The 106,581-nt window shown below is 72.6% G+C and carries 104 protein-coding genes, 1 tRNA gene, 1 other RNA gene, 1 pseudogene and 1 riboswitch; of the genes and pseudogenes, 57 read left to right on the top strand and 50 right to left on the bottom strand.

Features of this window, described 5'->3' with window-relative positions:
* Positions 1-148: 148 nt before the first annotated feature.
* Complete coding sequence (locus ACIP84_RS34850; protein WP_209494521.1) at positions 149-610, bottom strand: VOC family protein; 462 nt, start codon at positions 608-610, stop codon at positions 149-151.
* Positions 611-699: 89 nt separating this feature from the next.
* On the opposite strand from ACIP84_RS34850, the gene ACIP84_RS34845 reads away from it, so the two are divergent.
* The 3 genes from ACIP84_RS34845 (at position 700) to ACIP84_RS34835 (ending at position 2,921) form a co-directional block, all read left to right on the top strand.
* The gene (locus tag ACIP84_RS34845) at positions 700-1,689 is read left to right on the top strand and encodes a helix-turn-helix transcriptional regulator (RefSeq protein WP_401803531.1); all 990 of its coding nucleotides are present in this window, start codon (positions 700-702) and stop codon (positions 1,687-1,689) included.
* Between the two features lie 138 nt (positions 1,690-1,827).
* Positions 1,828-2,211 (top strand): VOC family protein, encoded by a 384-nt coding sequence (locus ACIP84_RS34840; RefSeq protein ID WP_355970003.1) that lies wholly within the window; start codon positions 1,828-1,830, stop codon positions 2,209-2,211.
* A gap of 191 nt (positions 2,212-2,402) precedes the next feature.
* A complete protein-coding gene (locus tag ACIP84_RS34835; protein WP_401803528.1) occupies positions 2,403-2,921 on the top strand; it encodes a DUF1203 domain-containing protein in 519 nt (172 codons plus the stop codon).
* Between the two features lie 23 nt (positions 2,922-2,944).
* Here the strand turns inward: ACIP84_RS34835 and ACIP84_RS34830 are convergent.
* Together ACIP84_RS34830 and rnpB are read right to left on the bottom strand one after the other, a co-directional pair.
* Positions 2,945-3,214 (bottom strand): annotated as a pseudogene (locus tag ACIP84_RS34830) (SMP-30/gluconolactonase/LRE family protein); the annotation flags it as partial.
* An 84-nt stretch (positions 3,215-3,298) separates the two neighbouring features.
* Positions 3,299-3,697, bottom strand: an RNA gene (gene rnpB / locus ACIP84_RS34825) — RNase P RNA component class A.
* Between the two features lie 217 nt (positions 3,698-3,914).
* On the opposite strand from rnpB, the gene ACIP84_RS34820 reads away from it, so the two are divergent.
* Together ACIP84_RS34820 and ACIP84_RS34815 are read left to right on the top strand one after the other, a co-directional pair.
* The gene (locus ACIP84_RS34820) at positions 3,915-4,685 is read left to right on the top strand and encodes a MerR family transcriptional regulator (protein WP_401803525.1); all 771 of its coding nucleotides are present in this window, start codon (positions 3,915-3,917) and stop codon (positions 4,683-4,685) included.
* Positions 4,682-5,626: a hypothetical protein gene (locus ACIP84_RS34815; RefSeq protein ID WP_401803522.1), complete on the top strand. Its 945-nt coding sequence runs from the start codon at positions 4,682-4,684 to the stop codon at positions 5,624-5,626. Before ACIP84_RS34820 ends, ACIP84_RS34815 begins: the two co-directional genes overlap by 4 nt.
* Here the strand turns inward: ACIP84_RS34815 and ACIP84_RS34810 are convergent.
* The gene (locus tag ACIP84_RS34810) at positions 5,571-7,013 is read right to left on the bottom strand and encodes an RNB domain-containing ribonuclease (RefSeq protein WP_401803519.1); all 1,443 of its coding nucleotides are present in this window, start codon (positions 7,011-7,013) and stop codon (positions 5,571-5,573) included. The two genes, ACIP84_RS34815 and ACIP84_RS34810, sit on opposite strands and share 56 nt — an antisense overlap.
* Positions 7,014-7,108: 95 nt before the next feature.
* On the opposite strand from ACIP84_RS34810, the gene yaaA reads away from it, so the two are divergent.
* Entirely contained in the window at positions 7,109-7,876 is a 768-nt protein-coding gene (yaaA, locus tag ACIP84_RS34805) for a peroxide stress protein YaaA (protein ID WP_355970016.1), read from the top strand.
* 75 nt (positions 7,877-7,951) lie between these two features.
* A complete protein-coding gene (gene eda, locus ACIP84_RS34800) occupies positions 7,952-8,608 on the top strand; it encodes a bifunctional 4-hydroxy-2-oxoglutarate aldolase/2-dehydro-3-deoxy-phosphogluconate aldolase (protein WP_401803516.1) in 657 nt (218 codons plus the stop codon).
* Here eda and ACIP84_RS34795 read toward each other — a convergent pair.
* The 5 genes from ACIP84_RS34795 to ACIP84_RS34775 all read right to left on the bottom strand — a co-directional run bounded on the left by ACIP84_RS34795 (position 8,589) and on the right by ACIP84_RS34775 (position 13,879).
* The gene (locus tag ACIP84_RS34795; protein WP_401803514.1) at positions 8,589-9,395 is read right to left on the bottom strand and encodes a GNAT family N-acetyltransferase; all 807 of its coding nucleotides are present in this window, start codon (positions 9,393-9,395) and stop codon (positions 8,589-8,591) included. The genes eda and ACIP84_RS34795 overlap by 20 nt on opposite strands.
* 71 nt (positions 9,396-9,466) lie before the next feature.
* A complete protein-coding gene (locus ACIP84_RS34790) occupies positions 9,467-11,074 on the bottom strand; it encodes a bifunctional RNase H/acid phosphatase (protein ID WP_401803512.1) in 1,608 nt (535 codons plus the stop codon).
* Complete coding sequence (locus ACIP84_RS34785) at positions 11,074-11,817, bottom strand: C4-type zinc ribbon domain-containing protein (RefSeq protein WP_355970036.1); 744 nt, start codon at positions 11,815-11,817, stop codon at positions 11,074-11,076. Before ACIP84_RS34785 ends, ACIP84_RS34790 begins: the two co-directional genes overlap by 1 nt.
* Complete coding sequence (locus tag ACIP84_RS34780; RefSeq protein WP_401803510.1) at positions 11,814-12,632, bottom strand: Nif3-like dinuclear metal center hexameric protein; 819 nt, start codon at positions 12,630-12,632, stop codon at positions 11,814-11,816. Before ACIP84_RS34780 ends, ACIP84_RS34785 begins: the two co-directional genes overlap by 4 nt.
* A gap of 212 nt (positions 12,633-12,844) precedes the next feature.
* Positions 12,845-13,879: an ABC transporter substrate-binding protein gene (locus ACIP84_RS34775; protein WP_401803507.1), complete on the bottom strand. Its 1,035-nt coding sequence runs from the start codon at positions 13,877-13,879 to the stop codon at positions 12,845-12,847.
* 295 nt (positions 13,880-14,174) lie between these two features.
* On the opposite strand from ACIP84_RS34775, the gene ACIP84_RS34770 reads away from it, so the two are divergent.
* Together ACIP84_RS34770 and ACIP84_RS34765 are read left to right on the top strand one after the other, a co-directional pair.
* Positions 14,175-15,368 (top strand): hypothetical protein, encoded by a 1,194-nt coding sequence (locus ACIP84_RS34770; RefSeq protein WP_401803505.1) that lies wholly within the window; start codon positions 14,175-14,177, stop codon positions 15,366-15,368.
* Between the two features lie 48 nt (positions 15,369-15,416).
* Positions 15,417-15,545 carry a hypothetical protein gene (locus ACIP84_RS34765; RefSeq protein WP_355970033.1) on the top strand — a complete coding sequence of 43 codons (129 nt, stop codon included), beginning with the start codon at positions 15,417-15,419 and terminating at the stop codon, positions 15,543-15,545.
* A 106-nt stretch (positions 15,546-15,651) separates the two neighbouring features.
* On the opposite strand, the gene ACIP84_RS34760 is transcribed toward ACIP84_RS34765, so the two are convergent.
* The 3 genes from ACIP84_RS34760 to ACIP84_RS34750 are packed head-to-tail and all read right to left on the bottom strand — an operon-like array spanning position 15,652 to position 18,564.
* On the bottom strand, positions 15,652-16,596 hold the full coding sequence (locus ACIP84_RS34760) for a 3-oxoacyl-ACP reductase (protein ID WP_401803503.1): 945 nt from the start codon (positions 16,594-16,596) through the stop codon (positions 15,652-15,654).
* Between the two features lie 15 nt (positions 16,597-16,611).
* Entirely contained in the window at positions 16,612-17,688 is a 1,077-nt protein-coding gene (locus ACIP84_RS34755) for a Zn-dependent alcohol dehydrogenase (RefSeq protein WP_401803500.1), read from the bottom strand.
* Positions 17,689-17,709: 21 nt separating this feature from the next.
* Positions 17,710-18,564, bottom strand: coding sequence for a MaoC/PaaZ C-terminal domain-containing protein (locus ACIP84_RS34750; RefSeq protein WP_355964814.1), 855 nt, complete (start codon positions 18,562-18,564; stop codon positions 17,710-17,712).
* A gap of 276 nt (positions 18,565-18,840) precedes the next feature.
* On the opposite strand from ACIP84_RS34750, the gene ACIP84_RS34745 reads away from it, so the two are divergent.
* The 4 genes from ACIP84_RS34745 to ACIP84_RS34730 are packed head-to-tail and all read left to right on the top strand — an operon-like array spanning position 18,841 to position 22,277.
* Positions 18,841-19,764: an ATP-binding cassette domain-containing protein gene (locus tag ACIP84_RS34745; RefSeq protein WP_401803496.1), complete on the top strand. Its 924-nt coding sequence runs from the start codon at positions 18,841-18,843 to the stop codon at positions 19,762-19,764.
* The gene (locus tag ACIP84_RS34740; RefSeq protein ID WP_401803493.1) at positions 19,761-20,483 is read left to right on the top strand and encodes an ABC transporter permease; all 723 of its coding nucleotides are present in this window, start codon (positions 19,761-19,763) and stop codon (positions 20,481-20,483) included. The genes ACIP84_RS34745 and ACIP84_RS34740 overlap by 4 nt, the downstream gene beginning before the upstream one ends.
* A gap of 10 nt (positions 20,484-20,493) precedes the next feature.
* Positions 20,494-21,675, top strand: coding sequence for a sensor histidine kinase (locus tag ACIP84_RS34735; protein ID WP_401803490.1), 1,182 nt, complete (start codon positions 20,494-20,496; stop codon positions 21,673-21,675).
* The gene (locus tag ACIP84_RS34730) at positions 21,672-22,277 is read left to right on the top strand and encodes a response regulator transcription factor (RefSeq protein WP_355964817.1); all 606 of its coding nucleotides are present in this window, start codon (positions 21,672-21,674) and stop codon (positions 22,275-22,277) included. Before ACIP84_RS34735 ends, ACIP84_RS34730 begins: the two co-directional genes overlap by 4 nt.
* A 9-nt stretch (positions 22,278-22,286) precedes the next feature.
* Here the strand turns inward: ACIP84_RS34730 and ACIP84_RS34725 are convergent, their stop codons facing one another.
* From ACIP84_RS34725 to ACIP84_RS34710, 4 genes are read right to left on the bottom strand one after another with little or no spacing between them, the layout of a single operon-like run.
* Positions 22,287-23,573, bottom strand: a complete 1,287-nt coding sequence (locus tag ACIP84_RS34725; protein WP_401803487.1) for a phosphatidylserine/phosphatidylglycerophosphate/cardiolipin synthase family protein — start codon at positions 23,571-23,573, stop codon at positions 22,287-22,289.
* A 10-nt stretch (positions 23,574-23,583) separates the two neighbouring features.
* Positions 23,584-25,044: an MFS transporter gene (locus ACIP84_RS34720; protein ID WP_401803485.1), complete on the bottom strand. Its 1,461-nt coding sequence runs from the start codon at positions 25,042-25,044 to the stop codon at positions 23,584-23,586.
* A 40-nt stretch (positions 25,045-25,084) separates the two neighbouring features.
* Positions 25,085-26,284 carry a lipid-transfer protein gene (locus ACIP84_RS34715; RefSeq protein ID WP_401803483.1) on the bottom strand — a complete coding sequence of 400 codons (1,200 nt, stop codon included), beginning with the start codon at positions 26,282-26,284 and terminating at the stop codon, positions 25,085-25,087.
* Between the two features lie 13 nt (positions 26,285-26,297).
* Positions 26,298-28,553 (bottom strand): acyl-CoA dehydrogenase, encoded by a 2,256-nt coding sequence (locus ACIP84_RS34710; protein WP_401803481.1) that lies wholly within the window; start codon positions 28,551-28,553, stop codon positions 26,298-26,300.
* 407 nt (positions 28,554-28,960) lie between these two features.
* Here ACIP84_RS34710 and ACIP84_RS34705 point away from each other — a divergent pair, with 407 nt between their 5' ends.
* The gene (locus ACIP84_RS34705; protein ID WP_401803478.1) at positions 28,961-29,386 is read left to right on the top strand and encodes a DUF4259 domain-containing protein; all 426 of its coding nucleotides are present in this window, start codon (positions 28,961-28,963) and stop codon (positions 29,384-29,386) included.
* Here ACIP84_RS34705 and ACIP84_RS34700 read toward each other — a convergent pair.
* A complete protein-coding gene (locus tag ACIP84_RS34700; protein ID WP_401803475.1) occupies positions 29,379-31,643 on the bottom strand; it encodes a DUF4157 domain-containing protein in 2,265 nt (754 codons plus the stop codon). The genes ACIP84_RS34705 and ACIP84_RS34700 overlap by 8 nt on opposite strands.
* Before the next feature lie 182 nt (positions 31,644-31,825).
* Here ACIP84_RS34700 and ACIP84_RS34695 point away from each other — a divergent pair, with 182 nt between their 5' ends.
* Positions 31,826-31,999, top strand: coding sequence for a hypothetical protein (locus tag ACIP84_RS34695; protein WP_401803472.1), 174 nt, complete (start codon positions 31,826-31,828; stop codon positions 31,997-31,999).
* Here ACIP84_RS34695 and ACIP84_RS34690 read toward each other — a convergent pair whose 3' ends face one another.
* Genes ACIP84_RS34690 through ACIP84_RS34680 form a run of 3 tightly spaced genes read right to left on the bottom strand, consistent with a single transcriptional unit; the run spans position 32,000 to position 33,550 of the window.
* Complete coding sequence (locus ACIP84_RS34690) at positions 32,000-32,455, bottom strand: hypothetical protein (RefSeq protein ID WP_401803469.1); 456 nt, start codon at positions 32,453-32,455, stop codon at positions 32,000-32,002.
* Between the two features lie 2 nt (positions 32,456-32,457).
* Positions 32,458-32,742, bottom strand: coding sequence for a DUF397 domain-containing protein (locus ACIP84_RS34685; protein ID WP_401803467.1), 285 nt, complete (start codon positions 32,740-32,742; stop codon positions 32,458-32,460).
* A complete protein-coding gene (locus ACIP84_RS34680) occupies positions 32,702-33,550 on the bottom strand; it encodes a Scr1 family TA system antitoxin-like transcriptional regulator (RefSeq protein ID WP_401803464.1) in 849 nt (282 codons plus the stop codon). Before ACIP84_RS34680 ends, ACIP84_RS34685 begins: the two co-directional genes overlap by 41 nt.
* Positions 33,551-33,634: 84 nt before the next feature.
* Here ACIP84_RS34680 and ACIP84_RS34675 point away from each other — a divergent pair, with 84 nt between their 5' ends.
* Complete coding sequence (locus tag ACIP84_RS34675; protein WP_401803462.1) at positions 33,635-34,042, top strand: ATP-binding protein; 408 nt, start codon at positions 33,635-33,637, stop codon at positions 34,040-34,042.
* 46 nt (positions 34,043-34,088) lie between these two features.
* Positions 34,089-34,721: a class I SAM-dependent methyltransferase gene (locus tag ACIP84_RS34670; RefSeq protein ID WP_401803460.1), complete on the top strand. Its 633-nt coding sequence runs from the start codon at positions 34,089-34,091 to the stop codon at positions 34,719-34,721.
* Positions 34,722-34,814: 93 nt separating this feature from the next.
* Here the strand turns inward: ACIP84_RS34670 and ACIP84_RS34665 are convergent, their stop codons facing one another.
* Positions 34,815-36,602, bottom strand: coding sequence for a hypothetical protein (locus tag ACIP84_RS34665; RefSeq protein ID WP_355964829.1), 1,788 nt, complete (start codon positions 36,600-36,602; stop codon positions 34,815-34,817).
* A 383-nt stretch (positions 36,603-36,985) separates the two neighbouring features.
* On the opposite strand from ACIP84_RS34665, the gene ACIP84_RS34660 reads away from it, so the two are divergent.
* From ACIP84_RS34660 to ACIP84_RS34650, 3 genes are all read left to right on the top strand, one after another.
* Positions 36,986-37,876 carry an N-acetylmuramoyl-L-alanine amidase gene (locus ACIP84_RS34660; protein ID WP_401803458.1) on the top strand — a complete coding sequence of 297 codons (891 nt, stop codon included), beginning with the start codon at positions 36,986-36,988 and terminating at the stop codon, positions 37,874-37,876.
* A gap of 109 nt (positions 37,877-37,985) precedes the next feature.
* The gene (locus ACIP84_RS34655; protein WP_355964831.1) at positions 37,986-38,843 is read left to right on the top strand and encodes a hypothetical protein; all 858 of its coding nucleotides are present in this window, start codon (positions 37,986-37,988) and stop codon (positions 38,841-38,843) included.
* Between the two features lie 124 nt (positions 38,844-38,967).
* Positions 38,968-39,978, top strand: coding sequence for an LLM class F420-dependent oxidoreductase (locus ACIP84_RS34650; RefSeq protein WP_401803455.1), 1,011 nt, complete (start codon positions 38,968-38,970; stop codon positions 39,976-39,978).
* Positions 39,979-39,992: 14 nt separating this feature from the next.
* On the opposite strand, the gene ACIP84_RS34645 is transcribed toward ACIP84_RS34650, so the two are convergent.
* The 4 genes from ACIP84_RS34645 to ACIP84_RS34630 all read right to left on the bottom strand — a co-directional run bounded on the left by ACIP84_RS34645 (position 39,993) and on the right by ACIP84_RS34630 (position 44,019).
* On the bottom strand, positions 39,993-40,553 hold the full coding sequence (locus ACIP84_RS34645; RefSeq protein ID WP_401803454.1) for a hypothetical protein: 561 nt from the start codon (positions 40,551-40,553) through the stop codon (positions 39,993-39,995).
* A 166-nt stretch (positions 40,554-40,719) separates the two neighbouring features.
* A complete protein-coding gene (locus tag ACIP84_RS34640) occupies positions 40,720-41,805 on the bottom strand; it encodes a prenyltransferase (RefSeq protein WP_401803451.1) in 1,086 nt (361 codons plus the stop codon).
* A complete protein-coding gene (locus ACIP84_RS34635; RefSeq protein WP_401803449.1) occupies positions 41,802-42,536 on the bottom strand; it encodes a class I SAM-dependent methyltransferase in 735 nt (244 codons plus the stop codon). Before ACIP84_RS34635 ends, ACIP84_RS34640 begins: the two co-directional genes overlap by 4 nt.
* Positions 42,537-42,684: 148 nt before the next feature.
* Complete coding sequence (locus ACIP84_RS34630) at positions 42,685-44,019, bottom strand: glycosyltransferase family 4 protein (RefSeq protein WP_355964836.1); 1,335 nt, start codon at positions 44,017-44,019, stop codon at positions 42,685-42,687.
* Between the two features lie 227 nt (positions 44,020-44,246).
* On the opposite strand from ACIP84_RS34630, the gene ACIP84_RS34625 reads away from it, so the two are divergent.
* Positions 44,247-44,876 (top strand): TetR family transcriptional regulator, encoded by a 630-nt coding sequence (locus ACIP84_RS34625; RefSeq protein WP_355964837.1) that lies wholly within the window; start codon positions 44,247-44,249, stop codon positions 44,874-44,876.
* A 141-nt stretch (positions 44,877-45,017) separates the two neighbouring features.
* Here the strand turns inward: ACIP84_RS34625 and ACIP84_RS34620 are convergent, their stop codons facing one another.
* The 4 genes from ACIP84_RS34620 to ACIP84_RS34605 form a co-directional block, all read right to left on the bottom strand.
* Positions 45,018-45,560: a hypothetical protein gene (locus ACIP84_RS34620; RefSeq protein WP_355964838.1), complete on the bottom strand. Its 543-nt coding sequence runs from the start codon at positions 45,558-45,560 to the stop codon at positions 45,018-45,020.
* Between the two features lie 100 nt (positions 45,561-45,660).
* Positions 45,661-46,260 carry a hypothetical protein gene (locus tag ACIP84_RS34615; protein ID WP_401803446.1) on the bottom strand — a complete coding sequence of 200 codons (600 nt, stop codon included), beginning with the start codon at positions 46,258-46,260 and terminating at the stop codon, positions 45,661-45,663.
* A 185-nt stretch (positions 46,261-46,445) separates the two neighbouring features.
* On the bottom strand, positions 46,446-46,679 hold the full coding sequence (locus ACIP84_RS34610; protein WP_030321717.1) for a ferredoxin: 234 nt from the start codon (positions 46,677-46,679) through the stop codon (positions 46,446-46,448).
* Positions 46,679-48,142 carry an aldehyde dehydrogenase gene (locus ACIP84_RS34605; protein ID WP_401803444.1) on the bottom strand — a complete coding sequence of 488 codons (1,464 nt, stop codon included), beginning with the start codon at positions 48,140-48,142 and terminating at the stop codon, positions 46,679-46,681. The genes ACIP84_RS34610 and ACIP84_RS34605 overlap by 1 nt, the downstream gene beginning before the upstream one ends.
* Before the next feature lie 150 nt (positions 48,143-48,292).
* Between ACIP84_RS34605 and ACIP84_RS34600 the strand changes: the two genes are divergently transcribed.
* The 7 genes from ACIP84_RS34600 (at position 48,293) to ACIP84_RS34570 (ending at position 56,124) form a co-directional block, all read left to right on the top strand.
* Positions 48,293-49,330 (top strand): MBL fold metallo-hydrolase, encoded by a 1,038-nt coding sequence (locus tag ACIP84_RS34600; RefSeq protein ID WP_355964897.1) that lies wholly within the window; start codon positions 48,293-48,295, stop codon positions 49,328-49,330.
* A gap of 165 nt (positions 49,331-49,495) precedes the next feature.
* Positions 49,496-49,602: riboswitch (cobalamin riboswitch) on the top strand.
* Between the two features lie 89 nt (positions 49,603-49,691).
* Entirely contained in the window at positions 49,692-50,945 is a 1,254-nt protein-coding gene (locus ACIP84_RS34595) for a prenyltransferase/squalene oxidase repeat-containing protein (protein WP_401803441.1), read from the top strand.
* Between the two features lie 116 nt (positions 50,946-51,061).
* A complete protein-coding gene (locus ACIP84_RS34590; protein WP_401803439.1) occupies positions 51,062-51,700 on the top strand; it encodes an SCO2322 family protein in 639 nt (212 codons plus the stop codon).
* Between the two features lie 49 nt (positions 51,701-51,749).
* On the top strand, positions 51,750-52,874 hold the full coding sequence (locus ACIP84_RS34585) for an energy-coupling factor transporter transmembrane component T (protein WP_355964843.1): 1,125 nt from the start codon (positions 51,750-51,752) through the stop codon (positions 52,872-52,874).
* The gene (locus ACIP84_RS34580; RefSeq protein WP_401803436.1) at positions 52,871-54,568 is read left to right on the top strand and encodes an ABC transporter ATP-binding protein; all 1,698 of its coding nucleotides are present in this window, start codon (positions 52,871-52,873) and stop codon (positions 54,566-54,568) included. The genes ACIP84_RS34585 and ACIP84_RS34580 overlap by 4 nt, the downstream gene beginning before the upstream one ends.
* Entirely contained in the window at positions 54,565-55,437 is an 873-nt protein-coding gene (locus tag ACIP84_RS34575; RefSeq protein ID WP_355964845.1) for an ECF transporter S component, read from the top strand. The genes ACIP84_RS34580 and ACIP84_RS34575 overlap by 4 nt, the downstream gene beginning before the upstream one ends.
* A gap of 285 nt (positions 55,438-55,722) precedes the next feature.
* Positions 55,723-56,124: a transglycosylase SLT domain-containing protein gene (locus ACIP84_RS34570; RefSeq protein ID WP_328944896.1), complete on the top strand. Its 402-nt coding sequence runs from the start codon at positions 55,723-55,725 to the stop codon at positions 56,122-56,124.
* A 263-nt stretch (positions 56,125-56,387) separates the two neighbouring features.
* Here ACIP84_RS34570 and ACIP84_RS34565 read toward each other — a convergent pair whose 3' ends face one another.
* Positions 56,388-57,557 (bottom strand): steroid 3-ketoacyl-CoA thiolase, encoded by a 1,170-nt coding sequence (locus ACIP84_RS34565; RefSeq protein WP_355964847.1) that lies wholly within the window; start codon positions 57,555-57,557, stop codon positions 56,388-56,390.
* Between the two features lie 277 nt (positions 57,558-57,834).
* Between ACIP84_RS34565 and ACIP84_RS34560 the strand changes: the two genes are divergently transcribed.
* From ACIP84_RS34560 to ACIP84_RS34550, 3 genes are all read left to right on the top strand, one after another.
* Positions 57,835-59,082: a cytochrome P450 gene (locus ACIP84_RS34560; protein WP_401803431.1), complete on the top strand. Its 1,248-nt coding sequence runs from the start codon at positions 57,835-57,837 to the stop codon at positions 59,080-59,082.
* Between the two features lie 138 nt (positions 59,083-59,220).
* Positions 59,221-60,315 (top strand): DUF2330 domain-containing protein, encoded by a 1,095-nt coding sequence (locus ACIP84_RS34555; protein WP_401803428.1) that lies wholly within the window; start codon positions 59,221-59,223, stop codon positions 60,313-60,315.
* Positions 60,312-60,980: an O-methyltransferase gene (locus tag ACIP84_RS34550; protein WP_355964850.1), complete on the top strand. Its 669-nt coding sequence runs from the start codon at positions 60,312-60,314 to the stop codon at positions 60,978-60,980. Before ACIP84_RS34555 ends, ACIP84_RS34550 begins: the two co-directional genes overlap by 4 nt.
* 113 nt (positions 60,981-61,093) lie before the next feature.
* Here the strand turns inward: ACIP84_RS34550 and ACIP84_RS34545 are convergent, their stop codons facing one another.
* A complete protein-coding gene (locus ACIP84_RS34545) occupies positions 61,094-61,966 on the bottom strand; it encodes an alpha/beta hydrolase (RefSeq protein WP_401803424.1) in 873 nt (290 codons plus the stop codon).
* Between the two features lie 298 nt (positions 61,967-62,264).
* Here ACIP84_RS34545 and ACIP84_RS34540 point away from each other — a divergent pair, with 298 nt between their 5' ends.
* The 4 genes from ACIP84_RS34540 (at position 62,265) to ACIP84_RS34525 (ending at position 64,316) form a co-directional block, all read left to right on the top strand.
* Complete coding sequence (locus tag ACIP84_RS34540) at positions 62,265-62,522, top strand: hypothetical protein (protein WP_401803421.1); 258 nt, start codon at positions 62,265-62,267, stop codon at positions 62,520-62,522.
* Positions 62,523-62,798: 276 nt separating this feature from the next.
* Entirely contained in the window at positions 62,799-62,975 is a 177-nt protein-coding gene (locus tag ACIP84_RS34535) for a DUF1918 domain-containing protein (RefSeq protein ID WP_401803419.1), read from the top strand.
* Positions 62,976-63,397: 422 nt separating this feature from the next.
* Positions 63,398-63,760: an antibiotic biosynthesis monooxygenase family protein gene (locus ACIP84_RS34530; protein ID WP_401803417.1), complete on the top strand. Its 363-nt coding sequence runs from the start codon at positions 63,398-63,400 to the stop codon at positions 63,758-63,760.
* Between the two features lie 70 nt (positions 63,761-63,830).
* Positions 63,831-64,316: a GNAT family N-acetyltransferase gene (locus ACIP84_RS34525; RefSeq protein ID WP_401803416.1), complete on the top strand. Its 486-nt coding sequence runs from the start codon at positions 63,831-63,833 to the stop codon at positions 64,314-64,316.
* Between the two features lie 58 nt (positions 64,317-64,374).
* Here ACIP84_RS34525 and ACIP84_RS34520 read toward each other — a convergent pair whose 3' ends face one another.
* Both ACIP84_RS34520 and ACIP84_RS34515 read right to left on the bottom strand, forming a co-directional pair.
* Positions 64,375-65,226, bottom strand: coding sequence for a hypothetical protein (locus ACIP84_RS34520; RefSeq protein WP_401803414.1), 852 nt, complete (start codon positions 65,224-65,226; stop codon positions 64,375-64,377).
* A 90-nt stretch (positions 65,227-65,316) separates the two neighbouring features.
* Positions 65,317-67,458 (bottom strand): DHA2 family efflux MFS transporter permease subunit, encoded by a 2,142-nt coding sequence (locus tag ACIP84_RS34515; RefSeq protein ID WP_401803411.1) that lies wholly within the window; start codon positions 67,456-67,458, stop codon positions 65,317-65,319.
* A 173-nt stretch (positions 67,459-67,631) separates the two neighbouring features.
* Between ACIP84_RS34515 and ACIP84_RS34510 the strand changes: the two genes are divergently transcribed.
* The 5 genes from ACIP84_RS34510 (at position 67,632) to ACIP84_RS34490 (ending at position 72,608) form a co-directional block, all read left to right on the top strand.
* Positions 67,632-68,900, top strand: a complete 1,269-nt coding sequence (locus ACIP84_RS34510; protein WP_401803408.1) for a peptidoglycan-binding protein — start codon at positions 67,632-67,634, stop codon at positions 68,898-68,900.
* Positions 68,901-69,184: 284 nt separating this feature from the next.
* Entirely contained in the window at positions 69,185-69,853 is a 669-nt protein-coding gene (locus tag ACIP84_RS34505) for an HAD-IA family hydrolase (protein WP_401803405.1), read from the top strand.
* Positions 69,854-70,209: 356 nt separating this feature from the next.
* Positions 70,210-70,860 (top strand): HNH endonuclease family protein, encoded by a 651-nt coding sequence (locus ACIP84_RS34500; protein ID WP_401803403.1) that lies wholly within the window; start codon positions 70,210-70,212, stop codon positions 70,858-70,860.
* A 184-nt stretch (positions 70,861-71,044) separates the two neighbouring features.
* Positions 71,045-71,626, top strand: a complete 582-nt coding sequence (locus ACIP84_RS34495; RefSeq protein ID WP_401803400.1) for a DoxX family protein — start codon at positions 71,045-71,047, stop codon at positions 71,624-71,626.
* 358 nt (positions 71,627-71,984) lie between these two features.
* Positions 71,985-72,608 carry a VTT domain-containing protein gene (locus tag ACIP84_RS34490; RefSeq protein ID WP_355964899.1) on the top strand — a complete coding sequence of 208 codons (624 nt, stop codon included), beginning with the start codon at positions 71,985-71,987 and terminating at the stop codon, positions 72,606-72,608.
* Here ACIP84_RS34490 and ACIP84_RS34485 read toward each other — a convergent pair.
* Together ACIP84_RS34485 and ACIP84_RS34480 are read right to left on the bottom strand one after the other, a co-directional pair.
* Positions 72,568-72,882 carry a DUF2277 domain-containing protein gene (locus ACIP84_RS34485; RefSeq protein WP_401803397.1) on the bottom strand — a complete coding sequence of 105 codons (315 nt, stop codon included), beginning with the start codon at positions 72,880-72,882 and terminating at the stop codon, positions 72,568-72,570. The genes ACIP84_RS34490 and ACIP84_RS34485 overlap by 41 nt on opposite strands.
* A gap of 187 nt (positions 72,883-73,069) precedes the next feature.
* Positions 73,070-73,351: a hypothetical protein gene (locus ACIP84_RS34480; RefSeq protein ID WP_401803394.1), complete on the bottom strand. Its 282-nt coding sequence runs from the start codon at positions 73,349-73,351 to the stop codon at positions 73,070-73,072.
* Positions 73,352-73,538: 187 nt separating this feature from the next.
* Between ACIP84_RS34480 and ACIP84_RS34475 the strand changes: the two genes are divergently transcribed.
* Entirely contained in the window at positions 73,539-74,297 is a 759-nt protein-coding gene (locus ACIP84_RS34475) for a GntR family transcriptional regulator (protein WP_355964863.1), read from the top strand.
* Here the strand turns inward: ACIP84_RS34475 and ACIP84_RS34470 are convergent.
* A complete protein-coding gene (locus ACIP84_RS34470; RefSeq protein WP_401803391.1) occupies positions 74,239-75,045 on the bottom strand; it encodes an MBL fold metallo-hydrolase in 807 nt (268 codons plus the stop codon). The two genes, ACIP84_RS34475 and ACIP84_RS34470, sit on opposite strands and share 59 nt — an antisense overlap.
* Before the next feature lie 126 nt (positions 75,046-75,171).
* Between ACIP84_RS34470 and ACIP84_RS34465 the strand changes: the two genes are divergently transcribed.
* Positions 75,172-75,621: a lamin tail domain-containing protein gene (locus tag ACIP84_RS34465; protein ID WP_229314907.1), complete on the top strand. Its 450-nt coding sequence runs from the start codon at positions 75,172-75,174 to the stop codon at positions 75,619-75,621.
* A 75-nt stretch (positions 75,622-75,696) separates the two neighbouring features.
* Here ACIP84_RS34465 and ACIP84_RS34460 read toward each other — a convergent pair whose 3' ends face one another.
* A complete protein-coding gene (locus ACIP84_RS34460; protein ID WP_401803389.1) occupies positions 75,697-76,239 on the bottom strand; it encodes a DUF4231 domain-containing protein in 543 nt (180 codons plus the stop codon).
* A gap of 53 nt (positions 76,240-76,292) precedes the next feature.
* On the opposite strand from ACIP84_RS34460, the gene ACIP84_RS34455 reads away from it, so the two are divergent.
* Positions 76,293-76,547, top strand: coding sequence for a hypothetical protein (locus ACIP84_RS34455; RefSeq protein WP_401803386.1), 255 nt, complete (start codon positions 76,293-76,295; stop codon positions 76,545-76,547).
* 291 nt (positions 76,548-76,838) lie between these two features.
* Here ACIP84_RS34455 and ACIP84_RS34450 read toward each other — a convergent pair whose 3' ends face one another.
* Entirely contained in the window at positions 76,839-77,900 is a 1,062-nt protein-coding gene (locus ACIP84_RS34450; RefSeq protein WP_401803384.1) for an HNH endonuclease, read from the bottom strand.
* A 280-nt stretch (positions 77,901-78,180) separates the two neighbouring features.
* Between ACIP84_RS34450 and ACIP84_RS34445 the strand changes: the two genes are divergently transcribed.
* Complete coding sequence (locus ACIP84_RS34445) at positions 78,181-78,417, top strand: hypothetical protein (protein WP_401803382.1); 237 nt, start codon at positions 78,181-78,183, stop codon at positions 78,415-78,417.
* 72 nt (positions 78,418-78,489) lie between these two features.
* Here ACIP84_RS34445 and ACIP84_RS34440 read toward each other — a convergent pair.
* Positions 78,490-78,564 (bottom strand) — tRNA-Val (locus ACIP84_RS34440).
* 185 nt (positions 78,565-78,749) lie between these two features.
* On the opposite strand from ACIP84_RS34440, the gene ACIP84_RS34435 reads away from it, so the two are divergent.
* From ACIP84_RS34435 to ACIP84_RS34425, 3 genes are all read left to right on the top strand, one after another.
* Complete coding sequence (locus ACIP84_RS34435; protein WP_355964888.1) at positions 78,750-79,520, top strand: DUF4097 family beta strand repeat-containing protein; 771 nt, start codon at positions 78,750-78,752, stop codon at positions 79,518-79,520.
* Positions 79,521-79,693: 173 nt separating this feature from the next.
* Positions 79,694-81,016, top strand: a complete 1,323-nt coding sequence (locus tag ACIP84_RS34430; protein ID WP_401803379.1) for a hypothetical protein — start codon at positions 79,694-79,696, stop codon at positions 81,014-81,016.
* 168 nt (positions 81,017-81,184) lie between these two features.
* Positions 81,185-81,403 carry a zinc ribbon domain-containing protein gene (locus ACIP84_RS34425; protein ID WP_229314900.1) on the top strand — a complete coding sequence of 73 codons (219 nt, stop codon included), beginning with the start codon at positions 81,185-81,187 and terminating at the stop codon, positions 81,401-81,403.
* A 26-nt stretch (positions 81,404-81,429) separates the two neighbouring features.
* Here ACIP84_RS34425 and ACIP84_RS34420 read toward each other — a convergent pair whose 3' ends face one another.
* The 3 genes from ACIP84_RS34420 to ACIP84_RS34410 all read right to left on the bottom strand — a co-directional run bounded on the left by ACIP84_RS34420 (position 81,430) and on the right by ACIP84_RS34410 (position 86,501).
* Positions 81,430-82,260 (bottom strand): HAD family hydrolase, encoded by an 831-nt coding sequence (locus tag ACIP84_RS34420; protein ID WP_401803538.1) that lies wholly within the window; start codon positions 82,258-82,260, stop codon positions 81,430-81,432.
* Between the two features lie 143 nt (positions 82,261-82,403).
* Positions 82,404-85,277, bottom strand: coding sequence for a phosphoribosyltransferase (locus ACIP84_RS34415; RefSeq protein WP_401803376.1), 2,874 nt, complete (start codon positions 85,275-85,277; stop codon positions 82,404-82,406).
* A gap of 18 nt (positions 85,278-85,295) precedes the next feature.
* The gene (locus tag ACIP84_RS34410) at positions 85,296-86,501 is read right to left on the bottom strand and encodes an HpcH/HpaI aldolase/citrate lyase family protein (protein ID WP_401803373.1); all 1,206 of its coding nucleotides are present in this window, start codon (positions 86,499-86,501) and stop codon (positions 85,296-85,298) included.
* A 177-nt stretch (positions 86,502-86,678) separates the two neighbouring features.
* Between ACIP84_RS34410 and ACIP84_RS34405 the strand changes: the two genes are divergently transcribed.
* Positions 86,679-87,641, top strand: coding sequence for a TerD family protein (locus tag ACIP84_RS34405; RefSeq protein WP_401803371.1), 963 nt, complete (start codon positions 86,679-86,681; stop codon positions 87,639-87,641).
* Positions 87,642-87,821: 180 nt separating this feature from the next.
* Here ACIP84_RS34405 and ACIP84_RS34400 read toward each other — a convergent pair whose 3' ends face one another.
* The 6 genes from ACIP84_RS34400 to ACIP84_RS34375 form a co-directional block, all read right to left on the bottom strand.
* Positions 87,822-88,562, bottom strand: coding sequence for a Tellurium resistance (locus tag ACIP84_RS34400; protein ID WP_355964893.1), 741 nt, complete (start codon positions 88,560-88,562; stop codon positions 87,822-87,824).
* A gap of 133 nt (positions 88,563-88,695) precedes the next feature.
* Positions 88,696-89,844, bottom strand: a complete 1,149-nt coding sequence (locus ACIP84_RS34395) for a DUF475 domain-containing protein (RefSeq protein ID WP_401803368.1) — start codon at positions 89,842-89,844, stop codon at positions 88,696-88,698.
* Between the two features lie 28 nt (positions 89,845-89,872).
* Complete coding sequence (locus ACIP84_RS34390) at positions 89,873-90,448, bottom strand: TerD family protein (RefSeq protein ID WP_355966580.1); 576 nt, start codon at positions 90,446-90,448, stop codon at positions 89,873-89,875.
* Positions 90,449-90,530: 82 nt separating this feature from the next.
* Positions 90,531-91,106 (bottom strand): TerD family protein, encoded by a 576-nt coding sequence (locus tag ACIP84_RS34385; protein WP_015033386.1) that lies wholly within the window; start codon positions 91,104-91,106, stop codon positions 90,531-90,533.
* A gap of 208 nt (positions 91,107-91,314) precedes the next feature.
* The gene (locus tag ACIP84_RS34380; protein WP_401803366.1) at positions 91,315-91,773 is read right to left on the bottom strand and encodes a peroxiredoxin; all 459 of its coding nucleotides are present in this window, start codon (positions 91,771-91,773) and stop codon (positions 91,315-91,317) included.
* 163 nt (positions 91,774-91,936) lie between these two features.
* Positions 91,937-92,359, bottom strand: coding sequence for a DUF3052 domain-containing protein (locus ACIP84_RS34375; RefSeq protein WP_030321821.1), 423 nt, complete (start codon positions 92,357-92,359; stop codon positions 91,937-91,939).
* A 418-nt stretch (positions 92,360-92,777) separates the two neighbouring features.
* Here ACIP84_RS34375 and aceE point away from each other — a divergent pair, with 418 nt between their 5' ends.
* Positions 92,778-95,510 carry a pyruvate dehydrogenase (acetyl-transferring), homodimeric type gene (gene aceE / locus ACIP84_RS34370; protein WP_401803363.1) on the top strand — a complete coding sequence of 911 codons (2,733 nt, stop codon included), beginning with the start codon at positions 92,778-92,780 and terminating at the stop codon, positions 95,508-95,510.
* A gap of 123 nt (positions 95,511-95,633) precedes the next feature.
* The gene (locus ACIP84_RS34365; RefSeq protein WP_401803361.1) at positions 95,634-96,542 is read left to right on the top strand and encodes a potassium channel family protein; all 909 of its coding nucleotides are present in this window, start codon (positions 95,634-95,636) and stop codon (positions 96,540-96,542) included.
* On the opposite strand, the gene ACIP84_RS34360 is transcribed toward ACIP84_RS34365, so the two are convergent.
* Both ACIP84_RS34360 and ACIP84_RS34355 read right to left on the bottom strand, forming a co-directional pair.
* Complete coding sequence (locus ACIP84_RS34360) at positions 96,523-96,897, bottom strand: peptidase inhibitor family I36 protein (RefSeq protein ID WP_319309140.1); 375 nt, start codon at positions 96,895-96,897, stop codon at positions 96,523-96,525. The genes ACIP84_RS34365 and ACIP84_RS34360 overlap by 20 nt on opposite strands.
* 165 nt (positions 96,898-97,062) lie before the next feature.
* A complete protein-coding gene (locus ACIP84_RS34355; RefSeq protein WP_401803358.1) occupies positions 97,063-98,685 on the bottom strand; it encodes an MFS transporter in 1,623 nt (540 codons plus the stop codon).
* A 117-nt stretch (positions 98,686-98,802) separates the two neighbouring features.
* Between ACIP84_RS34355 and ACIP84_RS34350 the strand changes: the two genes are divergently transcribed.
* The 7 genes from ACIP84_RS34350 to ACIP84_RS34320 all read left to right on the top strand — a co-directional run bounded on the left by ACIP84_RS34350 (position 98,803) and on the right by ACIP84_RS34320 (position 106,544).
* Positions 98,803-99,438, top strand: coding sequence for a TetR/AcrR family transcriptional regulator (locus ACIP84_RS34350; RefSeq protein ID WP_401803356.1), 636 nt, complete (start codon positions 98,803-98,805; stop codon positions 99,436-99,438).
* Between the two features lie 133 nt (positions 99,439-99,571).
* Complete coding sequence (locus ACIP84_RS34345) at positions 99,572-100,711, top strand: alpha/beta hydrolase (RefSeq protein WP_401803535.1); 1,140 nt, start codon at positions 99,572-99,574, stop codon at positions 100,709-100,711.
* A gap of 74 nt (positions 100,712-100,785) precedes the next feature.
* Positions 100,786-101,673, top strand: coding sequence for a DUF4429 domain-containing protein (locus tag ACIP84_RS34340; protein WP_355966602.1), 888 nt, complete (start codon positions 100,786-100,788; stop codon positions 101,671-101,673).
* A 236-nt stretch (positions 101,674-101,909) separates the two neighbouring features.
* Complete coding sequence (locus ACIP84_RS34335; RefSeq protein ID WP_401803353.1) at positions 101,910-103,307, top strand: sensor histidine kinase; 1,398 nt, start codon at positions 101,910-101,912, stop codon at positions 103,305-103,307.
* Entirely contained in the window at positions 103,304-103,984 is a 681-nt protein-coding gene (locus ACIP84_RS34330) for a response regulator (protein WP_401803350.1), read from the top strand. Before ACIP84_RS34335 ends, ACIP84_RS34330 begins: the two co-directional genes overlap by 4 nt.
* A gap of 290 nt (positions 103,985-104,274) precedes the next feature.
* On the top strand, positions 104,275-105,330 hold the full coding sequence (locus tag ACIP84_RS34325) for an alpha/beta hydrolase (protein ID WP_401803347.1): 1,056 nt from the start codon (positions 104,275-104,277) through the stop codon (positions 105,328-105,330).
* Entirely contained in the window at positions 105,327-106,544 is a 1,218-nt protein-coding gene (locus tag ACIP84_RS34320) for an acyltransferase (RefSeq protein ID WP_401803345.1), read from the top strand. Before ACIP84_RS34325 ends, ACIP84_RS34320 begins: the two co-directional genes overlap by 4 nt.
* Positions 106,545-106,581 lie beyond the last annotated feature (37 nt).

Below are 106,581 nucleotides of genomic sequence, written 5' to 3'. Positions count from 1 at the left end.
CGAAGGAGCGCCCTTGACGCACCACCGGAAGGAGCGACTCTCGGAAAGAGGGCGGTCCCACCAGAAGCCCACTTGTCGGCCCACCCCAAGAACCCCACCCACCCGCACCACCCGCCGGGCGCCCGCCCTCACCCTCACCCCCACCCCCTCAGTCCAAACAGAACTCGTTCCCCTCCGGGTCCGCCATCACGATCCACCCCGCGCTCATCGGCGGCTCCGGCTCGAAGCGGCGCAGCCGCTTTCCTCCCCGTGCGACCAGCCGTTCGCACACGGCCTCCAGCGCCGCCATCCTCTCCTCCCCCTCCAGCCCCGGCGCCGCCCGCACGTCGAGGTGCACCCGGTTCTTCGCCGTCTTCCCCTCCGGCACCTGCTGGAAGAACACCCGCGGCCCCTGTCCCTCCGGGTCCTCCAAGGCCGATCGCGTGTTGCGCTCCTCCTCCGGCACCCCCAGCTTCGCCAGGAACTCGTCCCACGCGGCCAACGGGTCCGCCCCCTCCGGCAGTTCCACTCCCGGCGGGCCCGGATGGACGTACCCCAGCGCCTCGCGCCAGAAGGTCGACAGCGCCCTCGGGTCGTGTGCGTCGAACGTGACCTGGAATCGGCGGCTCATCGTGCTGCTCCCTTCCTCTCGGCTGATGGATCCACCCTGACACCCGAGGCGGACAGGATCGGTCCGCCACCTCTGGCAGGCTGGGCCACATGGACGAGCGAGGGACCACCGAGCGGGTACTCACCCTCCTCGGGCTGCTGCAGCAACGCCGGTCCTGGTCCGGCCCCGAGCTTGCCGACCGGCTCGACGTCACCCCGCGCACGGTGCGGCGCGACGTCGAGCGGCTGCGCACGCTCGGCTATCCGGTCCACGCCGGCCTGGGAGTGGGCGGCGGCTACCGGCTGGGCCGGGGCCAGGATCTTCCGCCCCTCCTCCTCGACGACGAGGAGGCGATCGCGACGGCGGTCTCCCTGCTCGCCGGCGCGGCCGCCGGTTCCGGCGACGCCACGCTCCGGGCGCTGACCAAGCTCGACCAGGTGCTCCCGACCCGGCTGCGGCACGAGGTGCGCACCCTGTCGGGCTCGGTGGAGTTCTTCGGCGCGGGCCGCACACCGGTCGACCCCGAGGTCCTCATGACGCTGGCCGGGGCCTGCCGCGAGGAGGTCGAGGCGGGCTTCGACTACCCCTCCGGGGGTTCGGTCCGGCCGCGCCGGGTCGAGCCCCACCGCCTGGTCGCCTCCGACCGCCGCTGGTACCTCCTCGCGTACGACCTCGACCGCGACGACTGGCGTACCTTCCGCCTGGACAGGATGACGGCGGTGGCGGCCCGGACATGGCGCTTCCGCCCGCGCCCCGCGCCCGACGCGGCGGAGTACGTGCAGGAGGGTGTCACGAGCCGGGTCTACGCCCACCGGGCGCGCTTCCTCGTCCACGCACCGGCGGCCACGGTCCGCGCGCAGGTCCCGTCCTCGGCGGCAGTCGTCAGCGAGCGGGGCGAGGACCGTTGCGAGGTGCTGAGCGGTGCGGCGAGCCTCGACCGCGTACTCCTGCACGTACTCCTCCTGGGGCACGAGTTCGAGCTGCTCGATCCCCCGGAGCTCGGGGCCCGTTGCCGGGCTCTGGCGGAGAAGCTCCTGTCGGCCGCCGCCTCCGCGGCGGACCCTCCGCGACCGGGCGACGGGCAGGCGGAGAAGACATAGGGCCGCGCCACGACGAGCCGGCACGGACCCCGACGCGCGAGCCCCGGGTGCGGCCCCCATAGGGGAAACGCACCCCACCGCCGCAGGCCCGGAGCGGGCGCGTCAGGTGGTCGCGCCGTCCTGCCTACACTGGCGGTCATGGCATGCCGCATCAGTGAACTGGTCGTCGACTGCGCCGATCCCGACCGACTCGCCGCGTTCTGGAGCGAGGTCCTCGGTTATGTGGAGCTCGGCCGCGAGGGCGACGGAAGCATCGAGATCGGGCCGCCCGGCGTCGGCTTCGGCGGCCCGCAGCCGACCCTCGTGCTCAGCCCCAGCAGCGACCCGCGCTCCGGGAAGCTCCCGCTCCACATCGATGTCAACCCCACCGACCGCGACCAGGACGCCGAGTTGGAGCGGCTGCTCGCGCTCGGCGCGCGGCGGGCCGACGTGGGTCAGACCGGGGCCGAGAACTGGCACGTCCTGGTCGACCCGGAGGGCAACGAGTTCTGCCTCCTGCGCCGCAGGCTCCAGCCGCTCTGAGCCCCGCGGACCCGGGCGGTGCTGACCGGCCACTCGCTGCCGGTGAGGGGACGACCGGCCTCGTGTGCGTCCCGGCCGAAGGGGACGGGGCCCGCCGGGGGCACGGACCCACGGCCCGCCCGAGTCCCCGTCCGCACCACCGCGTCCGAATTCCGCCAGCGGCCGCGTCACCGCCACGCGACGCTGGCGGTATGAGCACTCAGACCACCACCACGACCGTCTACGACGCCCGCCCCATCGCGCCCTCCGCCCTCGCCGAGCTGCGGGTCACCGACGACGCGGGCCGCGCCTGCGTTCCGTACTCCGCCGACGAGGGCGGCGACCCGCTCCGCTGCTGTCTGCGTCTGTCCGTCCCCGGCGAGCGGATCGCGCTCGTCTCGTACGCGCCGCTGCGGCGCTGGGCGGCCGGGACGGGGGCCGAGCCGGGCGCGTACGACGAGCAGGGCCCCGTCTTCGTCCACGCCGAGGAGTGCGGCGGGCCCACGCCCTCGGAGACGTACCCCTTCGCCCGGGCGGAGGCGCTCCGCACCGTGCGTCGCTACGACGCGGCGGGCCGCATCGTCGGGGGCCGGCTCCTGGAGATCCCGGCGGCGACGTCCGAGGGCTTCGACCGGGCGTTCGCGGAGGCCTTCGCCGACCCGGCCGTGGCGCTGGTCCACGTCCGGGCGGTCGAGTACGGCTGCTTCCACTTCGAGGTCCGTCGCCCCTGAACGCCGCACCCCGCCGGCCCGGTTCAGCGGGGCTTCGGCTCCCCCCGGGGCCTGCGCCCGGGTCCGGTCGGGTGTGTGCCCGTGACGCCCATGACGACCGAGGAGAGGCTGGTCTCGGCGGCGATGAAGAGACGGTTGCGCTTGGCTCCGCCCCAGGTGATGTTGGCGACCGCCTCGGGCACGTTCAGCCGGCCGATCAGGGTGCCGTCCGGGTCGTAGCAGTGCACGCCGTCGCCCATCGCGGCGGCCCAGAGCCGACCGCCGTCGTCGAAGCGGAGGTTGTCGAAGCGGCCGGTCTCCCCGGAGCTCGGCGCCGGATGAACGAGAAGGGCCCCGCCCGGCGTATTGCCGGGCGGGGCCCTCTCCACGTGGACCGACAGACGAGTCGGGCTGTACGCCGGGTTCTGTCCCCCGGGACCTCGCGGTCGTCGGGGCGACGGCCATCCATCTAGGACCGGCGTTGCCGCCGGCCTCCTGCGGTCTACCCGCGGACTCGGGCGAGCAGCCCTCGAACATCCGCGCAGGGACACCGAGGTGTCCCCTCTTGACCTTGCTCCGAGTGGGGTTTACCTAGCCGCCTGAGTCACCTCAGGCGCTGGTGGTCTCTTACACCACCGTTTCACCCTTACCGAGGACCGAAGTCCCCGGCGGTCTGTTTTCTGTGGCACTGTCCCGCGGGTCACCCCGGGTGGCCGTTAGCCACCACCCTGCTCTGTGGAGCCCGGACGTTCCTCGGGAAGATCCGAGGATCTCCACGCGGCCGCCCGCCCGGCTCGTCTGCCGTGCCGACCATGCTACCCGCCGATCAGGGGGCGGACGGCCTCAGCGGAGGTCGGCCGCCGCGTTCGGCATGGCAGTCCTGTCGTGATCGTCGGACATCGAGGCACCCGCCGTCCCTGTGATCGAGGCGTTCCCCGGTCGTGGCACATGATCGGGGGCGGTCCCCGGAGTGACGCTTGACCTTGCCGCAGCGTCAGGGTTTCTACTGGGGCCATGCGTATCGGCGAGATCGCCGCGCTGGTCGGGGTCACCCCCCGCGCCGTGCGGCACTACCACCAGTCGGGCCTGCTGCCCGAGCCCGCCCGGCGGGCCAACGGATACCGGGAGTACGGCGTCCGGGACGCCGTCCTGCTCGCCCGTATCCGGCGGCTCACCGAGCTGGGTCTCGGACTCGACGAGGTACGGGGTGTGCTCGCCGACGACGAGGGGCGCGGACTCGTCGAGGTCCTGGAGGAGCTCGCGGAGGACCTGGCGCGCCAGGAGGCGGAGATCCGGGCGCGCCGGGAGCGGCTGTCCGGCCTCCTCGACGAGGCCAGGGCCGGGCGGCTGCCCGCCGACGGGCCGCTGTCGCCGGAGCTCACCTCGCTGCTCGCCGGCCTGGGCGAGCTGCCCGAGTCCCCGATGGCGGCGAAGGACCGGCAGATCCTGGCCCTGATGGACGTCGTCGTGCCCGAGGAGGAGCGGGCCCGGCTGATGGGTCTGATGGAGGGAGCGGCGGAGCACGCGCGTGAGGTGTACCCGCTGCTCGACGCGCTCTCCGGGGCGGAGGCGGACGACCCCCGGGTCGCCGAGGCCGCGCGGGTGCTGGCCGGCTGCCTGCCGGACGAGCTGGGGGTGGACATGCCGTCCGGGGCGCCGGACGAGGCCGGTTCGTTCGACATGTCCCTCGCGGACGCCCTCTTCGCGGACCTCGCCCCGGCGCAGTCCGCGGCCATCCACCTGGCGATGCGCCTGGTCCGGGAGCAACGGGAGCAGAGCCGATGACGGAAGCGGAGCCGATGACCGGAGCCGGAGCGATGGCGGAAGCCGAGCGGATGACCGGAGCCGGAGCGATGGCGGAAGCGGAGCCGATGACGGGCCGGAGGAGTGGTGGCGTGCGTCTTCTGCGGCTCGTCGCCTATGTCGTGCTCCCCGCCGAGGTCCTCCTCGCCGTCCTTCTCGTCGGCGGGGTCCGGATACCCGCCGCCGTGTGGGCCGGCGCCGAGCTCCTCGTCGTCGCGCTCGTGCTCGCCGAGGCCGTCTCGTATCTGCGGCTGCGGCGCCGGGGGCTCTCCCGGCGGGAGGCCGTCGCCGAGCTCGTGCCCGAGGCCGTGCTGCGGATCATGGGGCACGAGCTGCGGATCATGGCGAGTCTGGGGCGGTGGGTGGCACGGCGCCCGCACGGGGTCGAGGGCGCCGACGGCGTGTTCCCGCACGCGCGGGACCAGGCGGCGCTCATGTACGGCTTCGCGTTCGTGTGTGTGGTCGAGAGCGTCGGCATGTCGTATCTGCTCGCCGACTGGCCCGTCGTCCACGCGGTCGTCCTCGTCCTGGACGTGTACACCGTGTTGTTCGTCGTCGGCCTGCACGCCGCCGCCGTGACCCGCCCGCACACCCTCACGGGGGACGTCCTGCGGCTCCGCCAGGCCGCGCACGTCGACGTGTCCGTGCCCCTCGACCGGATCGCGTCCGTCCGGCACGAGCTGGTGTTCTCGCACGAGAAGGCCGAGGGGGAACTGAACCTCGCCGTCGGGTCCCAGACCTCCCTGACCGTCGAGCTGACCGAACCGGTCGACGCGCCCCGGTTCTTCGGCGCGCCCCGGCCCGTACGGCTGATCCGCTTCCACGCCGACGACGCGCGCGCCCTGTACCGCGAGCTCGGCCTGGCCGTCACGCGGGCGCGAACAGCACCTTCGCCGTCCCCGGGTCCGCCTCCGCGAGTCTGACCCGCAGCCATTCCCCGAGCGGCAGGCGGGACTCGCCGCCCGCGATGCGGGCGACGACCGCCGGGTCGTCCAGGTGGACGGTGCCGACGGCGGGTTCGCGTTCCTTCACGTCGATCACGTACGCGTCGAAGATCTCGCCGACCCGTTCCCGCAGCAGCGCCGCCTCGACGATGTCGACGCTCTCGCGCTCCACGGTGTTGGCGAGCCGCGAGCCGCCGGCCATCTCGTCGGGGAGGGCGGGCAGGGCGGCCCGTACCCACTCGGGCGGTTCGTCGCCGGCCACGGCGGCGACGCACAGCTCGCCCGCGTACCGGTCGACGAGGCGGCGCAGGGGCGCGGTGCAGTGGGTGTACTCGTCGGCGACGGCGGCGTGCACGGCGGGGGTGGGGATGTGGCCGTCGGTGAAGACGGTGTATCCGGCGCCCCGGAGCAGGGTGGTGCACTCCTGGAGGAAGGCGGCGTGGCGCGGGTTCGCGGGGTCGGCGGCCCGGACGACGTCGGCGTACGAGACGTGGTGCGGCCAGTCGACGCCGAGGGCCTGCGCGGAGCGGCGCAGGCGGGCGACGGCGCCGTCGGGGGCGGTGGGGAGGGTGCGCAGGATGCCGGTGCCGGCGGCGGTCATGAGGTCGGCGGCGGCCATGCCGGTGAGCAGGGAGATCTGGGCGTTCCAGCCGTCGGCGGGGAGCGGGGCGCGGTAGGCGAGGGAGTAGGTGTGGTCCTGCTCGACGATCTCCTGTTCGGGGACGTTGAGGGAGATCCCGCCGCGTTCGGCTTCGAGGGCCTCGCGGAGGCGGCCGATGTCCCGGAGGAGGGCCACGGGTTCCTCGGCCGTGCCCGTGTCGATCTGCTTCTGCACGGTCGCGTAGTCGAGTTTGGCGCGGCTGCGGACGAGGGCGCGGCGGACGTCGGTGGCGACGCGGCGCCCTTCGGCGTCGAGGTCGATGCGCCAGAGGAGGGCGGGGCGGGGTTCGCCGGGGAGGAGGCTGGCGGCTCCCTCGGAGAGGACGGCGGGGTGGAGGGGGGCCTTGCCGTCGGGGAAGTAGAGGGTGAGGACGCGCCGGTGGGCCTCGGCGTCGAGGGCGGAGCCGGGGGTGACGAAGGCGGCAACGTCGGCGATGGCGTAGTGGACGCGGTAGCCGCCGTCGGACCTGCGGGCCAGGTGCATGGCCTGGTCGAGGTCGGTGGAGGTCGGCGGGTCGACGGTGAAGAAGGGCAGGTCGGTGGCGTCGTACGCGGGGAGCCGGGGGGCTTTCGCGGCGGCCTCGGCCTCGGCGAGGACGGGGGGCGGGAAGTCCTCGGGGATCGCGAGCTGGGCACGGAGTGCGCGCAGGGCGGCCCGCAGCGGAGCCTCGGCTGCGCCGGTCACGTGAATGTGGCGGCGGGGCATGGACCGAGCGTAGGGGGCGGGGAGGGGTGCGGCACCTCGTACGCTGGGCTCCTGGGGCCGCACCCCCATCCCCGTACGGACGAAGGAGAACCACCGTGCTCGTGCTGTTGCCGCCCTCCGAGGGCAAGGCCTCCTCGGGGCGCGGGGCGCCGCTCAAGCCGGAGTCGCTGTCCCTGCCGGGGCTCGCGGAGGCGCGGGCGGCGGTCCTGGACGAGCTGGTCGAGCTGTGCGCGGCCGACGAGGAGAAGGCGCGCGAGGTGCTGGGCCTGAGCGAGGGTCTGCGCGGCGAGGTCGCGAAGAACGTGGAGCTGCGGACGGCGGGCGCACGGCCGGCCGGGGAGATCTACACGGGCGTGCTGTACGACGCGCTGGGTCTGGCGACCCTGGACGCGGCGGCCAGGCGGCGGGCGGGGCGGTCCCTGCTGGTCTTCTCCGGGCTGTGGGGTGCGGTGCGGGTGACCGACCGGATCCCGTCGTACCGCTGCTCGATGGGGGTCAGGCTGCCGGGGCTCGGGGCGCTGGGCGGGCACTGGCGGGGCGCGATGGCCTCGGTGCTGCCCGAGGCGGCGGGGGACGGGCTCGTGCTCGACCTGCGCTCGTCGGCGTACGCGTCGGCGTGGAAGCCGAAGGGGGAGGTGGCGGCGCGGACGGCGACGGTGCGGGTGCTGCACGCGCCGACCCGGAAGGTGGTCAGCCACTTCAACAAGGCGACGAAGGGCCGCATCGTCCGGAGCCTGCTGGAGGCGGCGGCGGCTCCGCGTACGCCGGAGGAGCTGGTGGTGGCGCTGCGGGACCTCGGGTACGTGGTGGAGGAGAGCGGGAAGCCGGGGGCCCTCGACGTGCTGGTGGACGAGATCCACTAGGGGCGCCGCACCGAGCTGTTGCAAGCTGCGCAACGCTCGTTGCGTATCACGCTCGGCATGGGCACGATGAGGCCCATGACGAGCGTGTTCGACCTTGCCCCGGAAGCCTCTCCCGTACCGGTGGTCCCGGTGGTCGTGATCGAGGACGCCGCCGACGCCGTGCCGCTGGCCCGCGCCCTGGTGGCCGGCGGGCTGCCGCTCGTCGAGGTCACCCTGCGCACCCCGGCCGCGCTCGACGCCGTCCGCGCCATCGCGGCCGAGGTGCCGGGCGCGGTCGTCGGTGCGGGGACGGTCGTCTCGGTGGCCGGGGTCGCGGACGCGGTCGGCGCCGGGGCGCGGTTCCTGGTCAGCCCCGGGTGGACGGAGCGGCTGCTCGGCGCGATGCGCGACTCGGGCCTGCCCTTCCTCCCCGGTGTGTCGACGACCTCGGAGGTCGTGGCCCTGCTCGAACAGGGCGTGGAGGACATGAAGTTCTTCCCGGCCGAGGCGGCGGGCGGCGTCCCGTACCTGAAGTCCCTCGCGGGCCCGCTCCCCCGGGCCCGGTTCTGCCCGACGGGCGGTGTCTCGCTCGCCTCCGCCCCCGCCTACCTGTCCCTTCCGAACGTCGGCTGTGTCGGCGGTACGTGGATGCTGCCGCCCGACGCCCTCGCGGCCCGCGACTGGGCCCGGGTGGAGACACTGGCGCGCGAGGCGGCGGCGCTGCGGGGGCCCGTCAGCGCGCGGTCCCGGTGAACTCCACACTCAGGTGGTCGGTCACCGGGCGGTAGCCGAGGCGCTGGTAGAGGGCGTTGCTGGTGGGGTTGGAGAGGTCCGTGAAGAGCAGCACCCGGGTGGCGCCGGTGTCGGCGGCGACCCGGCTGACGGCCTCGGTGGCCCCCGCCGCGTATCCCTTGCCGCGGTCGGCGGGCGGGGTGTAGACGAGGTGGACGCGGGCCTGGCCCTCGATCGTGCGGGAGACCGCGGCCATCGAGACCGCGCGGCCGTCGGGCGCCTCCCAGAGCACGAGGCGGCCTTCGGAGATCCGCTCGGTGACGAAGCCGGTGTAGTCCTCGGCGGGCTCGTCGCCGATGGCCGTCGCGAACTCCCTCGTCCAGGCCGCGACGAGCGGGACGTCGGCCCCGGTGGCCGTCCGGTGCCGGCCGGCCGGGGCCGGGTCCGGCGGGGTCAGCTCGCCGAGCCGGAAGAGCCGCATCCGGACGGCGGGCGTCCAGGGGCGGCCGGAGGCCTTCGCGTACGCCTCCACCACGGCCGTCTCACCACGGACCTCCGTCGGCTCCTCCCCCGCCGGGAAGGCGAGTGCGAGGGCCGCCTCCTCCGTGGTCGCGCCGAGGTCGAGGGTCCCGGAGGGGGAGACCGCGAGGACCCCCGTGACCCGGCCGTCGGGCTCGGTCCACCAGCCGAGCCGGTCCGCCCCGTCCATGAGGGTCAGCACCGCGGTGTTGCGCGCGGGCTCGGCGGCGAGGTGCGTCCCGGCCGCGGTACGGAAGGCGGCGGTGTCTTCGGTGAAGTGCCAGGTCATGACGGGATGGTGGTACGGGGCGCGGTCCCCGCGCCACCCCTTTGCGGCGCCCGTCCCGCCGCCCGCGGCCCCTATCGGAGGTGGGAGGTGTCGTTGAGGAGCCGTACGGACGCGTTGCCGTCGGCGTAGTAGGCGACCGCCGAGATCGAGGCGGCCGACAGCTCCATCCGGAACAGCGACTCCGGCGGGGCGCCGAGCGCGAGCCGGATCAGGGTCTTGATGGGCGTGACGTGGGTGACGAGGAGGACGGTCCGGCCCGCGTAGGCGGCGGTGAGCCGGTCCCGGGTCGCGGCGACGCGGCGGGCGACGGTCGCGAAGCTCTCGCCTCCGCCGGTGGGCGCGGCCTTCGGCGAGGCCAGCCAGGCGTCGAGGTCCTCGGGGTAACGCTCCCGGACCTCGCCGAACGTCAGCCCCTCCCAGGCGCCGAAGTCGGTCTCGCGCAGCCCCTGCTCGACGCGGACGTCGAGCCCGAGGCGGCCGGCGACGGCGGCCGCGGTCTGGCGGCAGCGGGTGAGCGGCGAGCTGACGATCTCCTGGATGGTCCCGCGGGCGGCGAGCGCCTCCGCGACGGCGTCGGCCTGCCGGAGTCCTGCCGCCGAGAGCTCGGGATCGGTCCCCCCGCTGCCGGAGAACCGCTTCTCGGGGGTGAGCGCGGTCTCGCCGTGCCGGAGGAGCACGAAGGTGGCGGGCGCGCTCATGTCGGGCCCGGCGGACCAGCCTTGACCGGGAACGGCAGGCGCGGCGGTCCCGGCGGTCCCGGGCCCCGTGGCCTCGGACCCGGCGGTCCCGGGCCCGGTGGTCCTGGTGGTCCTGGGCCTCTTGGTCCCGGGCCCCGTGGTCTCGGGCCCGGCGTCCTCGGCCGCTGCCCCCGCGGGTGCCGCGTCGGCCTCCGGGGCGTGGGTGCGCGCGGCGTGGCCGGTCGGGGCCAGGGCGCCCGCCTGCGCCTCGAAGTCTCCCGAGGCCGGGGCCGTGAGGGCCGCCTCGGCGGCGAACAGGCCGTCGTCCTGGGCCGTGGGGTGTGCGACGGTGCCGGGCCAGGCGCCCGGGCCCGTGCCCGTACGGCCCGGGTCGAGGTCGCCGGAAGGGTCCGCACCCGTCGTGGTGCCCGCACCCGTCGCCAGCGCGGCGCGGGCCCGTGCCGCGCCCGCCGTCGCGTCGCCGGGCGGCCCGGACGGCGCCGGGGGGAGCGTCGCGGCGTTGCGGGCGGCGGCGGTGTCCAGGGCGGCCGTCGAGTCGGACGGCTCCCACTGGCGGCCGCGCTTGCCCGCGTCCATCGCCTCGTTCGCGAGCCGGTCCGCGTGCTTGTTGCGTTCGCGCGGGATCCACTCGTAGCGGACCCGGCCCGCCGGGAAGACCCGGCCCGCCTCGGCCGCGAGCGGCTTCATGTCCGGGTGCTTGATCTTCCAGCGGCCGGACATCTGCTCGACGACCAGCTTGGAGTCCATCCGGACGTGGACGGTGGCGTCGGGGAACAGCGACCGCGCCGCCTTCAGGCCCGCCACCAGGCCCTTGTACTCGGCGACGTTGTTCGTCGCCACGCCGATGTACTCGGCCGCCTCCGCGAGCGTCTCGCCCGTCACCGGATCCAGGACCACGGCGCCGTACCCGGCGGGCCCCGGGTTGCCCCGGGAACCGCCGTCCGCCTCGACGATCACCTCACGCGAGGACGACGACGTCATTACAGGCCGGACTCCGCCGTGCGGACGAGGATCCGGCGGCAGTTCTCGCAGCGCAGGACCGCGTCCTTGGCCGCGGCACGGACCTCGTTGACCTCGGTGATGTTGAGCTCGATGTGGCAGCCCTCGCACTTGCGCTGGTACAGCCGGGCCGCGCCGACGCCGCCCTGCTGGACGCGCAGCTTCTCGTACAGCTTCAGGAGGTCCGCAGGGACGGTGGCCGCGACGAGCTCGCGCTCCTTCTCCACGGACGCCTCCTCGGTGTCGAGCTCGCCCTCGGCGGCGTCACGGCGGGCGGTCGCGTCGTCCGTCTTGGCCTGGACGGCGGAGACCCGCTCGGTCAGCTCGGCGAGGCGCTCCTGCACGGACTCGCGGCGCTCCATGACCTCGAGGACGATCTCCTCGAGGTCGCCCTGGCGCTTGGCGAGCGAGACGATCTCGCGCTGGAGGTTCTCCAGGTCCTTCGGGGAGGACACGGTGCCCGAGTCGAGGCGCTGCTGGTCGCGCGTGGCCCGCTGGCGGACCTGGTCGACGTCCTGCTCGGCCTTGGTCTGCTCGCGGCCGCAGTCGCTCTCCTCGGTCTGCGCGGCGACGAGCAGGTCACGCAGCTGGGTGAGGTCCTTGGTCAGGGACTCGATCTCGGCGTGCTCGGGCAGCGAGCGGCGCTTGTGCGCGAGCTGCTGGAGGCGGACGTCGAGGGCCTGGACGTCGAGGAGGCGGATCTGGTCGGCGGGCGCGGCGTTCAGTTGGGGGCTCCAGGGGAGGTGTGGTGGGAGGACCAGGGGTCGGTGACCGTCTTCGAGACGTGGACGCGGAGGTCCCAGCCGTGACGGTCGGAGATCTCGTCGAGCTGGGCGGCCGCCTGCTCGCACCAGGGCCATTCGGTGGCCCAGTGGGCGGCGTCGACCAGGCCCAGAGGCGACTGCTGGGTCGCCTCGGAGACGGGGTGGTGGCGCAGGTCCGCGGTGAGGAAGGCGTCCACGCCTGCGGCTCGTACGGCGTCGAAGAGGCTGTCTCCGGAGCCGCCGCTGACGGCGACGCGGCGCACGGTCATGCCGGGGTCGCCCGCGACCCGGATGCCCTGCGCGGTGGCGGGCAGCCGCTTCGCCGCGCGGGCGGCGAACTCGGCGAGGGTCTCGGGGTGGTCGAGCTCGCAGATCCGGCCGAGGTTGTTCTCGGGTACGAGGGGGCCGGTGACCCGGAGGTCGAGCGCGCCGGCGAGGGCGTCGGAGACGCCCGGGTCGGCGGTGTCGGCGTTGGTGTGCGCGACGTGGAGCGCGATGTCGTGCTTGATGAGGCGGTGCACGACGCGGCCCTTGAAGTGGCCGGCCGCGACGGTCGTCGTCCCGCGCAGGTAGAGCGGGTGGTGGGTGACGATCAGGTCGGAGCCGAGGGCGATCGCCTCGTCGGCGATCTCCTCGACCGGGTCGACGGCGAAGAGCACACGGGTGACCTCGGCGTCGGGGTCACCGCAGACGGTGCCGACGGCGTCCCACGACTCGGCCCGCTCTGGTGGCCAGAGGGCGTCGAGCGCGGCGATGACTTCAGACAGACGGGGCACGAGGAAAGGCTACCTGGCTCGCCTTCGCGGCTGGTACCGCCGCCGTCGCGGGCGGGCGGCGGGCCGGGCGGCCCCCGGTGCCTTCGGCCGGCGTCGGGCGGCCCCCGGCGCCGGCGGCCGGCGTCGGGCGCCCGTGCCGTCGGCCGGCGTCGGGGGTCGCTCGGCCGGCATGGGTAGCCGCTCGGCCGGCGTCGCTCGACGAGGTGGCCGCGCTACTTGACGAGGTAGCCGCGCAGGTCGTCGAGGACCAGGTTCGCCGCCGTCACACCGAGGCCCAGGTACCAGGTCTCGTCCGGGACGTCCTTGGCCTGGCCGGCCTTGACGGCCTTGAGGTTCTTCCAGAGCGGGTTGGCCTGGGCGGTGTCCTTCTTGGTGGCCTTGGCCTCGCCGTACACGCCGGTGAAGATCCAGTCGCCGTCGGCCTCGTCGATCTTCTCCGGGCTGATCTCGGCCGCGAGGTCGTCGATCCGCTGGTTCTCGGGGCGCGGCAGGCCGGTGTCCTCGAGGATGGTGCCGATGAACGACGCCTTCGCGTACAGGCGGATCTTGCCGGGGAGGTAGCGGACCATCGAGACGGTCGGCTTGTTCGGGCCGATGTCCGTGCCGAGCTGCTTCGCCTTGGTCTCGTACGCGGCGAGCTTCTCCTTGGCCTCGGCGGTCCTGTCGAGCGCGGCGGCGTTGAGGAGGTAGTTCTCCTTCCAGGTGAAGCCCGGGCGGATGGAGAACACGGTCGGCGCGATCTTCGACAGCTCGTCGTACTTGTCCGCGGCGCGCAGCTGGCTGCCGAGGATCAGGTCGGGCTGGAGGTTGGCGATGGCCTCCAGGTTGAGGTTGTTGATGGTGCCGACGGACTTCGGGGCCCCGGCGTCCTTCGCCAGGTAGGCCGGGATGCCGTCGTCGCCCTCGGCGGGGGCGTAGCCGACGGGCTTGACGCCGAGGGAGACGACGTTGTCGAACTCGCCGACATCGAGGACGACGACCCGCTTCGGGGCGGCCTTCAGCTCGGTCTTGCCGAGGGCGTGCGTCAGGGTGCGCGGGAACTGGCCGGCCGTGGCGTCCGTGCCCATGGCCGCGGTCTTCGCGGCGGCGTCGCCGAAGTCCTTGCCGCCCGTGGCGACGTCCTTCTTCTTGCTCGTGTCCTCCTTGGCGGAGGCGTCGGATCCTCCGTCGCCTCCTCCGCAGGCCGCGAGCGAGAGCGCGGCGGCGAGGGCGACGACGGCGGCGGTGCCGCGGCGGCGGAGGGACATGAGAAGGCTCCTGTACGTGTCCTGGCGGGGGGACGGGCGCGGCCGGACCGGAGTCGTGGGGCCTGCGTCCGGGGCAGCCGGCCGGAGTCGCGGGTTCCGCCCGGAGCACGCCGGCCGGAGCCTCTGGCTCCGTTTAGGTTCGCCTTACCTTACTCACCACGGGCAACTCCAGCACACCCGCCCCCCACCCCTCAGCCGAACCGCCGCACAGCCACCCTTATGTGTGAAGTGACCCTGCTCGTGTTGTTCGGCTGGAAGTGCGAAAACTAGCTTCGTGGCCGGAGGTGACGAGTCGATGACAGCGTGTGCCATCGAGACCACGGCCGAGGACGACGGCCGCGACGGGGAGCACCCCGGCCGCGGCGCCCGGCCGACGGAGTTCACTGCGGGTCTCACGATCACGGCGAACGGCGCGTACGCGGCCAGGCTCGCGGGCGACGGGGACGCCCTGTACGTGGAGAGGTGGACCCTCGACGGCCCGGAGCCGTACGCCGTCCCGCTCCCGCTCGACCAGCCGGAGGAGCCCGGCACCCAGCTGCTGCCCCTGGCCGACGGCCGGGTCCTGGTCGCCCGCCGCGTGGACGGGCGGCGGAACACGTTCTCGCTGCTCTACCCCACGGGCCCGGCCACCGGGGAGCTCCGGCTCGGCGCGGTGGAGGCCCCGGGCTCCGAGCGGCTGGTGCTGCTGCCGCCCTCCCCGGACGGCATCCGCGCGTACGCCCTGTGCGTCGGCCCCGACACGACCACGCTGTGGCTGGTCGCGGGCGGTGCCTGCGGCCCCGAGCGGGTCGCGGAGGTCGAGGGCCGGTGCGCGGGCGGGGTGTGGCTCGACCGTACGGGCCGGATGCTCGCGCTCGACCGGCGGCTCGACGGCGGTCCGGTGAAGGCGGTCGCCGTCGACCTGGAGCGGGGCGGGGAGGTGACGCCGCTGCTGCAGATCACCGAGGACAGCGACGACCGGCTGCTCCTGGCCGACCCGGACAGCGGGCTGCTCCTGATCCGTTCCGACGCGCCGTCGCCGGGGCACGACCGGCTCGGCTGGGGTGTGCTCGGCAGTCTGCTGCCGGTGCGCTTTCCGGAGTGCCTGCGGCTGGACGACGCGGCGGTGACGCCGTTCGCCGTCCAGCCGGGGCAGGTCCTGATGCCCGAGACGTGCGCGGTCGCGCTGCGGATCGACGCGGCGGGCGGCAGCTGGGTGGGGACGTGGCAGCCGATGTCCCGCCGGATGGGCCAACTGGCCGCGCCCGTGGGGTGGCTGGCCGGGGCGGGCCTGTGGACGGCCGGGGGTGTGCTCCGGCTGCCGTACGTGACGGCGGGGGCGCCCTGCGGTCTCGCGGACGTGGAGGCACCGCCGGAGCCGGAGCCGGACGCGGTCGCGGTCGCGGCCGGGGCTTCGGCAGGGGCCGGCCCGGCTGTCGAGGAGCCCCGGGTGTGCCGTCCCGTGCCGTTGCAGCAGGCTCCTCTCACGGACGGGAAACCCGCTGGCTAGACTCTCGGGCTGCACAGCACGACCGATGTCAACGGGGTGATTTCGACCATGTCGGAGAACAGCGCGAACGGGCAGGAGCCGAACGGCTCCGGCAAGCACCGCGGGGACGCCGCGCCGACGGAGGACTCCGCGTCCTCCCCGCACGGCCGCCACCGCCGCGAGCCCGTCTCGCAGTAACGAGCAGTACCAGGCAGGGCGAAGGGCCCCGGGTCACCCCGGGGCCCTTCGTCCTCCCCACCGTCCCCCGGCCGAGCCGCACCCCGGCCGGTGGTCACCCGCGGTCTCAGCCCTTCTTCAGGCCGAGGACCTCCGAGGCCGCGAAGGTCTCGCCCGCCGGGCGGGACGCGTAGTGCGGGGTCAGGAGACCGTCCAGTTCCTCGTACGTGAACGCCTCCTTGGCCGTGTCGAACTTGGCGGCCACCCGAGGACGGTCCACGATCGCGACCATCCCGCCGTGCACGACGAGCAGTTGGCCGTTGACCCCGGCCGCCGCCGGGGAGGCGAGGTAGCCGACGAGCGGCGCCACGTGCTCCGGGGACAGCGGGTCGAGGTCGCCCTCGGCCGTCGGCTCGGCGAAGCCCGCGAACACGTCCTCCGTCATCCGGGTGCGCGCCCGGGGGCAGATGGCGTTGGCCGTCACCCCGTACCGGGCGAGCGCGAGCGCCGTGGACGTGGTCAGGCCCACGATCCCGCCCTTGGCGGCCGCGTAGTTCGGCTGCCCGGCCGAGCCGGCGAGGAAGGCCTCGGAGGAGGTGTTGACGATCCGGCCGTACACGCCGGTCTCCCCCGCCTTGGCCCGGGTCCTCCAGTGCACCGCCGCAAAGTGCGTGGTGTTGAAGTGGCCCTTGAGGTGGACCCGTATGACCGAGTCCCACTCCTCCTCGCTCATCGAGAAGACCATCCGGTCGCGCAGGATGCCCGCGTTGTTGACCAGGACGTCCAGCTTGCCGAACTCGGCCACGGCGAGGTCGGTCAGGGCTCGCGCCGTCTCGAAGTCGGCGATGTCGCCGAGGTGCGCGACCGCCCTGCCGCCCGCCCGGCGGATCTCCGCGGCAACCTCCTCGGCGGGCGCGGCGGAGGCGGCGCCCGAGCCGTCGCGGCCGGGCTGCCCGTAGTCGTTGACGACGACGGCCGCGCCGAGCCGGGCCAGTTCCAGGGCCTCGGCGCGGCCGAGACCGCGCCCGGCGCCGGTGACGATCGCGCTCAGGCCCTCAAGGGGGAGTGACATCTCGCAGGAGTCCTCTCAGATCTCGATGCAGGTACGGAGGGCCGCGCCGGTCCGCATCTGCTCCAGGGCCTCGTTGATGCCCGCGAGCGGTACGCGGTGGGTGATGAGCGACTCCAGGTCGATGCGGCCGGCCCGCCAGAGCGCGATGGCCCGCTCGTAGGAGCGGAGGACGTCTCCGCCGCCGTACATGGAGGGCAGGATCCGCTTCTCGTCGAAGAACAGCTCGAACATGTTGAGCTGGAGGTTGTCGTCCATCGCGCCCGCGCCGACGACGCAGAGGGTGCCGCCGCGCCGGGTGTTCTCGTACGCGGTGCGGGCCGTGGCGGACTTGCCGACGACCTCGAAGACGTAGTCGAAGCCCTCGCCCGCGGTGATCCGCTGCTTGGCGTCGGCGAGCGCGTCCGGGGCGACGGCCTCGGTGGCGCCGAAGCGCAGCGCCGCCTCACGGCGGGACTCGACGGGGTCGACGGCGACGATCTGGGCGGCGCCCTGGAGCTTGGCGCCCTGGATCGCGGAGATGCCGACGCCTCCGCAGCCGATGACGGCGACCGACGAACCGGCTTCCACCTTGGCCGTGTTGATGGCGGCGCCGAGGCCGGTGGTGACGCCGCAGCCGATGAGGGCGGCGATGTCGAAGGGCACGTCGTCGGGGATCGGGACCGCGCAGCCCGCGTCGACGACGACCTCCTCGGTGAAGGTGCCGGTGCCGGCGAAGCCGAAGACGTCACCGCCGGGGCGCTTGAAGTTGGGCGTGCCGGCGTTCATGAACCCGGCCAGGCAGAGCTGGGTCTGGCCGCGCTTGCAGGCGGGACAGCTGCCACAGGCGGGCAGCCAGCAGAGCAGCACCCGCTGGCCCTGGGCGAGTCCGGTGACGCCGTCGCCGACGTCGAGGATCTCTCCCGCGCCCTCGTGGCCGGGGATGAAGGGGGCGGGCTGCGGGAGGACGCCGCTCATCGCGGAGACGTCGGAGTGGCAGAGGCCGGTGGCCCGGACCCGGATCCTGACCTTGCCGGGGCCGAAGCCCACCGCCTCGACGTCGTCGACGACTTCGAGCTTGTCCTGGCCGATCTCGTGCAGTACGGCTGCGCGCATGGTGCGGCTCCAATCAGGCGATCAGGAGTGTTCGACGAGGGTGTCGGCGAGGACCGGGGCGTCGTCGCGCTCCACGGCCGTCACCGCCACCTGGACGCGGCCGTCCCCGGCCCACATCCGGATGCGCAGGGTCTCGCCCGGGAAGACGATCCCGGCGAAGCGCGTGCGGTACGAGCGGACCCGGGCGACGTCCCCGCCGAGCGCCGTGTCCACCACCGCCTTGAGGGTCATGCCGTACGAGCAGAGCCCGTGCAGGATCGGCCGGTCGAAGCCGGCGAGCTTGGCGAACTCGGGGTCGGCGTGGAGCGGGTTCCAGTCGCCGGAGAGCCGGTAGAGCAGGGCCTGTTCGTCGCGGATCGGCCGTTCGACGGTGGCGTCGGGCGCGCGCTCGGGGAGCGTGAGGCGCTCGGAGGGGCCGCGGTCGCCGCCCCAGCCGCCTTCCCCGCGGACGAAGATCTGGGCGTCGCTGGTCCAGAGCGGGCCGTCGGCGTCGGAGGCCTCGGAGCGCAGGACGAGGACGGCGGCCTTGCCCTTGTCGTACACGGCGGCGACGCGGGAGGTGGAGACGGCGCGGCCGGCGACGGGGACGGGGCGGTGGAGGGTGATCGTCTGGCCGCCGTGGAGGACGGCGGCGAGGTCGATGTCGATGCCGGGGGCGGAGAGCCCGCCGACGACGCCCATGCCGGCGCCCGCGACGGTCGCGAAGCTGGGCAGGACGTGGAGCTTGGATTCGAGGGTGTAGCGGAGCTCGTCGGGGTCGGTCGCCGGGGTTCCGGCGCCGAGTCCCAGGTGGTAGAGCTGGACGTCCTTGTGGTCCCAGGAGATCTCGGCGCTGCGGGGTTCGGCGGCGACGGCCTTTGCGGGGTCGATGGGCATCGGGCTGCTGCTCCTCGTGGCGGTGAAGACCTCGGCGCGGCCGTCCGCACCGTCGGCCGCACCGAGGCCGTGCGGGGACCGTCCCGTACGCGGCCGTTCTAGAACGCGTTCTAGGTCGGTGGTCCCCATGTATAGCCCAGGCGAGAGGAGTTGGGAACCCTCCCGGCAGCCGCCACCTGACGGTACGTCAGGACTCGGTCCCGGTACATTTGTCACGGCCAGGTCCGTACATGAGCGCCTGCCGGGCGACGGCCCCTGATTCGTACCGTCGACGGCATGACGAAGGACCTGACGAACGAACCGGCGGTCGCCTTCCGGGCCGCGACGAAGACGTACGGCGCCGTCCGCGCCGTCGACGGCCTCGACCTCACCGTCCGGCGCGGCGAGACGGTGGCCCTGCTCGGCCGCAACGGCGCCGGGAAGTCGAGCACCGTGAGCCTGCTCCTCGGCCTCGACGAGCCCGACAGCGGCCACGTCGCGCTCTTCGGCAGTGCCCCGGCCCTCGCCGTCGCGGCCGGCCGGGTCGGCGCGATGCTCCAGGAGGGCCACGCGACCCCCCGGGCGACCGTCCGCGAGGTCGTGTCCTTCGTCGCCCGGACCTACCCCGCGCCGATGCCGGTCGCCGAGGCCCTCGCCCTCGCCGGGCTCTCCGCGTTCGCCGAGCGCCGGGTGGCCCGGCTCTCCGGGGGCCAGGCGCAGCGGGTCCGCTTCGCGATCGCGCTCGTCGGCAACCCCGAGCTGGTCGTCCTGGACGAGCCGACCGCGGCCCTCGACGTCGAGGCCCGCCAGGAGTTCTGGGAGGCCATGCGCGGCTACGCACGGCGGGGGAACACCGTCCTGTTCTCCACCCACTACCTGGAGGAGGCCGACGCGTACGCCGACCGGATCGTCGTCCTCGACGCCGGCCGGATCGTCGCCGACGGGACCGGCGAGGAGCTCAAACGGGCCGCCGGCGGCACCCTCGTCGCCTTCGACCTGGCGGGCAGTCCCACGGAGTGGCTCATGACACTGCCCGGGGTCACCTCCGTCGAGATCCGGAAGGACCGCGCCCGGCTGCGCACCGAGGACTCCGACGCCACCGTCCGCGCCCTCGCCGCGCGGGACGCGATCCGCTCCCTCGAGGTCACCCGGGCCTCCCTGAACGACGCCTTCCTCACCCTGTCCCACCGGACCGGCGAACGACTGGAGACCGCGCGATGATCACCGCCTACGTACGCCTCGAAGTCCGCCGCGCCCTGCGCGAGACCGGATTCGTCATCTCCACCGTCGGCGTCCCCGTGATGATGTACCTCCTCTTCACCAACCTCGGCGACGGGGACGACGGCGCGTACAGGAAGGCCGCGATGGTCGGGATGGCGGCCTACGGGGCGCTCGGTGCCGCGCTGTCCATCGGCAACGGGGTCGCCGAGGACAAGACCACGGGCTGGCTGCGCCAGCTGCGCGTCACGCCCATGACGCCCCTCCAGGTGGTGACCGGCCGCGCCCTGACGGGAGCGGTGGTCGTCCTCCCCGCCATCGCCGCGGTCCTCCTGGCGGGCGCGCTCGCCAACGGGGTGCGCATGGCCGCCTGGCAGTGGGCCGCCGTCGCCGTCACGCTCTGGCTGGGCTCGCTCCCGTTCACCCTGCTCGGCCTCGGCAACGGCTACCGGCTCACGGCGCAGACGACCGGGGTCGTGAACGTCGCCTGCAACCTGGGGCTCGCGGTGGTGGGCGGGCTGTGGTTCCCTGTCGTGCTCTTCCCCGACTGGCTCCGGACGGTCTCGGAGTTCACCCCGACGAACCGGTTCGCCGAGCTGGGCGTGGCGCTGTCGGAGGGGACGGCGCCGGGGGCGGCGACCCTGGCCGTACTGCTCGGATGGGCGGCGCTCTTCGGCACGTACGCGGCGGTCTCGTACCGTCGTTCGGCGAGGACGGTATGAGGGGGCAGGGATGAGCGACCACTGGCGACGCATCGCGGCCGCACGCGCCCGGGCACGGTCGGAGCGGGGCCCCAGCGGGCTGAGTCTGCTCCCGTGGCTGCTGATGGGCGTGGGCGCGCTCTCCCACCTCCTGGGCGGCGAGGCCCCGAACCCGTGGATCGGCGGACTGGGCCTGCTCACCTTCAACACCCTCTACATCGCGATCGTCTTCCGTGCCTTCCACCCGCCGAGCCGGGAGGCGTCCCTGACCTGGTGGCTCCTCGGCGCCCTCGGGACGCTGACCTTCGCGCTCGCCATCGCTTACGGGAGGGAGTGGCTGCTGCTCTTCCCGCTGCTGGGCCTCGCGGTCGGGGCCGTGGTGCGGCGCGGGCGGCTCCTGCGGTGGATCAGCCTCCCGCTGGTCGCCGCGGTGGGGGTGGTGACGTTCTGGAAGGACGACTGGGACTCGATCGGCGTCGTGTACGGCACGTTCATCTCGGTGATGGTGACCGCGGCGATCCTCGCCCTGGACGAAACGGTCCGGCAGCTGCGGGCCACCCGGGAGGAACTGGCCACGGCGGCCGTCGAGAAGGAGCGGCTGCGGTTCTCCCGCGACCTGCACGACCTGCTCGGCCACACGCTCTCGGTGATCGTCGTCAAGTCGGAGGTCGTACGCCGGCTCGCGCCGCGCGACCTCGACGCGGCCCTCGCCCAGGTGGCGGACATCGAGGCGGTGGGCCGGCAGGCGCTCACCGAGATCAGGGAGGCCGTCACCGGCTACCGCGAGGGAAGCCTCGCCACCGAGCTCGACCGGGCGCGCGACGCGCTGTCCTCGGCCGGCATCGAACCGGTGGTGCGCCGCTCGGGCCCGCTCCTGGAGCCGCAGACGGAGGCCCTGCTCAGCTGGGTGGTGCGGGAGTCCACGACGAACGCGGTGCGGCACAGCGGCGCGTCCCGCTGCGTGTTCACCCTGGACGGCTCCGCCGACCGGGTCCGCCTCACCGTCACCGACGACGGCCGGGGCCCGGTCGCCCGCACACCGGGCGCGGACGCCACCCCGGGCAGCGGTCTGCGGGGCCTGCGCGAGCGGGTCGCGGCGGCAGGCGGCACTCTTGACTCGGGACCGGCTCCACGGGGCGGGTTCCGGGTCACCGCGGAGCTCCCCGCGGAGACCCCCGGCCCGCACGAGTGCGAGGGGGAGCCGACGACATGATCCGTCTGCTGCTGGCGGAGGACCAGGGGATGATGCGCGGGGCGCTGGCCCTGCTGCTCGGGATGGAGCCCGACATGGAGGTCGTCGCGCAGGTCGGGCGGGGTGACGAGATCGTGGACGCGGCGCTGCTCACGCGGCCAGACGTCGCGCTGCTCGACATCGAACTGCCGGGCCGTTCGGGGCTGGACGCGGCGGCGGACCTGCGCACGGAGGCCCCGGACTGCCGGGTCCTGATCGTCACGACGTTCGGCCGCCCCGGGTATCTCCGCCGTGCGATGGAGGCGGGTGCGGCGGGCTTCCTGGTGAAGGACGGGCCCGTGGAGGAGCTGGCCGAGTCGATCCGTCGGGTCCTGCGGGGTGAGACGGTGATCGACCCGGCCCTCGCGGCGGCGGCGCTCGGCGCGGGGCCCAACCCGCTGACGGGCCGCGAGCGGGACGCCCTGGCCGCCGCGGTGGACGGTGCGACGATCGCGGACATCGCGGCGACCCTCCACCTCTCGGAGTCGACGGTCCGCAACTACCTGTCGTCGGCGATCGGCAAGACGGGCACGCGCAACCGCATGGAGGCGGTCAGGGCGGCCCGTCGGCAGGGGTGGCTGTAGACCCGGCGTCTACAGGCCCGCGAGAGCGGCCGCCCGCTGGGCCTCGAAGTTCTTCACGTACGCGTCGAAGACCGTGGCGTCCTCGTACTTGAGCAGCGTCTCGTCGTTGTACTTGAGGGCCGTCGTCGTGTAGGTGTGGCTGCCGGTGAAGACGATCTTCTTGTTCACGCCGCCGGAGTACGTGCCCTCGACCAGCAGGTACTTGGTGTGGGAGTCGGAGCCGCCGCGCTTGTCGTTGTCGAGCTGGTGCAGGGTGATGCGGCCCTTGCCCGTCACGGGCCTGGTCAGCCAGTTGGCCACCTGTCCCATGGGCTTGTCGTCGGCCGTCCAGTTGTCGAGCGACCGGTAGACGATCTCGATGTCGCACCCGGCCTCGGCGAGTTCCCACAGCTTCCTGGCCACCTCGGTGCGGGTGATGTGGCCCTGGGCGATGCGGATCCTCGTACGGCCGTCCGCGGTGCCGAAGCCCGGGGAGTTCCCCGTGCAGGAGTCCGGGGTGGCGACCGGCGCCACCGTCGCGAGGATGTTGACGACCGTGTCGGTGGTGGACCGCGGGAAGAAGTAGACCTTCGCCTTGCCCGCCTGGGTGTCGTGCGCGTAGTCCGCGACCTGGGGCGTCTGCCCGGCGGCGGCCGCCGCCAGGTCGTCGAGGTACCGGGTGTACGCGGCGAACAGTTCCGTGTTGCCGACGACCGTCAGGGCGTCGTTCCACCAGTCGTCGGTGTCCTGGCTCGTGAGGTTCCCGGACCCCTGCACGACCACGTCGTCGACGAACACGTCGCCCTTGCCCTTGGTACGGGAGAACAGGAAGAACTTGTTGTGGTTGACGTTGTCGTACGTGCCGTTCGGGTCCGCCTCCGTGGTGCCCGGATCCAGCGCGAGGCAGGCCTCCTCCGGCTTGCAGGTCCGCACCCAGGAGCCGGGGCTGCCCGCCGGGTCCGCCAGCCGGGTCTTCAGGGTTTCGAGGCCGGTGGACCTGCTGTCGGCGTCGACGACGACCTGGACGGTGACGCCCCTCTTGTGGGCGTCACCCAGCTTGTTGGCCAGGTACACGGACTGGAACAGGTACAGGGAGATCCGGATGGACGACCCGGCCTCCGCGCCGTCGACGAGCCCCGCCAGGTGGGAGAGGATCCGCCCCCTGGCGGAGGCGTCGGTGCTGTTCGGGTCGTTGAACACGGCGCCGGTGGTCACGGCCAGGACCGGTTCCGCCGAGGCCGACGGTGCGACGAGCAGGGAGGCGCCGACGGCCAGCGCGGTCACGGCGGTTCTGAGTCTGTTCTTGATCGATATCACCCGGGCATTGTCACCCGCGGCCGGCCGCCGTCTTCACCGGCCTGGGGAGCCACAGGAGCATCAGCACCGCCGCCCCGATCAGCACGCCCGTCGCCACCCGGAAGGCCAGCGCGTACCCGGGGACGAGGGACGACGGGTCCGGTGTGCCCGAGGTGACGGCGGGGGTGGCCGCCGCGGCGATCGTCGAGAGCACCGCGAGGCCCAGCGCGCCGCCCATCGTGCGGGAGGTGTTGACCAGGCCCGAGACGAGACCCGCGTCGGACGGGGCGGCGCTGGACGTGGCGAGGGCGGCCAGCGGGGTGGTGGCCAGACCGAGGCCGGCCATCATCAGGATGCCGGGGCCGAGGATCGTCCCGAGGAACGTGCCGTCGGCAGTGAGCGTCGACTGCCAGGCGAAGCCCGCCGCCCCGACGAGGGCGCCGACGACGGCGAGGTTCCGGGCGCCGACGACCGGCATCAGGTGCGGGGCCAGCTTGGAGCCGAGGACGACGCTGAGGGAACTGGGGACCAGGGCGAGACCGGCCTGGAGCGGGGTGTACGCGAGGACGGTCTGCGCGTAGGTGGTCATGAAGAACCACATGCCGAAGGAGCTCGAACCGCACAGCAGGATCGCCACGTTGGCCGCCGACACCGCGCGCGTACGGAAGATGCTCAGCCGCATCAGCGGCTCCGCCGTGCGGGCCTCCACCGCCACGAAGACGCCGAGGAGCGCCAGACCGCCGAGGAGCGTGAGCAGGGTCGCCGGGGCCGTCCAGCCCGCCTCCTCGGTCTGGACGATGCCGTACGCGAGGGTGGCGAGCCCCGCGGTGACGAGGACCGCGCCGGGCAGGTCGAGGCGGCGGCCCGCGCCGGTGCGGGACTCGCGGAGCCAGAGCAGCGCGCCCGCGAGGACGAGGACGCCGACGGGGACGTTGATGAGCAGGACCCAGCGCCAGGACAACAGGTCGACGAGGACGCCGCCGACGAAGCCGCCCGCCGCGCCGCCGGCCGCGCCGACCGCGGTCCAGGTGCCGATGGCCCTGGTGCGGGCGGCTCCGGCGGGGACGGCGGCGGTGATCAGGGTCAGCGTGGCGGGCGAGAGGACGGCCGCGCCGAGGCCCTGCACGGCTCGGGCGGCGACGAGTTGCCAGCCCTCCTGGGCGAGGCCGCCCGCGACCGAGGCGGCGGTGAAGAGACCGAGCCCGAGGAGGAACATCGCCTTCCGCCCGTAGAGGTCGCAGGCTCGTCCGCCGAGCAGCATGAAGCCGGCGAAGGCGATGGCGTAGGCGTTGAGGACCCACTGCAGACCGAGCGCCGAGAGTCCGAGATCGGTCCGCATCGACGGCAGCGCCACGTTCACGACGGAGACGTCGAGGACGACGAGGAACTGGCCCGCGCAGGCGGTCAGGACGACCGCCCAGGCACGGGGCGTGGCTATGGAGGAGGTGGCGGGGGTCGTCCGTGCGGAGTCGGTCTGCGGCATGGGTGTCATGGTCGCAGACCGCATCCGCCCCGTACATGGGGATAAGGTCCTACGACCTGCGCAGCAGCGTCACCACCGCCGCCCCGCCCAGGCCGATGTTGTGCGCGAGCCCGACCCGCGCCCCCGCCACCTGACGGGGGCCCGCCTCGCCCCGCAGCTGCCAGACGAGTTCGGCGGCCTGCGCCAGGCCCGTCGCGCCCAGCGGGTGGCCCTTGGAGATGAGGCCGCCGGAGGGGTTCACGACCCAGCTGCCGCCGTACGTCGTCGCGCCGGACTCGACGAGCTTGCCGGAGGCGCCCTCCTCGCACATGCCGAGCGCCTCGTAGGTGAGGAGCTCGTTGACGGAGAAGCAGTCGTGGAGCTCGACCACGTCGACGTCCTCGATGCCGAGCCCGGAGCGCTCGAACGCCTGCCGGGCGGCGGCCCGGGACATCGGGCGGCCGACGGCGTCGATGCAGGAGCCCGAGGCGAAGGACTCCTCGGTGTCCGTGGTCATCGCCTGCCCGGCGATCTCCACCGCCCGGTCCCGCAGCCCGTGCTCGTCGACGAAGCGCTGGGAGACGACGAGGGCGGCCGCCGCGCCGTCCGAGGTGGGCGAGCACTGGAGCTTGGTGAGCGGCCGGTGGACGGTCTTCGCGGCGAGGATCTCGTCGACCGTGTAGACGTCCTGGAACTGGGCGTTGGGGTTGTTCGCCGAGTGCCGGTGGTTCTTGGCGCCGACGGCCGCGAGCTGCGCCTCGGTCGTCCCGTACCGCTCCATGTGCTCGCGGGCGGCGTTGCCGAAGATCTGCGCGGTGGGCGGGCTCGCCTCGAAGCCGTGGCCGGCGGCCATGATCCCGTAGTGCCGGGCGACGGGCGACGTAGTGAGGTCGCCGGGCCCCGATCCGCCGCCGCCGAGCGAGCCCCGGCTCATCTTCTCGAAGCCGACCGCGAGGACGCAGTCGGCGATGCCGCCCTCGACGAACTGGCGGGCCGTCATGAGGGCGGTGGAGCCGGTCGCGCAGTTGTTGTTGAGGTTGTAGACGGGGATGCCGGAGAGCCCGAGTTCGTACACGGCGCGCTGTCCGGCGGTGGAGGCCTGGAAGCAGTAGCCGACGGCGGCCTGCTCCACGCGCGCGTAGGGGACGCCCGCGTCGGCGAGGGCGGCGGTGCCGGCCTCCTTGACCATGTCCCAGTACTGCCAGTCCCGGGTCTCGGGCTTCTCGAACCTGGTCATCCCGACCCCGACGACGTACGCCTTGGTGGTCATCTCGGTTTCCCCCTCAGTCTCGCGGCAGGCCGAGCAGCCGCTCGGCGACGACATTGAGCTGTACCTGTGTGGTGCCGCCCGCGATGGTGAGGCAGCGGGACATGAGCAGGCCGTGGACGGCCCGTTCGCCGGGTCCCTCACGCACGGCGCCCTCGGGGCCGAGGAGTTCGAGGGTGAGTTCGGCGAGCTTCTGCTGGTGGAGGGTCTGGACGAGCTTGCGGACGCTGGCGCCCGCGCCGGGTTCGAGCCCGGACACCTGGAGCAGGGTGGTGCGCAGGCCGATGCACGCGAGCGCGTGCGCCTCGGCGAGCAGGGCGCCGATCCGTACCCGTACGGAGCCGTCGACCCGGTCCGCCCGGGCGATGACGGCTTCGAGGCCGGTGTCGAAGGCGACCTGGTCGGCCATGTGGACGCGTTCGTTGCCGAGGGTGTTGCGGGCGACCCGCCAGCCGTCGTCGACCTCGCCGACGACGGCGTCGGCGGGGAGGATCGCGTCGTCGAACCAGACCTCGTTGAAGAGGGACTCCCCGGTGATCTCCTTGAGCGGCCGTACGTCGATCCCGGGGGTGTTCCGCATGTCGACGAGGAAGTAGGTGAGGCCCTTGTGCTTGGGGGCGGCCGGGTCGGTGCGGGCGAGCAGGATGCCGTGATGGGCCCACTGCGCGGCGCTCGTCCACACCTTCTGGCCGTTGATCCGCCAGCGGCCGTCCTCGGTGCGCTCGGCGCGGGTGCGGAGGGAGGCGAGGTCGGAGCCGGCGCCGGGCTCGGAGAAGAGCTGGCACCAGAGGCGCTCGCCGCGCAGGGTCGGGCCGAGGTGTTCGTCCTGCTGGGCGGGGGTGCCGTGGGCGAGGAGGGACGGCACGACCCAGGTGGCGATGCCGAGCCCGGCGACGGTGATCCCGGCCTCGTCGAGTGCGCGCTGGACGGCGAGCTGCTGGAGGGGACCGGCGCCGAGTCCGTACGGCTCCGGGAGGTGCGGGGCGGCGTAGCCGGTGGGGGCGAGGACGCGGCGGGCGGCGGCCGGGTCGAGCCCCACGGCGGGGGCGAGCGCCTCGCGGGCGGCCGCGACGTACGGGTCGGCCTCGGGCGGCAGGTCGAGCCGGAGGCCGCGCCGGACGCCGTCGGCGGCGTGCCGGAGGGCGTCGAGCCGGTGCCGGTCGCCGGTGCCGAGGAGCTGGCGGGCCACGAGGGCGCGGCGGAGCAGCAGGTGGGCGTCGTGCTCCCAGGTGAACCCGGTGCCGCCGAGGATCTGGATGCAGTCCTTGGCGCAGGTGAACGCGGTGTCGAGGGCGGTGGCGGCGGCGAGCGCGGCGGTGAGGGGGCGGGCCTCGTCGTCTCCGGCCCTGGCGGCGTCCCAGGTGAGGGCGCGGGCCTGTTCGAGCCGGACGAGCATGTCGGCGCAGAGGTGTTTGACGCCCTGGAACTGTCCGATGGGGCGGCCGAACTGTTCGCGGGTGCGGGCGTGTTCGGCGGCGGTCTCGACGGCGCGGGCGGCGGTGCCGCAGGCGTCGGCGGCGAAGAGGACGGCGGCGAGGTCGTGGACGAGGGCGGTGTCGAGGGCGAGTGCGCGGGCTGCGGGGACGTGGTGGTTCCGGGCGGTGATCCCGGCGGTGGGTCGGGTGGGGTCGGCGCTCTCGTGGGGGCGGACGGCGAGGCCGTCGGTGTCGACGGCGAGCCAGACGGAGCCGTCGGCGGTGGCGGCGCGCAGGATGACGAGATCGGCCTGGGCGCCGCCGAGGACGGGGGGCGCGGCGCCGTCGAGGAGGTAGCCGCTCGCGGTACGGACGGCGGTGAGGGTGCCGGGGCCGGTGCGGTCGGTTCCACCGCTGCCGGGGCCGGGGCCGGCGGGGTCACTGCCTCCGGAACCGGCGCCGGCGGGCCCTGATGCCGTACCGGTCCCGCCGAGTGCGACGGCGCCGATCCGCTCCCCGCGCGCGAGGGACCCGGTGAGTTCCGTCTCCCCGGCCCGGCGGAGCAGCTCGGCGGCGAGGACGGAGGGCAGGTAGGGCCCCGGCAGGAGGGCTCTCGCGGCCTCCTCCACGACCACGACGAGGTCTCCGAGGTCGCCGCCCCCTCCCCCGTACTCCTCGGGCAGGTGCACCCCGAGGAGCCCCTGCCCGGCGGCGGCGTCCCAGTAGGCCGGCCGCCCGGTGGCGGTGTCGGGGACGTCCAGGTGCTTACGGACCTCCTCGGGCGGTACGGCGCGGTGGAGCCAGCCCCGGACGGATCGGGCGAGCTCCCGCTGTTCGTGCGTGATGGCGATGCCCATGCGCGGCAGACTAGAACACGTTCCATTCTGACGGAAGGTCAGATACGGAGCGGAATCCCGCCCCCGCATGACGACGGCCGGGCCCGCGGGTCGCCCCGGTGGCAGCATCGACGCGGAGACGGACCGTACGCAGGGGGAACATGGGCGCGAGCTGGACGGCACTGCTGATCGCCGTGGTCGGCGCGACGGGAACACCGGGAGCAAGCGCATGGAGCTCCAGGCCGCCGCCGAGCAGCGGCGCGAGGAGCGCGGTCACGCCGAGGCCCCACGCGCCGGGCGGAGGCCGCGCGCCCTCGTCACGAGCGGGATCCGGGCACAGGACCCGGGCACCGGACCGGCGTTGTCAGTGGTGCCTGCCACCCTGTCGGTACAGCGGAACGACCGAGCACGCGGAAAGCGAGTACGCCATGGGCACCTGGGACATCGGCCCCTTCGACAACGACACCGCCGCCGACTTCTCGTACCGGGTGGACGAGGCCCCGGCGGAGAAGAAGGCCGAGGTGCTGCGTACGGCCTTCCGCGAGGTGATCGAGACCGGCGACGCCTACCTGGACGCGGACCTGGCGGACGAGGCGATCGCCTCGGCGGCCCTCCTCGCCGCCCAGTGCCCCGGCGGCGACCCTGTCACCACCGCGTACGCCCCGAAGGATCCCCTGCCGCCGCTCCCGGCCGACCTGCGCCCGCAGGCCGTGGCGGCCCTGGACCGGATCCTCACGGAGCCGTCCGAACTCCTCGAACTCTGGGAGGAGTCGGACGGCAAGGAGTGGAAGGCGGTCGTCAGGAAGCTGGTCGCGGTCCTGGCCGGCGCGGGCGGGGGCGGTCCCGTCAGCTGATGCCGTTGTCCTGGCAAGCCTGCTCGTAGGCCGCCCACGCGGCGTCGGAGAACAGCCGCCGCGCGTCGATGAGCCCCTCCTGGTCCTTGAGCTGCCGCAGCGTCTCCTGTCGCTGCCTCGCTCCGATCTCCGGGTTGCCCAGCCACTGGAGGAACTCGTCCTCGCTCATCGGATGGGTGCGGTGCTCGTACCGGTCCCAGTCGGCCCTGTCGTCGCCTTGGCCGAAGTAGAAGGCGACGGCGTGCCCGACCGACGCCCGGTCGCCCTCGCCGAGGGGACCGCGCCATTCGCCGTCGTCCTTCTTCCAGTCGCCGTCCCGTGGCTCCTTCAGGAACACGCGCCCGTAGTGGGGGCCGAAGGAGTTCTCCAGCTTCATGCCTCGGTTCCAGCCCTTCGAGGGATGGCCCTGCATGCCGTTGGCCCGGTCGGGGCGCTGCTGATAGGGAGTGATGTCGATGGAGATCGTCCTGATGCCCGCGAAGGCGAACTGATCGGTCACGCCGCTGCGCATTCCGATCGCACCGAGAACGTCGAAGCGGGTGTTGAGGTGGTGGAGGAGGGCCAGCTGCGACCTTCGGTCCTTCGTCTCCTCCCACGTGAAGTACTTCACGAGATGGGGACCGGGCCAGGTGTCCGCCGTGTACCCCTCCGGGAAGTCACCGACGGGAACGGGGACGACGGCCGCCCCGAGCTGCTCCTTGATCGTGCCCATGATGTCGGTCATGCCCGCCCTGCCGGTGTCGAGCGCCGGGGCGTTGCCCGTCCCGGCGTGACCGCTGTTCCGGAAGTTCACGAGCACGTACGGGGTGCCCTGCCGGAACCCCTTGCCCGCGAGCAGCGGACCGAACGCGGCGCTCTGCTCCGCGGTCGGCTCGGCGTAGTCCTTGTAGAAGTTCTGGCGGCGCCGCTCCCGCTCCGGGACGTCTTCGCCCCATCCGTACGTCTCGTCGCGCGGGTCCGTCAGAACCTGCTCAAGGTAGCGGGTGGACGCCGTATCACCCTTGTGCGAGAGAACGCCCGGACTCGGGCTCAGGCTTTCCTGGAGATCCAGCTCCTCGTGCGAACGCTCCGACCAGAAGATCTCGGACCCCTTGGCGACGAGGTCCTGGGTGAGTTCGAGAAGTCCCTGGGCCGCGCCCGCCGTTCCCTCGTGGACGCCGTAGACGAGCAGCTTGGTCCCAGGAGTCGCGACCATGGCCGCCCGCACGTGGTACATGTCGCCGCGGCTGCCCGCGTACACCGCGATCGTGTTCGTGTTGTCGAGCTCGTGGTGCGCGATGCCGTCGGGGCCGTCGATCCGCTGCGCGGTGGCCCAGGGCCATGCGACATCGGGTGCAGGAGCACTCTGCTCCGCGCTCTGCGCCTCTTCAGGGGGCAGGGCGTGGTAGGTGGCCAAGCACCAGTCGCGGTAGCTCTGACGCTCCTGGGGCGAACCCTCCTCAAGTCCGTAGAAGGGAAGAGCCTGCCCGACCCAGTAGGCCCTCACCTCGTCCCAGGAAGGGGGTACCCACTGTTCCGACTGGTCGGAGGCCCTGAGGCGCTTCGACGCGTCCTCGGAGGATTCGTCGGCCTCGAAACCCCGCTTGCCGTCGACCACGCGCTGGAGGGGAGCCGGACCGTGCGACGGCGCCCCCGCCTCCGGTCCCGGCGGGTGGACGGGGGCCGGCGACGACAGGGCCTGCCGCGCGGTCGCCTCCGCCTCCCGCTCGAAGCGGTCGGACGGATCGGAGACCTTCAGGCCCGAGCCGTTCTCCGTCCCCGCGACCGGCCCCCGGCGCTGCTGGATGACATGGGTCAGCTCGTGGGCGAGCGTGTGCCTGTCGGCGCCGCCCTCACCGATCACGACATGACTCCCCGACGTGTAGGCCCGGGCACCGACCTCGGTCGCGGACGCCTTCGCCGCAGCGTCGGTGTGGATCCGCACGTCGGAGAAGTCCGCGCCCAGACGCGCCTCCATGTCGCCCCGGGTCTCCTCGTCCAGGGGACGGCCGCCGGAGCGCAGGACGTCGTGGACGGTGGAGCGCTGCACGGCGGGCGGCTCCGCCCGGTGCCCGCAGCCGCTCGTGTGCTGATGCGGATCGGCCACGGCCCACGGGTGCCCCGCCTCGCGGAGCATCTGGACGACCGCGGCATTGCCGGCTGCCGCCTGCAGGCCGAGCAGGCCCTGCGACTGCCCGGGCCGCGACACTGCGGGCCTGCGGGCGGACGTGCGGTCCCTGCCGACCTCGTCTGCGGTGGCGTTGTCGTGATCGCGCACGGGGGATCTCCTGGTGGCGGGGTTCGTCGGCTCCTTCCTGGATACGCGGTGGAGCCCCGCCGGTGCCAGGTACGGGCGGGCAGCATGAGCGGACCGGACGGGCAGAATCCCGGCCCCGCGCCTCCGCGTCCCGCCGCGTCCGACGTACGAAGCACGGATCAGGGCGTCATAGGCTGCGGTTCATGCACAGCACCCTCGCCCAGCACGCCTCCTACCGACTGGTGCTGCTGCAACGGCCGGACGAGCCCGCGCTGATGCGGGAGGCGGCGGTGAGGCTGGAGATGTTCGGCCCCGACTGGGACGACATCGCCGCGGACCTCGTGAGGCGGGCAGACGCTCTGGACGCGGCCGCCTGATCACGCCGTGGGCCGACGCGTCACCTTCCTCCTGGAAGAGGAACCTCGCCACGCGAGGACGACGCCCGCGACGGTCGCGGCGACGGCGATGACCGCGAGGACGAGGAGCCCCGGGTTGACCCACCAGGGGACGACCTCGATGCCGTGGCACACCAGGCTCACGGGCAGCGCGCTGCTGGAGTCCGGGTAGGCCTTGATCCCCACACCGAACCAGCACGCGTCCTCCGGGAAGAGGAACGGCAGGTACGACAGGCCGTACACATGCACCGCGCCGCCCGCAAGGTAGGCGAGCCCGGCGACCCAGGCGGCCTTCCTGGCGGCTGAGCGGCGGCGCCGGGGCAGTCGGGGTGGGGGCAGTTCGTCGCCCCGACGGGCCCGGACAAGACCGACGTACGTGATCCCCGCCCAGGCCGGCAGGACGAGAGCGAGGATCACGACCCCTATGAGGGTCGCCATGGTCAGCGCTTGCCGATACGCCCTTCGGCGGCGGCGCTCACGAAGGCCGCGAAGGCGGCGGGGGTGGCGAGGAAGGCGGGGCCTCCGGGGTTCTTGGAGTCACGGACGGCGATGTGGGCGGTGAGGTCGGCGACCTCGATGCACTGGCCGCCGGTGTCCCCGCTGTAGGAGGACTTGCGCCAGGCGACGGCGCCGAGGGGGGCGCACTCGATGCACTGACCGCCGGTGTCGGAGCTGTACGAGGACTTACGCCAGCGCGCGCCCGCCATGTTCTGGGTTGTCTCCATAGTGTTCCTCCATGACGCGGGTGATCAGCGCGGACGAGTCTTCCACCGAGAGAGCGGCCGCTCGAAGGTGATCGTAACGGAGCAACCCCTGCCTGAACGCGGCTGAATCCACGGTCATATGCCCCTGGACGAAGTCCTCCGTGTAGACGAGGTCGGGCTCGCTCTCGAAGCGCAGGAGGTTGAAGGAACCCGGTTGCCCCGGGTGCGCGCCGACCTCGAAGGGGAGCATCTGGATCTTCACCCATTCGCGGTCCTGCATCCCCAACAGGTGGGCGAGTTGCTCCCGCATCACCTTCCGTCCGCCTGTTTCTTGGCGCAGCACCGCCTCGCTCATCACGACCCAGAGCAGTGGCGGGTTCTCGCGCTCCAGGATGCGCTGGCGCTCAATCCGGGCGGCCACCAGCCCATCGAGGTCGGTCTCGAACCGAACGCCTAGGACTGCCCGGGCGTAACTCTCAGTCTGGAGCAGGCCATCCACTACCTGCGCCTGGAACGAGCAGAGGTACGTCGCCCTCGCCTCCATGTCCGCGTACGGCCTGAACCACGACGGCAGTTGGCTCTTCAGCACCAGCCCGACCAGCCGCGTGAAGAACCCGCCAGTCATCAGGGCCGCGTCGAGCCGTTCCGAGAACTCCCTGGTCGGGACCTTTCTCGCCGTCTCGATCTGACCGACGAGCGAACCGGTGCAGAAGAGGACGTCCCCGAGCTGCGACTGGCTGAGACCCGCCTCCTCTCTCAGGCGGCGGAGTTCGTATCCGTAGTAGTCCAGCGGCGAGGCACTCGGATCCAGGCTGCGGATGTTGACCACGGCGAGGTCACCCCCAAGTTCACGCGGTGAGGCGTTGTGTTCAGTCCGTAGCCGAGCGTAACGAAGGCCGCCCAGTCTGGTGGCATGAATCAGGCAACAGACCTCTACCCTGCGGTACTTGCGACGAGCTACCGCATGCGGTTCACCGTCGGTGAGCACTCCGCCGGTCACATGCGCCGCATCCTGCGCATGTTCCTCACGCGGTGGGAGCTCGACCGGCTGACGGACTCCGCGGCCCTCGCGCTGACCGAGCTCGTCGCCAACGTCGTCCGGCACGTGCCCGGCCGGCATTGCGCGGTGCTGATCCTGCGGGAGCCGTACGGGCTCCGGGTCGAGGTCTCGGACGGCGTGCCGGGGACCGTCCACGCGAAGGCGGCCGATCCGCTGGACGCGGGCGGGCGGGGTCTCGTCCTGGTGGAGGCCGTGACGGACCGGTGGGGGGTCGACGAGCGGGCCGACGGGAAGACGGTGTGGTTCGAGTGCGACGCGTAGGGCACGATGGGCGCCGTCACCCGCGTACCCGCCAGTAGGAGTCACCATGTCCGAGCCCGCGCCCGAGATCCTCGCCGCCTTCGAGGCCGCCAAGGGCTTCATGCCCGTCGGTGAGGGGCTGGCCCTGTACGCGGCGGCCACCGAGGCCGCGAAGCTCGGGCTGCCGCTCCTGGAGGTCGGCACGTACTGCGGGCGCTCCACGATCCTGCTGGCCGACGTGGCGCGGCAGGCGGGGACGGTCGCGGTGACCGTGGACCACCACCGGGGCAGCGAGGAGCAGCAGCCGGGATGGGAGTACCACGACGAGACCGTGGTCGACCCGGAGGTGGGGCTCATGGACACCCTGCCGACGTTCCGGCGGACGCTGCGCAGGGCGGGGCTCGAAGAGCACGTGATCGCCGTGGTGGGGCGGTCGCCGCAGGTCGCGAAGGTGTGGGGCGGACAGCTCGGGTTCGTGTTCGTCGACGGCGGGCACACCGACGAGCACGCCGGCAACGACTACGAGGGCTGGGCACCGAAGGTCGCCCCCGGGGGCCTGCTGGTCATCCACGACGTCTTCCCGGACCCGGAGGACGGCGGCCAGGCGCCGTACCGGATCTACCTCCGCGCACTGGAGTCGGGGGACTTCGAGGAGGTCTCGGTCACGGAGTCGCTGCGGGTGCTGCGCCGCCGGGGCTGAGCCGCGGGCCGACACGTCGGCGGCCGCCCCCTCGGAAGGGGACGGCCGCCGGGGCGATGCGCGCCGATGAGGCGGAACCCGGGGTCGGAACGGTCAGAACCCCGAGGTCACGTACAGGCAGTTGGTGTAGCTGTAGCCCGGTTCGATCTTGGCCTTGCTCGACTTGGTGTCACCGGCCGTGGACGTGCCGGTGGAGACCCGCTTCTGGAGGAAGTGGTAGTCGCCGGCGGGCAGCAGCAGGGTCGCCTTCGGGTACTTCGAGGACGGACCCGTGCAGGCCTTGATCTTCTTGGAGCCCGCGAAGATCGGGCTCGGATACTTGGTGCAGGTTCCGCACGCCTTCAGGGTGATCTTGCCGGTCATGGGGCCGGTGTAGAGCAGCTCGACCTCGCCGGGACCGTCGTTGCTCACCACCATCACCATCCGCGTACCCCCGGGCACGTCGGCAGGGGGCAGCTTCCCGCCCGCCGCGGGCTCCTCGTCGGCGATCTCGGCGGCGATGGCGATGGAGCGGGCGTGCGCGGCCTGCGGGCTGCTCGGGTAGTCCTTCGCGTACGCCGTCATCGTGTCGAGGGCGGCCTTGAAGTCCTTGTCCTTGAACTGGTCGGTCCCGCAGGCGAAGTCGCCCTTCTGGACCGCCGCGTCGGCCTGGTCCGAGGCGCCCTCGACCGACGGGTCCGTCATGCCGTCGAGGGAGGCGTCGATGACGTGCAGCTCCTTGGTGGTGTCGCAGGGGGTGCCGCTCCCGGCGAGGGCGTCCGCCCGGGTCCTGATCGACGCCTCGAAGGCCGGTGCGACCTTGGGCGCGTACGACGACTTCGGGAAGGTCTTGAGGAGTTCGTTGAAGCTCTCCCTGGGGTCCGGCTCGTAGGTCGCGTTGCCGATGCCGGCCGCCCCGCACTCGTAGAGGGAGTGGGCCAGCGGCTCGTCGGTCTTGGCCGGCCGGGTGCCCAGGAGGTCCTTGTCGACGGTGGCCGGGAGCCCCCGCAGGTAGGTGAGGCGCGGGACCGCGTCGCAGTAGACCTTGTCGGCGTACGGCTTGGAGACCGTCGCGAAGTAGGTGTCGAGGCGCGCGGGGACGAGCTTTCCGGCCCGTGATCCCGCGTGCTCCCTGCCGAGCTTCTCGTACTCGCCGAGCGCCTTGCGGAAGGTCGGCTCGGCCTGGGCGAAGCCGAGGCCGTCGGCCGACTTCACGAGCTCGTCGGCGGCGGTGAGGCGGTCGAGCAGGGCCTGCTCCTTCGCCTCGTCGCGGGCCGCCCCGTAGGCGAGCGAGCCGCCCGCGGGCACCGCGAGCAGCACGAGGGCCAGCGGCAGCGCGAGGCGGCGGAAGGACGTGCCGATCCGGAGGGTCGCGCGCAGGCCGCGGCGGGCGCCGTCCGCCGCGACGGCCAGGAGGAAGACGCCGTAGCCGACGAGGAGCCCGACGGGCACGCCGTCGACGTCGGCGGGGAGGGCCAGGAAGAGCAGGGCGGCGGTGGCGATCCAGCAGAGCGCGGCGCCGACCCAGTTGCGCAGGAGGACGTAACCGAGGCCCAGGCAGGAGAGGTTGAGCAGGCCGATCATGGCGGCCTGGGCGCCGTTCGCCTCGCCGGGCGGCTGCGCGGGCGGCTGCCCGCCGTCGCCGGGCGGCGGACCGTACCCGGGCGGGCCGTAGCCGGGCGGCGGTCCGTAGCCCGGCGGGGCGCCGGGCGGCGGCGGGGGCGTGCCGGCACCGGCCCAGCCGGGTGCGGTGGCGGGACCGGCGGCGGGAGCCGATCCGGGCACCGCGCCGGGAGCGGGGCCGGTGGCCTCGGGGCCCGGCCGGGCCGCCGCGCTCGGGGGCGGGTCGGTCGGCGGCCCGAAGCCCGCCGAGGGCCGCGCCTCCCAGGGCGCGGGGGCCACGGGCGCGGAAGCCGCTGGCGTGGCCGGCGGGCCGGCGTCCGGGGCGGGCCGGTCCGCGGGCGCGGACCGCAGTATCCGGGTCGACGAGTCGAGCGGGCCCGCCTGACCGGGTCGACTCGCCTGACCGGGCTGACCCGGCTCGTTCGATCTGTCTGATGCGTCGTCCCGCACAGGCCGGTCGGACGGCTCGGGACGTGCGTCGTTCGGTTCTTCCCCCACCACGGTTCCCCCTCGTGGGTCCATGCGCGGTGACACCCCACCGTCGCCTCTTGCACCTACCCTTCACGGTCTGCTCACACGCGTCCACCGTTCCGCGAAGCGGTGACCAAGCTGCGACGTACCCGCTGCGGGTTTCCGCCCCGCACAGGGCCTAGAGTCGCCAGGTGCCGTACGACCACCGGAAGACCACTCACCGCACCCGCAGCCGTACCCGCGGCCTCGCGCTCGCCCTCGCCGCCACGGGCTGCTGCGCCGTACTCGCCGGCTGCGGGGCCTCGCAGGCCTCGCCGTCGGACCGGAAGTCCACGGAGAGCCCGGCGGCCGTATCGCCCGCTCCCACCCCCACGCCCTCGGGGACCGCGGGTCCCGGTGCGTCGGCCCCCTCGCTCGCCGGGCGGACCGTCGTCCTCGACCCAGGCCACAATGCAGGCAATTTCCGCCATTCACGTGAAATCAATCAGAAGGTGAACATCGGGACGACCCGCAAGGAGTGCGACACCACCGGCACCTCCACGAACGCGGGATACACCGAGGCCTCCTTCACCCTCGACGTCACCCACCGGCTGCGGGACCTCCTCACGGCGCGCGGCGCCGAGGTGGTCCTCACCCACGACGCCGACCGGCCCTGGGGCCCCTGCATCGACGAGCGCGCGAAGATCGGCAACGCGGCCCGCGCCGACGCCGTCGTCTCCGTCCACGCGGACGGCTCCGCCGTCGGCAACCGCGGCTTCCATGTGATCCTGCCCGCGCGCGTGCGCGAAGGCTCCGCCGACACCGCGAAGATCGTCGGACCCTCGCGCGAGCTCGGCGAGCGGATCGCCGCCCGGTTCGCCCGCGCCACCGGAACGGCCCCCGCCAACTACCTCGGTTCGGGTACGGGGTTGGACGTCCGCGACGATCTCGGCGGACTCAATCTCTCAACCGTGCCCAAGGTCTTCGTCGAATGCGGCAATATGCGTGATCCGAAGGACGCAGAACTGCTCACGTCGGCGGCGTGGCGGCAGAAGGCCGCCCAGGGGATCGCGGACGGCATCGCCACCTACCTCGAGGGGTAGAACCCGCGGGCGATAGATTCGCTCCGTACGATGGGGCAGCTCCGTGCCATCCCCCGTGCCATGACCTGAGCGCCACCCCGACGCGACGACCCGACGAAGGACTTCTTACGTGAATATCCGCTCCCTCACCCGAGGCGATGGCGTGCTGATCGGTGCAGCGGTGGTGCTGTTCATCGCCTCGTTCCTCGGCATTTCCGGCTGTGACGGACCTCAGGCGATCTGCGACCAGATCGACAACCCGAACTCCTGGGAGGTCTCGTACCTCGGCTGGGGCTCCTTCTTCCTGGGCATCGCCGGTGCCGCGCTCGTCATCCTCTCCCGCAGCCTGCCGGAGCAGCGCAAGGTGGCCGGGCTTGAGCTCGGCCAGGTCGGTGCCTCGTTCACCATCGCCTCCGCGTGGACCCTGCTGATGTGGGTCTTCGAGGCGAGCAACGCCGGCGCGGGCCTGATCCTCGGTCTGATCGCCGCCCTGGTGCTCGCCGGTGCGGCCGTCGCCGGACCGATGATCCCGGCCCTGAAGGCCCCGCTCGTCGGCGCGCCCAGGCCGCAGACCCCGCAGCCGTACGGCATGCAGCCGGGTCAGCCCGGCCCGCAGGGCGTCCCCGGCGGCTACGGCTACCCGGGCGCGCAGCACCCGCCGTACGGCGGTCCGCAGGACCCGTCGCAGGGTGCGGGCCAGCCGTTCGGCGCGCAGGCCGCCGCCCCGCAGCCGCAGGCCCCGCAGCAGCCCGAGCCGCAGGCCCAGGCCCCGCAGGCGCAGCCGGCCGGGGGCTTCGAGCCGTTCTGGTTCGCGGTTCCGGTCGCCCGTCCGCTGTACGCGGAGGACGGCTCGCAGGCGCCGATCGCCGAACTGGCCCCGGGTACCTGGTACCTGGCGGTCGAGCAGCGCGGTACCACCCTGGTGGCCCAGACGCAGGACGGCCGTCGTGGTGTCCTGCAGGACACCACGGGCATCCAGCGCGGCTGATCCATCGCCGGTAGCACGACCGACGGCCCCTCGCCCGGAAGCGAATCCCTTCCGGGCGGGGGGCCGTTGGCGTACAGTCCCCGCATCCACCCGAACTGACGGGCCGTCAGAAAGGATGCGGGGCATGCGACTCGGACTCGCCCTCGGCTACTGGGGCCGCGGCCCCTCCCCCGACCGCCTCGACCTCGCCCGCGAGGCCGAACGGCTCGGCTACGACTCGGTGTGGACGGCGGAGGCCTGGGGCTCCGACGCCTTCACCGCGCTCACCTGGATCGCCGCCCACACCAGCCGCGTCAAGCTGGGCACCGCCGTCGCGCAGATGGCCGCCCGCGCGCCCACGACCACCGCGATGCACGCGCTCACGCTCGACCACCTCTCCGGCGGGCGGGTCATGCTCGGTCTCGGCCTGTCCGGGCCACAGGTCGTCGAGGGCTGGTACGGGCGCCCCTTCCCCCGCTCCCCGCTGACCGCGACCCGCGAGTACGTGGACGTGGTCCGCCAGGTGCTGCGCCGCGAGGCCCCGGTCCGGCTCGACGGACGCCACCACTCCCACCCGTACAACGGCTCCGACGGCACCGGCCTCGGCAAGGCCCTCAAGCCGATCACCCACCCGCTCCGGGCCGACCTCCCGATCCTCCTGGGCGCCGAGGGACCGAAGAACATCGCGCAGACGCTCACGATCGCCGACGGCTGGCTGCCGCTGTACTGGTCCCCCGAGCGCTGGTCCGAGGTGTACGCGCTGCCCGAGCGGCTCCCGGAGGGCTTCCTGGTCGCCCCCATGGTCCGCGCCCAGGTCTGCGACGACGTGGCGGCCGGGCTGCTGCCGGTCAAGGCGATGCTCGGCTTCTACATCGGCGGCATGGGGCACGCGGCCCGCAACTTCCACGCCGACCTGATGGGGCGGATGGGGTACGAGAAGGAGGCGCGGCGCGTCCAGGAACTGTTCGCCGCCGGACGGCGCGAGGAGGCGGTCCTCGCGGTCCCGGACGCCTTCGCGGACGAGATCTCCCTGGTCGGCCCGCGGCGGCGCATCGCCGAACGGCTGGGCGCATGGCGACGGGGCCCGGTGACGGACCTCCTCGTCACGTCACCGGACCCCGCGACCCTCCGCCTGCTCGCGGAACTCAACGCCTAGCTGAGGTCGCGGCGTCAGCCGCCGCTGAGCTGGGAGGCGCTGGGGACCTTCTCGACGACTTCGGCGCCGGCGCTCTTCCCCGCGTCCTTGACGCTGTTGATGACGTTCTCGAAGGCGCCGACGTCCGCGTCGCCGACCTCGCCCTTGCGGAGCTTCGTCCCGAGCTCCTTGAGCGACTCGATCCCGGCCGTGAGCGGCGCGACCGCCTTCGACAGCAGCGGATCGCCCTTGGCGTTGTTCGTCGCCGCCTTCAGCCGGTTGTACGTGAACGCGCCCGCGAGGCCCGCCTTCACCAGGGCCAGGGTCCTGCCGTCCGCGCCCTTCCTGAACTTGCCCGCGCGGTACGGCTTCACGATCCACTGGTACGTGGCTCCCGCGGCCAGACCCGCGTTGGCCACGAACCGGGTCTTCGCGAGCTTCTGCTGCTCGAAGGTGCCCGAGGCCGTCGGGGTCGCGCCACCGCTCGCGCTCGCGTCGTCGTCGCCGCCGCAGGCGGCGGTCGTCAGAAGCAGGGTGCAGGACAGGATCAGGGCCACGACACCGCGGGACACGGACCGGGGTACGGATCTGGGCACGACAGGACCTCCCTGGGGGTTGTGGCGCCAGCCTCGCCCGGGGCCCCGGGTGCCGCCACACGAGCGACGCCGAATGGGGCCCGCCCCTCGCCCGCGCATCCCCCTTTCGCGGAATCCCGCGCACACCTCGGTCGTGGCCGGGCTGCACGCCCGCGCCCGGGTCCGGTCAGCAGCAGTCCGGGTCGAGTCCGGCCGGGAGGCGCTCGCCGCCGAAGACGGCCACGGTCGCCTCGTCGCCGCCGAGGGCGGCCACCGCGAGCAGCAGGGAACCGGCCGTCCAGGCCGTCTGCTCCTCGGGCCACACGGCCTTGTCGCTCTCGGTCTCGCCCTCGAAGACGTACCCCGTCCAGTACATGCCGTTCTCGGCGCGCAGGTGCTGGATGTCCTGGAGGACGGTGAGGGCCCGGTCCGACTCCCCCATCGCCCAGAGGGCGAGGGCGAGTTCGCAGCTCTCGCCGCCGGTCACCCACGGGTTGGGGACCACGCAGCGCACACCGAGGCCGGGCACGACGAAGGTGTCCCAGTCGGCCTCGATCCGCTCCTTCGCCTGGGAACCGGTGACCGCGCCGCCGAGGACCGGGTAGTACCAGTCCATCGAGTAGCGCGACTTGTCGAGAAAGCGCTCGGGGTGGCGGCGGATCGCGTGACCGAGCATCCCGGCCGCCAACTCCCAGTCGGGCTGGGGCTCTTCACGGGTCTCGGCGATCGCGAGGGCGCAGCGGAGCGCCTGGTGGATCGACGAACTCCCGGTGAGGAGGGCATCGTTCACCGGCGTCCCGTCGGCCTCGCGCTTCCAGCCGATCTGACCGCCGGGCTGCTGGAGCCCGAGGACGAACTCGACGGCCGCGTAGACGGAGGGCCACATCCGGTCGAGGAAGGCGTCGTCGCCGGTCGCGAGGTAGTGGTGCCAGACGCCGACCGCTATGTAGGCGACGAAGTTGGACTCCCGGCTGTGGTCCGTCACCTGGCCGGGCTCGCCGTCGTGGTACGCCGCGAACCACGAGCCGTCGCTGTTCTGGTGCCGGGCGAGCCACTCGTAGGCGCGGGCGGCGGCGGCGTGCTCACCGGCCGCGTCCAGGGCCATGGCGGCCTCGGTGTGGTCCCACGGGTCCAGGTGGTGGCCCCGGAACCAGGGCAGGGCGCCGTCCTCGCGCTGTACGGCCAGTATCCCGGCGACGGTCTCGGCGGCCTGCTCGGCGGTGAGCACCCCGGGCAGGACGAGGTGCTCCGCGATCCGCTCGGGGGAGGTCACTGGGAGTCGGCCTTGGGAAGGTGGGGCTTGGTCGCGTACGCCACGAAGCTCTTGCCGACCACCGGGTTGAGCAGCTGCTCGGCGACCCGGGTCAGGGCGGGCTTCTTCATGATGTCCCAGACCAGGAGCTTGTGGTAGGCGCGGACCGGCAGCGCCTTGTCGTTGTCGACGCCGAAGGCGCACTTCAGCCACCAGTACGGCGAGTGCAGGGCGTGCGCGTGGTGGGTGCCGTACGGCCTGAGTCCGGCCTGCCGGATCCTGCCGAGGAGTTCGTCGGCCTTGTAGATGCGGATGTGACCGCCCTCGACCTCGTGGTACGCGTCGGAGAGCGTCCAGCAGATCTTCTCGGGACCGTAGCGCGGGACGGTGATCGCGATCCGCCCGCCGGGCTTGAGGACGCGGACCATCTCGGCGAGCACCCCCTTGTCGTCCGGGATGTGCTCCATGACCTCGGAGATGATGACGACATCGAAGGACTCGTCGGGGAACGGCAGGTTGAGCGCGTCGCCCTCCATCGCGGTGGCGGTCGCGCCCGCGGGGGCCTCGCCGGCCTCCTTCATGGCCGCGAACCACTTGGCGACCTCGCGGATCTCCTCGCCGTTCTGGTCGAGGGCCACGACCTGCGCACCGCGCCGGTAGCACTCGAAGGCGTGCCGGCCCGCACCACAGCCCAGATCGAGCACACGGTCGCCTGGGGCGAGCGGGAAGCGAGTGAAGTCGACGGTCAGCACGAGGTCTGCCTTTCAAAGTGGGCGGAGGGTTGCGGGCGGGCGTTCCGCGGGGCGACGGGGGTCCCCCCTGCCCGGGCGAAGCCGAGAGCTCGGGGGAGGGCGGGCACGACCCGCCGGCCGGGGCGCACCCGGCAACGGAGGCGAGGCGTCACCGGCGGGCTCCGGCGCCCTGCCGGGCCACCGCCTCCCGGTACAGCTCGGCCGTCCCCTGGGCGGCACGGGCCCAGGTGAACCGCTCCAGCACCCTGGCCCGGCCCGCGGCGCCCAGCCGGGCCCGCAGTCCGGCGTCGCCGAGGACCCGGCCCAGCGCCGCGGCCAGCGCACCGGCGTCCCCCGGCGGCACCGCGAGGCACGTCTCGCCGTCCGCCCCGGCGACCTCGGGAATCGCCCCGCCGGTCGTGGCGACGAGCGCCGTGCCGGTGGCCATCGCCTCCGCGGCGGGCAGCGAGAAGCCCTCGTACAGCGAGGGAACGCAGGAGACCTGCGCGGAGCGCACGAGGTCGACGAGCTCGGCGTCGCTGATGCCCTTGACGAACTCGACGGCCCCGGCGAGCCCGTAGCGCTCGATGGCGGCGGCGACCGGGCCGTCCTCGGCGCGCTTGCCGACGACGACGAGGTGCGCGTCCGGGTTCTCGGTGCGGAGCTTGGCGAGCGCCTCGATCAGGTGGATCAGGCCCTTGAGCGGGACGTCGGCGCTGGACGTCGTGACGATCCGGCCGGGGACCTCGGCGACGGCCGGGTCGGGCGACCACAGGTCGGTGTCGGCGCCGATGTGGACGACCCGGATGCGGTCGTCGCGTACGCCGAGCTGCTCGACGATCTCCTGCCGGGACGTGCCGGAGACGGTGAGCACGGACGGCAGCCGGCGGGCGACGCGCTTCTGCATGCGGGTGAAGGCGTACCAGCGGCGGACGGAGGCGCGGCGCTTCCAGTCGGCGGCGGCGTCCAGTTCGAGCTGCCGGTCGACGGTGATGGGGTGGTGGATCGTGGTGACGAGCGGGGCGCCGATCGCGCGCGGGCCGCCGAGCAGCCCGTAACCGAGCGTCTGGTTGTCGTGGACGACGTCGAAGTCCCCGCGGCGGGCCGCGAGCAGGCGCCGGGCCCGCAGGGAGAAGGTGAGCGGCTCGGGGAAGCCGCCGGTCCACATGGTGGCGACCTCGAGGCCGTCGATCCAGTCCCGGTACTCGTCGCGCTTCGGTGTGCGGAACGGGTCCGGCGAGCGGTACAGGTCGAGGCTGGCGAGCTCGGTGAGCGTGAGTCCCGTCAGCTCCTCGCCCTCGTCGAGCACGGGGTACGGCTGCGAGCCGATGACCTCGACGCTGTGACCGAGGCGGGCGAGCTCGCGGGACAGGTGCCGGACGTAGACGCCCTGACCGCCGCAGAAAGGGTTCCCCTTGTACGTGAGGAGAGCGATCCGCAACGGTCTGTCACCGGCTGCGGTGACGCCCTGTCGGGGGCTTGCCTCTATGGCCTCAGCGGTCATGCGCGACCCCCTTCGAGCGTGGTTTCGCCGGAGCGTAACCGCTCGCGCTAATCTAGAACAAGTTACAGACTTGATCGTTCTTGATCTTCTGGCCTGATCTTCTTGATCCTTCAAGGAGGACAGAATCTACCGGCAGGTAGCTCTGTGGTGAGAGCCGGAACAGGTGATTCGCGCCACGGCGCCCGCACCGCCATACTGTCGCTCCCCACCGCACGGAACGGGACCTCATGACCGCAGACATCAGAGCGGACCACAGACCCGCGGCACCACCGCTCACGGAGCGCCAGGAGGCACGGCGCCGCCGCATCCTGAACGCCAGCGCCCAGCTCGCGGCGCGGGGCGGCTTCGACGCCGTGCAGATGCGGGAGGTCGCGGAGGCGGCCGGGGTGGCCCTGGGGACGCTGTACCGCTACTTCCCCTCCAAGATCCACCTGCTGGTCGCGACGATGCAGGACCAGCTCCAGCACATGCACACGACCCTGCGGAAGCGGCCGCCCGCGGGCACCGATCCGGCGGAACGGGTGGCGGAGACGCTGATGCGCGCCTTCCGCGCGCTCCAGCGCGAGCCGCAGCTCGCCGACGCGATGGTGCGGGCGCTGACCTTCGCGGACCGCGGAGTGAGCCCCGAGGTCGACACGGTGTCCCGGCTGACGACGGCGATCATCCTGGACGCGATGGGCACGGAGCACCCGACCCCGGAGCAGCTCTCGGCGGTCCGGGTGATCGAGCACACCTGGCACTCGGCGCTGATCACCTGGCTGTCGGGGCGCGCCTCGATCGCACAGGTGAAGATCGACATCGAGACCGTCTGCCGGCTGATCGACCTGACGGCGCCGGAGGCGGCGGCCCGCCGCTGACGGGACGCGCGGGCGCCGGAGGCAGGCCACTCCCGTCACCGACGGGACGCACCCGCGCCGACGACAGAGCCCCCGTCACCGACGGGACGCACCCGCGCCCCCGGTGGCTGATGCGCCGGGGGCGCGGGCGGTGCCGGCGGATCAGGACGAAGGCGTGGCCTTGTTGGCCGCCGTGAGGGCCGCCGCACACTCCGGGCTGCTGTCGACGGCCACGAACATGACCAGCTTCAGCGGGCCGGCGGAGTGGTTGCTGGCCTGGAGCTGCCAGCTGCTCTTCTTCAGGGACTTGATCACCGAGCCGCCCTGCTCGGTCTTCCGCTCCTCGTTCCAGCCGCCCTTGGCCAGGGTCGCGACCGTGTCCGTGTAGGACTTCGCCGGGTCCTTCGCCTTGTCGGCGTCGGCCGTCCAACTGACCATGCAGTCCTTGGCCTCGGCCGGAATCTGCTCGCCCGAGGCGTCCTGCGTGAAGCCGGCTGCGGTCGCCGCGTCGGTGAGCTCCTTGGTGACCACGGCACCGGTGAGCCGCTCACCGTCCGAACCGCCGGAGCCGCCCGTCGAGGAGGCACCGGCCGAGGACGAACCACCCGAGGACGAGCCGCCCTTGTCCGCACCGCCCTCGCTTCCGCAACCGGCGACCAGCAGCGCCACACCGGCGGCCGCGGCCACCCAATTCGCCTTGCGCACAACACTCCCGAATACGCACGTACGACGGCCTCTTGCCCCCGTGTCCAAGAGGCCTAGTTTTGCACGTGGGAACGGACGGCGTACGCAACCGCGCCTTTCGTCAGCCCCGTTCGGCGTCCTCCCCGAACAGGGCCTCCTTCTCCTTCTCGGTGAACCGGTTCATGCACGCGGTCTCCGTCGCGTTGAGGGAGATCATCTCCATGCTCAGCGACTGCGTCACACCGGCGTGACGGGCGTACATCACCCAGCCGCGCTTCCTGAGCGTGAACTGGAGCATGGTGCCACCCTTCGCGTCGAGCCTCTCCACCTGGCGCTCGCCCTGGACCCAGCCCTCGGCGACGAGGGCGGTGACCGCCTTCTCGAGGTCGCCCCGCGATCCGTCGACGGGCGGGCCGACGTACTGCCACGCGGCGGTACAGGCGTGGGCACGCTCCTGCAGCCGCTGCCGGTCCGTGGACGGCGTGGGAAGCGGTGTGGAACCCGAGGGGGTGGGCCCGCCGATTCCCGGAAGGTCCGACTTCGGCAGCCCCGCCTTCTTCACGGCGGCGACGATCTCGCCGTGCGCGGCCTCACGACCGAAGGAGGGAGCGGATGCCCCTCCCCCGGGGCCGGCGCCGTTCCCGGCCCCGCACCCCGCCCCGAGGACCACCACCGCCGCCGCTCCCGCGACCGTCGCCCACCCTCTGCCCCGACCCCGCATGACTGCCCCGCTCCCTGCGCGTACGTACGTGTGCCGAGGGAGTCTCACACACGCGGTACGCGCAGGTCCCGGCGGTTCAGGCGGCGCGGGCGGAGGGACCGGGCTGGGCGGGTCGGGCGGTCCCGTCCGGGCGGGTCCGGCGATCGGGCCACGCGGGTCCGGCTGGGCGGGTCCGGCGGTCCCGGCTACTCCTCCGGTGGGAAGACCGGCTCACCGCCGTCCGCCAGGGTGATCATGATGGCCTCCACCGGGCACCCCTCGGCCGCCGCCAACAGCTTCTCGCCCGCGTCCGACTCCGGTTCGCGCGCGTGGGACTGCCGGGCGGTGTCGAGGCGGAAGCCGTCCGGGGCGTGGTTCACGCACATGCCGGAGCCGATGCAGACGCTCCGGTCGACCTCGACGTGCCAGCGGTCTCCCATCACACGCCGCCCTCGTAACCGGCCGGCAGGTGGATCATCTTGTGCTCCAGGTACTCGCCGAAGCCCTCGGGCCCGAACTCCCTCCCCAGGCCGGAGTTCTTGTAGCCGCCGAAGGGGCCGAGCATGTCGAGGCTGAAGGTGTTGACGTTGAAGGTGCCGGTGCGCACGCCGCGTGCGAAGTCGATGCCGTGCTCCACGTCCCCGGTCCAGACACTGCCGCTGAGCCCGAAGTCGGAGTCGTTCGCGAGGCGCAGGGCCTCGGCCTCGTCCCCGTACGGCAGCAGGCAGATGACCGGGCCGAAGATCTCCTCGCGGGCGATCCGCATGGAGTTGTCGACGCCGCCGAAGAGCGTCGGCTCGACGTACCAGCCCCGGTCGAGCCCGGCCGGGCGGCCGCCGCCGGAGAGGACCTTGGCGCCCTCCTCCTGGCCGATGCGGATGTAGTCGAGGGAGCGCTGCTGCTGCCGCTGGGCGACCAGCGGCCCGACCTGGGTGGCCGGGTCGAGCGGGTCGCCGACGACGAGCGCGCCGGCCGCCGCGGCGAAGGCCTCGGCGATCTCCTCGTACCGGGAGCGGGGGACGAGGATCCGGGTCTGGGCGACGCACGCCTGACCGTTGTTCATCCAGGCGGCCGGGACGATCCCGGCGACCGCGGTCGCGAGGTCGGCGTCGGGCAGGATCACGGCGGCCGACTTCCCGCCCAGTTCGAGGGTGACGCGGGTGAGGTTGCGGGCGGCGACCTCCATGACCCGCTTGCCCGCGGCGACCGAACCCGTGAAGGACACCTTGTCGACGCCGGGGTGGCCGATGAGGTACTCGCTGACTTCGCGGTCGGCGGGCAGGATGCTGAGCACACCCTCGGGCAGCCCGGCCTCGGTGGCGATGTCGGCGAGGATGTACGAGTCGAGCGGCGACTCCGGCGAGGGCTTGAGGACCACCGTGCAGCCGGCGAGCAGCGCGGGCCCCAGCTTGGCCGCGGCGGTGAACTGCGGCACGTTCCACGGGACGACGGCCGCGACCACACCCACCGGCTCGCGCCGGACGAGCAGCGGGCCGAGGACGCCGCCGCGCCGCTCCTCGTACGTGAAGTCGCGGGCGACGGTGATCGCCGCGTCCCAGACCATCATCGCGCCGAGCGCCTGGGCGAGGACGGACCAGGAGTACGGGGAGCCGTTCTGCGCGCTGATGGAACGGGCGATCTCCTCGTGGCGTACGGCGATCGCGTCCTTGATGCGGCTGACGACGGCGATCCGCTCCTCCACCGTCATCCGGGGCCAGGGCCCTTCGTCGAAGGCCCGGCGGGCGGCCGCGACGGCCCGGTCGACATCGGCGGTGGAGGCGTGCGGGACGCGCCCGATGACCTCCTCGGTGTGCGGGGAGACGACCTCGATGACGTCCTCGCCGAGCGGGTCGGTCAACTCCCCGCCGATGAACAGCTTTCCGTGCTCCACAAGCTCGGTCATGACCGCCGCCTTCATGAGGAGATGATTTCCCTGACGATGCCTCAGAACTGATACCAGTTCTAGTTATAGTGGGCAATGGTCGAGCACGCTCCGTACCGCCGCGGAGATTCCGTACCGCCGTGGAGAGATGAGGGATCCATGCAGGGACCCATGCCCCAGGTGACCGAGCACGGCGGAGGCGTCTGGGCGCTCCGGGTGCCGATCCCCGACAATCCGCTCGGCCACACGCTCGTCCACGTCCTCGACACCGACCGCGGCCCGGTCCTCGTCGACACCGGCTGGGACGACCCTGCCTCCTGGGACGAACTCACCGGCGGCCTCGCCGCGTTGGGCATCGACGTGTCGGACGTCCACGGCGTCGTCATCACCCACCACCACCCCGACCACCACGGCCTGTCCGGCAAGGTCCGCGAGGCGTCCGGGGCCTGGATCGCCATGCACGCAGCCGACACCGACGTCGTACGCCGCACCCGGGAGGCCGAGCCGGGCACCTGGCTCGACTACCTCGCCCGCAAACTCGCCGCCGTCGGCGCCCCCGAGGACCACCTCGTCCCGCTGCGGGCCGCCCGCGCCTCCGGCCGGCTGCGCACCCTGCCCGGTCTGCGCTCCGCCCTCCCCGACCGGGAGATCGTCCCCGGCGAGCTCCTCGACCTCCCCGGACGGCGACTGCGCGCGATCTGGACCCCCGGCCACACCCCCGGCCACGTCTGCCTCCACCTGGAGGAGGAGCACCCCTCCCGGCTGCCCGGCCACGGCCGGCTCTTCTCCGGCGACCATCTGCTGCCCGGGATCACCCCGCACGTCGGGCTGTACGAGGACCCCGACGACTCCACCGTCACCGATCCCCTCGGCGACTACCTCGACTCCCTCGAACGCATCGGCCGCCTCGGCGTCGCCGAGGTCCTCCCCGCCCACCAGCACGCCTTCGCCGACGCCGCAGGACGGGTCCGGGAACTCCTCGACCACCACGAGGAACGGCTCACCGGACTCCTCGGCCTGCTCGCCACCCCGCTCACCCCCTGGCAGCTCGCCGTGCGGATGGAGTGGAACCGCCCCTGGGACCAGATCCCCTACGGCTCGCGCAACATCGCCGTCAGCGAGGCCGAGGCGCATCTGCGCCGCCTGGTGAAACTCGGCCTCGCGGAGGCGGTGCAGGGGACGGAGCCCGTGGAGTACGTGGCGGTGTGAGGCGCCAGGCGCCCACCAGGGGTGGAGCGGCCCGGCCGGGCTGACGGCGGTGGGCGCGGGCCCGTCCGCCGTGCCCTCGGCGCCGGTGCGGAGCGCCGCTGCGGGGCGCCGGTGTGAGGCGGCTCGCACCCGCCGGGCCGCGGACCTACGGGCCGGTAGAGTGGGCGGGTCGTCATCATGCCCGTACGGGGGGAAGCCGGTGCGAATCCGGCACTGACCCGCAACCGTGAGCGGCCCCCGTCCGGGAGTCGTGAGTCGGAATGCCCCGCCCGGGACGTGACCGCCGGCACCGTCGAGGAATACGGAGCCGGAGCCTGGTGCCCCTGAGGCGTGCCGGTGCCCGGCCGCAGGAGAGGGCCCCATGAACACCGTCCGCCGCGGCGCCACCGCGCTCGCAGCCGCCACCGTCCTGCTCGGCACCGGAGCGGCAGGGGTGGCGGGAGCGGCCACCACCGCACCCTCCCCCACGCCCTCCGCCGTCACGATCCCGGACGGTCTGTACGGCACGAACGACCCGACGTACGACGGTGTCTGGCGTCAGTCGTACGCCTTCCTCGCCCAGCGCGCCACCGGCTTCCAGCCCGCCGACCAGGCCGTGGACTGGCTGCTCGGCCAGCAGTGCGCGGACGGCTCGTTCAGCGCGTACCGCGCGGACGCCGGGACGCCCTGCGACGCGAAGACCATGCGGGACACCAACGCCACCGCGATCGCCGTGCAGGGGCTCCGCGCGGTCCGGAAGCAGTCGGCCTCCCCGGAGACGATCGACAAGGCCGTCAAGGCCGGCTCCGACTGGCTGCGCACCGTGCAGAACAAGGACGGCGGCTGGGGCTACAGCCCCGGCGGCGCCAGTGACGCCAACTCCACCTCGGTCGTCGTCGGCGCGCTCGCCGCGACGGGCGTGCGGCCCGGCTCGTTCACCTCCGCCGAGGGCCGTACGCCCTACGACGCGCTCCTCTCCTTCGCGCTGCCCTGCTCGGACAAGGAGGGCCCGGGGGCCTTCGCGTACCAGCCCGACAAGGCAGGCAAGCTCCTGGCGAACGCCGACGCCACCGCCGCGGCCACCCTCGCGGGACTCGGCAAGAGCGTCGTCGCCACCCAGGCCTCGCCCGAGCAGCCGCCGGTCTGCAACGACCTGTCGAAGCCGACGATCGAGCGGGCCGCGCTCAACGGCGCCTCCTACCTGGCGAAGGCCCTCGCGAAGACCGGCCACCTGACCCTGCCGCCGATGCCGGGCGCCACCGACACCACCGAGCAGCCCGACGTCGGCAACACCGCCGACGCCGTCGTCGCGCTCGCCGCGTCCGGCGCCTCGAAGGAGGCGAAGCCCGCCGTGGAGTGGCTGGAGAAGAACTCCGCCGCGTGGGCGAAGGAGAGCCCGGCCGCGTACGCGCAGCTGATCCTGGCCGCGCGGGCGACGGAGACGGACCCGCGCGAGTTCGGTACGGCGGACCTGGTGGAGCAGCTCAACGCCACCGGCCCGGCACCGAAGACGCCGGACACCTCCGCCTCCTCCACCAGTGACGACGAGGGCGGCTTCGACATCTGGTGGATCATCGGCATCGGCATGGTCGTCGGCGTCGGCATCGGCTTCCTCGTGAGCGGCCGCAAGAAGTGACCACCGCGCGAGGGAACGGCGCGCGAGCGAACGGCGCGCGAGCGAACGGCACGCGGAGGCGTGGCCCCCGTGCAGCCGGAGCCGCGGCCGGGGCGCTGCTCACGCTCACCTCCGTCGTGGCCGCGGCCGCCCCCGCGCAGGCCGCCGGCTACCGCTACTGGTCGTTCTGGGAGAGCGACGGCGGGAAGTCCTGGGCGTACGCCACGCAGGGTCCGGCCACCGCACGCCCCGCCGACGGCGACGCGATCGGCTTCCGCTTCGCGATCAGCAACGGCACCAACGACACCTCCCGCCCGTCCGTCGCCCCCGACTTCACGGGGATCTGCGGGGGCGTGGAGAAGAAGGACGGCACGAAGCGGGTCGCGGTCGTCGTCGACTTCGGCGGCCCGGCGGACGCGCCGCCCGGCGAGACCCCGCCGGAGAAGCCGGTCGAGGTCGGCTGTGCGCAGCTCCGTGAGGACGCGACGGGCGCGGAGGCGCTCGCCGTGGTGGCGAAGCCGCTGCGGTACGACGGCGCGGCCATGCTGTGCGGGATCGCCGGCTACCCGGCGCGGGGCTGCGGCGAACCGGTCGCGGAGACCGGTGGGACCGGGGAGACCGGTGGGAGCGGGAAGACCCCTGCGTCGGCCGCGCCGAGCGCCTCCGCGACCGCCGGCGGGAAGGACGGAGGCCCGTCCTTCGGCGTGCTCGCCGGCGGGGCGGCCGTGCTGGCCCTGGGCGGGGCGGCGATCTGGAAGGCCCGCCGGCGCGGATGAGCCCGGTACGCACACGGGTGGACCCCGTACGCACGTCGGTGAGCCCGGTATGAAGGTGCCTGACGTCCTCCGCGCCCCGGAGGCGAACCGGTCCAACGCCCTGCACGCCGGAGCGTGGTGGGTGTGGGCGCTCGGCCTGGCCGTCGCCGCCTCCCGCACGACGAACCCCCTCCTCCTCGGCCTCCTCGTCGGGGTCGCGGGCTATGTCGTGGCGGCCCGGCGTACGGACGCGCCCTGGGCGCGCTCGTACGGCGCGTTCGTGAAGCTCGGTCTGTTCGTCGTCTTCCTGCGGGTCGTCTTCTCCCTGCTGCTCGGCTCCCCGATCCCCGGGTCGCACCTGCTGTTCACGCTGCCCGAGGTGCCGCTGCCCGAGTGGGCGCGGGGGGTACGGATCGGGGGGCGGGTGACGGCCGAGCAACTGGTGTTCGCGCTGTACGACGGCGCGAAGCTGGCGACCCTGCTGATCTGCGTGGGCGCGGCGAACTCGCTCGCCAACCCGGCGCGGCTGCTCAAGTCGCTGCCGGGCGCGCTGTACGAGGCCGGCGTCGCCGTCGTCGTGGCGATGACCTTCGCGCCGAACATGGTCGCGGACGTGGTGCGCCTGCGTACCGCCCGACGCCTGCGCGGCCGCCCCACGGGCGGGGTGCGGGCGGTGCTCCAGATCGGGCTGCCGGTCCTGGAGGGGGCCCTGGAGCGGTCGATCGCGGTCGCGGCGTCGATGGACGCGCGCGGGTACGGCCGGACGGCGCAGGTCCCGGCCTCGGTACGCCGCACCACGAACGTCCTGACCCTGGGCGGACTGCTCGGAATCTGCGCCGGTTCGTACGGGCTCCTCGCGGCGGAGGGCGCGGGATACGCGCTGCCGCTGCTCGGCGCCGGGCTGCTCGCGGCCATGGCGGGGCTGCGGCTCGGCGGACGCCGGACGGTCCGCACCCGGTACCGGCCGGACCACTGGGGGGTGCGGGCCTGGCTGGTCGCGGGGTCCGGGGCGGCGGTGGCGGTCCTGATGATCTGGGCGAACGCGTACGCGCCCGAGGCGCTGCACCCCGGGGTCGTACCGCTGGAGGCGCCGGAGCTGCCGCTCTGGCCCGCGGTGTCGGTCCTGGTGGGCCTGGTGCCGGCGTTCGTGGCCCCCGTACCCGCAACAGCTCCCGCTGCGAAGGAGAAGGCGTGATCCGCTTCGAGAACGTCTCGGTGACCTACGAGGAGGATGCCGAGCCGACCCTGCGGGGCGTGGACCTGACCGTCCCCGAGGGCGAGCTCGTCCTGCTCGTCGGCCCTTCGGGCGTCGGCAAGTCGACCCTCCTCGGCGCGGTCTCCGGCCTCGTCCCCCACTTCACCGGCGGCACCCTGACCGGCCGGGTCACGGTCGACGGCCGCGACACCCGCACGCATCCGCCGCGGGAGCTGGCGGACCTGGTGGGCACGGTCGGACAGGACCCGTCCGCGCACTTCGTCACCGACACAGTCGAGGACGAGCTGGCGTACGGCATGGAGTCCCTGGGCCTCGCGCCGGGCGTCATGCGGCGCCGGGTCGAGGAGACCCTGGACCTGCTCGGCCTCGCGGAACTCCGCGACCGCCCGATCGCGACGCTCTCCGGGGGCCAGCGGCAGCGGGTCGCGATCGGCTCGGTCCTGACCCCGCACCCGAAGGTCCTGGTCCTGGACGAGCCGACGTCGGCACTGGACCCGTCGGCGGCGGAGGACGTCCTGGCGGTGCTGCAGCGACTGGTGCACGACCTGGGCACCACGGTGCTGCTCGCGGAGCACCGCCTGGAACGGGTGGTGCAGTACGCGGACCAGGTCCTGATGCTGCCGGAGGGCGTGATGGGCGCCCCCGCCGAGATCATGGCCGTCTCACCGGTGCATCCGCCGGTGGTGGGCCTGGGGCGGCTGGCGGGCTGGGACCCGCTGCCGCTCACGGTGCGGGATGCGCGACGCCAAGCCGGCGGGTTGAAGGCGCGGCTGGAAGGACGGGTACCCGGCGGCCCTGCGGAGCTCTTTCCCCAGCCCGCCCCTTCCCGAGCCCCCGGTTTCGGGAAGGGGCGGGGTGGGGGGCGAGGTGGGGGAATGGACCTCTTCAAGCGGCGCCGCACCCTCGCACCGGCCCCCGCCACGGCCCCCCTCGTCGTCACCGAAGGCCTCGCCGTCCGCCGCGGCCGCGTCGAGGCGCTCCGTCGCATCGACCTCCAGGTCCAGGCCGGCGAGACCCTCGCCCTCATGGGCCGCAACGGCGCCGGCAAGTCCACCCTCCTCTCCACCCTCGTCGGCATGATCGCCCCGACCTCCGGCACGGTCCGCGTCGCCGGCCGGGCCCCGCACACCACGAGCCCCCGCGAGCTGATCCGCCAGGTCGGCCTGGTCCCGCAGGAGCCGCGGGACCTGCTGTACGCGGACACCGTCGCCGCCGAGTGCGCGGCGGCCGACGCGGACGCGGGCGCCGCGTCCGGGACCTGCCGGGCGCTGGTGTCCGAGCTGCTGCCGGGCGTCGCGGACGACACCCACCCGCGGGACCTGTCGGAGGGGCAGCGGCTGGCGCTCGCGCTCGCCGTCGTCCTGACCGGCCGCCCGCCCCTGCTCCTCCTGGACGAGCCGACCCGTGGCCTGGACTACGCGGCCAAGGCCCGTCTGGTCGCCCGTCTCCGCGGCCTCGCCGCCGAAGGGCACGCGATCGTGCTCGCGACGCACGACGTGGAGCTTGCGGCCGAGCTGGCGCACCGAGTGGTGATCATCGCCGGCGGCGAGGTGGTGGCGGACGGGCCGACGGCCGAGGTGGTCGTCTCCTCCCCCGCGTTCTCGCCGCAGGTGGCGAAGATCCTGGCCCCGCAGCCGTGGCTCACGGTCGAGCAGGTGGAGGCGGCCCTGTGACCACCCGCCCGGTACGCGCGGTCCGGCTGGGACCACGCTCCGTCACCGCCCTCGCCCTGGTCTCCCTCATCGGTCTTCTCGCCTTCTGCTGGCCCCTCTTCGCGGACGCCGGTTCCGCCGTGACCTCGCACGCCGGGGACGCGCCGTGGCTGTTCGCCGCGCTGCTGCCGCTCCTCGTCGCGGTGGTCGTGGCGACGATCGCGGACTGCGGGATGGACGCGAAGGCGGTGGCGATGCTGGGTGTGCTGGCCGCCGTCGGCGCGGCCCTGCGGCCGCTGGGTGCGGGGACGGCCGGTCTGGAGCCGATGTTCTTCCTGATGGTGCTGAGCGGCCGGGTCCTCGGACCGGGCTTCGGTTTCGTCCTCGGCGCGGTCACGATGTTCGCGTCGGCCCTGCTCACGGGCGGGGTGGGCCCCTGGATGCCGTTCCAGATGCTGTCGATGGGCTGGTTCACGATGGGCGCCGGGCTGCTGCCGGCGCCGGGCGGGCTGCGGGGCCGGGGTGAGCTGCTGATGCTCTCGGCGTACGGGTTCGTGGCGGCGTTCGCGTACGGCACGATCATGAATCTGCAGGGCTGGGTGCTGCTCCAGGGCCTGAGCAGCGGGATCTCCTTCCAGCCGGGCGCCCCGCTCGACGAGAACCTGGTCCGCTTCCTCGCCTATGTCACCGCCACCTCCCTCGGCTGGGACCTGGGGCGGGCCGTTCTCACGGTCGTCCTCACCCTCACCGTCGGCGGCACGCTCCTGAAGGCGTTGCGGCGGGCGACCCGGCGGGCGAACTTCGAGGCCCAGGTCACATTCGAGGGCCCCGAGAGGCCCTCCCCGGGTGAGCCGCCCCACAGGACCTACGTCACGTACGAGCCGGAATAGTAGCCGGACGGTACCCACCCAAACCGCCCACAGCAGGGCATGACCTGCGGAAACACCCCACATCCACCCCCGGGGACCTTCCTCCGGGGTCCGAACCTTCCTCGTACAGGGGGTCGTTGCATCGGCGTTCCGGCCCTGCTTGTCTGGTGGACGTCGCCAGGCAGCCGGTGCTCACCGCAGCGCCTCGGACGGCCGGTCCCCCCAGTTCCCGGGTTCCCCGGGCTCTGGTTCCGGCTTGCCGAAATCGCCTGACGCAGCCCTTGTTCCCGAAGTTAGGTAGAGACCTTGATCCGCTCGATCACCACTCGTGTCGCCGCCCGCAAGAAGACCCTCGCCGGCACCGCAGCTGTCCTGCTCGCCGCCTCGGGCGCGGTCATCGGCACGACGGGCTCGGCTTCGGCCGCCAGCCCGCAGGACCTTGCTCGTAAGATCGTGCCTGCTTCGCAGTACGCGTCGTTCAGCAAGATCGTCGAGCACGAGTCGCACTGGAACCACACCGCGACGAACTCCTCCAGCGGCGCCTACGGCCTCGTCCAGGCCCTCCCGGCCTCGAAGATGTCCTCGGCCGGCTCCGACTGGAAGACGAACCCCGCCACCCAGATCAAGTGGGGTCTGAACTACATGAACGAGCGCTACGGCTCCCCGAACGCCGCTTGGGCGTTCTGGCAGGCCAACGGCTGGTACTAAGAGTCACCGCCGCACCAGCGCACACCCGCAAGGCCCCGCCTCCCGTCAGGGAGGGCGGGGCCTGCGGCGTTTCCCGGCGGGGGCGGGGCATGCGGCGTTCGCTGACGAGGGGCCTGGCCTGCGGCGCTCGTCGGCGAGGGGGCCTGGCCTGCGGCGTTCATCGACGAGCGGGCGGGGTGCGGCGTTCGCCGACGAGCGTGCCCGGCCTGCGGCGCTCGTCGACGAGCGGGCGGGGCGCGGCGTTCGCCGATCCGCGCTGATCCCTACAGCCGCTGAATGATCGTCCCGGTCGCCACCGCCCCGCCCGCGCACATCGTGATCAGCGCGAACTCCTTGTCGGTGCGCTCCAGCTCGTGCAGCGCGGTGGTGATCAGCCGGGCACCGGTCGCCCCGACGGGGTGGCCGAGGGCGATGGCGCCACCGTTGACATTGACCTTCGCCAGGTCCTGGTCGAAGACCTGGGCCCAGCTCAGCACCACCGAGGCGAAGGCCTCGTTGATCTCGACGAGGTCGATGTCCCGGAGTGACATGCCGGCCTTGCCGAGGACGGCTCGCGTGGCGTCGATCGGTCCGTCGAGGTGGAAGTGCGGGTCGGCCCCGACGAGGGCCTGGGCGACGATCCGGGCGCGGGGCTTCAGCTTGAGGGCGCGGGCCATGCGCTTGGAGGCCCACATGATCGCGGCGGCGCCGTCGGAGATCTGGGAGGAGTTCCCGGCGGTGTGGACGGCGGTCGGCATGACGGGCTTGAGGCGGGCGAGGCCCTCCATGGTGGTGTCGCGCAGGCCCTCGTCGCGGTCGACGAGCCGCCACATGCCCTGCCCGGCGGCCTGCTCCTCCTCGGTGGTGGGGACCTGGACGGCGAAGGTCTCGCGCTTGAAGCGCTCCTCGGACCAGGCGTTCGCGGCACGCTCCTGGGACAGCAGGCCGAGGGAGTCGACACGTTCGCGGGTGAGGCCGCGATGGCGGGCGATGCGCTCGGCGGCCTCGAACTGGTTGGGCAGGTCGACGTTCCACTCGTCGGGGAAGGGCTTGCCGGGTCCGTGCTTGGACCCGGAACCGAGCGGAACGCGGGACATGGCCTCGACACCGCAGCTGATCCCGATGTCGATGACGCCGGCCGCGACCATGTTGGCGACCATGTGACTCGCCTGCTGCGAGGAACCGCACTGACAGTCGACGGTGGTGGCGGCCGTCTCGTAGGGGAGGCCCATGGTGAGCCAGGCCGTGCGGGCCGGGTTCATGGACTGCTCGCCGGCGTGGGTGACCGTACCGCCGACGATCTGCTCGACGCAGTCGGCGTGGATGCCGGTGCGTCCGAGGAGTTCGCGGTAGGTCTCGCCCAGGAGGTAGGCGGGGTGGAGGTTGGCGAGCGCGCCTCCGCGCTTGCCGATGGGGGTGCGTACGGCTTCGACGATGACGGGTTCCGCGGCCATGAGCTCGTCCTCTCCTCGACCGGACGGGGCGTCCCGGCAGCCCGTCGGTCGGCGTCACGGGGGAACTAGTACGCGTTCTAGTTCTGAGTGCAGTCTTATGACTGCTACCGCGGGTACGCAAGGGTCCGGGAGGCAACACTTCCCGTTCTGGCCCTTGCTACTTGTAGAACTCGTTACTAACTTTCCCGGCAACTCCTGACGCCCCATCAGATCGTCTCACCGGATCGCCTCACCAGATCGCCTCATCAGAACCCCTCAGATGTGGAGTGTGTTGCCGATGCCCTGTCCCCACCTTCCCGAGGGGTTCGACGCCACCGACCCCGATCTGCTCCGCGACCGCGTCCCCTTCCCGGAGTTCGCCCGGCTCCGGCAGACCGCACCCGTCTGGTGGTGCTCCCAGCCGCCCGGCGTCACGGGCTTCGCGGACGGCGGGTACTGGGCCGTCACGCGCCACGCGGACGTCAAGTACGTCTCCACGCACCCCGAGCTGTTCTCCTCGAACGAGAACACCGCCGTCATCCGCTTCAACGAGCACATCACCCGGGACCAGATCGAGGTCCAGAAGCTGATCATGCTCAACATGGACCCGCCCGAGCACACCCGGGTCCGCCAGATCGTCCAGCGCGGCTTCACCCCGCGGGCGATCCGGAACCTGGAGACGGCCCTGCGCGACCGCGCCCACGCCATCGTCGACGAGGCCAAGCGGGCCGCGGACGCCGACGGCTCCTTCGACTTCGTCACCCAGGTCGCCGTCGAACTCCCCCTCCAGGCCATCGCCGAACTCATCGGCGTCCCCCAGGAGGACCGTTCCAGGATCTTCGACTGGTCGAACAAGATGGTCGCGTACGACGACCCCGAGTACGCCATCACCGAGGAGATCGGCGCCGAGGCCGCCATGGAACTCATCGGCTACTCGATGAACATGGCCGCCGCCCGCAAGGAATGCCCCGCCGCCGACATCGTCAGCCGGCTCGTCGCCGCCGAGGGCGAGGGCAACCTCTCGTCCGACGAGTTCGGCTTCTTCGTGCTGCTGCTCGCCGTCGCCGGCAACGAGACCACCCGCAACGCCATCAGCCACGGCATGCACGCCTTCCTCACCCACCCCGACCAGTGGGAACTCTTCAAGCGGGAGCGGCCGGCGACCGCCGCCGAGGAGATCGTGCGCTGGGCGACCCCCGTCGTCTCCTTCCAGCGGACCGCCACCCAGGACACCGAGCTCGGCGGACAGAAGATCGCCAAGGGCGACCGCGTCGGCCTCTTCTACTCCTCCGCCAACAACGACCCCGAGGTCTTCACCGACCCCGAACGCTTCGACATCACCCGCGATCCCAACCCGCACCTCGGCTTCGGCGGCGGCGGACCCCACTTCTGTCTCGGCAAGTCCCTCGCCATCAAGGAGATCGAACTGATCTTCAACGCGGTCGCGGACGCCCTGCCCGACCTGACCCTCGCCGGCGAACCGCGCCGGCTGCGGGCGGCCTGGCTGAACGGGGTGAAGGAACTCCGGGTCCGCGCCGGGAACTGAGCGGGCGGAGCGCGACGGGACGGTGCCGGTGTCGGAGCCAGTGCCGGTGCCAGTGCCGGCACCGGCACCTCACGGACGGAACCGGAACCGGGACCTCACGGACGGAACCGGAAGGTCACCCGGCACGTCCCACCCCGCATGCGGGGGACACACAGAATTCTGACCACCATCGTCGCGCTGCTCGCGCTCCAGCTCGGCTCGCTCGTCGCACCGGCGTACGCCTGCGGCTGCGGCGCCATGATCCCGACCAGGGACCAGCGCATCGGCGTCGACCGCGAGGAGTCGGCCGTCCACTGGGACGGCCGGACCGAGACCGTCGTCATGCGCTTCAACGTCCACGGCGACGCACGGCACGCCGCCTGGATCATGCCCGTGCCGAGCCGCGCCGGCGTGACCCTCGGCGACCCCGCACTCTTCGACGCGCTCGACCGGCTCACCGAACCCGAGCAGCGCGAGCGCTCCTACTTCTGGCCGCGCGAGGGCGACTGGCCGTTCGACCACGACTACGGGGACGGCGCCGGGGCTCCCCCGCCCGGCGCGGGCGGCGTCGGCGTCGTCGGCCGCGAACGCCTCGGCCCCTTCGACGTCGCCCGGCTGACCGCCACCGACCCGGACGCCCTCGGCGACTGGCTGCGGACCAACGGCTTCGAGCTGCCCGAACGGCTGACCGGCGCCCTCCAGCCGTACGTGGAGCGGCGGTGGGAGTACGTCGCCGTCCGCCTCGCCCCGCAGCAGAAGGACGCCGTGCTCCAGGGCGAGCTGACCCCGCTGCGCATCACCTTCGCCTCTCCCGAGCTCGTCTACCCCATGCGCCTTTCCCGGCTCGCGAAGACCTCCCAGACCCTCGGCCTCTCCATCCTCGCCGAGCACCGGATGGAGCCCCGCTCCCCCATCGGCGGCGACGCACCCGAGGTGACCTTCGCCGGCCGGATCGAGCCCGAGGGACCCGTCGCCGGACTCGCCGGGGAGGGGCCGGTCCAACTCGCCGTCCTGGAGCAGGAGTTCCCCCACCCGGAGCGGATCGACGACGACCACCACCTGAGGGCCGTCGCCGACACCCCGTACCGCCGGGTCGAGTACACCGACCGGCTCCTCACGGTGGGCGACGGGATCCCCGTGTGGCTGCTGACGGTGAGCGGCGGCCTGCTCCTCTCCGCCCTCGCGACGCTCCTGGTCGTACGGACGGCAAGGCGCCGCCCGACGGCCGGCTCCGGTGTACGTTCGCCGGTATGACGAACCCTCAGTGGAACGCAGTGGACGCCTACTTCACCGAGACGATCGCCCCCGCCGACGAGGCGCTGACCGCCGCGCTCAGCGCCTCCGCGGCGGCCGGGCTGCCCGAGATCGCCGTCGCCCCCAACCAGGGCAAGCTCCTCCACCTGCTCGCGCAGGTGCAGGGCGCCCGGAGCATCCTGGAGATCGGCACCCTCGGCGGCTACAGCACGATCTGGCTGGCCCGCGCCCTGCCCGCCGACGGCCGGCTCATCACCCTCGAGTACGACCCGGCCCACGCGGACGTCGCCCGCGCGAACCTCGCCCACGCCGGCCTGGACAAGGTCGTCGAGGTCCGTACCGGCGCGGCCCTGGACAGCCTGCCGCAGCTGGAGGCGGAGGGCGCGGGCCCGTTCGACCTGGTCTTCATCGACGCCGACAAGGTCAACAACCCGCGCTATGTGGAGTGGGCCCTGAAGCTCTCCCGCCCCGGCACCGTGATCGTCGTCGACAACGTGGTGCGGGGCGGCAGGATCACCACCCCCGACCCGGCCGACCCGGCGATCACCGGCACCCGCGAACTCTTCGAACTCGTCGCGGCGGAACCCCGCCTGGACGCGACGGCGATCCAGACGGTCGGCACCAAGGGCTACGACGGCCTGCTGCTCGCCCGCGTCGTGCGCTAGGCGTACCGCAGGGCGCCTCCGGCAGGCGTACCACCGGGCGTCACCGGCAGGCGTACCCGCCGGGTGTCCCCCCTTCCCCGCCGCACGGAGGGAAGGGAGACACCCGGGGCGCGTCAGACGAGGCCTGCCAGCAGTTCCGCGAAGAGCGCCGGCCGGCCGAAGTAGCCGACGTGCGAGCTCTCCAGGGTGTGCACGTCGAAGGGGTTGTGCGGCGTCAGCTCGTCGGCCTTGCGGATCATGTGGTCCTGCACGGCCGGGGTGATGCTCGCGTCCTCGGAGAGCCGGACGTAGGTGTGCGGGACCCGGCCCCAGCGCTCCGCCGTGACCAGCGCCCCCGGCTCCAGCACCCCGTGGTTCTCGTCCGGGTCCAGGGTGTCGAGCAGCGCTCCGAACACGCGGTCGGTGGAGTCGGCCATGACCGCGGCCTTCAGCTCGGCGAACACGGCGGGATCGGCATGGGCCGCCCGCCAGTTCAGCCGGACCACCTGCGGATCGGCGGGCTCGCCCGTGAGCGGCACGGCGATCCGCGCCACCGCCGCGTCCAGCAGGTTCTCGTCGACCACGTCCCACGCCCCGGTGAGCATCGCCGGGTCGGCGAGGCAGTACGCGGAGAGGTAGACCACCCGGTCCACGAGATCCGGCACGGTCTCGGCGACGGCACCGATCGTCAGACCGCCGAGGCTGTGGCCGACCAGTACGACCGGACCGAGCGGGGCCAGCCGCCGCAGGACGTCCGTCACGTGCCTGACGTTGTCCCGTAGCGTCACGCCGCTCACGGGGGACGGGGCGGCGGCCAGCGCGGCCAGATCCTGGGGCTGCCGGTAGTAGGCGGCGGGGCCTTCGGCCCGGTCGCCGTGCCCGGGCAGATCGACGGCGTACGAACGGTGTCCGAGCAGCGCCAGCTCGTTCCGCAGCGGGCCCCAGGCCCGTGCGTTGCTGGAGCCGCCGTGGACGTGTACGAAAGTGGGGCGCGGGTGTGCGCGCATGGCGGGGTTCCTCGTCATCAGGAGGCGAACGGTGGACGCGGGTCCGGGTGCCGGGCACAGGCCGGCACCGCGGTCAGCACCCCGAACGGGTGCGGATCGCCTGCCGGTTGTGGATGACGGAACACATACGAGCGACCCTAACAGAACGGAGCGTCTCGCGACCGGGCGCCGACTGCAGGAACGCGCGTCGGACATGGGGCGCTCACCTCCAATCGGGTGGCAGTAGTGGCGTTGTCACTCTCGGTCATGCCAGTCTCGATCGCGGAGAGCAGCGGACCGACCAGCGATGGGACGAGATATGGCCGACAAGACACCGCAGGACGACGGACCCGAGGGAATGCGCATGCCCTTGGACTCTGCAGAAGAGACCGCCGACGCGGCTGTCGGAACGCTGACACTGAAGTACACCGACGGGCTGCCGACCCTGACCCTCAGCGGCGGGGATGCGATGCCGCAAGCGATCTCCGTAGTCGATGAATCGGGCAACGCCATCGCCTACTACACCGCCAACTCCGGGCCTGCACCACGGCTGTTCAACTTCTCGGGGAGGTTCTAGAGCGGCGGACCAGCAGCCCCGAACTCCGTACGACGGAGGGGTCGCGGGGACGGGAGAGAACCTGATCGGCTGAGCTGCGTGCCCACCCCGGGGCTCGCACCCGGAACTCGGCGGCCGACGCCTCCGGATCGGGGCCGGTACCGCGCACCTCTACCGGTTGGGTCAGATGGGCTTGGCCGTCCTCGCCGTACCCCCTGCGAGTGACATTGCGGATGGTCACCGCTGCCTTGGGTACGCAGTTCGCCGACAGCCGAGCACCAGCGAAAGGCGCGAACCGTGCAAGCGAACGTCGGAGACAAGATCATCATCACCACGAACGGTCGTCAGCAGAGCGCAGAGGTGGTGGAGGTGCGAGGACCCGGCGGGGAGCCTCCCTACCTCGTGCGCTTCCCCAACGGACGGGAAACGCTCGTCTTCCCCGATCCGAACACGGAGGTCATCGCCAGCGCTTAGGGCGCGGTCGTTCTCGCCGGCGGGGCCGGTCCGGACTCGGTGGGGACTGCGCGCGCTTACGACCCGTTTCGGCGCGGGCACTCGGTCCGCCGGATTCCCCCTCGGAGTGGGTGCGCGGTAGTCCCGCTCTCTCTTGCCCCAGCAGTAGGGACGAAGGCGTCCCGCGGCCTCGCCGCTTCGTACGGTGGACGGTCGGGGTTCGCTCAGTGAGACTCCCGCACGTGCTGCAACTCGGCTCGTACCGCCGCCCGTTCCGCGTGGCTTCCAGCGCGCCACGGCGCGTGAGGCGGGAGAGCGAGAAGACGGCCACCGCGTCCACGTGCCCGCCCTCACGCCGCTTTGACCGGCGGATGTACGAGACTGGCACGTACGTGATCAAGGCTCGGCGCAGCGCCCGGCCTGTGCTTCCTGAGAGGTGTCGTGTGCCCAGCATCGTAAAGATCAACGTCCTGACCGTGCCCGCCGAGCAGCGTGAGGTCCTGGAGCAGCGCTTCGCCTCTCGGGCCGGGGCCGTGGAGGGGTCCGACGGGTTCGAGTGGTTCGAGCTGCTGCGCCCGGTCGAGGGCACCGACCAGTACCTGGTGTACACGCGCTGGCGCAGTGAGGAGGACTTCCAGGCCTGGATGAACGGTTCCATGAAGGCCGCGCACGGGGGCGGCGGCACGGGCGGCGGCGAGGGCGGCGGCACGGGTGGCGGCGAGGGCGGCGAGCGGCCCAGGCCTGCCGCGTCCGGATCCACCCTCTGGTCCTTCGAGGTCGCCCAGCAGGCCTCCCCGAAGAGCTGACCCCGGCGCGTCCCCGCCGGCCGGGTGTCCGGGGAAATCGAGCTGCGTCCCCGACCGTGCGCGCCGCACAATGGCGCCCATGACCTGGACCTTCTCCCCCGAGCGCGTCGACACCCCGGACGCCACGGCCCTGCGCCGCGACTACTACGACGACGTCGCGAGCCGCTACTGGAAGCGGCCCGCGACGCGGGCGGAGATCGACGAGGGCCTGACCGACGACGGGGCCGAGCTGCTGATCCCGCCGACCGGGCTGTTCCTGGTCGCGCGGTACGAGGGCAAGCCCGCCGGCTGCGGCGGAGTGCTCCTCCTCGACGAGGACCGCGCCGAACTGACCCGCGTCTTCCTGCGCCACGCCTTCCGCGGCCTGGGCGGGGCGGGCGCGCTCCTCGGCACCCTGGAGGAGGCGGCACGCGAGCTCGGCGCCCGCCGGATGGTCCTGAACACGCGCCTCGACCTGGTCGAGGCGCGCGCCCTGTACACCCGGCACGGATACGACGAGATCCCGCCGTACTGCACGGGCCCGTACATGGACATCTGGTACGGCAAGGACCTCTGACCGGCGGGCCCGCCCCGGCGTCGACGGGGCCGACGGGGCGGCGGGGCGGGCCCGCCGGTCAGCGGCTCCAGACGACGACGTCGAAGACCCCACGCGTGTCGGACGCCAGACCGGCCAGTTCCTTGACGGTCAGCCGGGCGAGGCGGCCGTCGTTCGTCACGGCGCAGACGACCATGCCTGTCTTCAGCTCCGTCGCCGTCGAGGTGCCCAGGGTGTCGATGTCCCGTGCGCAGTCCTCGTACGAGGGCGTCTTGTTCGTCGTGTCCTTCCACACCAGCGCCTTCACCTCGTCCCCGGGCTGCAGCATGTGGCCGCCGAACGGGTAGACGGAGAAGTCGTTCTCCGCGCCGATCTCGGACTCCGCGGGCGGCACCGAGTCGAGGTCCTTGTCGTCCGTGTACGTGATCACCAGGGGGCCCTGCCACTCGACCGTGCCGGCCGGCTTCGCGGGCGGGGCCTCGGAGGTCGGTGTCGCCGGAGGCGCCGAGCTCTCCTCGCTCGTCGAGGTCTCCCCGCTCGCCACGGGCTCCGGGCTCTGCGAGGAGTCCACGGAGGTGTCCTCGCCGCTCCCGCCCTCCGCCCCGGACGGGCCGGTCGAACTCGTCACCGGGGTCTGCGCCTGCGGCGGCGGGGTGTCGCCATCGTCGGCGGTGCTCACCAGGTACGTACCGACGACGCCGATCACCGCCGCCACCAGCGTGGCTGCCGCGCCGATCCAGGCACCCCGGTGCGAGGACGGACGCGTCACGACGATCGGGGCCGGGGCCCCGTATCCCGCGCCGTGCCCGCTTCCGTACCCGCCGCCGTACCCACCTCCGTACCCGTCGTGTCCGCCGTTCGCCGGTCCGGCCGGCGGGTGTGGCGGCGGGGTCGGCCAGCCCTGGCCCTGGCGTGGTTCTTCGCTGTTCATCCTGCCCGCTCCCCCTGTGAGGCGATCTTGAAGGGGACAGCGTACTGAGGAGATTTGAATGACTGTCACACAGGGAGTACGGCCCTGCACCTACGCGTCGTGGTCGCGGGGCGGCTCCGCGTCGCGCGGACGCTCCGAGTCGCTCGGGCGCTCCGGGTCACCCGGGCGCTCCGGGTCGCTCAGGCGCTCCGGGTCACCTGGGCGCTCCGGGTCCGTGCCGCTCAACTCGGCCGTCAGCTCCTCGACGAGTTTCACCAGGTCGGTGGGCCGGTCCGGCCCCCACCAGTCGCCGAGCAGCTCGGCGAGCGACTCCTCGCGGGCCGCGTCGAGCCGCGTCGCGGCCTGAACGCCCTCCTCGGTGAGCATCAGCTGGAGACCCTCCCGGCTGACCAGGCGCCGCTCCTCCGCCTGCCGCGAGGCCTCCGTGATCACCCGCAGCGGCACGGGCACGTGCCCGGCGAGCCGGACGGGTTCGACGGTGCCGTGGCGGCGGATGCGGAGCAGCAGCCAGCTCGCGGCGGGCAGCAGGTCGAGCCCGGCGCGAGCGGTGATCTTCTCGTAGATCTCCCTGCGGCCCGCCCGGGAGCCGAGGACGGACAGGGCGCGGGCACACTCCTCGTACGAGGAACGCTCCACAGGGTCGGAGGCGGGCGTCTGGCCGGAGTCGGGCGCGGTGACCGAGCCCCGCAGCTTGTCCTCCTTGAGGAACCAGGCGACGACGAAGGCGACCAGGACCACCGGCGCCGCGTACAGGAAGACGTCGGCGATGGACGTGGCGTACGCGTGCAGGACGTCGGGGTGCAGGTCGGCCGGGAGCGAGGCGACGGTGCGCGGGTCGGCGGCGACCTGCTCGGGGCCGACACCGGGCGGGAGGTCCTGTCCTGAGGCGGTGGCGGCGGCGAACACGTCGTCGAGCGAGTGGGTGAGCCGGGTGGTGAAGATCGTGCCGAAGACGGCGACGCCGAAGGAGGCGCCGATGGAGCGGAAGAAGGTGGCTCCGGAGGTGGCGACGCCGAGGTCCGCGTACGGGACGGCGTTCTGCACGACCAGGACGAGGACCTGCATGACCAGGCCGAGGCCGACGCCGAAGACGAAGAAGTAGACACTCATCTCCCCGGTGGAGCTGGTCTCCGTCAGCCCGTGGAGCAGGAGCAGTCCGAGGCAGGTGACGGCGGTGCCGGCGATCGGGAAGACCTTCCAGCGGCCCGTCCGGGAGACGATCTGGCCAGTGACCGTCGAGGTGACCAGGATGGCGGCGACCATCGGCAGCATGTGCACGCCGGACTTGGTCGGAGTGACGCCCTGCACGACCTGGAGGAAGGTCGGCAGATAGGTCATCGCGCCGAACATCGCGAAGCCGATGACGAAGCTGACGACGGCGACCAGGCTGAACGTCCGGATCCTGAACAGCTTGAGCGGCAGCACGGGTTCGGCCGCCCGCCGCTCGACCTGGACGAACAGGACGAGGAGTACGGCTCCGAGGACGGCGAGGCCGATGATCTGCGCCGAACCCCACGCCCAGGTGGTGCCGCCGAGCGAGGCCACGAGCACCAGACAGGTGGCGACGGAGGCGATGAGAAGGGTGCCGAGGTAGTCGATGGTGTGGCGCGTGGAACTCACCGGGATGTGCAGGACGGCGGCGATCACGAAGAGGGCGACGATGCCGATCGGCAGGTTGATGTAGAAGACCCAGCGCCAGGAGAGCTGCTGGGTGACGACCCCGCCGAGCAGCGGACCGAGGACGCTGGTGGTGGCGAAGACGGCGCCGAAGAGCCCTTGGTATCTGCCGCGCTCCCGCGGCGGCACGAGGTCGCCGACGATCGCCATCGACAGCACGATGAGACCGCCGCCGCCGAGGCCCTGGATCGCGCGGAAGGCGATGAGCTGCGGCATGTTCTGTGCGATGCCGCAGAGCACGGAGCCGATGAGGAAGAGGACGATCGCCGCCTGGAAGAGTCTTTTGCGCCCGTACTGGTCGCCGAGCTTGCCCCAGAGCGGGGTGCCCGCCGTGGACGCCAGGATGTAGGCGGTGACCACCCAGGAGAGGTGCTCCATGCCGCCGAGCTCGCTGACGATGGTCGGCAGCGCGGTGGAGACGATGGTCTGGTCGAGGGCGGCCAGCAGCATGCCCAGGAGCAGCGCGCTGATCGCGACGAGGACCGTGCGGCGGCTCTGCCCCTCCCCTGGCGCGGGGGCGCCACCGAGCTCGGAGGGGCTTACTTCCTGGGCCATGGGCGTCTCCTCGGGGCGTCTCGTCGGGCGTCCCGCCGGACAGCCCATGGGACGGCCCCTCCATCCTGGTCCGAATGTCTGGATATGGCCTGCGGAGTTCGTCCGTCTGTTCGCCCTCGGGGAGGGTGCGGGCTGCATAATCGCCAGCAGTTGTCTCGGGGAGGGGACCCATCATGACCGGACATGTCTGTCCTGAATGCGGTGTACAGAGACCTGGCTGCGCCTGCGCCCAGGCCGAACTGGCGGCGGCCGAGGACTTCGATCCGCTCCGGATCAGGCCGTACGTGACGCTGGACGCACCGGAGGACGAGTCGGGAACCCCGCCGGGGGCCGTGGCGGGGGGTGCGGGGTCGGGGGGCCCGGGCACGTACGGCTCCGGTTCGGGCGGCCCTGGCACGTACGGCTCCGGTTCGGGCGGCCCTGGCACGTACGGCTCCGGTTCGGGCGGCTCCGGCGGTTCGGTCGGCCCTGGCACGTACGGCTCCGGCTCGGGCGGCCCCGGCACGTACGGCTTCGGTTCGGGCGGCCCGGGCGCGGAGGACCCGCCGACGGCGCCGCTCGCGGCGATCCGGCCGGACGGGGAGCCGGGCGGGGAGCCGGGCGGTGAGCCGGGCGGGGGCGTCGCAGGCGGGGACGGGCGCGGGCCGTACGGCGGCACCGCGGCCTTTCCGGCCGAGCCGCACCCCGGCGGTGACCCCTCCGAGACCATGCCGCTCCTGCTGCGCGGCGTCGGCGACATACCCCCGCCGCCCGGCCATGGGCAGGGGCGGGGGCGCGGGCGCGGGCGCCGGCGCGGCGCGCTGGTCGCGGCGGTGGCCGCCGTCGCCGTCGCGGGCACCGCAGCCCTGGCGGCCGCCGTCCTCGGGGGCGGGGAGGAGCCCGAGGACCGGGCGGCCGTACCGGACGTGACCACGAGCGCGTCGCTGAACCTCGGCGTGTCGGAGGCACCGTCCCCCTCCTCCTCGTCGCAGAGCCCGGAGCCGACGTCCTCGTCCCCGACGCCGCGCGAGACGTCCGCGTCGGCGTCCCCGTCGACGACCTCGCCCTCGCCCACCCCCACGACCGCGTCGCCGAGCGCCTCCGTGACCACGAGCGGCGCGGCGGCTCCCCCGTCCGCCTCCTCCTCGTCGGCGCCGCCCGTAGGGCCGACGGCGACTCCGCCGGCCACGACGACGCCCCCCGCCCGGTCACCCGGGGAGGGGGAGGAAGGCCAGGAGGAGGAGACCCTGGACGTCGGCTCCAGCGGACACGAGGTACGGGAGCTCCAGCGGCGCCTGACCGATGTCGGGGTCTACCACGGCCGCGTCAACGGCAGGTACGACGACGACGTGTGGGAGGCGGTGGCGATCTACCAGTCGTACATGTACATCCAGGGCGATCCCGAGGGCGTGTACGGGCCACACACCCGCGAGGTCCTGGAGCGGAACACCCCCCACATCTGACCCCCCGCATCCGGCTCCCACATCGGACTCCCGCGCGTGACACCCGCATGCCGGGGTGGACGCGAGTCCACCCCGGGTACACGCCGGATACGCCCGGGCACCCCCACGCGTCACCCCGGCCCGCACCGGCCCCGGCCGACCCCGCCCCGGGTCCCGGAATGCGGACCGGTTGGCCAAGACGCCCCCCGGTTTTGTATCGTAGAAAAACAAAGTGGCCCCGCCCGCACACCCTGACCGGTGGGCGGGACCGCTTCGTTCTCCGCACCACCCCCTCTGGAGACCTGATGCCTGCCACCACCCCGGCAACGCTCACCGCCCGCGCCCTCCTCCTCGACATGGACGGCACCCTCGTCAACTCGGACGCCGTCGTCGAACGCTGCTGGCGACGCTGGGCGGAGCGGCAGGGCCTCGACGGGGACGCCGTGCTCAAGGTGGTCCACGGCCGCCAGGGGTACGCGACCATGGCCGTCCTCCTCCCGGACCGCCCGATGGCCGAGAACCACGCCGACAACCGGGTGATGCTCGCCGAGGAGACCGCCGACCTCGACGGGGTCGTACCCGTTCCCGGCGCCCCCGCCTTCATGGCCGCGCTCGCGCAGCTGCCGCACGCCCTGGTGACCTCGGCGGACGAGGCCCTCGCGCAGGCGCGAATGGGCGCCGCGGCGCTTCCGATGCCGGCGACCCGGGTCACCGCCGAGCACGTCGGCGCCAGCAAGCCGGACCCCGAGGGCTTCCTGAAGGGCGCGGCCGAGCTGGGCTTCGACCCGGCGGACTGCATCGTCTTCGAGGACTCGGAGGCCGGCATCCAGGCGGGCCGCGCGGCCGGCATGCGGATCGTGGGCGTCGGCCCGCGCGCGGCGGCCTTCGCGCCGGACGTGCACGTCGCCGACCTCACCCGCCTGCGGGTCGAGCCCGCGGCCGACGGTTCGATCACGCTGACCGTACTTCCGTAGGACGCCGAGCGCTCCGGCGCCACACTCCCCCAGCAGCACCGCCAGCTCCAGCAGCACCTCCCCACTCGGGGATCCGCGACGGGACGAGACCCCGGGCCGAAAGGGCCCGGGGTCTCGTCATATCCCCGCTCGCGCGGCCGACGGACGGCCCCTCCCGCCCCACCCTCGTGGCGCTCGGCGGAACCTGGCGCTCCATCAGGACACGTCACACCCCTTGATGTGACGTGTCCATGTCGCCACCCTGTTACCTGGCGCACCCCCCGTCGAAACCTCGCGCCGCCACGATGACCGGGCCGATCGCCCGGCACCCACGGGGACGGCACCCGCCAAGGTCCCCCCACCTCAAGGGAGTTCCCATGCCCGTCGGCAATATCTACGCGCGTCGACTCGCCGTGCTCGCCACCTCCGCCGCCCTCACCGTCACCGGCCTCCTCGCCACGGCCCCGGCCGCCCAGGCCGCCATGCCCACCCCGGTCAGCGCCGCCACCGCCCGCACCTACCTGGCGGCCCTCACCGTGAAGGCGGAAGGTTCCTCCTCCGGCTACAGCCGGGACCTCTTCCCGCACTGGATCACCCAGTCCGGCGCCTGCAACACCCGCGAGACCGTCCTCAAGCGCGACGGCGTGAACGTCGTCACGGACTCCAGCTGTGCCGCCACCAGCGGCAGCTGGTACTCGCAGTACGACGGCGCCACCTGGACCGTCGCCTCCGACCTCGACATCGACCACATGGTCCCGCTCGCCGAGGCCTGGCGCTCGGGCGCCAACGCGTGGACCACCTCGCAGCGCCAGTCCTTCGCGAACGACCTGACCCGGCCGCAGCTGATAGCCGTGACGGACAACGTCAACCAGTCGAAGGGCGACCAGGACCCGGCGGAGTGGCTGCCCTCGCGGACCGCGTACCGCTGCACGTACGCCCGCGCGTGGGTGCACGTGAAGTACCACTGGAACCTCAGCGTCGACTCCGCAGAGAAGAGCGCCCTCCAGTCCCTGCTCAACGGCTGCTGAGGACCGCGCTGCTGACTCGACGTCAACAACGGCCATCGGGAAGTGAACCTCACCACACACTTCCCGATGGCCTGATGTTGAACTTGCAAGTACTAGTGAGGGGTGCCTAACCTGACGGCCTCATCGGTTTCCGTCCCCACCCCCGTCCACCCCACGGACGAGGCCAGGCCGAAGGAGTCCCCCCATGAACCCCCCGAACACCCTGAACAACCCGGACAACCCGAGCACCCGGAGCACCCCGAGCACCCCGAACAGTCGGCAGAAGGCGGCGAAGAACCCCGGCGGCGCGAGCAGCCTCGCGGGCCGACTCGACCAGTCGCAGCCGTGCGCGCTGGGCCTCTTCCGCATCGTCGTCGGCCTGCTCTTCGCCTGCCACGGCGCCGCCTCGCTCTTCGGCGTCCTCGGCGGCGCGATGGGCGGCGGGACGGTCCCGGCCGGCACCTGGCCGAGCTGGTACGCCGCCGTCATCCAGCTCGGCGCGGGCGGCCTGGTCCTGTTCGGCCTGGGCACCCGGACCGCCGCGTTCCTCGCCTCGGGCTCGATGGCGTACGCGTACTTCAAGGTCCACCAGCCGGAGTCCCTCTTCCCCCTGCAGAACGGCGGCGAGACCGCGGCCCTGTTCTGCTGGGCCTTCGTGCTGCTCGTGTTCACCGGCCCGGGCGCGCTGGCTCTCGACGGCCTCTTCCGCGGCCGGGTCGGCGCGGGCGCCACGGCACGCAGGACGAGCGAGGAGCGCGAGGAGCAGGCCACCCCGGTCACGGCCTGAGCGAGAAGAGCGCCTCTCGGGGCCCCGCGGGCCCCTCGGGCGTCTCGGGCCTCGTGGCCCTCTCGGGCCCCTCGATCACGGCCTGAGCAAGAAGCGGGGCCGCCCCGGCGTCACCGCCCGAGTCGTGACACCGACTGCGGTCTGAGGCGCTTCGGCCGGGCAGACCGAGTCACCTACAGGAAAGGGCCGGACCACGCAGCACGCGTTCCGGCCCTTTCCCCTGCCCCCCTCACCCGAACCGGCCCCTCACCCCGGGCACATTCCCGCAAAGTCGCACACGTTCGCGCGGGCCCGGCGGAGCCCGGCACCCACCCGGCGGGCGGCCCCCCGCCCCCGCGTAGGCTCTGCCCCTGTGAATCTGCTCGACAGCCTTGGCTCGCTGCGGTCGCTCACCGCCGGTCCATGGATCTATCCGGTGGTGGCGACGTCGATCCTGCTCGACGTCTTCCTGCCCGTGCTGCCGAGCGGCTTCCTGGTGATCACCGCCGCCACGGCGGCGGCGTCGGCCACCGCGGCCACCCCCGACGTACCGTCCCTCCTCCCCCTGCTGCTCTGCGCGGCCACGGCCTCGGTCCTCGGCGACTTCCTGGCGTATCGGCTGGCGCTCCGGGGTGGCGCCAGGCTCGACCGGACGATCGCCCGGTCCCGGCGCCTGTCCATGGCGCAGGAACGTCTCGGCACCGCGCTGGCCAGGGGCGGCGGGCTGCTCGTCGTCCTCGCGCGTTTCGCACCGGCGGGCCGCTCGGTGGTCTCGCTGGGAGCGGGCGCGGCGAAGCGGCGCGTGGAGGAGTTCCTGCCGTGGTCGGCCCTCGCGGGCGTGACCTGGGCCTCGTACAGCGTGGGGCTCGGCTGGCTGGGCGGGCAGTGGCTGGGCGCGACGTGGTTCAGCGCGGGCGTGTCGACCCTCGCGCTGTTCCTGGCGGGCGGGCTCGCCGCCTACCTCATACGGCGTCCGGCTGCGGCTCCCGCACCTGCCGCCTGACGGCGGAGGGCGTCGGGGACGCAGGGTGCGCCGAGGGCGCCGGATGTGCGTGATGCGCGTGGTGCGTACCGCGTACCTCCAGGCCGTCGAGGAGTCTCGCGGTCGCGTCGGCGATCTCGTCCACGGCCCGCTCGAAGACCTCGCGGTTGTGGGCGGCGGGGGCGCGGAACCCGGAGACCTTGCGGACGTACTGCAGGGCGGCGGCGCGGATGTCGTCCTCGGTCGCCTCCTCGGGCAGCGCGGGCGGTCGGAGCGTCTTGATGCTGCGGCACATGCCTCCAGTGTGGCGCGCCCCACTGACAACCGCCGAAGACGGCAGGCACCGGGCCCGAGCGGACAGCCTGCGGCGCCGGACAACCCGGGTCTCCGGGGCCTCGACCGGTCGACCAGACAGCCCGGCGACCCGACACCCGGCACCCGGCACCCGGCCACCGGCACCCAACAACCAACAACCAACAACCTCAGGACAACCCCCGCCGGCTACGCGCGTTGATCTCGGCGGCTCGGGCGCGCAGCTCACGCAGCGGCGTGGCCGGCTGTACGTCGGCGGGCTCGGCCTCCCACTCGGCGCCACCGTGGACGGGCCGGATCAGACAGCGCCCGGAGAAAGTCCCGGGAACACCCCCGGGGACGCACCCCGGGACGCTCCCGGGGAGGCTGCCGGGGACGTTCCCGACGTAGAAGCCGACCCGCCCGGTGGCGGCGTCACGGACGAGGTCACCGACCTCGGGCAGTGGCTGCACGCATCCCCTCCGTCCCGATTCCTGAAGCCTGGGGAGAACCAGAGAAGCCCTCCGCCCCCTCCCTGTCAACGTATCTCTAGAGATGTCCCCCGATGGATGGATCGACCGGGCGGGGCGGCGCACACGTGTGCACCCTGGCCTCGGGGTGCGCCGTAGGGTGTCCGCAGATGAAGGGAGTGGTCCGCCCGTGACTGACCAGGACAGCGCTCGTCGGCCCAAGTACCAGCGCATCGCTGATGAGTTGAGAACCGCCATCCAGTCGGGCGCGTTCGCGCCGGGCGACCGGCTCCCCGGTGAGAACGACCTCATGACGACCTACGCCGTGGCCCGGATGACGGCCCGACAGGCCCTCTCCGTGCTGCGCACCGAGGGACTCGCCGAGGCCCGCAAAGGTGCCGGGGTCTTCGTCCGGGTCTTCCGCCCGCTGCGCCGCCGGGGCATCCCGCGGCTGTCCGGCGAGCAGTGGGGCAACGGCCGTTCGGTCTGGTCGGCGGACGTGGAGGACCGGGACCTGGTCGTCGACCAGATCGAAGTGGCAGAGACCGAGGCGGGGGCGCGGGTCGCGGGGGCGCTGAACCTGACGCCGGGCGCGCCCGTGTGCGTACGCAGCCGCCGTTTCGTCCTCGACGCCAAGCCGGTGCTGCTGTCGGTCTCGTACCTGTCGGCGGAGCTGGTGCGCGGGACGCCGATCACCGAGCCGGACACGGGGCCGGGCGGGACCTACGCGCGACTGACGGAGCTGGGCCACCGGCCGGTGCGGTTCCGCGAGGAGATCCGCTGCCGGATGCCGACGGCGGACGAGTCGGACCGGCTGGCCCTGCAGTCGGGGACGCCGGTGGTCCTCATCGGGCGTACGGCGTTCACGGGACCGGGTAAGGCGGTGGAGCTCAACGAGATGACGCTGGACTCGTCGTCGTACGTCCTGGAGTACGACTTCGACGCGTGACGTCGAAGCGGAGCCCGGGATCGGCGTGGGCGATGTCGCCCGCGTAGTCCCCCGCGGCCGACGCGATGGCTTCCCCGGGCGGCAGCGCCGACCCCACATGGGTCAGGACGAGCCGTCCGACACCGGCCTCGGCCGCGGTCCTGCCGGCCTGGGCGGCGGAGTGGTGTCCGGGGGCCTCCCCGTCCGCCTCGCACACGAACAGGTCGCAGTCGCGGGCGAGTTCGACGAGGGCGGGGCAGGGTTCGCAGTCCCCGGAGTAGACGAGCGAGCGCCCGGCCTCGTCCTCCACGCGCAGCGCGAAGGCGGGCAGTCCGTGCTCGACGGCGCGGGAGGTCAGGGTGAGCCCACCGACGCGGGCGACATGCGAGTCGTGCAACTCCTCGACCCTGAAGGCCCTTTCGACGGGGCTGCGCTCGGGGCCGTTGGTGAGGAACCCGGCGAGCCGATCGGCGATCCCGGTGGGCCCGAAGAGGGGCACGGGCAGGGCCGGCTCCAGGCCCGCGTAGAGCAGGGCGTAGTAGAAGGTGAGCAGGTCGGCGGAGTGATCGGCGTGCAGATGGGAGATCCACACCGCGTCGACGTCGCCGAGGGCCACGTGCCGCTGGAGCTCGGCGAGGGTGCCGGTGCCGGCGTCGACCCACACGCGCACCCCGCCGCCCTCGACGAGATAGCCGGAGCAGGCGTTGCCTGGCCGGGGGAAGGGGGTGGCGGAGCCGAGCACGGTGACCCGCAGGGGCGCGTCGAACATAAGCCAAGATTAAATTATCCGGACGCCAACTCGCGCGAAGTTGTGCGGACAAGGTGAAGAGCGTGCGTATTCTGTGTGCTCGCCGGGTCCCATCGGCGGGCTCCCGGCAGAAACTGAGGGACATTCATGCTTCGCGCACGCACGTTCGCGGCCGTGACCGCGGCCGCCGCCTCCGGTATCCTGCTGCTGCCCACGCAGGCACAGGCCGCCGGCTCGGTCCACCTGTACAAGATCTACTACGACAGCCCGGGCACGGACCGCCGCTCGAACACGAGCCTCAACGCCGAGTACGTGCAGATACGCAACACGACCGGCGCGGCGGTCAACCTGCGCGGCTGGACGCTGACGGACGCGGCGAACCACAAGTACACGTTCGGCAACTTCGTCCTGGGCAAGGGCAAGATCGTGACGGTCCGCACGGGCCGCGGCACGAACTCGGCCGCGAACGTCTACCAGAACCGCGGCGCGTACGTCTGGAACAACGACCGCGACACCGCGACGCTGAAGAAGTCGAACGGCGCGCGGATCGACACGTGCTCGTACAACTCGACGCGGGTCGACTACAAGTGGTGCTGACCCCCGGGGTCTGACCACCGCGTCGACGCCCCCGAAACGGACGGCCCCCGGTTCCACCGGGGGCCGTCCGCACACCTACTTCTCCCCCACGCCGGCCTCCGGCTCACGGGCGGCGGGGATCCCACGCTGCGGGATGTCGGAGTCGACCTGCCCGCCGAGGGTCATGACGTTCAGGGTCGCGGAGTTCTCGTTGGCGATGGCCTTCTCGACCCGGGCGACGAGCGTCGAGAACGCTTCCCGCTTGGGCAGGTTGTGGTACGGCCCGACCTTGGTCTCGAAGTAGACCCGCTCGTGCCCGAGGAGCTGCTCGGTGGAGCGGTAGTTCTTCCACTGCTCGCGGTACCGGTAGACGCTCTCCAGTGACACGGCCGCGACCACCACGACGCTCAGCACGGTGGCGGTGACCCGCGCGAAGCCCAGATCAAGGTTGACGAACACGGGCACGAGCGCGGCACCGACGACGGAGACGGTCCGCATCCGCAGATGCATCGCCTTCATCCGGGTCGCCCTGGCGTCGTACCAGCCCTGGTACTGCGCGAGCCTCGTCTCGATGTACCGCTGCGACGTCATCTCGCCGCCCTGCGCCCCGGGTTCGGGCGCGTCCCCCACCTCAGCCATGCGGCGAGTACACCGGCGCTGCCAGGTCCCCGTCAACTCTTGACGCCCACAAGGTGGTTTCAACCACCGTCGAGCACCGTCGACGAACGACCGACCCACCTTCACCCACGACGACTTCAGGGCGCCCCGCGAACCCGCAGTCCCACCCCACCCGCCCGACGCCCGCCACCGAGGCGACCATCGCCGCGATAGCCACCCTGGCGGCCCACACGCCCACGGACGCCACCACCGCCGGCGACCGCGAGACGGGCACGGTAAAGGTGGAGGCCAGCGCGGGCGACAAGAAAGCCGAAGTAATCAAGGCCTGACCAACCGCCCCCGAAAAGGCCGCGAACCCCTCCGGCGAAAGGCCTCAGGCCCCTTCCAGGTCCGTCCCGCCGTCCAGACGGAGCAGCCAGCCCCCTCCGCCAGAAGCAAGGTCAAAGGCCCCCAGCCATGATCGGCTGGGGGCCTTTTCCCTGGTGGGCGCGGACGGTTTCGAACCGCCGACATCTGCTTTGTAAGCTTGCCCACGGCGACTGAGCACCCCGATGGCCCTGGCGACGACTGTCGTCCCCAGCCCTCCGAGACTGCCTCTGTGCGCCGCCGTTGATGTCAGATCACGGGTTCGGCATCTGTTCGTCAGCCGCCCTGCGTGGCCGTGCAATGGCTTCCGCTGCACGCCTGTCAGCTGCATGCTTTCGCTCGATGGAGGCTCGCAGCTCCTCAGGGGTCGGCCATGGCGCACGCCGATGGATCATGCGGTGACAGTTGGCACATATGAGGGCGAGATCGCTGAGCTTGGTCCGCCCCTCGCCTGCTTCGTGCAACGGCACGACGTGATGGCACTCGATGTACCCAGCACCGCGGTCACCGTAGACCTGCTCGAAGTCGAACCCACACGCCTCACACGCCAGCCGCCCACCGCGCTGAGCTACAGAAGCGATCTTCTTCTTGCGCAGGCTCTTGTTCCGCTCCCGGGCCTGGTGCCGGCGCATGAGAAGCCGCCCCTCAGGAGCGCTGTAGTCGTCGAACTCCTCGTCCTCGGTCGGCGCAAGGCTTTGGAGCTCGCCTGCGGCGATGCCCTGGCCAATCAGCCGAGCGGCCTCGGTCATCTCGTCAGGTCTGGCAAGGAACTCCATCAGCACCGCCACATCGAGAGCGCCCCCATTTGTGGGCTTGCCCCGGTACTCCGGATGCCGTGTGGCGATGTCGAACGTCTTGCGCGCCACTCCGTTCGGGTTGCGGAACTTCTCGTTGCGCTCCGCCTCGGAGTGGATGGGAAACAGCTGGAGCAGGCCGGACAGCTCGACCACCCTGGCGTCCTGAGCGTCCAGCCCCTTCCAGCCGTTCTCCATCACGAGCTGACAGGCAAGGATGATCTCGTCCCGGGCCCAGTCAGGATTCTTGACGGCCTTGACCTGGAAGCCTGCCCGCTTCAACCACGCCGCGGCGTGCTCCTTACCTCCGCTGAACTCATCAGGCTTGAGGGCTCGCCCCTGATCCCACTGATGCGCCACGCCAGCTATGGCCTTGGAGTCGTACTCCCGCCCGTCGTGCACCACAACGTACGAGCGAGCCGCGCCGAAACCGTACTTCGCCAAGAACGCAGCCTGTCCCAACTCGTCGTACTCGGCGATGGCCTTGAGCACGGATCCTTGTGTGATCGCTCCTCTGTGCATGGCCGCAGCGTACGACCCACCACTGGCGGTCACCTGCCACCCGACGCACCCGATGCTGGGCACCGTGCGCCCGGTCATGCGCTGGATGCCCTCTTGCGCGGCTCGCACCCAGCCTGCACGGTTTCCTTGAATGCTGCTCGGCACTCAGGTGCCACAAGGGGGTGGGCGGTAGACCGCGGGAACCGTGACAGGGTGGGCAGAGGAAACCTTCGGCGATGCTGCAGGCCCGTTAAGCGACCTAATCCCCGCCAGCTTGGCTCGCGCTCATGCCCGAACGCTCATGATCCTTGGCGATCATGTGATCTATCCGCTCCGCTACGCAAAGAAAGACGTCCCGGTCACGGCGGCACGACTGCGACGCGCCACGGGCTTCCGAGCCGACCCGATACGCCGGCACTTCGACATGGGCCTCGACGAGCTGGACGAGCAAGAGCTGTACACGCACGTCGTCCAAGACACGCAGCGCGAGGCCGTGAGTCACATCGACCGGCTGCTCAGGAGCCGCCCCCGGTCGTGAGTGACCACCCGCGTTGATGTCAGAAGTGGATGTCAAAGACCCCCAGCCATGATCGGCTGGGGGCCTTTTCCCTGGTGGGCGCGGACGGTTTCGAACCGCCGACATCTGCTTTGTAAGAGCAGCGCTCTACCCCTGAGCTACGCACCCGTGGAAGAGGCAACAGCCTACATGGCGCATGGGTGGGTGCTGCAAACCGATACCTCCCGGTGCGGGGGGTATCCCCACCCTCGGGACGGTGGGTCGCCGGATCGTGACGGGGGGTGGTGGGGTCGTACGGTCGGGGGACTGTCCGCGTTTCTGGGTTTCTGGTTTCTTGTGGGGGTCTCGGCGTCATGGCTGCTGTCCGTCGTCCGTTCCGGGTCTTGTTCGCCTCCGGTGGAGTGCTGGTCGCCTCTCTCGCCCTCGTCGGGTGCGGGTCGACCGATGTCGAGGGGGCGCCCGTGGAGCGGAGGACGTTCGCCTTCGCCGGTGACGCGCTCACCGTCGACTCCGACGACTCCGAGCTCGTGATCACCCCCGCCGACATCGACGACGTGCGCGTCGAGCGGCAGGTCGACGGGTGGGTGTTCATGGGGTCGGGGCCCGATCCCGAGTGGAAGCTCGTCGACGGGAGGCTGACCCTGCGGGTCGACTGCGACGGTGTCTCCTCCCACTGCGACGCCGTCCACCGGATCCAGGTCCCCCGCGACGTGGCCGTCACCGTCGAGAACGACAACGGGCGCGTCACCGCCGACGGCTTCGCCACCCCGATGAAGGTGCGGTCCGACAACGGGGACGTACGCGTGCGCAAGGCCGGCGGCGCGCTGGACCTCGGCACCGAGAACGGTGACGTCGTCGTCGAGCCCGGGGCCACCGCCCCCGAGGTCGTCGCCCGGTCCGACAACGGCGACGTCCGCGTCACCCTCGGCTCCGTCCCCCGCCGCGTCGACGTCGTCACCGACAACGGCGACGTCCACGTCTCCGTCCCCACCGCCGAGTACGAGGTGACCGGCGCCAGTGACAACGGCGACGTCCGTATCGACGTCCCGCGCCGCGACCGGAGCGGGCACTCCGTGAGCGTCCGCAGTGACAACGGTGACGTCTCCGTCCTCACGGCGAACTGACCGGCCCGTGTGTTCGTCCTTACCGGGTGGGAGAATGAACCGGACCGGGCACGGCGGACACAGCACGGGAGAGGTACGTGGCGGCGAGCGACGCGAGGGGGGCGAGCGGCGTCCGGCGTCGTGACGCGCCAAGCCGGGGGCAGGCCCGATCCGAAGGCGGCCCGAGGCCGGGGATGTCCGGGCTCCGGCTCGCCCTCGCCCTTCCGCTGCTCGCCGGCGCGCTGCTGCCGCACGCCTTCGCCGGCGGCGGCACCCGCCGCTGGTTCGGCGGACGCGGCGAGAGCCAGCGCGCCGAGGCCCAGGCCGCCAAGGACGCCGCCGCCTCCGCCTTCTACGAGCTCGACACCGCGCAGCGTGGGCTCCGCATCTCCATCGAGACCATCACCGCCGTCGACAGCTCCCCCGAGACGCGCCGCGCCGTCGAGGGCTTCGAGGCCCTCGGACGCCGTATCGACGAGGTCAGCCACACCTACATCAGCGCCGTCGACGCCCACGACCTCGACCGGGACGAGCTCGATGCCGCGACCGCCGGCCGGGCCCGCGCCGAACTCACCCGCGCCAAGGACGAGCTGGACCGTGTGAAGGGCGAGCTCGACCGGTTCGAGGCGGGGCTCGCCCCGCTGCTCGGGCAGGCCGAGACCCAGCTCGCCCGCCTCGCCCCCGCCGTCGAGCGGGCCCGGCAGGCCCTGCGCGGCGCGAGCGGCGCCCTCGACTCCGTACGGGAGAGCGGGCTGCGCGCCGACGACCTCGCCGCCCGGCTCGCCGCCCTCGGGCCCGAGCTCACCCGGCTCAACGAGGGCGCCGGCCGGCACGGCGTCCCCGAGACCCTGCAGCGCGCCGACAAGGTGCTGCGCGACGCCGAAGCCGTACGGGCCGAGGCCGAGCGGCTTCCCGAGCGGGCCGCCGAGATCGACCGGCGCCTGGTCTCCCTCCGTACCCGCACCGAGGCCCTCACCACGCGCACCGGTGGCGTCGAGCCGATCCTCTCGGAGCTGCGGCGGCGCTTCACCGCACCCTGCTGGCAGGACCTCCAGCACGTGCCGGAGCAGGCCGCCGCCACGCTCCGGCAGGCCGAGGAACGGCTCGCCGAGGCCGGACGGGCGCGCGCCGAGCAGCGCTGGCCGGACGCGACCTCGCTGCTCTCCACCGTCCGCGCGCTGCTCGACTCCACCGACGAGGCCGTCTCCGCCGCCGGCGACCGGCTGCGCCGCCTCGACGCCGTCGCCAAGGACCCCAAGGCGGAGACCGACCGCGCCCGGTTCGCGGTACGGGACGCCCAGCGCCTCGCGATGGCCGGACGCAGCACCCCCGATCCGCGCCACGCCCGGCCCCTCGACGAGGCCGTCGCCCGGATCGACCGCGCGGTCGGCAGCCTGGAGGGCCGTCACCCGGACTACTGGCACTTCCTGACCGAACTGGAGGCCGTTCGGGCCACGGCCGCCCACGTCGTCGGCCAGATCAGGGAGGAACGGGGAGGCGGCGCCACCGGGCATTGAGACCGGGGGCGCCACGCGCGGCCGCTGCCTGTCCAGGGATCCGGGCCGGGCCTGGACCCGATGCCCGGGCCACCCGGACCCGATGCCCGGGCCCTGAGACCTGCGCGGGGTACGGCGTTGCGGTCGGGTCCCCTGCCCCTGTCCGCTCGCAGGCTCTAGCCTGTTCCCATGCCTCGTTACGAATTCCGCTGCCGGACCTGCGGCGACACCTTTGAGCTCAGCCGGCCCATGGCCGAGTCCTCCGACCCGGCCTCCTGTCCCGCCGGGCACGACGACACCGTGAAGCTGCTCTCGGCCGTGGCCGTCGGCGGCTCCGCCTCCGCCGCCCCCGCGCCGAGCGGTGGCGGAGGTGGCGGAGGCTGCTGCGGTGGCGGTTGCTGCAGCTGATCACCCGGTCCGTCGGTCCCGGTCGGTCAGACCGCTGCCGCCGCCCTGAAGCGGCGCAGGATCTCCTCCCCCGCCGCGACCCCGCGTTCCGCGAGGACGTCGAGGTGGGGGGCCGTCCAGTCGCTCTCGGCCAGTTCGCCGTGGCCCGGGCGCCACGCCCGGTCCGCGGCGAGCAGCAGGTCCGCGTCGAGGAGCGAGTCGCCGGCCGCCAGGGTGAGCGAGGCGCCGGTGCGGCGGGCGACCTCGCGGACGGCCGCGCTCTTCGTGAGCGGCTTCGGTACGGCGTACACCTTGCGGCCCTGGAGCGAGACCGTCCAGCCGCGCTCCCCCGCCCAGGCGCCGAAGCGCTCCAGCCAGTCCTCGGGCAGCCGTTCCCGCTCGACGACGAGGTAGGCGAACAGGTCCTCGGCGACGCGGTGCTTGCGTACCCAGGACAGGTCCGTGGTCGCGGTGAGGTAGGCGCGGACCTCGGACAGCGGTGCGCACTCCTCGGCGAGCCTTCGGATCACCGAGGAGTGCCAGTCGGCGTCGGTGACGCCGTCGACGAGGATGTGCCCGCCGTTGGCGCAGATCGCGTACTTCGGTGCGCCGCCCGGGAGTTGGATGCGCTGGTACTGCTTGCGCGTCCGCGTGGTGGTGGGGACGAAGACGGTTTCACCGGCCAGTCGCTCCAGGAGTCCCGCCGCGTGCTCGGTCATGTACGAGAGCGGCTTGGACTCGTGGACCTCGACGCAGAGCAGCCGGGGCGCCTGGGCGTCGGGCATGCCGAGGGCGAGCGCCGCGGACGAGTAGATGAGGGTGCGGTCGAGGTCGCTCGCGACCAGGACGGGGGCCGGGCCCGCGGTCGGGGCCGGGATCGGGGTCGGGATCGGGGTCGGGGCCTGCGCCGGAATCGGGACCTTCGTCGTAGTCGTCACGCTCGTGGTCGTACCCGTTGCGTCCGTCGTACCCGTCGCATCCGACACGTCCGCCGTACCACCGGGCGCCGCGCTCGCCGTACTCACTGGGACACCACCGCCTTGCCGTCGGCGCCTGTCGCGCCCCTCGTGTACTGAGGGTGTATCAGGCCGACGCAGCTGTACGGGAGTTCGTCGACCTCCTCGACCGGTACGCCGCGCTGCTCGGCGAGCAGCCGGACGTGCGCGAGGTCGGCGTCGGCGCCCCGCTTGGCGAGGATCTTCCAGGGGACGCGGCGGAGCAGGACGCGGGTGGTCTCGCCGACGCCCGGCTTGACCAGGTTGACGTCGTGGATGCCGTACTCCTCGCTGATCCGCTCCACGGCGGCCCAGCCCTCCCAGGTCGGGGTGCGGTCCGCGGACAGGAGTTCCTTCACGTCGGCGTCGACGGCCGCGCCGACCTCGTCGAAGCGGGCGGCGACGGCGTCGAGGAAGGCGTTGGAGACGTCCGCGCCGGCCAGCTCGCGGTAGAACTTTCCGCCGTGGAAGTCGTTCGGTCCGACCAGGTCGGCGCGGAGCACCGTACGGGAGATCAGGCCGGAGACCGTGGAGTTGAGGCAGGCGGAGGGGATGAGGAAGTCCTCGCGCGTGCCGTACGTACGGACGCAGGAGCCGGGGTCGGCGAGGACCGCGATCTCCGGGTCGAAGCCGGTGACGCCTTCGGCGGCCTCGAACTCCTTGATCGCGTCGGCGAGTTCACGGGTGATGGCGCCCTTGCCGGTCCAGCCGTCGACGAACACGACGTCGGCCGGGTCGTGGTGGGCGGCGAGCCAGCGCAGCGCGTTGGCGTCGATGCCGCGGCCGCGCACGATGGACACGGCGTAGTGGGGCAGGTCCAGGCCGTGGCGGGCCTGCGCCCAGCGGCGCATGAGGACGCCGACGGGGGTGCCGGCGCGGGCGAGCGAGACGAGGACGGGGCGGTGGCCGGGGCGCTCGCGCTCGGCGAGGACGGTCTCGGTGACGGTGCCGACGGCGCGGGCGATGCGGGCCGCCGAGGTCTCCAGGGCGGCGTGGAACAGCTCCTGGTAGCGGTCGCTCGGCTGGTACTCCACGGGGAGCGACTCGGCGTAGTGCGCACCGCCGCTCTGGATGGCCTCCTCGCGTTCCTCGGTGGGCGCCTCGAGCTCGACGTCCGAGAGGTCCTGGAGCAGCCAGCCGACCTCCTCGGGTGCGTACGAGGAGAAGGCGGGGCCGCGGAGGGGCTCGGGCAGCATGGAGCTCCTTTCGGGAGCTTCGGTGGCTTCGGTGACCTCGGGCGTGGCGTCGTACGGAACGTACGGCGAGGCCGTGGGCGTGTACGAGGGGACGACGGCGAGCACGACGCGCGGGATGTGCGCGGCGAGCTGGGCGAGCAGGCCGTCCGGGGCGTGCAGGGCCGGGGTGTCGGCGGTGGAGTCGACGACGAGGACGACGGCGTCGAAGCCCGCGCCGGCCACGTTGTAGGCGTAGCGCTCGCCGGGGCCGTCGGCGGGGTCGTCGTGGGCGGGGAAGACGAGCCGGGTGCGGATCGCGTAGCCCGGGTCGTCTACGGCGAGGACGGGCGAGCGCGTGGTGGTGGAGTACCGGACGTCGTGCCCGGCCTCCTCCAGTGCGGTGCCGAGGCGCAGGGGCGCGTACATCAGCTCCTCGAACCCGAGGACGAGCACGCGGGGCCCTGCGGGCGCCGGGGCGGGAGCGGCGGGCCGTCCGTCGGCGGTCACGCCGAGCGGGCGAACGAGTGCTTCCTCGTCGGCCGGGCCGGACAGTCCTCCTGAGGTCGGGCCGGACAGTCCTCCTGAGGTCGGGCCGGAGAGCTCTCCGGCGGACGAGCCGGACTGCGCCTCGGTGACCGGGCCGTGCCGCTCCTCGGTGACCGGGCCTTGCCGCTCCTCGATCACCGGGCCGTGCCGCTCCCCGGCGGTCGCCCCGTGCCGCTCCTCGGCGGTCGCCTCGTGCCGCTCCTCGGCGGTCGCCCCGGGCCGCCCCTCGACGGCCGAACCAGGCCGCTCCCCGGCGGCCGCGACCCGCAGTGCGCCGGTGGCCGCGCCCCGCAGTGCCTCCGTGATCCTGCCCGCCATCGCGGGCAGCGCCGTCTCCAGGCGGTGGCGCTGGTCGGGTGTGAAGCCGTGTCGGCCGCCGTCGGGCAGCCCCTCCGGCCAGTCCAGCGCCACCCGCACGTGCGCGTGCCCGTCCGGGGCCGTGGACGGGCCGGGCTCCGTGCCCGCTCCCGGCTCGTACAGCCGCTCGTGTTCCGCCACCAGCGCCTGGCCCTTCTCCAGGACCCCCGCCGGGAGGCGTACGGTGCCGGCGGCGGCGGATATCAGGTCGACGCGGGCGCCCATCTCCGCCGCGAAGGCGTCCAGGCGGCCGAGGTCGGCGGCCGAGCGCATGTCGACGAGCGCGACGACGACGTACCGGTCGCGGGGGTAGCGCTCGTGCAGGGCCCGCACGGTGTTGAGGACCGTGTTGCCCGTGGAGAACTCGTCGTCGACGAGGACCAGCGGGCCGTCGCCGGCGAGCAGCCCGGGGTCCTCGGGCAGCAGCAGGTGCGAGGTGGCGTGCGAGTGGGACTCCTCGAAGCCGCCCGCGCGGGCGACTCCGGCCACCGGCCGCCGGGTGGAGTGGAGGTACGGGGCGAGGCCGAGGCCGTCGGCCACGGCGTGGCCCAGGGCGGTGGCCGTCTCGGCGTATCCGAGGACGACCGAGCGTGCGGCCTCCTCGTCGCCGAGGAGCGCGCGGACGCGCCGGCCGAGGTCGAGGCCGGAGCCGTAGACCACGGACGGCCGCTGCGGCACGTGCTTGCCGAGCACGCTGGAGACCAGCAGATGCGCCCGCTTGGGGTTGCGGCGCAGTGCGAGGCCCAACAGGGCCGGTAGCGCCTCGTCGCCGATCAGTTCGACGCCCAGTCGCTCCGCGACCCACGTTCCGGTCCACACCACGTCGTCGACGTCCCTTCGTCAGCCGGCAAGTCCGGCGGTGAGCAGATCCACGAAGCCGACGTCCTCCTTGGCGACGCCGAAGAGCTCGGCGCGCAGGAGGGTGCGTTCGGCCCACGCGCGATGCGGCTTCACTTCGTTCATCTTGTTCGTGTAGGCGGAGCGGAGGACTCCGCCGCCGCCCTGTTCGGGCCGCAGGATGTCCTGGGCGTCGCTCCACTCCTCGTGGCTGACCACGGAGAGCGCGTGCACCGGCACCACATGGGTGGGGTGGATGCAGGTCTTGCCGAGCAGGCCGTTCGCGCGGTCGAGTTCGATCTCGCGCAGCAGACCGTCGAGGTCGTGTTCGATGAGGGCCGTGCGCAGGTCCTCGGCGCGGCCTTCGAGGAAGGGGCTGCGGCGCAGCTGGGGCTTGAACATGCGCTCGCCGGGCCGGAAGTACTCCCAGACGGGTCCGGTGACGGTGAAGCCGGTGCCGTCGGAGCGGCCGAGGACGTTGACGACGTCGGAGATGACGTGCGCGACGATCTTGACGTCGTAGGCGGTCATGTCGGGCGAGCGACGCAGCCCGTAGGCGGAGCAGAAGTCGGTGACGCCGAGGCGCAGGGCGAGGACGCGGTCGCGGTACTTGTCGGTGATCGAGGCGATGCCGGCCAGGGTCTCGGCCCGGGTCTCCAGGTGGAGGAGCTCGGGGGACTCGAGGACGGGCATGGCGAAGAGACGCCGTCCGCTCGTCCGCTCGGCCAGGGCGAGTGCTTCGAGGAAGGCTTGGCCGCGTGCCTCGGTGAACTTGGGAAGTACGAATCCGGACAGCAGGCGGACCGTTTCTCCAAGCCGGGCGACGAGCTCGGTGATCTGGCGCGGATCGCGGACCCGGATGAAGAGCAGGGGCAGATCCGCGGCGGTGTCCGTGGCGGTGTCGGCGTCCGTCACGGTTCCGGCGGCGTGCTCGGCGAGGTCGGCGAACTGGCGTACGAGGTTGTCCTCGCCCGCCTCGACATCGGCGTCGCTGATGGAGTCCTCCAGGCAGAGCACCATGGAGACCACTCCACGGGCCGCCTGCTTGCGCACGTCGTCGGCGAGCCGGGGCCGGGTGGCCGGGCTGTAGAGCGTGGCACCCAGGGCCACGGCGAGCGTGCGCGCGGGCGAATCTGCCGTGAACGCGGCCGGTTCCCGAAGGAAGAGACCAGCCCGCGTCGCGGACGGGATGTGCCCGAAATGACGCATATAAGTCCCCCGTCTACCTCTCTGGAACCTGACGACATGTGGCCGGTAATAGTACGTAGGTGCGGGTGTCCGCAGTTCCCTTCGAGCATGAAATCCAGGTAACTCATCGGCGTCCGTCACGCCGTCCCGCGACAGGTGACGCCCCCGCGTTGTCCGCGGGTCCGCCGGGAGGGCAGGATGACGGTCATGACGCACGCGATGCTGAAGGGCTCCAACGTCCCTCTCGACACCGCGGCCGTACGGGCCGTGCTCCGCTGGACCCCGGGCTCCGGGGTCCCCGACGTGGATGCCTCGGCCCTGCTCCTGGGGCCCTCCGGCCGGGTGCGGTCCGACGAGGACTTCGTCTTCTACAACCAGCCGCGCCACCCTTCGGGCCTGGTGCGACGGCTGCCGAAGAAGCGTGACTCCAAGGGTCTCACGGACACCGTGGAGGCCGACCTCGGGAGCCTCGACCCCTCCGTCGACCGGGTGGTGATCGCGGCCTCCTCCGACGGCGGCACCTTCCGCTCCGTATCCGACCTGCGGATCCTGCTGTACGACGCGACGACGGGGCCCGACGCCGAGGCGCTGGCCCTGTTCTCCGTGACGGCGGAGACGGGCGAGGAGACGGCCGTCATCTGCGGCGAGCTGTACCGCCGCGGGGACGGGTGGAAGTTCCGCGCCGTGGGTCAGGGCTATCCGACGGGCCTGGTCGGCCTCGCCACCGATTTCGGCATCTCGGTCGACGAGGACGCGCAGGACGCCCAGGACGCGGCACAGGAGGCCGCCCAGGCGGCCGCGAACGCCCAGGGCGCCCAGGACGGCCCTCAGGGGGCCCAGGGCGGCTTCCGCGAGGTCCCGGGCGGCCACGGCTCCCCCGGTGAGGCGCAGGAGGCCACGGCGGCCACCGTCGCCTCCCCCGCCGGCGACCCGGATCTCGACCTGACCGTCGCCCACGCCCCCGCCCCCGTGCCCCCGCAGCCCACCATGCCGCCGCCCATGCCCGACCGGGCGCCCGCCTACGGCTACCCCCAGCAGCAGCCGGCGAACGCCGCCCCGGCCCCCGCGTACGGCTATCCGCAGCCGGTGACCGCCCCCGAGCAGAACCCGGCACCCGAGTTCCGGATGCCGCCGATGGGTCCCCAGTTCGTCCGGTCCTGAGGACGGCCCCGCGGAAAGTCCTGCGGAAAGCCCTGCGGAGGGCCCGGCGCCGGGCCTTGCCGAGGACCCTGAGAACCGCCCCGGGGGAAGCCCCTCGGGGTCGCCCGGTCCTACGGGACCCGGCAGCCCCGCGGGGCTGCCGGGGGGCGGCCCCTCGGGGTCGCCGGACGCGGGCAACCGCTACGCCTTGGTCTTGTAGCCGCGCCCCCACTGGAGACCCCAGCCGTACAGCCGGTCCAGTTCGGCCTGGAAGCCGTACACGAAGCGCACCTCGCGGCGGACCGTCAGCTCCCCCTTGGCGTTCTCCACGGAGAAGACCGCGCAGGAGCGGGCCTGCGGGGCGCGCTCGTCGAGCTCGATCTCGATCCGGGGGCCGTTGCTCGGATAGAGCGTGATCTTGGCGTGCGTACGGTCGAAGGCCGGCGTCTGGTCGTAGATGTACACGAAGAACAGCAGGCGCTTGATCTCGTCCTTGTGGTCCAGATTGACGAAGATCGTCTCCCCGGAGGAGCCGCCGAAGCGGTCGTCGCCGCTGAGCTTCACGTACGGCGCGCCGTTCAGGTCGCCGAAGAAGCCGCCGAGCGGCTGCACCACGCCCTTGCTGCCGTCGGCGAGCTCGTAGAGACAGCCCAGGTCCAGGTCGACGTTGACCATGCCCTGGGTGTGCGCCTGCACGACCTCGGGCTTGAAGAACTGCGACGGGTTGCGGAGCAGCCGTCCGCTCTGCCGGGAGCGTCCTTCGAGGTCGGAGGTCCGCATCCGCCAGGAGAGGTTCACCCGGAGGTTGCCGGTGGCGGCGCCCTGCTTGGTGAGCGAGACGGACGGGCGCCGTCTCGTCAGATCGATCGTGTTCGACGCGGCGCTGCCCGAGTCGAACTGCGACGCCGTCCTCCCCGGAAAAAGGTTGTCCCAGAAGGCCATGCCGCCTTCACCCCCCACTGATCGCCGGCCCCACTGTCCGCCGGCACCGCTGGTCTCCGACACCGCACATGCCTGCGGGGCGGCCGGGTGCACCGACCGCCCCGCAGTGAAGCGTTCCTCATTGCCGGGGGTGTCACACCCCGGACGACACCTCGGTCTTGTCCCCCGCGGGACCCGACCCGCCCTCGGCCTCCGCGAGCGCCTTGTTGCGCCGTACGGAGGACCAGAAGGACCAGGCGATCAGGGCGACACCGATGAGACCGGTGACCACCTCGGGGATCTGGTAGCGGATGGAGACCATCAGGATCAGGGCCAGCGCGCCGATCGCGTAGTGCGCGCCGTGCTCCAGGTAGACGTAGTCGTCGAGGGTGCCCTGGCGGACCAGGTAGACCGTCAGCGAACGGACGTACATGGCGCCGACGCCGAGGCCGAGCGCCATCAGCACGATGTCGTTGGTGATGGCGAAGGCGCCGATGACACCATCGAAGGAGAAGGAGGCGTCGAGGACCTCCAGGTAGAGGAACATGAAGAAGGCGGCCTTGCCGGCCAGCTGCACGACGCCGACCTGCTTGCCGCTGCGCTTGGCCTCTTCCTCGGCCTCGTGCTCGCGCTCCTCCTCTTCCTCCAGCTTGTTCTCGAAGTAGCCGGACAGACCGCCGACGACGAGGTACGTGATGAGGCCGAAGACGCCGGAGAGCAGGACGGTCGACGCCGCGTCGACGTGCGTGCCGCCGTGCTGGTGGGCCTGGGTCGCGAAGGTCATGGCGCTGATCGCCAGGACGACCAGGGCGATGCAGACCGACAGCATGTCGACCTTGCCGAGCTTGGCCAGCGGGCGCTCCAGCCAGCCGAGCCACTTGATGTCGCGGTCCTCGAAGATGAAGTCGAGGAAGATCATCAGCAGGAACATGCCGCCGAAGGCGGCGATCGACGGGTGGGCGTCGGTGACGAGCTGTTCGTAGCGCTCGGCGTCGTTGAGTGCGAGATCGACGGCCTCGATGGGGCCGATCTTGGCGCTGATGGCCACGATCACGACGGGGAAGACCAGCCTCATGCCGAAGACGGCGATGAGCACACCGACGGTGAGGAAGATCTTCTGCCAGAAGGCATTCATCTTCTTCAGGATTCCGGCGTTGACCACTGCATTGTCGAAGGACAGCGAGATCTCGAGGACACACAGGATCGCGACGATCCCGAACGCCTCCCACCCCCCGTAGAGCACCGCTGCGACCAGGCCGAGCGCCGTGATGGCGAACGACCAGCCGAAGGTTTTCAGAACCACTGTTTGCCCCATCGTGAATTACACGGCTTTACGAAACGTTGACCCCGAAGTCTAGAGCGATGCCCCTCAGCCCCGACGCATACCCCTGACCGACCGCACGGAACTTCCATTCGCCGTTGTAGCGGTAGAGCTCGCCGAAGATCATCGCGGTCTCGGTGGAGGCGTCCTCGGAGAGGTCGTACCGGGCGAGTTCCTGGCCGTCCATCTGGTTCACGACGCGGATGAACGCGTTGCTGACCTGGCCGAAGCTCTGGCTCCGGTTGTCGGCGTCATGGATCGACACCGGGAAGACGATCTTGTCGCAGCGGGCCGGCACCTTGGAGAGGTCCACGATCAGGGACTCGTCGTCCCCGTCCCCCTCGCCGGTGAGGTTGTCTCCGGTGTGCTCGACCGAGCCCTCGGGGCTGCGCAGCTGGTTGTAGAACACGAAGTACTCGTCCCCGAGCACCCGTCCTTCCTGGCACAGCAGCGCGCTGGCGTCGAGGTCGAAGGGGGCTCCGGTGGTGGAGCGCGCGTCCCAGCCGAGCCCGACGAGGACCTGGGTGAGGTTGGGTGCGGCCTTGGAGAGGGAGACATTGCCTCCCTTGGCGAGCGTGACGCCCATGATTCTTTTCCTCCCCGGTGGTGATGAGGCACGTCCGGCGCCGCACGGGATGTGCGGCGCCGGACGGTTCGAACGGCTCGGCTCAGACGTTGACGCCGAAGTCCTGCGCGATACCGCGCAGGCCCGAGGCGTAGCCCTGGCCGACGGCGCGGAACTTCCACTCGTCGCCGTTGCGGTACAGCTCGCCGAAGACCATGGCGGTCTCGGTCGAGGCGTCCTCGGACAGGTCGTACCGGGCGATCTCGGCGCCGCCGGCCTGGTTCACGACGCGGATGAACGCGTTGCGCACCTGGCCGAAGGACTGCTGGCGGTTCTCGGCGTCGTAGATCGACACCGGGAAGACGATCTTGGCGACGTCGGCCGGCACCGTGGCCAGGCTGACCTTGACCTGCTCGTCGTCACCCTCGCCCTCGCCGGTGAGGTTGTCACCGGTGTGCTCGACGGAGCCGTCGGCGCTCTTCAGGTTGTTGAAGAACACGAAGTCCTGGTCGTTGCGGACCTTGCCCTCCGCGCTCACCAGGATGGCGCTGGCGTCGAGGTCGAAGTCCGTACCGGTGGTGGTGCGGACGTCCCAGCCCAGACCGACGGTCACGGCGGTGAGGCCAGGGGCCTCCTTGGTCAGCGAGACGTTGCCGCCCTTGCTGAGGCTGACTCCCACGAGTCCCTCCATGTGGTTTCAGGGGCAGCGCCCCCAGTCGTGCGTTGGCATCGGATCAACGAGTGGATCCTAGTGACGGGTTCCCGCTCGAAACAGTCGATTCGCCCGGTGAATCCGGGTGTCGGCTCCCGGAGGGCCCCCGGAGCGCCCCGCCCGCGACTCCCGGCGGCACTCCCGGACGCAGTCCCGGCGCCCGTCCCGGCGAAGGTCAGATCGCTTCGAGGGCCTTGACGTACTCGCCGAGGTCGCGTGCGTCCGGCAGGGCGTTCACGACGGTCCAGCGGACGACACCCTCCTTGTCGATGATGAAGGTGCCGCGCACCGCGCAGCCCTTCTCCTCGTCGAACACACCGTAGGCACGGGAGGCCTCGCCGTGCTTCCAGAAGTCGGAGAGCAGCGGGTACTCCAGGGACTCCTGCTCGGCGAAGACGCGCAGGGTGTGGATGGAGTCGTTGGAGACGGCGAGGAGCTGGGTGTCGTCGTTGACGAACACCGGAAGGTTGTCGCGCAGCTCGCCGAGCTCGCCCGCGCAGACGCCGGTGAAGGCGAAGGGGTAGAAGAGCAGCACCACGTTCTTCTCGCCGCGGAAGTCGGAGAGCCGGACGGTGCGCCCGTGGTTGTCCTTGAGCGCGAAATCCGGGGCCTCGGTGCCGACCTCGATCGCCATCGCGTACGCATCCCTTCGGCGGGGCCCTGACCTTGGGCCGAATCGGTGAACCCCACCCTACGGCCTGCCCGAGCGAGCCCCCGCGAGGCCGGGCGGTCCGGCGGGCCCGCGCGCACGAAAGCCCCCGCCGGGGGACCGGCGGGGGCTTCTCGCAGCGTGGTGATCAGCGCTTGGGGGCGGTCAGGCGGGTGCCCGTCCAGTCCTTGGCGACGCTGATGCTCTTGGTCTGGGAGAGACCAGCTGTCTGCGCGGCATCGTTGATGTCGCTCGGCTCGATGTAGCCGTCGCGGCCGGTCTTCGGCGTCAGCAGCCAGATGGTGCCGCCGTCCTCCAGAAGACCGATGGCGTCCACCAGGGCGTCGGTGAGATCGCCGTCCTCGTCGCGGAACCAGAGCACGACGGCGTCAGCGACGTCGTCGTAGTCCTCGTCCACGAGCTCGGCCCCGATGATGGACTCGATGCCTTCACGGAGATCGTGGTCGACGTCGTCGTCGTAGCCGATCTCCTGGACCACCTGTCCGGGCTCGAACCCCAGCCTGACGGCCGGGTTGGTCCGCTCCTCCGCGTGGTCCGCGGTCGCGCTCACGGCTTGCCTCCTGCTCATTCGGTAAATGCTTGGGCCGCGCGTATGCGCGCGGCGCTGGCCGTAGTCCACACGTGCCGGGGTGGATCGCGCAAGTACCCGGCCGTGGAGACCGCCGAAACGGTGACGTTTGGGGCCGTCTCGCCGCAACTTCCGGCACCGCAGGGACCCCGCTCCGTGATCAGGCACACATGATTCATCCCGGTTTAATGACTTCTGAGGTTTCAGTCTGCCGAACGCCCGGACGAAACGCATGTGCGGGTTGAGCGTAAGGTTGCGATTTGACCGAACCCAGACACGCGGAGGACACCGCTGGGGGTTACCCCTCGGTAAATGTGACGTCTGGCGCACACGGGGTACACGATGGACATCCCGACCACTTCGTGGCCCCGTGGGCTCCACCGAACAGCGAAGGAAGAGCGTGGCTCCCGGATCCGATCGCAACCCGATCATCATTGGCGGCCTTCCCAGCCAGGTCCCGGATTTCGACCCGGAAGAGACCCAGGAATGGCTCGACTCCCTCGACGCGGCCGTGGACGAGCGGGGCCGTGAACGGGCCCGCTACCTCATGCTCCGACTGATCGAGCGGGCCCGCGAGAAGCGCGTGGCCGTGCCCGAGATGCGCAGCTCGGACTACGTGAACACGATCGCGACCAAGGACGAGCCCTTCTTCCCCGGCAACGAGGAGATCGAGCGCAAGGTCCTCAACGCCACCCGGTGGAACGCGGCCGTCATGGTCTCGCGCGCCCAGCGTCCGGGGATCGGCGTCGGCGGCCACATCGCGACCTTCGCCTCCTCCGCCTCGCTGTACGACGTCGGCTTCAACCACTTCTTCCGCGGCAAGGACGAGGGCGACGGCGGCGACCAGATCTTCTTCCAGGGGCACGCGTCGCCCGGCATCTACGCCCGCGCGTACCTCCTGGACCGGCTGAACGACACGCAGCTCGACGGCTTCCGCCAGGAGAAGTCGAAGTTCCCGAACGGGCTGTCGTCGTACCCGCACCCGCGGCTGATGCCCGACTTCTGGGAGTTCCCCACGGTGTCGATGGGCCTCGGCCCGCTCGGTGCGATCTACCAGGCCCGCATGAACCGGTACATGGAGGCGCGCGGCATCGCCGACACCTCCAAGTCGCACGTCTGGGCGTTCCTCGGCGACGGCGAGATGGACGAGGTCGAGTCGCTCGGCCAGCTGTCCATCGCGGCCCGTGAGGGTCTGGACAACCTCACCTTCGTCGTCAACTGCAACCTGCAGCGCCTCGACGGCCCGGTGCGCGGCAACGGCAAGATCATCCAGGAGCTGGAGTCGATCTTCCGGGGCAACGGCTGGAACGTCATCAAGCTGATCTGGGACCGCTCCTGGGACCCGCTGCTCGCACAGGACCGCGACGGCATCCTGGTCAACAAGCTGAACACCACCCCGGACGGCCAGTTCCAGACGTACGCCACGGAGACCGGCGGCTACATCCGCGACCACTTCTTCGGCGACGACCACCGGCTGCGGGCGATGGTCGAGAACATGACCGACCAGCAGGTGCTGCACCTGGGCCGCGGCGGCCACGACCACAAGAAGATCTACGCGGCCTACGCGGCGGCGAAGGCGCACGCCGGCCAGCCGACGGTGATCCTCGCCCAGACCGTCAAGGGCTGGACGCTGGGCCCGAACTTCGAGGGCCGCAACGCGACCCACCAGATGAAGAAGCTGACGGTCGACGACCTGAAGCGCTTCCGCGACCGGCTGCACATCCCGGTGACCGACCGGCAGTTGGAGGACGGCCTGCCGCCGTACTACCACCCGGGCCGGAACTCCGAGGAGATCCAGTACATGCACGACCGCCGCAAGGCGCTGGGCGGGTACGTCCCCACCCGGGTCGTGCGGGCGAAGCCGCTGGCCCTCCCCGACGACAAGACCTACGCGGCCGCCAAGAAGGGCTCCGGGCAGCAGTCGATCGCCACCACGATGGCCTTCGTCCGCATCCTGAAGGACCTCATGCGGGACAAGGAGATCGGCAAGCGGTTCGTGCTGATCGCCCCCGACGAGTACCGCACCTTCGGCATGGACGCGTTCTTCCCGAGCGCCAAGATCTACAACCCGCTGGGCCAGCAGTACGAGGCGGTGGACCGCGAACTCCTCCTCGCCTACAAGGAGTCGCCGACCGGCCAGATGCTGCACGACGGCATCTCCGAGGCCGGCTGCACGGCCTCGCTGATCGCCGCCGGTTCGGCGTACGCCACGCACGGCGAGCCGCTGATCCCGGTGTACGTCTTCTACTCGATGTTCGGTTTCCAGCGGACCGGCGACCAGTTCTGGCAGATGGCCGACCAGCTGGCCCGCGGCTTCGTGCTCGGTGCCACCGCCGGCCGGACGACCCTGACCGGCGAGGGCCTCCAGCACGCGGACGGCCACTCCCATCTGCTGGCCTCGACCAACCCGGCCTGTATCGCCTACGACCCGGCGTACGGCTTCGAGATCGCGCACATCGTCAAGGACGGTCTGCGCCGCATGTACGGCTCCGAGGCCGAGGACGTCTTCTACTACCTGACCGTCTACAACGAGCCGATCCAGCACCCGGCCGAGCCTGAAGACGTGGACGTCGAGGGCATCCTCCAGGGCATCCACCGCTTCAAGCCGGCCGAGGCGGGAACCATCCCGGCGCAGATCATGGCCTCCGGTGTCGCCGTGCCGTGGGCGATCGAGGCGCAGCGGATCCTCGCCGAGGAGTGGAACGTCCGGGCCGACGTCTGGTCCGCGACCTCCTGGACCGAGCTGCGCCGCGAGGCCGTGGCCGTCGAGGAGCACAATCTGCTCCACCCGGACGAGGAGCAGCGCGTCCCGTACGTGACGCGCAAGCTCCAGGGCTCCGAGGGCCCGTTCGTGGCGGTCTCGGACTGGATGCGGGCGGTGCCGGACCAGATCTCCCGCTGGGTGCCCGGCCCGTACAGCTCACTGGGCGCGGACGACTTCGGCTTCGCGGACACGCGGGGCGCGGCGCGTCGCTACTTCCACATCGACGCCCCGTCGATCGTGCTGGCCGTGCTGACCGAGCTGGCCCGTGAGGGCAAGGTCGAGCGCTCCGCCCTGAAGCAGGCGGTGGACCGCTACCAGCTGCTCGACGTGGCGGCCGCCGACCCGGGCGCCGCGGGCGGCGACGCCTGATCCGACAGCCCTCGGGGCACGGCGGATGAGTCCCCGGGTGGATCTCGGGTAGCACAGCGCACCTGGTGAGGGGCGGTGGGACCTCGGTCTCGCCGCCCTTCGGCGTTCTCTACGATTCCCCGCATGAAGGATCGCTGGGAAGAACGCACACAGGCTCCGCTGCTCGTGCTGGCCGTGGCGTTCGGCGTCGCCTACGCCGTGCCGATCGTGGCTCCCGGCGCCGCGCCCTGGGTGCACCGGCTGTGCACCCATGTCGAGTGGGCGGTCTGGGCGGCCTTCGCCCTCGACTATCTGGTCCGGCTGGCACTGGCCCCGGCCCGCTGGGCCTTCGTCCGCTCCCACCCCCTCGATCTGCTCGCGGTCCTGCTGCCGATGGTGCAGCCGCTGCGGCTGCTGCGGGTCGTCTCCACCCTCCTCCTCGTGGGCCGGCGGGCCCGGATGGCTCCTCAGATAACGCTCACCACCTATGTGGCGGGCGCGGTCGTCGGGCTGATGATGTTCGGCTCGCTGGCCGTGCTGCACGTCGAGCGGGACGCGCCCCACGGCAACATCAAGACGCTCGGGGACGCGGTCTGGTGGTCGTTCACCACGATGACCACGGTCGGCTACGGCGACCACGCCCCCACCACGGGTCTCGGCCGGGTCCTCGCGGTGGGCCTGATGCTCTCGGGCATCGCCCTGCTCGGTGTGGTCACCGCCAACATCGCGGCCTGGTTCATCTCCCGCTTCGACCGCGACGACGCGGTGGAGCGCCGCCAGACCGAACTCCTCGAGACCCTGACGCGCGAGGTCCGCGAACTGCGCGCGGAGGTCGCCAGGCTGTCGGTACCGGCGGGAGCGGCAACGGCAACGGCAGGAACCGTACCGGCTGGGTCTGTACCGGCAGCGGGCGCACCGGCCGGGGCTGTACCGGCAGAGGCCGTACCGGCAGCGGGCGCACCGGCTGGGACCGTACCGGCAGAGGCCGTACCCGCAGGGGCTCCGGGGCCGGAGTCCCTGGACGTCCCCGCGCCTACCGCTCCCAGATCTTGAACGCTCTGACCTCGTAGGGCGTCTGCGGCACCCAGGTCCCGCGCCCCGGGTAGGTCTCGAACTCCCCCGCCTCCGCGCACTCGGCGGACTGGTAGGTGGTGACCGGCCGTCCCGTGCGGTTGGCGAGGGACTGGGCCGAGGTGCCCGGCGGCAGCGCGACACAGCTCTCGATGTCGGTCGTCGCCAGCTCGTGGCTCTGCGCCCTGCCCTTGAAGTCGGGCTTGGGCCAGAGGCAGAGCCGGCCCGGCCCGCAGGCCCCCAGAGCGGTCCCCGACGGTGCGGCCGCCGCCGGGACCGCGAGGAAGGCGGTCAGGACGGCCGCGACGACCAGTGCGGTCTTCGTATACACGTACATGCTGATGAACCCCCGTTCAGTCACTCTCCGTAACCGAAATCATGGCCGAGGTCACCCTGAGACGGAAGAGGGGCCGCCCCCGTTCACGCGAACGGGTGACGGCCCCTCACGGGAGCACCGAAGGACGTCAGACCGCGGAGACCCCGCGGGACGCCGGACCGGAGGTCAGATGTGACCGCCCATGCCGCCCGCCTCCGCGTTCTCGCCGCGCTTGGTGAGCGTGGCGACGAGGGCCGCGACGACGGCGACGACACCGGCGACGGTGAAGGCCAGGCCCATGCCGTCGAGGAAGGTGTCGTGGATGACGCCGGTGATCTTCTGGAGGACGTCGGGGGTCATGCCCGGCGCCTGGGCCAGCTCCGGCGGGGCCATGCCGAACTCGGCGGCCTGCTCCAGCTGCGGGTTGACCGGGGCCGGGATGCCGGCGTCCTTCCAGTTGCCCTCGAAGGCGTCGGCGACCTTGGAGGACATGACGGCGCCGAGCACCGCCGTACCGAGCGCGCCGCCGACCTGCATGGCGGCCTGCTGGAGACCGCCGGCCACGCCGGAGAGCTCCAGGGGCGCGTTGCCGACGATGACCTCGGTGGCGCCGACCATGACCGGCGCGAGCCCGAGGCCGAGCAGGGCGAACCAGAGGGACATGACGAAGGTGCCGGTGCCGGCGGAGAGCGTGATCATGCCGAACATCGCGACGGCCGTGCAGACCATGCCGCCGACCAGCGGCACCCGCGGGCCGAACTTGGTGATCAGCGCGCCCGCGAGCGGCGAGGAGACGATCATCATCGCGGTCAGCGGCAGCAGGTGCAGACCGCTGTCGACCGGGCTGAGCCCCTTCACGCCCTGGAGGTAGAAGGTCACGAAGAAGAGGCCGCCCATGAAGGCGAAGGCCATCAGGACCATCAGCACCACACCGGCCGAGAGCGGCACGGAGCGGAACATGGCCAGCGGGATGAGCGGCTCCTTGACCTTGGTCTCCCAGAAGGCGAAGACCGCGAAGAGCAGCACCGCGCCGAGCAGGCCGCCCCAGGTCTTGCCGCTCGACCAGCCCCAGGACTCGCCGGCCTTGATGAGGCTCCAGACGAGGGAGGCCATGGCGCCGGAGAGCAGCAGGATGCCGAGGACGTCGAAGGAGCGCGGCGCGTTCTCCGCGCGGTGGTCCTTGAGGATGACCAGGCCGAGGACGAGCGCGACGATGCCGACCGGCACGTTGATGAAGAACACGGACTGCCAGCTGACGTGCTCGACGAGCAGGCCGCCCACGATCGGCCCGCCCGCGGTGGACGCGCCGATGACCATGCCCCAGATGCCGATGGCCATGTTCAGCTTCTCGGCGGGGAAGGTGGCGCGCAGCAGGCCGAGCGCGGCAGGCATGAGCAGGGCGCCGAAGAGGCCCTGGAGGATGCGGAAGGCGATCACCGCCCCGATGGAGTCGGAGAGGCCGATGGCGCCGGAGGCGAGGGCGAAGCCGGCGATGCCGATGAGGAAGGTCTGCCGGTGGCCGAAGCGGTCACCGAGCTTGCCGGCGGTGATCAGGGCGACGGCCAGCGCGAGCAGGTAGCCGTTGGTGATCCACTGGACCTGGGCGAGGGAGGCGCCGAGGTCGGTCTTGATGGCGGGGTTGGCGATGGCGACGATCGTGCCGTCGAGCGCGACCATCATCACGCCGACCGCGACTCCGAACAGCGTCAACCACGGATGGCCACGCAGTCCCTTCGCCGGGGCCGGTACGGGTTCCCGGGCGTCCCCCTGACCCTGCGGGGCCTTTTCCACGGTGATCTGACTAGTCATGGAAACGAGGCTAGTGACAGTCACTGACAATTGACAAAGCGATTCACGCGCCGGTAACTGTCACGTAGCTCACAGGTACGCTGAGCTGGACGAAATGCGTGAAAAGAGGATCCTGACGTGACCTTGCCCGGTCTGCGCGAGCGGAAGAAGCAACGTACGCGCGAGGCGCTGATCAAGGTCGCCCTCGAACTCTTCACCGCCCACGGCTACGAGCGGACGACCGTCGACGAGATCGTCGACACCGTCGAGGTCTCCCAGCGCACCTTCTTCCGCTACTTCTCCTCCAAGGAGGAGGTCGCGTTCGCCGTCCAGCAGATGGTGGAGGAGCGTTTCGTCGAGGCACTCCGGCGGCGGCCCCCCGGCGAGGGCCCCTTCGACGCGATGCGCAACGCCGTGCTCTCCGGCTGGGACACCATCGGCGACGCCATCACCGAGGTCGTACCGCTGGAGCTGTACCTGCGCACCTTCCAGATGATCGAGTCGACGCCCGCGCTGCTCGCCGTCCATCTGCGCCGCTCCACCGAGATGGAGGAGACCCTCGCCCGGATCATCGCCGAGCGGGAGGACCTCGACGTCGACGCGGACCCGCGCCCCCGGATCGCGGTGGCGGCGTTCAGCGGTGTGATGCGCGTGACAGGGCAGATGTGGGGACGGGGCACGGACCAGAGCCTGGAGGCCATCCGAGCCCTCACCGAGCGGTATCTGGACCACCTCGCACCGGCTCTCGCACCCCGCTGGCGCGACCGGACGTAGCGCTGCGCGGGTCGGGGGCGGTCGGGTCGTTCACCCACGGCCCGTAGGGTGGCCGCCCGTGACCCCCGTCGAAGCCGACTCCCCCACGCTCGTCGTCCTGCGCACCCTGCTCGCGCTCGCCGTCGTGTTCGTGATGCTCACGACCACGGGCTGGACGACGGTCAAGCACCGTCCGGTGCCCGGTCCGTCCCGCGAGGCCGCGCTCGCCGCCTGGGCGCGCGACCGGATCGACCACCGCCCCCTGCCCGGACCGAACACCCCCGCCGGGGGCATAGCCGCGTTCTTCGCCCGGCTCGGCCACGCACGCGCGGCCGGGCTCGCCGAACGGCATCCGCTCGTCGTCGGCAATCTCGACGGCGCCCCTGTGTCCCTGCGCTACCGCGCCAACCGGATCACCCTCGGCCGCTCGCTCACCGTCGAACGGGGCCGGATCCACGACACCCGGCTCTCCCCCGAGGGGCGGCACGAGGCGCAGCGTCGCCTCGACCGCTTCGTCTCGCTGCTGCGGCCCGGCCGGCAGATCCTCGCCTTCGACCCGACCGGTACGGGGCGGACCGCCGAGGTCCTCGGGGACCTGGGGCGGGCCCGGCGCGTCTCGGTGATCGTGCCCGGCGTCGACACCAACCTCCTCACCTTCCAGAAGACCCACGGCCGGTACGGGGCTCCCGCCGGCATGGCCGAGTCCCTCTACCGCGCCGAGCGGCGGGCCTCCCCCGGCGCCAGGGTCGCCGTGATCGCCTGGGCCGACTACACCGCGCCCGCCGGGGTCGGCGTCGACGCGATGACCGGCCGCCTCGCCGAGGGAGGCGCCGCACGGCTCGTCCGGCTGACCGAGGCACTGCCCGGCGACGCGCGCGTGGCGCTGTTCTGCCACAGTTACGGCTCCGTGCTCTGCGGGGTGGCCGCGCCCCGGCTGCCCGCCCGGGTGACGGACCTGGCCGTGGCCGGAAGCCCCGGGATGCGGGTGGAGCGGGCGACGGAACTCCGCACCCCCGCGCGCGTGTGGGCGATGCGGGACGCCGACGACTGGATCGCGGGCGTGCCGCACCTGGAGGTGGGCGGGGTCGGGCACGGAGCCGACCCGGTGGCCCCGGAGTTCGGCGCCCGGCTGCTCTCGGCGCGCGGCGCCGTCGGCCACAGCGGCTATTTCGAGCCTGGCACCGAGAGCCTCGGGAACTTCGCCGCGATAGGCGTCGGCTCCTACGGGGAGGTGGTCTGCGCACGTGCCGACAGCGCTTGCCACGGGGGAATATCCGGTACGGAAGGGCGCTGACGCGCGTAGATCACGTGATTTCGGGACCTTTCACAGGGGCGACGCACGGGCACGCGCCGCTTACGATGAGGCGTATGGGTGATGTGCTGGCCGGAATTCATGCCACCTGGGAGTTCGAGAGTGACGCCCTCGTCATCCGCTTCGACCGGGGGAACCGTGCGCCGAGGCTCTTCGGCGTGCTGCGCGAACGACGTGTACCGCACGAGGCGCTGGCGTCCGTGACGCTCTCGCCCGGCAAGCGGGGCACCGTCGTGCTGCACGCCGTGCCGAGACCGGGCGCCGATCCGCTGATGGAGGCGGCCGCGGGGCAGCTCTCGGAGAACTGCGACCCGTACCGCCTGGTGCTGCCGGCGGACCGGGAGACGCTCGCCGAGTACTACCGGGACGAGCTGCGGGCCGTGGTCGGGCCCGGGGCGGCGGGGGCGGCGTACTACGACGACCCCTCGGACGGCGACGGCGTGACGCCCGCCGACCGCTTCCTCGTGGCGCCGCCGCAGGGGCCGCAGTCCTTCAAGGCCTACGACGGGAAGGCGAGCTTCGACGGGCAGTCGGAGGTCTCGTTCCGCTGGTCCTGGACCGGGGCGTCCTCCGAGAAGTGGAAGGCGGGTGACCAGTTCTTCCACGTACGGGATCTCTGCGGGGTCGAATGGCGCTCGCCGGACGTCCTGGACGGGCATCTGCGGCTGGTTCCCCGGGGTGGCGAACCGCGCGCGCCCCAGCCCGACCGTGACCCCGCCTCCGTCCTGTTCGGCCTCGGATACGGGCCGGTGCACCTGTCCCTCCCCTTCGCGGCGTCGGTCCTCGCGGCGATCAGGACCTCGGACCGCGTCCCGGCCCGTACGGCCGCCGCTCCCGGGGCCGTCGCTGAAAGGATTCGGCACCTCGGTGAACTGCACCAGGCGGGACTGGTGACGGACGAGGAGTTCTCGGCGAAGAAGGCGGAACTCCTCGCGGAGCTGTAGGCGACGCCGTACCCGGAACGGAAGCCGTGCCCGGAACGGAAGCCGTACCCGGAACGGAAGCCGTACCCGGAACCGCAGCCGTACCCGGAACGGAAGCCGTACCCGGATCCGTGGGGCGCACCACGCGCAGCGCGAACCCCCGCGCCATACCCCGCCGTCATACCCCGGTATCAGGCCGGAGCCCGGTCCCCGGTATGACGTCGGGGGCCGGGCCGCCTGCCTACCCTGAGCTGGTCATGGCTACCGAACCGCGGCACGAGCCGCCCACCCTCACCCTGCGGCAGCTCAGCACCCGGACACGCGAGATGTTCCAGGGGCTCGGGACCGCGCTCACCACGCCCACCACCCCGGGGGCGCCGCTCCTCGCCGACGCCTCCTCCCGGTGGGTGCGGCTGCTGCCGTACGCCGTCGCCCTCGCGTTCGTCGCGTCGCTGCTCCCCACCACGGTCCACCTCCTCGCCGGGGACTACGGCGTCAACGGCGCGCTCGCCGGGGCCATCGGCACCGCCCAGACCGCGCCGCTGCTGCTCGCCGTCGCCCGTCCGCTCCAGGCCTGGTGGATCATCTTCGCCGCCGACGTGCTCGGCGCGGTCGTGCTGCTCGCCGCCGACGGACCGCGCGCCGAGCTCTGGCCCTGGACCCCGCCGAGCGTCATCGGCTACTGCGCGCTGATGATCGCGCTCGGCCTGCGCGAGTCCCGCCGGGCGCTGTTCGGGGTGTGGCTGGCGACCGGCGTCGCCGGGTACGTCCTTGAGGTGTTCCGGCCGGCCGGGTACACCAGCGTCCACACCCTGCTCGTCGTCCTCAGCGGGGTGCTGCTCCTCCTCACCTCGGCGGTACGCGCGCGTGGCGACGCCCAGCGGCGGCTCGTCGAGCAGGAGACCATCAGCGAGGCCGAACGGTCCCGGCGCACGCTCCTGGAGGAGCGGGCCAGGATCGCGCGCGAGCTGCACGACGTGGTGGCCCACCACATGTCGGTGATCACCGTGCAGGCCGACTCGGCCCCGTACCGCATCCCGGACCTCCCGGACGCGGCGCGCGAGGAGTTCACCTCGATCGCGTCGAGCGCGCGCGAGTCGCTGGCCGAGATGCGACGGTTGCTGTCCGTGCTGCGCAGCGACGGCAGCGAGGGCGAGCGGGCCCCCCAGCCGGGCCTCGACCGGGTCCAGCAGCTCGTCGAGGCGACCGTACGGGCCGGGGTGCCGGCTGAACTGCGGCTCGCCGCCGACCTCGGCGAGGTACCGCAGGCGGTGGACCTGTCCGCGTACCGGATCGTGCAGGAGGCCCTCGCGAACATCGTCCGGCACGCACCGGGGGCCTCGACCCGGGTGTCGATCCGGGCGGACGGCGTATGGCTGACGGTCCTCGTCGTCAACGGGCCCTCGGCGGAGGCGGGTTCCGGGGTGGAGCGCGGCGCGTCCGGCACCGGGCACGGACTCGTCGGCATGCGGGAACGCGTACGGTTGACGGGCGGCTCGCTCGACACCGGGCCGCTGCCGGACGGCGGCTTCCGGGTCGCCGCGAGGCTGCCGCTGACCCCGGACCCGGTCCCCGCCGTGGCGGCGCCCCCGGCCCGGGGCCCGGCGCCGGCCGCGTCTCCGCCCCCGACCCCGAACGCCGAGGACCCCGAGTGACCATCCGCGTGATCATCGTCGACGACCAGGCCATGGTGCGGGCCGGATTCGCCGCGCTGCTCGCCGCCCAGCCCGACATCGACGTCGTGGGCGAGGCCCCCGACGGGCGGCAGGGCGTCGACGTGGCCCGCTCGACGCACCCGGACGTGGTCCTCATGGACGTCCGGATGCCGGAGCTGGACGGGCTCGCCGCCGCCCGGGAGATCCTCCATCCGCCGGCCGGGGTCGTCCACCGGCCGAAGGTCCTCATGCTGACCACCTTCGACGTGGACGACTACGTGTACGAGGCGCTGCGCGCCGGCGCGTCCGGCTTCCTCCTGAAGGACGCGCCGCCGGCCGACCTGATCGCCGCGGTACGGGTGGTGGCGGCGGGCGAGGCCCTGCTCGCCCCGTCCGTGACCCGCCGGCTCATCGCCGACTTCGCGGCCTCCCGGCCCGCGCCGCGCAAGGACACGACGGCGCTGCGTCTGAACGGGCTCACCCCGCGCGAGACCGAGGTCCTCGAACTCATCGCCCGCGGCCTGTCCAACCAGGAGATCGCGGACCACCTCGTCCTCGCCGAGCAGACGGTGAAGACCCACATCGGCCGGGTCCTCGCCAAGCTGGACCTGCGCGACCGGGCGCAGGCGGTGGTCTTCGCCTACGAGTCGGGGCTCGTGACCCCCGGCACGTCCTGACGTCCGGGTGGCCGGGCTCGTGACCCCCGGCACGTCCTGACGTCCGGGCCTCGCGGTCCGGGGCACGGCACGTCCTGACGTCCGGGTGGCTGTCCCCCGGGGACAACCACGTCCGGGTGGCTGTCCCCCGGGGGACAACCCCACCCCCCGCCTGGTGTTGCCTGCTCCGCCACCCCCTACCCCGGTATCAGACGGGAGTTGGCACCCCGGTGTGACGTGCCGTCACACGTCGTCTTCCTACCTTCCTCTCGCCAGCGAACGAGCGAGTACCGGAGAGGGAGGGCGACCCCATGCGCCGTATTTCGAGGACCCTGATCACCGCGGCCCTGGTGACCGCCGTGGTCGGCGGGACGGCCGGCTGGGCGTCCGGTGACAGCCAGGAGGCCGTCACCGGGGCGCCGGTCGGTACGGCGGAGTGGCGGGCCGCCGGGCTGCCGGACCCGGAGCGGACCGACCCGGCCGGGGTGGCGCGGTTCTTCGCCGGTCTGAGCCCCGTACGGCAGCGGGAGCTGGCCCGGACGCACCCGACGGTCGTCGGGAACCTCGACGGGGCGCCGCTCGAGCTGCGGTACGAGGCCAACGCCCGCACCACGCACGGGGCGTTCGGCGAGGCGCGGGTCCTCGCCCACGACACGCGCGGCCGGGGCCAGGTGGCCCTGGTGTACGGGGATCTGGCGCGGGCCGAGCACGTCGCGGTGATCGTGCCGGGCTCGGACGTCGACGCGGGCCACGTGCGGCCGCTCACCGGCATGGCGGCCTCGCTGCGGCAGGCCACCGGCGGGGACACGGCGGTCGTCGCCTGGGCCGGGTACACCACCCCGGTCGGCGTCGGTCTCGACGCGGCCACCGGCCGGCTCGCCGAGGCCGGGGCGGGCCGGCTCACCCGCTTCACGGACGGTCTCGCGGCCGTCGGGGCGCCCGAGCCGTCCCTGTTCTGCCACAGCTACGGCTCCGTGGTCTGCGGCCTCGCCGCCCACGATCTGAAGGCCAAGGACCTGGTGGTCTTCGGCTCCCCCGGGATGCGCGCGGGGAACGTGGACGAGCTCGGCACCTCCGCCCGCGTCTGGGCGGCGAAGGATCCCACCGACTGGATCGACCGGATCCCGAACGTCGAGGTCGGGGACCTCGGGCACGGCGCGGACCCCACCGAACCGGCCTTCGGCGCCCGCCGGATCGCGGCGGACGACGCGGCCGGCCACGGCGGCTACTTCGCGCCGGGCACCTCCTCGCTGCGCGCCTTCGCCGCGATCGCGGACGGCTCCGCCCTCACCGGCGAGAGCCTCCCCACCGCCGACGGCTCCGTCCGCGTCGCCGCCGCCGACCGCACCGAGGGAGACGTCCGATGAGCTCCCTCGCGACCACGGTCCGCCGCACGGCCCGGAAGATCGAGTCGGGCACTCCCGCCCACCGCGACCGGGCGATCGACGGGCTGCGCGCCCTGGCCCTGCTGGCCGTGCCCACCGGCCACTGGCTGCTGGGCGGTTTCACGCTCTCCTCCGACGGGGCCCTCCACAACGCCAGCCCGCTGGGCACGTTCGGGGGGCTGGCGCCGGTCAGCTGGGTCCTCCAGATGCTGGGGATCTTCTTCCTGGTCGGCGGCTACGCCTCCGTCCTCTCGTACCGGCGCAGGAAGGGCTCCACGCGCGCGTGGCTGGGTGGCCGGCTCGCGCGGCTCGGCCGCCCCGTCCTCGGTGTCACCGCCGTCTGGGCGGCGCTGCTGCCCGTGCTGCACTTCGGGTTCGACGTGCCCGTGGACACCCTGCGGACGGCGTCCACGCTGGTGATCCAGCCGCTGTGGTTCGTCGGGGTGTACACGGTGGTCACCGCGCTCACCCCGCTGTGCGTCCGGGCGGCCCGCCGCCTCGGGGTGTGGGCCGCGGCCCCGCTGCTCGGCTCGGTGGCGGTCGTCGACTTCCTGCGGTACGGCCCGTACGCCGACGCCGTACCGTCCTGGCTCAGCCTCCTCAACATCCTGCCCGGCTGGCTCTTCGCGTATCAGCTCGGCGTCTCCTGGGGGGAGGGCCGGGTCACCCGGCGGCAGGCCTGGTGGCTGCTGATCGGCGGGGCCGCGCTCTTCGCCGCCCTGCTGCTGGCCTTCGGCTACCCGGCGTCGATGGTCGGGGTCCCCGGCGAGGCCCGCACGAACTCCCACCCGCCGTCGCTGCTGGTCCTCGCCCTGGCCGCGGCGCAGAGCGGCGCCGCGATCCTGCTCAGGGACCGGCTCGGCAGGCTCCTGAAGCGGCCCGCGCTGTGGGCGCCGGTCGTGGTCGTCAACCTCTCGGCGATGACGATCCTGTGCTGGCACCAGACGGCGATGCTCACCGCGGCGGTCCCCGCCTCGTACCTCGGGGAGGTCCCGGGTCTGGTCGGCGCACCGGACTCGGTCGGCTGGATCCTGGCACGGCTGGCGTGGATGCCGGTCTTCGCCGGACTGCTCGTCCTGATCGGGCGGTACGCGCGCGGGTTCGAGTCGCCGTGGGCGGGGACCGGCCCGGGCCGGCGCACCCTGGCGGGGCTGCTCGCGGCGGGATTCGCGGTCTTCGCCCTGGGGCTCGCGTGACGCGCGGCCCCAGGGGCCGGCGTGACGCGCGCCCCAG

Origin of the sequence: Streptomyces sp. NPDC088707 (genome assembly GCF_044752725.1) — a bacterium.
GTDB lineage: Bacteria > Actinomycetota > Actinomycetes > Streptomycetales > Streptomycetaceae > Streptomyces.
Note: the sequence above shows the minus strand (reverse complement) of the source record. Positions and strands in the feature narration are given on the sequence as shown.

What these genes read in the sequence shown, in the direction of transcription:
- ACIP84_RS34625 (WP_355964837.1), top strand. Translation starts at nt 44,247, where the DNA reads ATGACCGCAGACATCAGAGCGGACCACAGACCCGCGGCACCACCGCTC.
- ACIP84_RS34335 (WP_401803353.1), top strand. Translation starts at nt 101,910, where the DNA reads ATGGCTACCGAACCGCGGCACGAGCCGCCCACCCTCACCCTGCGGCAG.
- ACIP84_RS34450 (WP_401803384.1), bottom strand. Translation starts at nt 77,900, where the DNA reads ATGCACAGAGGAGCGATCACACAAGGATCCGTGCTCAAGGCCATCGCC.
- ACIP84_RS34540 (WP_401803421.1), top strand. Translation starts at nt 62,265, where the DNA reads ATGGCCGACAAGACACCGCAGGACGACGGACCCGAGGGAATGCGCATG.
- ACIP84_RS34360 (WP_319309140.1), bottom strand. Translation starts at nt 96,897, where the DNA reads ATGTACGTGTATACGAAGACCGCACTGGTCGTCGCGGCCGTCCTGACC.
- ACIP84_RS34775 (WP_401803507.1), bottom strand. Translation starts at nt 13,879, where the DNA reads ATGTCCCTCCGCCGCCGCGGCACCGCCGCCGTCGTCGCCCTCGCCGCC.
- ACIP84_RS34500 (WP_401803403.1), top strand. Translation starts at nt 70,210, where the DNA reads ATGCCCGTCGGCAATATCTACGCGCGTCGACTCGCCGTGCTCGCCACC.
- ACIP84_RS34695 (WP_401803472.1), top strand. Translation starts at nt 31,826, where the DNA reads ATGCACAGCACCCTCGCCCAGCACGCCTCCTACCGACTGGTGCTGCTG.
- ACIP84_RS34465 (WP_229314907.1), top strand. Translation starts at nt 75,172, where the DNA reads ATGCTTCGCGCACGCACGTTCGCGGCCGTGACCGCGGCCGCCGCCTCC.
- ACIP84_RS34435 (WP_355964888.1), top strand. Translation starts at nt 78,750, where the DNA reads ATGGCTGCTGTCCGTCGTCCGTTCCGGGTCTTGTTCGCCTCCGGTGGA.
- ACIP84_RS34560 (WP_401803431.1), top strand. Translation starts at nt 57,835, where the DNA reads ATGCCCTGTCCCCACCTTCCCGAGGGGTTCGACGCCACCGACCCCGAT.
- ACIP84_RS34750 (WP_355964814.1), bottom strand. Translation starts at nt 18,564, where the DNA reads ATGCCCATCGACCCCGCAAAGGCCGTCGCCGCCGAACCCCGCAGCGCC.
- ACIP84_RS34745 (WP_401803496.1), top strand. Translation starts at nt 18,841, where the DNA reads ATGACGAAGGACCTGACGAACGAACCGGCGGTCGCCTTCCGGGCCGCG.
- ACIP84_RS34545 (WP_401803424.1), bottom strand. Translation starts at nt 61,966, where the DNA reads ATGCGCGCACACCCGCGCCCCACTTTCGTACACGTCCACGGCGGCTCC.
- ACIP84_RS34840 (WP_355970003.1), top strand. Translation starts at nt 1,828, where the DNA reads ATGGCATGCCGCATCAGTGAACTGGTCGTCGACTGCGCCGATCCCGAC.
- ACIP84_RS34795 (WP_401803514.1), bottom strand. Translation starts at nt 9,395, where the DNA reads ATGACCTGGCACTTCACCGAAGACACCGCCGCCTTCCGTACCGCGGCC.
- ACIP84_RS34810 (WP_401803519.1), bottom strand. Translation starts at nt 7,013, where the DNA reads ATGCCCCGCCGCCACATTCACGTGACCGGCGCAGCCGAGGCTCCGCTG.
- ACIP84_RS34505 (WP_401803405.1), top strand. Translation starts at nt 69,185, where the DNA reads ATGCCTGCCACCACCCCGGCAACGCTCACCGCCCGCGCCCTCCTCCTC.
- ACIP84_RS34510 (WP_401803408.1), top strand. Translation starts at nt 67,632, where the DNA reads ATGACCGGACATGTCTGTCCTGAATGCGGTGTACAGAGACCTGGCTGC.
- ACIP84_RS34610 (WP_030321717.1), bottom strand. Translation starts at nt 46,679, where the DNA reads ATGGGAGACCGCTGGCACGTCGAGGTCGACCGGAGCGTCTGCATCGGC.
- ACIP84_RS34630 (WP_355964836.1), bottom strand. Translation starts at nt 44,019, where the DNA reads ATGACCGCTGAGGCCATAGAGGCAAGCCCCCGACAGGGCGTCACCGCA.
- ACIP84_RS34445 (WP_401803382.1), top strand. Translation starts at nt 78,181, where the DNA reads ATGATCCTTGGCGATCATGTGATCTATCCGCTCCGCTACGCAAAGAAA.
- ACIP84_RS34770 (WP_401803505.1), top strand. Translation starts at nt 14,175, where the DNA reads ATGACAGCGTGTGCCATCGAGACCACGGCCGAGGACGACGGCCGCGAC.
- ACIP84_RS34365 (WP_401803361.1), top strand. Translation starts at nt 95,634, where the DNA reads ATGAAGGATCGCTGGGAAGAACGCACACAGGCTCCGCTGCTCGTGCTG.
- ACIP84_RS34815 (WP_401803522.1), top strand. Translation starts at nt 4,682, where the DNA reads ATGACGGAAGCGGAGCCGATGACCGGAGCCGGAGCGATGGCGGAAGCC.
- ACIP84_RS34345 (WP_401803535.1), top strand. Translation starts at nt 99,572, where the DNA reads ATGCTCACGACCACGGGCTGGACGACGGTCAAGCACCGTCCGGTGCCC.
- ACIP84_RS34675 (WP_401803462.1), top strand. Translation starts at nt 33,635, where the DNA reads ATGAATCAGGCAACAGACCTCTACCCTGCGGTACTTGCGACGAGCTAC.
- ACIP84_RS34390 (WP_355966580.1), bottom strand. Translation starts at nt 90,448, where the DNA reads ATGGGCGTCACGCTCGCCAAGGGAGGCAATGTCTCCCTCTCCAAGGCC.
- ACIP84_RS34755 (WP_401803500.1), bottom strand. Translation starts at nt 17,688, where the DNA reads ATGCGCGCAGCCGTACTGCACGAGATCGGCCAGGACAAGCTCGAAGTC.
- ACIP84_RS34430 (WP_401803379.1), top strand. Translation starts at nt 79,694, where the DNA reads ATGTCCGGGCTCCGGCTCGCCCTCGCCCTTCCGCTGCTCGCCGGCGCG.
- ACIP84_RS34720 (WP_401803485.1), bottom strand. Translation starts at nt 25,044, where the DNA reads ATGACACCCATGCCGCAGACCGACTCCGCACGGACGACCCCCGCCACC.
- ACIP84_RS34550 (WP_355964850.1), top strand. Translation starts at nt 60,312, where the DNA reads ATGACGAACCCTCAGTGGAACGCAGTGGACGCCTACTTCACCGAGACG.
- ACIP84_RS34835 (WP_401803528.1), top strand. Translation starts at nt 2,403, where the DNA reads ATGAGCACTCAGACCACCACCACGACCGTCTACGACGCCCGCCCCATC.
- ACIP84_RS34690 (WP_401803469.1), bottom strand. Translation starts at nt 32,455, where the DNA reads ATGGCGACCCTCATAGGGGTCGTGATCCTCGCTCTCGTCCTGCCGGCC.
- ACIP84_RS34650 (WP_401803455.1), top strand. Translation starts at nt 38,968, where the DNA reads ATGCGACTCGGACTCGCCCTCGGCTACTGGGGCCGCGGCCCCTCCCCC.
- ACIP84_RS34425 (WP_229314900.1), top strand. Translation starts at nt 81,185, where the DNA reads ATGCCTCGTTACGAATTCCGCTGCCGGACCTGCGGCGACACCTTTGAG.
- ACIP84_RS34485 (WP_401803397.1), bottom strand. Translation starts at nt 72,882, where the DNA reads ATGTGCCGCAGCATCAAGACGCTCCGACCGCCCGCGCTGCCCGAGGAG.
- ACIP84_RS34705 (WP_401803478.1), top strand. Translation starts at nt 28,961, where the DNA reads ATGGGCACCTGGGACATCGGCCCCTTCGACAACGACACCGCCGCCGAC.
- ACIP84_RS34600 (WP_355964897.1), top strand. Translation starts at nt 48,293, where the DNA reads ATGCCCCAGGTGACCGAGCACGGCGGAGGCGTCTGGGCGCTCCGGGTG.
- ACIP84_RS34595 (WP_401803441.1), top strand. Translation starts at nt 49,692, where the DNA reads ATGAACACCGTCCGCCGCGGCGCCACCGCGCTCGCAGCCGCCACCGTC.
- ACIP84_RS34320 (WP_401803345.1), top strand. Translation starts at nt 105,327, where the DNA reads ATGAGCTCCCTCGCGACCACGGTCCGCCGCACGGCCCGGAAGATCGAG.
- ACIP84_RS34605 (WP_401803444.1), bottom strand. Translation starts at nt 48,142, where the DNA reads ATGACCGAGCTTGTGGAGCACGGAAAGCTGTTCATCGGCGGGGAGTTG.
- ACIP84_RS34400 (WP_355964893.1), bottom strand. Translation starts at nt 88,562, where the DNA reads ATGGCCTTCTGGGACAACCTTTTTCCGGGGAGGACGGCGTCGCAGTTC.
- ACIP84_RS34555 (WP_401803428.1), top strand. Translation starts at nt 59,221, where the DNA reads ATGCGGGGGACACACAGAATTCTGACCACCATCGTCGCGCTGCTCGCG.
- ACIP84_RS34460 (WP_401803389.1), bottom strand. Translation starts at nt 76,239, where the DNA reads ATGGCTGAGGTGGGGGACGCGCCCGAACCCGGGGCGCAGGGCGGCGAG.
- ACIP84_RS34325 (WP_401803347.1), top strand. Translation starts at nt 104,275, where the DNA reads ATGCGCCGTATTTCGAGGACCCTGATCACCGCGGCCCTGGTGACCGCC.
- ACIP84_RS34845 (WP_401803531.1), top strand. Translation starts at nt 700, where the DNA reads ATGGACGAGCGAGGGACCACCGAGCGGGTACTCACCCTCCTCGGGCTG.
- ACIP84_RS34520 (WP_401803414.1), bottom strand. Translation starts at nt 65,226, where the DNA reads ATGAACAGCGAAGAACCACGCCAGGGCCAGGGCTGGCCGACCCCGCCG.
- ACIP84_RS34615 (WP_401803446.1), bottom strand. Translation starts at nt 46,260, where the DNA reads ATGCGGGGTCGGGGCAGAGGGTGGGCGACGGTCGCGGGAGCGGCGGCG.
- ACIP84_RS34685 (WP_401803467.1), bottom strand. Translation starts at nt 32,742, where the DNA reads ATGGAGACAACCCAGAACATGGCGGGCGCGCGCTGGCGTAAGTCCTCG.
- ACIP84_RS34790 (WP_401803512.1), bottom strand. Translation starts at nt 11,074, where the DNA reads ATGACGTCGTCGTCCTCGCGTGAGGTGATCGTCGAGGCGGACGGCGGT.
- ACIP84_RS34670 (WP_401803460.1), top strand. Translation starts at nt 34,089, where the DNA reads ATGTCCGAGCCCGCGCCCGAGATCCTCGCCGCCTTCGAGGCCGCCAAG.
- ACIP84_RS34715 (WP_401803483.1), bottom strand. Translation starts at nt 26,284, where the DNA reads ATGACCACCAAGGCGTACGTCGTCGGGGTCGGGATGACCAGGTTCGAG.
- ACIP84_RS34820 (WP_401803525.1), top strand. Translation starts at nt 3,915, where the DNA reads ATGCGTATCGGCGAGATCGCCGCGCTGGTCGGGGTCACCCCCCGCGCC.
- ACIP84_RS34515 (WP_401803411.1), bottom strand. Translation starts at nt 67,458, where the DNA reads ATGGCCCAGGAAGTAAGCCCCTCCGAGCTCGGTGGCGCCCCCGCGCCA.
- ACIP84_RS34740 (WP_401803493.1), top strand. Translation starts at nt 19,761, where the DNA reads ATGATCACCGCCTACGTACGCCTCGAAGTCCGCCGCGCCCTGCGCGAG.
- ACIP84_RS34355 (WP_401803358.1), bottom strand. Translation starts at nt 98,685, where the DNA reads ATGACTAGTCAGATCACCGTGGAAAAGGCCCCGCAGGGTCAGGGGGAC.
- ACIP84_RS34410 (WP_401803373.1), bottom strand. Translation starts at nt 86,501, where the DNA reads ATGCGTCATTTCGGGCACATCCCGTCCGCGACGCGGGCTGGTCTCTTC.
- ACIP84_RS34710 (WP_401803481.1), bottom strand. Translation starts at nt 28,553, where the DNA reads ATGGGCATCGCCATCACGCACGAACAGCGGGAGCTCGCCCGATCCGTC.
- ACIP84_RS34760 (WP_401803503.1), bottom strand. Translation starts at nt 16,596, where the DNA reads ATGTCACTCCCCCTTGAGGGCCTGAGCGCGATCGTCACCGGCGCCGGG.
- ACIP84_RS34340 (WP_355966602.1), top strand. Translation starts at nt 100,786, where the DNA reads ATGGGTGATGTGCTGGCCGGAATTCATGCCACCTGGGAGTTCGAGAGT.
- ACIP84_RS34470 (WP_401803391.1), bottom strand. Translation starts at nt 75,045, where the DNA reads ATGTTCGACGCGCCCCTGCGGGTCACCGTGCTCGGCTCCGCCACCCCC.
- eda (WP_401803516.1), top strand. Translation starts at nt 7,952, where the DNA reads ATGACGAGCGTGTTCGACCTTGCCCCGGAAGCCTCTCCCGTACCGGTG.
- ACIP84_RS34495 (WP_401803400.1), top strand. Translation starts at nt 71,045, where the DNA reads ATGAACCCCCCGAACACCCTGAACAACCCGGACAACCCGAGCACCCGG.
- ACIP84_RS34730 (WP_355964817.1), top strand. Translation starts at nt 21,672, where the DNA reads ATGATCCGTCTGCTGCTGGCGGAGGACCAGGGGATGATGCGCGGGGCG.
- ACIP84_RS34525 (WP_401803416.1), top strand. Translation starts at nt 63,831, where the DNA reads ATGGCGCCCATGACCTGGACCTTCTCCCCCGAGCGCGTCGACACCCCG.
- ACIP84_RS34565 (WP_355964847.1), bottom strand. Translation starts at nt 57,557, where the DNA reads ATGGCCGCGGAACCCGTCATCGTCGAAGCCGTACGCACCCCCATCGGC.
- ACIP84_RS34735 (WP_401803490.1), top strand. Translation starts at nt 20,494, where the DNA reads ATGAGCGACCACTGGCGACGCATCGCGGCCGCACGCGCCCGGGCACGG.
- ACIP84_RS34585 (WP_355964843.1), top strand. Translation starts at nt 51,750, where the DNA reads ATGAAGGTGCCTGACGTCCTCCGCGCCCCGGAGGCGAACCGGTCCAAC.
- ACIP84_RS34405 (WP_401803371.1), top strand. Translation starts at nt 86,679, where the DNA reads ATGACGGTCATGACGCACGCGATGCTGAAGGGCTCCAACGTCCCTCTC.
- ACIP84_RS34850 (WP_209494521.1), bottom strand. Translation starts at nt 610, where the DNA reads ATGAGCCGCCGATTCCAGGTCACGTTCGACGCACACGACCCGAGGGCG.
- ACIP84_RS34380 (WP_401803366.1), bottom strand. Translation starts at nt 91,773, where the DNA reads ATGGCGATCGAGGTCGGCACCGAGGCCCCGGATTTCGCGCTCAAGGAC.
- ACIP84_RS34765 (WP_355970033.1), top strand. Translation starts at nt 15,417, where the DNA reads ATGTCGGAGAACAGCGCGAACGGGCAGGAGCCGAACGGCTCCGGCAAG.